The organism is Peribacillus sp. YIM B13477, from assembly GCF_042787955.1.
GTDB lineage: Bacteria > Bacillota > Bacilli > Bacillales > DSM-1321 > Peribacillus > Peribacillus frigoritolerans.
Genome location: NZ_JBHZPD010000002.1, coordinates 345,286 through 460,628 on the forward strand (window position 1 = coordinate 345,286; position 115,343 = coordinate 460,628).

Annotated in this window: 103 protein-coding genes, 5 pseudogenes and 2 riboswitches (1 of these 110 running past the window's edge); of the genes and pseudogenes, 28 read left to right on the plus strand and 80 right to left on the minus strand. The window is 38.9% G+C overall.

Going from position 1 to position 115,343, the window contains the following annotated elements; translation table 11 throughout:
• Together cphA and ACFX4H_RS08380 are read right to left on the minus strand one after the other, a co-directional pair.
• Positions 1-1,780, minus strand: partial view of a cyanophycin synthetase gene (gene cphA, locus ACFX4H_RS08375; RefSeq protein ID WP_377434899.1) — the 5' portion only. 842 nt of this gene lie to the left of the window's left edge; 1,780 of the gene's 2,622 nt are visible here — the first part of the coding sequence; its start codon is at positions 1,778-1,780; the stop codon falls past the left edge of the window.
• Entirely contained in the window at positions 1,777-2,589 is an 813-nt protein-coding gene (locus ACFX4H_RS08380) for a cyanophycinase (RefSeq protein WP_377434900.1), read from the minus strand. The genes cphA and ACFX4H_RS08380 overlap by 4 nt, the downstream gene beginning before the upstream one ends.
• A gap of 184 nt (positions 2,590-2,773) precedes the next feature.
• Here ACFX4H_RS08380 and ACFX4H_RS08385 point away from each other — a divergent pair, with 184 nt between their 5' ends.
• A complete protein-coding gene (locus ACFX4H_RS08385; RefSeq protein ID WP_377434902.1) occupies positions 2,774-3,196 on the plus strand; it encodes a pyridoxamine 5'-phosphate oxidase family protein in 423 nt (140 codons plus the stop codon).
• A 253-nt stretch (positions 3,197-3,449) separates the two neighbouring features.
• Here the strand turns inward: ACFX4H_RS08385 and ACFX4H_RS08390 are convergent, their stop codons facing one another.
• The 8 genes from ACFX4H_RS08390 to ACFX4H_RS08425 form a co-directional block, all read right to left on the minus strand.
• A complete protein-coding gene (locus ACFX4H_RS08390) occupies positions 3,450-4,496 on the minus strand; it encodes a M42 family metallopeptidase (RefSeq protein ID WP_377434904.1) in 1,047 nt (348 codons plus the stop codon).
• 92 nt (positions 4,497-4,588) lie between these two features.
• Entirely contained in the window at positions 4,589-4,726 is a 138-nt protein-coding gene (locus tag ACFX4H_RS08395; RefSeq protein WP_153246153.1) for a hypothetical protein, read from the minus strand.
• Positions 4,727-4,757: 31 nt separating this feature from the next.
• The gene (locus tag ACFX4H_RS08400) at positions 4,758-4,946 is read right to left on the minus strand and encodes a hypothetical protein (RefSeq protein ID WP_241637123.1); all 189 of its coding nucleotides are present in this window, start codon (positions 4,944-4,946) and stop codon (positions 4,758-4,760) included.
• A 107-nt stretch (positions 4,947-5,053) separates the two neighbouring features.
• Positions 5,054-6,817, minus strand: coding sequence for an oligopeptide ABC transporter substrate-binding protein (gene opp4A, locus ACFX4H_RS08405; protein ID WP_161922725.1), 1,764 nt, complete (start codon positions 6,815-6,817; stop codon positions 5,054-5,056).
• 19 nt (positions 6,818-6,836) lie between these two features.
• Positions 6,837-7,736: an ABC transporter permease gene (locus ACFX4H_RS08410; RefSeq protein ID WP_377435289.1), complete on the minus strand. Its 900-nt coding sequence runs from the start codon at positions 7,734-7,736 to the stop codon at positions 6,837-6,839.
• A gap of 22 nt (positions 7,737-7,758) precedes the next feature.
• Positions 7,759-8,724, minus strand: a complete 966-nt coding sequence (opp4B, locus tag ACFX4H_RS08415) for an oligopeptide ABC transporter permease (RefSeq protein WP_063591766.1) — start codon at positions 8,722-8,724, stop codon at positions 7,759-7,761.
• A gap of 15 nt (positions 8,725-8,739) precedes the next feature.
• Positions 8,740-9,666, minus strand: a complete 927-nt coding sequence (locus ACFX4H_RS08420; protein ID WP_377434905.1) for an ABC transporter ATP-binding protein — start codon at positions 9,664-9,666, stop codon at positions 8,740-8,742.
• Positions 9,644-10,669 carry an ABC transporter ATP-binding protein gene (locus ACFX4H_RS08425; protein ID WP_134783378.1) on the minus strand — a complete coding sequence of 342 codons (1,026 nt, stop codon included), beginning with the start codon at positions 10,667-10,669 and terminating at the stop codon, positions 9,644-9,646. Before ACFX4H_RS08425 ends, ACFX4H_RS08420 begins: the two co-directional genes overlap by 23 nt.
• A gap of 494 nt (positions 10,670-11,163) precedes the next feature.
• On the opposite strand from ACFX4H_RS08425, the gene ACFX4H_RS08430 reads away from it, so the two are divergent.
• Positions 11,164-11,799, plus strand: coding sequence for a Bax inhibitor-1/YccA family protein (locus ACFX4H_RS08430; RefSeq protein ID WP_034314277.1), 636 nt, complete (start codon positions 11,164-11,166; stop codon positions 11,797-11,799).
• Positions 11,800-11,913: 114 nt separating this feature from the next.
• Here ACFX4H_RS08430 and ACFX4H_RS08435 read toward each other — a convergent pair.
• The 3 genes and pseudogenes from ACFX4H_RS08435 to ACFX4H_RS08445 all read right to left on the minus strand — a co-directional run bounded on the left by ACFX4H_RS08435 (position 11,914) and on the right by ACFX4H_RS08445 (position 13,687).
• Positions 11,914-12,456 (minus strand): annotated as a pseudogene (locus ACFX4H_RS08435) (acyl-CoA thioesterase).
• 131 nt (positions 12,457-12,587) lie between these two features.
• Positions 12,588-13,052 carry a M15 family metallopeptidase gene (locus ACFX4H_RS08440; RefSeq protein WP_084738228.1) on the minus strand — a complete coding sequence of 155 codons (465 nt, stop codon included), beginning with the start codon at positions 13,050-13,052 and terminating at the stop codon, positions 12,588-12,590.
• Positions 13,053-13,204: 152 nt separating this feature from the next.
• Positions 13,205-13,687 carry a DinB family protein gene (locus ACFX4H_RS08445; RefSeq protein WP_377434907.1) on the minus strand — a complete coding sequence of 161 codons (483 nt, stop codon included), beginning with the start codon at positions 13,685-13,687 and terminating at the stop codon, positions 13,205-13,207.
• Positions 13,688-13,870: 183 nt separating this feature from the next.
• Here ACFX4H_RS08445 and ACFX4H_RS08450 point away from each other — a divergent pair, with 183 nt between their 5' ends.
• Positions 13,871-15,694 (plus strand): ABC transporter ATP-binding protein, encoded by a 1,824-nt coding sequence (locus ACFX4H_RS08450; protein ID WP_377434908.1) that lies wholly within the window; start codon positions 13,871-13,873, stop codon positions 15,692-15,694.
• A 42-nt stretch (positions 15,695-15,736) separates the two neighbouring features.
• On the opposite strand, the gene ACFX4H_RS08455 is transcribed toward ACFX4H_RS08450, so the two are convergent.
• Positions 15,737-16,438: a DUF459 domain-containing protein gene (locus ACFX4H_RS08455; protein ID WP_283867379.1), complete on the minus strand. Its 702-nt coding sequence runs from the start codon at positions 16,436-16,438 to the stop codon at positions 15,737-15,739.
• 217 nt (positions 16,439-16,655) lie between these two features.
• On the opposite strand from ACFX4H_RS08455, the gene ACFX4H_RS08460 reads away from it, so the two are divergent.
• Entirely contained in the window at positions 16,656-17,162 is a 507-nt protein-coding gene (locus ACFX4H_RS08460; protein WP_034314287.1) for a GNAT family N-acetyltransferase, read from the plus strand.
• A gap of 69 nt (positions 17,163-17,231) precedes the next feature.
• On the opposite strand, the gene ACFX4H_RS08465 is transcribed toward ACFX4H_RS08460, so the two are convergent.
• Positions 17,232-17,429 (minus strand): aspartyl-phosphate phosphatase Spo0E family protein, encoded by a 198-nt coding sequence (locus ACFX4H_RS08465; RefSeq protein WP_082201276.1) that lies wholly within the window; start codon positions 17,427-17,429, stop codon positions 17,232-17,234.
• Between the two features lie 249 nt (positions 17,430-17,678).
• Positions 17,679-17,867 carry a Fur-regulated basic protein FbpA gene (locus ACFX4H_RS08470; RefSeq protein ID WP_034314291.1) on the minus strand — a complete coding sequence of 63 codons (189 nt, stop codon included), beginning with the start codon at positions 17,865-17,867 and terminating at the stop codon, positions 17,679-17,681.
• 170 nt (positions 17,868-18,037) lie between these two features.
• Positions 18,038-18,142: riboswitch (SAM riboswitch) on the minus strand.
• A 157-nt stretch (positions 18,143-18,299) separates the two neighbouring features.
• Positions 18,300-18,404, plus strand: a riboswitch (TPP riboswitch).
• A 91-nt stretch (positions 18,405-18,495) separates the two neighbouring features.
• Between ACFX4H_RS08470 and tenA the strand changes: the two genes are divergently transcribed.
• From tenA to thiE, 5 genes are read left to right on the plus strand one after another with little or no spacing between them, the layout of a single operon-like run.
• The gene (tenA, locus tag ACFX4H_RS08475; RefSeq protein ID WP_239860582.1) at positions 18,496-19,185 is read left to right on the plus strand and encodes a thiaminase II; all 690 of its coding nucleotides are present in this window, start codon (positions 18,496-18,498) and stop codon (positions 19,183-19,185) included.
• A 15-nt stretch (positions 19,186-19,200) separates the two neighbouring features.
• Complete coding sequence (gene thiW, locus ACFX4H_RS08480; protein ID WP_034314295.1) at positions 19,201-19,722, plus strand: energy coupling factor transporter S component ThiW; 522 nt, start codon at positions 19,201-19,203, stop codon at positions 19,720-19,722.
• Positions 19,691-20,497 carry a bifunctional hydroxymethylpyrimidine kinase/phosphomethylpyrimidine kinase gene (gene thiD, locus ACFX4H_RS08485; RefSeq protein ID WP_095679415.1) on the plus strand — a complete coding sequence of 269 codons (807 nt, stop codon included), beginning with the start codon at positions 19,691-19,693 and terminating at the stop codon, positions 20,495-20,497. Before thiW ends, thiD begins: the two co-directional genes overlap by 32 nt.
• The gene (thiM, locus tag ACFX4H_RS08490) at positions 20,494-21,309 is read left to right on the plus strand and encodes a hydroxyethylthiazole kinase (protein WP_377434911.1); all 816 of its coding nucleotides are present in this window, start codon (positions 20,494-20,496) and stop codon (positions 21,307-21,309) included. The genes thiD and thiM overlap by 4 nt, the downstream gene beginning before the upstream one ends.
• Entirely contained in the window at positions 21,290-21,922 is a 633-nt protein-coding gene (thiE, locus tag ACFX4H_RS08495; protein ID WP_377434913.1) for a thiamine phosphate synthase, read from the plus strand. Before thiM ends, thiE begins: the two co-directional genes overlap by 20 nt.
• Before the next feature lie 38 nt (positions 21,923-21,960).
• On the opposite strand, the gene ACFX4H_RS08500 is transcribed toward thiE, so the two are convergent.
• Positions 21,961-23,166 carry an MFS transporter gene (locus tag ACFX4H_RS08500; protein WP_377434914.1) on the minus strand — a complete coding sequence of 402 codons (1,206 nt, stop codon included), beginning with the start codon at positions 23,164-23,166 and terminating at the stop codon, positions 21,961-21,963.
• A gap of 270 nt (positions 23,167-23,436) precedes the next feature.
• Here ACFX4H_RS08500 and ACFX4H_RS08505 point away from each other — a divergent pair, with 270 nt between their 5' ends.
• The 3 genes from ACFX4H_RS08505 (at position 23,437) to ACFX4H_RS08515 (ending at position 26,987) form a co-directional block, all read left to right on the plus strand.
• A complete protein-coding gene (locus tag ACFX4H_RS08505) occupies positions 23,437-24,924 on the plus strand; it encodes an aldehyde dehydrogenase family protein (protein ID WP_283867375.1) in 1,488 nt (495 codons plus the stop codon).
• A 293-nt stretch (positions 24,925-25,217) separates the two neighbouring features.
• Positions 25,218-26,450, plus strand: a complete 1,233-nt coding sequence (locus tag ACFX4H_RS08510; protein WP_377435290.1) for an aminopeptidase — start codon at positions 25,218-25,220, stop codon at positions 26,448-26,450.
• Positions 26,451-26,819: 369 nt separating this feature from the next.
• Complete coding sequence (locus ACFX4H_RS08515; RefSeq protein WP_164468809.1) at positions 26,820-26,987, plus strand: hypothetical protein; 168 nt, start codon at positions 26,820-26,822, stop codon at positions 26,985-26,987.
• Positions 26,988-27,112: 125 nt separating this feature from the next.
• On the opposite strand, the gene cspC is transcribed toward ACFX4H_RS08515, so the two are convergent.
• The gene (cspC, locus tag ACFX4H_RS08520) at positions 27,113-27,313 is read right to left on the minus strand and encodes a cold shock protein CspC (RefSeq protein WP_034314312.1); all 201 of its coding nucleotides are present in this window, start codon (positions 27,311-27,313) and stop codon (positions 27,113-27,115) included.
• Positions 27,314-27,602: 289 nt separating this feature from the next.
• On the opposite strand from cspC, the gene ACFX4H_RS08525 reads away from it, so the two are divergent.
• Positions 27,603-27,863 (plus strand): hypothetical protein, encoded by a 261-nt coding sequence (locus ACFX4H_RS08525; protein ID WP_034314314.1) that lies wholly within the window; start codon positions 27,603-27,605, stop codon positions 27,861-27,863.
• 33 nt (positions 27,864-27,896) lie between these two features.
• On the opposite strand, the gene ACFX4H_RS08530 is transcribed toward ACFX4H_RS08525, so the two are convergent.
• Both ACFX4H_RS08530 and ACFX4H_RS08535 read right to left on the minus strand, forming a co-directional pair.
• Positions 27,897-28,295 carry a YdcF family protein gene (locus tag ACFX4H_RS08530; RefSeq protein WP_376708043.1) on the minus strand — a complete coding sequence of 133 codons (399 nt, stop codon included), beginning with the start codon at positions 28,293-28,295 and terminating at the stop codon, positions 27,897-27,899.
• Positions 28,296-28,596: 301 nt separating this feature from the next.
• Positions 28,597-29,382, minus strand: a complete 786-nt coding sequence (locus ACFX4H_RS08535; protein WP_249597072.1) for a serine hydrolase — start codon at positions 29,380-29,382, stop codon at positions 28,597-28,599.
• 392 nt (positions 29,383-29,774) lie between these two features.
• Here ACFX4H_RS08535 and ACFX4H_RS08540 point away from each other — a divergent pair.
• Positions 29,775-29,969 (plus strand): annotated as a pseudogene (locus tag ACFX4H_RS08540) (transposase); the annotation flags it as partial.
• 62 nt (positions 29,970-30,031) lie between these two features.
• Here the strand turns inward: ACFX4H_RS08540 and ACFX4H_RS08545 are convergent.
• A complete protein-coding gene (locus ACFX4H_RS08545) occupies positions 30,032-30,199 on the minus strand; it encodes a YezD family protein (protein ID WP_065311211.1) in 168 nt (55 codons plus the stop codon).
• Positions 30,200-30,720: 521 nt separating this feature from the next.
• On the opposite strand from ACFX4H_RS08545, the gene ACFX4H_RS08550 reads away from it, so the two are divergent.
• Positions 30,721-32,109 carry an amino acid permease gene (locus ACFX4H_RS08550; RefSeq protein ID WP_377434915.1) on the plus strand — a complete coding sequence of 463 codons (1,389 nt, stop codon included), beginning with the start codon at positions 30,721-30,723 and terminating at the stop codon, positions 32,107-32,109.
• 39 nt (positions 32,110-32,148) lie between these two features.
• Here ACFX4H_RS08550 and ACFX4H_RS08555 read toward each other — a convergent pair whose 3' ends face one another.
• The 28 genes and pseudogenes from ACFX4H_RS08555 to ACFX4H_RS08690 all read right to left on the minus strand — a co-directional run bounded on the left by ACFX4H_RS08555 (position 32,149) and on the right by ACFX4H_RS08690 (position 63,397).
• A complete protein-coding gene (locus ACFX4H_RS08555) occupies positions 32,149-33,123 on the minus strand; it encodes an aldose 1-epimerase (RefSeq protein WP_377434917.1) in 975 nt (324 codons plus the stop codon).
• Positions 33,124-33,361: 238 nt separating this feature from the next.
• Complete coding sequence (locus ACFX4H_RS08560) at positions 33,362-33,661, minus strand: YxcD family protein (RefSeq protein WP_034314323.1); 300 nt, start codon at positions 33,659-33,661, stop codon at positions 33,362-33,364.
• On the minus strand, positions 33,649-34,086 hold the full coding sequence (locus tag ACFX4H_RS08565) for a hypothetical protein (RefSeq protein WP_063592629.1): 438 nt from the start codon (positions 34,084-34,086) through the stop codon (positions 33,649-33,651). The genes ACFX4H_RS08560 and ACFX4H_RS08565 overlap by 13 nt, the downstream gene beginning before the upstream one ends.
• Positions 34,087-34,284: 198 nt before the next feature.
• Positions 34,285-35,685, minus strand: coding sequence for a C40 family peptidase (locus tag ACFX4H_RS08570; protein WP_377434919.1), 1,401 nt, complete (start codon positions 35,683-35,685; stop codon positions 34,285-34,287).
• 513 nt (positions 35,686-36,198) lie between these two features.
• Positions 36,199-37,263 carry a sulfate/molybdate ABC transporter ATP-binding protein gene (locus ACFX4H_RS08575; protein ID WP_249597069.1) on the minus strand — a complete coding sequence of 355 codons (1,065 nt, stop codon included), beginning with the start codon at positions 37,261-37,263 and terminating at the stop codon, positions 36,199-36,201.
• 10 nt (positions 37,264-37,273) lie between these two features.
• The gene (gene cysW, locus ACFX4H_RS08580) at positions 37,274-38,158 is read right to left on the minus strand and encodes a sulfate ABC transporter permease subunit CysW (RefSeq protein WP_283867894.1); all 885 of its coding nucleotides are present in this window, start codon (positions 38,156-38,158) and stop codon (positions 37,274-37,276) included.
• Positions 38,159-38,168: 10 nt separating this feature from the next.
• Positions 38,169-39,008 carry a sulfate ABC transporter permease subunit CysT gene (gene cysT / locus ACFX4H_RS08585; protein ID WP_095390067.1) on the minus strand — a complete coding sequence of 280 codons (840 nt, stop codon included), beginning with the start codon at positions 39,006-39,008 and terminating at the stop codon, positions 38,169-38,171.
• A gap of 69 nt (positions 39,009-39,077) precedes the next feature.
• A complete protein-coding gene (locus ACFX4H_RS08590; protein ID WP_377434921.1) occupies positions 39,078-40,109 on the minus strand; it encodes a sulfate ABC transporter substrate-binding protein in 1,032 nt (343 codons plus the stop codon).
• 264 nt (positions 40,110-40,373) lie between these two features.
• On the minus strand, positions 40,374-41,027 hold the full coding sequence (nadD, locus tag ACFX4H_RS08595) for a nicotinate (nicotinamide) nucleotide adenylyltransferase (protein WP_063591782.1): 654 nt from the start codon (positions 41,025-41,027) through the stop codon (positions 40,374-40,376).
• Positions 41,028-41,057: 30 nt separating this feature from the next.
• On the minus strand, positions 41,058-41,423 hold the full coding sequence (locus ACFX4H_RS08600) for a hypothetical protein (protein WP_377434923.1): 366 nt from the start codon (positions 41,421-41,423) through the stop codon (positions 41,058-41,060).
• Between the two features lie 5 nt (positions 41,424-41,428).
• Positions 41,429-41,668, minus strand: coding sequence for a cyclase family protein (locus tag ACFX4H_RS08605; RefSeq protein WP_377434924.1), 240 nt, complete (start codon positions 41,666-41,668; stop codon positions 41,429-41,431).
• A gap of 14 nt (positions 41,669-41,682) precedes the next feature.
• A complete protein-coding gene (gene kynA / locus ACFX4H_RS08610) occupies positions 41,683-42,528 on the minus strand; it encodes a tryptophan 2,3-dioxygenase (protein WP_377434926.1) in 846 nt (281 codons plus the stop codon).
• Between the two features lie 17 nt (positions 42,529-42,545).
• Positions 42,546-43,895, minus strand: coding sequence for an amino acid permease (locus tag ACFX4H_RS08615; protein ID WP_034314336.1), 1,350 nt, complete (start codon positions 43,893-43,895; stop codon positions 42,546-42,548).
• A gap of 14 nt (positions 43,896-43,909) precedes the next feature.
• A pseudogene (gene kynU, locus ACFX4H_RS08620) lies at positions 43,910-45,075 on the minus strand (kynureninase).
• Positions 45,076-45,124: 49 nt separating this feature from the next.
• Positions 45,125-46,639, minus strand: coding sequence for a carboxylesterase/lipase family protein (locus ACFX4H_RS08625; protein WP_377434927.1), 1,515 nt, complete (start codon positions 46,637-46,639; stop codon positions 45,125-45,127).
• A gap of 246 nt (positions 46,640-46,885) precedes the next feature.
• A complete protein-coding gene (locus tag ACFX4H_RS08630; RefSeq protein ID WP_052137486.1) occupies positions 46,886-47,299 on the minus strand; it encodes a MerR family transcriptional regulator in 414 nt (137 codons plus the stop codon).
• A gap of 84 nt (positions 47,300-47,383) precedes the next feature.
• Positions 47,384-49,024 (minus strand): SulP family inorganic anion transporter, encoded by a 1,641-nt coding sequence (locus ACFX4H_RS08635; RefSeq protein WP_249597124.1) that lies wholly within the window; start codon positions 49,022-49,024, stop codon positions 47,384-47,386.
• Positions 49,025-49,523: 499 nt separating this feature from the next.
• On the minus strand, positions 49,524-50,933 hold the full coding sequence (locus ACFX4H_RS08640) for a GH1 family beta-glucosidase (RefSeq protein WP_377434929.1): 1,410 nt from the start codon (positions 50,931-50,933) through the stop codon (positions 49,524-49,526).
• A 408-nt stretch (positions 50,934-51,341) separates the two neighbouring features.
• A complete protein-coding gene (gene pgmB, locus ACFX4H_RS08645) occupies positions 51,342-52,019 on the minus strand; it encodes a beta-phosphoglucomutase (RefSeq protein ID WP_377434930.1) in 678 nt (225 codons plus the stop codon).
• Between the two features lie 16 nt (positions 52,020-52,035).
• Entirely contained in the window at positions 52,036-53,157 is a 1,122-nt protein-coding gene (locus ACFX4H_RS08650; protein ID WP_377434932.1) for a glycerate kinase, read from the minus strand.
• A 122-nt stretch (positions 53,158-53,279) separates the two neighbouring features.
• Positions 53,280-55,502: a glycoside hydrolase family 65 protein gene (locus ACFX4H_RS08655; RefSeq protein ID WP_377434934.1), complete on the minus strand. Its 2,223-nt coding sequence runs from the start codon at positions 55,500-55,502 to the stop codon at positions 53,280-53,282.
• Positions 55,499-56,533, minus strand: a complete 1,035-nt coding sequence (locus ACFX4H_RS08660; RefSeq protein ID WP_377434935.1) for a Gfo/Idh/MocA family protein — start codon at positions 56,531-56,533, stop codon at positions 55,499-55,501. The genes ACFX4H_RS08655 and ACFX4H_RS08660 overlap by 4 nt, the downstream gene beginning before the upstream one ends.
• Complete coding sequence (locus tag ACFX4H_RS08665; RefSeq protein WP_241637145.1) at positions 56,530-57,345, minus strand: sugar phosphate isomerase/epimerase family protein; 816 nt, start codon at positions 57,343-57,345, stop codon at positions 56,530-56,532. Before ACFX4H_RS08665 ends, ACFX4H_RS08660 begins: the two co-directional genes overlap by 4 nt.
• Positions 57,346-57,452: 107 nt before the next feature.
• Positions 57,453-58,511 (minus strand): zinc-dependent alcohol dehydrogenase, encoded by a 1,059-nt coding sequence (locus ACFX4H_RS08670; RefSeq protein WP_377434937.1) that lies wholly within the window; start codon positions 58,509-58,511, stop codon positions 57,453-57,455.
• Between the two features lie 36 nt (positions 58,512-58,547).
• Positions 58,548-59,396, minus strand: a complete 849-nt coding sequence (locus ACFX4H_RS08675) for a carbohydrate ABC transporter permease (RefSeq protein WP_370028923.1) — start codon at positions 59,394-59,396, stop codon at positions 58,548-58,550.
• Positions 59,389-60,264: a carbohydrate ABC transporter permease gene (locus ACFX4H_RS08680; protein ID WP_063596427.1), complete on the minus strand. Its 876-nt coding sequence runs from the start codon at positions 60,262-60,264 to the stop codon at positions 59,389-59,391. The genes ACFX4H_RS08675 and ACFX4H_RS08680 overlap by 8 nt, the downstream gene beginning before the upstream one ends.
• 133 nt (positions 60,265-60,397) lie before the next feature.
• Positions 60,398-61,699 carry an ABC transporter substrate-binding protein gene (locus tag ACFX4H_RS08685; RefSeq protein ID WP_241637147.1) on the minus strand — a complete coding sequence of 434 codons (1,302 nt, stop codon included), beginning with the start codon at positions 61,697-61,699 and terminating at the stop codon, positions 60,398-60,400.
• 15 nt (positions 61,700-61,714) lie between these two features.
• Positions 61,715-63,397, minus strand: a complete 1,683-nt coding sequence (locus ACFX4H_RS08690; protein WP_377434939.1) for a sugar phosphorylase — start codon at positions 63,395-63,397, stop codon at positions 61,715-61,717.
• A gap of 374 nt (positions 63,398-63,771) precedes the next feature.
• Here ACFX4H_RS08690 and ACFX4H_RS08695 point away from each other — a divergent pair.
• Positions 63,772-64,806, plus strand: a pseudogene (locus tag ACFX4H_RS08695) (LacI family DNA-binding transcriptional regulator); the annotation flags it as partial.
• A gap of 149 nt (positions 64,807-64,955) precedes the next feature.
• On the opposite strand, the gene ACFX4H_RS08700 reads toward ACFX4H_RS08695, so the two are convergent.
• The 3 genes from ACFX4H_RS08700 to ACFX4H_RS08710 form a co-directional block, all read right to left on the minus strand.
• Positions 64,956-66,077, minus strand: coding sequence for an NADH-dependent flavin oxidoreductase (locus tag ACFX4H_RS08700; RefSeq protein ID WP_377434941.1), 1,122 nt, complete (start codon positions 66,075-66,077; stop codon positions 64,956-64,958).
• Between the two features lie 21 nt (positions 66,078-66,098).
• Positions 66,099-66,407: an iron-sulfur cluster assembly accessory protein gene (locus ACFX4H_RS08705; protein WP_063591787.1), complete on the minus strand. Its 309-nt coding sequence runs from the start codon at positions 66,405-66,407 to the stop codon at positions 66,099-66,101.
• A gap of 92 nt (positions 66,408-66,499) precedes the next feature.
• On the minus strand, positions 66,500-67,486 hold the full coding sequence (locus ACFX4H_RS08710; protein WP_249597123.1) for a Gfo/Idh/MocA family protein: 987 nt from the start codon (positions 67,484-67,486) through the stop codon (positions 66,500-66,502).
• A gap of 206 nt (positions 67,487-67,692) precedes the next feature.
• On the opposite strand from ACFX4H_RS08710, the gene ACFX4H_RS08715 reads away from it, so the two are divergent.
• A complete protein-coding gene (locus ACFX4H_RS08715; RefSeq protein ID WP_377434942.1) occupies positions 67,693-68,478 on the plus strand; it encodes an SDR family oxidoreductase in 786 nt (261 codons plus the stop codon).
• A 42-nt stretch (positions 68,479-68,520) separates the two neighbouring features.
• Here the strand turns inward: ACFX4H_RS08715 and ACFX4H_RS08720 are convergent, their stop codons facing one another.
• Entirely contained in the window at positions 68,521-69,753 is a 1,233-nt protein-coding gene (locus tag ACFX4H_RS08720) for a multidrug effflux MFS transporter (protein ID WP_377434944.1), read from the minus strand.
• A gap of 836 nt (positions 69,754-70,589) precedes the next feature.
• Positions 70,590-71,567, minus strand: a complete 978-nt coding sequence (locus tag ACFX4H_RS08725; RefSeq protein ID WP_377434945.1) for a 2-hydroxyacid dehydrogenase — start codon at positions 71,565-71,567, stop codon at positions 70,590-70,592.
• A gap of 309 nt (positions 71,568-71,876) precedes the next feature.
• Between ACFX4H_RS08725 and ACFX4H_RS08730 the strand changes: the two genes are divergently transcribed.
• Entirely contained in the window at positions 71,877-72,842 is a 966-nt protein-coding gene (locus ACFX4H_RS08730) for an MBL fold metallo-hydrolase (RefSeq protein ID WP_249597056.1), read from the plus strand.
• A gap of 187 nt (positions 72,843-73,029) precedes the next feature.
• Entirely contained in the window at positions 73,030-74,226 is a 1,197-nt protein-coding gene (locus ACFX4H_RS08735) for a M14 family metallopeptidase (RefSeq protein ID WP_328137026.1), read from the plus strand.
• 135 nt (positions 74,227-74,361) lie between these two features.
• Here the strand turns inward: ACFX4H_RS08735 and ACFX4H_RS08740 are convergent, their stop codons facing one another.
• Complete coding sequence (locus ACFX4H_RS08740) at positions 74,362-75,333, minus strand: TRM11 family SAM-dependent methyltransferase (protein WP_376708042.1); 972 nt, start codon at positions 75,331-75,333, stop codon at positions 74,362-74,364.
• A gap of 145 nt (positions 75,334-75,478) precedes the next feature.
• Positions 75,479-76,570, minus strand: a complete 1,092-nt coding sequence (locus tag ACFX4H_RS08745) for a CotH kinase family protein (RefSeq protein ID WP_377434947.1) — start codon at positions 76,568-76,570, stop codon at positions 75,479-75,481.
• 148 nt (positions 76,571-76,718) lie between these two features.
• Between ACFX4H_RS08745 and ACFX4H_RS08750 the strand changes: the two are divergent.
• Positions 76,719-76,796 (plus strand): annotated as a pseudogene (locus ACFX4H_RS08750) (CotG/ExsB N-terminal domain-containing protein); the annotation flags it as partial.
• A gap of 97 nt (positions 76,797-76,893) precedes the next feature.
• On the plus strand, positions 76,894-77,151 hold the full coding sequence (locus ACFX4H_RS08755) for a hypothetical protein (RefSeq protein WP_377435314.1): 258 nt from the start codon (positions 76,894-76,896) through the stop codon (positions 77,149-77,151).
• A 245-nt stretch (positions 77,152-77,396) separates the two neighbouring features.
• On the opposite strand, the gene ACFX4H_RS08760 is transcribed toward ACFX4H_RS08755, so the two are convergent.
• From ACFX4H_RS08760 to ACFX4H_RS08770, 3 genes are read right to left on the minus strand one after another with little or no spacing between them, the layout of a single operon-like run.
• Entirely contained in the window at positions 77,397-77,708 is a 312-nt protein-coding gene (locus ACFX4H_RS08760; RefSeq protein WP_034315474.1) for a DUF3870 domain-containing protein, read from the minus strand.
• 28 nt (positions 77,709-77,736) lie between these two features.
• Entirely contained in the window at positions 77,737-78,942 is a 1,206-nt protein-coding gene (locus tag ACFX4H_RS08765) for an acyl-CoA dehydrogenase family protein (RefSeq protein ID WP_328137122.1), read from the minus strand.
• Between the two features lie 14 nt (positions 78,943-78,956).
• Complete coding sequence (locus ACFX4H_RS08770; protein WP_249597052.1) at positions 78,957-80,144, minus strand: CaiB/BaiF CoA transferase family protein; 1,188 nt, start codon at positions 80,142-80,144, stop codon at positions 78,957-78,959.
• 442 nt (positions 80,145-80,586) lie between these two features.
• On the opposite strand from ACFX4H_RS08770, the gene ACFX4H_RS08775 reads away from it, so the two are divergent.
• The gene (locus ACFX4H_RS08775) at positions 80,587-81,525 is read left to right on the plus strand and encodes a DHH family phosphoesterase (protein ID WP_034314372.1); all 939 of its coding nucleotides are present in this window, start codon (positions 80,587-80,589) and stop codon (positions 81,523-81,525) included.
• Between the two features lie 127 nt (positions 81,526-81,652).
• Here the strand turns inward: ACFX4H_RS08775 and ACFX4H_RS08780 are convergent, their stop codons facing one another.
• The 4 genes from ACFX4H_RS08780 to ACFX4H_RS08795 form a co-directional block, all read right to left on the minus strand.
• Complete coding sequence (locus tag ACFX4H_RS08780; RefSeq protein ID WP_377434948.1) at positions 81,653-82,669, minus strand: aliphatic sulfonate ABC transporter substrate-binding protein; 1,017 nt, start codon at positions 82,667-82,669, stop codon at positions 81,653-81,655.
• A 41-nt stretch (positions 82,670-82,710) separates the two neighbouring features.
• Positions 82,711-83,463: an ABC transporter permease gene (locus ACFX4H_RS08785; RefSeq protein ID WP_034314377.1), complete on the minus strand. Its 753-nt coding sequence runs from the start codon at positions 83,461-83,463 to the stop codon at positions 82,711-82,713.
• Positions 83,396-84,238 (minus strand): ABC transporter ATP-binding protein, encoded by an 843-nt coding sequence (locus tag ACFX4H_RS08790; RefSeq protein ID WP_034314379.1) that lies wholly within the window; start codon positions 84,236-84,238, stop codon positions 83,396-83,398. Before ACFX4H_RS08790 ends, ACFX4H_RS08785 begins: the two co-directional genes overlap by 68 nt.
• 287 nt (positions 84,239-84,525) lie before the next feature.
• Positions 84,526-86,628, minus strand: coding sequence for a YhgE/Pip family protein (locus ACFX4H_RS08795; protein ID WP_377434949.1), 2,103 nt, complete (start codon positions 86,626-86,628; stop codon positions 84,526-84,528).
• A gap of 349 nt (positions 86,629-86,977) precedes the next feature.
• Here ACFX4H_RS08795 and ACFX4H_RS08800 point away from each other — a divergent pair, with 349 nt between their 5' ends.
• Positions 86,978-87,670, plus strand: coding sequence for a DUF421 domain-containing protein (locus ACFX4H_RS08800; protein ID WP_377434951.1), 693 nt, complete (start codon positions 86,978-86,980; stop codon positions 87,668-87,670).
• Positions 87,671-87,765: 95 nt separating this feature from the next.
• Here the strand turns inward: ACFX4H_RS08800 and ACFX4H_RS08805 are convergent, their stop codons facing one another.
• Both ACFX4H_RS08805 and truA read right to left on the minus strand, forming a co-directional pair.
• A complete protein-coding gene (locus tag ACFX4H_RS08805) occupies positions 87,766-88,290 on the minus strand; it encodes a type 1 glutamine amidotransferase domain-containing protein (protein WP_063591799.1) in 525 nt (174 codons plus the stop codon).
• Between the two features lie 110 nt (positions 88,291-88,400).
• Positions 88,401-89,138, minus strand: coding sequence for a tRNA pseudouridine(38-40) synthase TruA (gene truA / locus ACFX4H_RS08810; protein WP_034314388.1), 738 nt, complete (start codon positions 89,136-89,138; stop codon positions 88,401-88,403).
• Between the two features lie 600 nt (positions 89,139-89,738).
• Between truA and ACFX4H_RS08815 the strand changes: the two genes are divergently transcribed.
• Positions 89,739-90,875 carry a site-2 protease family protein gene (locus tag ACFX4H_RS08815; protein WP_377434952.1) on the plus strand — a complete coding sequence of 379 codons (1,137 nt, stop codon included), beginning with the start codon at positions 89,739-89,741 and terminating at the stop codon, positions 90,873-90,875.
• A 765-nt stretch (positions 90,876-91,640) separates the two neighbouring features.
• Here the strand turns inward: ACFX4H_RS08815 and ACFX4H_RS08820 are convergent.
• Positions 91,641-92,057, minus strand: a complete 417-nt coding sequence (locus ACFX4H_RS08820; RefSeq protein WP_054397148.1) for a hypothetical protein — start codon at positions 92,055-92,057, stop codon at positions 91,641-91,643.
• 1,524 nt (positions 92,058-93,581) lie between these two features.
• Here ACFX4H_RS08820 and ACFX4H_RS08825 point away from each other — a divergent pair.
• Positions 93,582-93,782: a hypothetical protein gene (locus ACFX4H_RS08825; protein ID WP_377434954.1), complete on the plus strand. Its 201-nt coding sequence runs from the start codon at positions 93,582-93,584 to the stop codon at positions 93,780-93,782.
• On the plus strand, positions 93,782-97,285 hold the full coding sequence (locus ACFX4H_RS08830; RefSeq protein WP_377434956.1) for a hypothetical protein: 3,504 nt from the start codon (positions 93,782-93,784) through the stop codon (positions 97,283-97,285). Before ACFX4H_RS08825 ends, ACFX4H_RS08830 begins: the two co-directional genes overlap by 1 nt.
• Positions 97,286-97,500: 215 nt before the next feature.
• Here ACFX4H_RS08830 and ACFX4H_RS08835 read toward each other — a convergent pair whose 3' ends face one another.
• Entirely contained in the window at positions 97,501-97,734 is a 234-nt protein-coding gene (locus ACFX4H_RS08835) for a hypothetical protein (RefSeq protein WP_377434958.1), read from the minus strand.
• Positions 97,735-98,973: 1,239 nt separating this feature from the next.
• On the opposite strand from ACFX4H_RS08835, the gene ACFX4H_RS08840 reads away from it, so the two are divergent.
• The gene (locus ACFX4H_RS08840) at positions 98,974-99,309 is read left to right on the plus strand and encodes a hypothetical protein (protein WP_377434960.1); all 336 of its coding nucleotides are present in this window, start codon (positions 98,974-98,976) and stop codon (positions 99,307-99,309) included.
• Between the two features lie 604 nt (positions 99,310-99,913).
• On the opposite strand, the gene ACFX4H_RS08845 is transcribed toward ACFX4H_RS08840, so the two are convergent.
• Positions 99,914-100,963 carry a DUF4238 domain-containing protein gene (locus ACFX4H_RS08845; RefSeq protein ID WP_377434962.1) on the minus strand — a complete coding sequence of 350 codons (1,050 nt, stop codon included), beginning with the start codon at positions 100,961-100,963 and terminating at the stop codon, positions 99,914-99,916.
• A gap of 309 nt (positions 100,964-101,272) precedes the next feature.
• Positions 101,273-102,325 (minus strand): hypothetical protein, encoded by a 1,053-nt coding sequence (locus ACFX4H_RS08850; protein ID WP_377434964.1) that lies wholly within the window; start codon positions 102,323-102,325, stop codon positions 101,273-101,275.
• Positions 102,326-102,891: 566 nt separating this feature from the next.
• On the opposite strand from ACFX4H_RS08850, the gene ACFX4H_RS08855 reads away from it, so the two are divergent.
• Positions 102,892-103,140 carry a restriction endonuclease gene (locus tag ACFX4H_RS08855; RefSeq protein ID WP_377434966.1) on the plus strand — a complete coding sequence of 83 codons (249 nt, stop codon included), beginning with the start codon at positions 102,892-102,894 and terminating at the stop codon, positions 103,138-103,140.
• A gap of 1,117 nt (positions 103,141-104,257) precedes the next feature.
• On the opposite strand, the gene ACFX4H_RS08860 is transcribed toward ACFX4H_RS08855, so the two are convergent.
• From ACFX4H_RS08860 to ACFX4H_RS08910, 11 genes are all read right to left on the minus strand, one after another.
• Positions 104,258-104,473: a GNAT family protein gene (locus ACFX4H_RS08860; RefSeq protein WP_377435292.1), complete on the minus strand. Its 216-nt coding sequence runs from the start codon at positions 104,471-104,473 to the stop codon at positions 104,258-104,260.
• Positions 104,380-104,712 carry a GNAT family N-acetyltransferase gene (locus ACFX4H_RS08865; protein WP_377434968.1) on the minus strand — a complete coding sequence of 111 codons (333 nt, stop codon included), beginning with the start codon at positions 104,710-104,712 and terminating at the stop codon, positions 104,380-104,382. Before ACFX4H_RS08865 ends, ACFX4H_RS08860 begins: the two co-directional genes overlap by 94 nt.
• Before the next feature lie 132 nt (positions 104,713-104,844).
• Positions 104,845-105,297, minus strand: coding sequence for a hypothetical protein (locus tag ACFX4H_RS08870; protein ID WP_377434970.1), 453 nt, complete (start codon positions 105,295-105,297; stop codon positions 104,845-104,847).
• Positions 105,298-105,331: 34 nt separating this feature from the next.
• Entirely contained in the window at positions 105,332-105,955 is a 624-nt protein-coding gene (locus ACFX4H_RS08875) for a helix-turn-helix domain-containing protein (protein ID WP_377434972.1), read from the minus strand.
• 383 nt (positions 105,956-106,338) lie between these two features.
• On the minus strand, positions 106,339-107,004 hold the full coding sequence (locus ACFX4H_RS08880; RefSeq protein WP_377434974.1) for a DUF2290 domain-containing protein: 666 nt from the start codon (positions 107,002-107,004) through the stop codon (positions 106,339-106,341).
• Positions 106,997-109,108 (minus strand): DEAD/DEAH box helicase, encoded by a 2,112-nt coding sequence (locus ACFX4H_RS08885; RefSeq protein ID WP_377434976.1) that lies wholly within the window; start codon positions 109,106-109,108, stop codon positions 106,997-106,999. The genes ACFX4H_RS08880 and ACFX4H_RS08885 overlap by 8 nt, the downstream gene beginning before the upstream one ends.
• An 836-nt stretch (positions 109,109-109,944) precedes the next feature.
• On the minus strand, positions 109,945-111,420 hold the full coding sequence (locus tag ACFX4H_RS08890; protein WP_377434978.1) for a recombinase family protein: 1,476 nt from the start codon (positions 111,418-111,420) through the stop codon (positions 109,945-109,947).
• Entirely contained in the window at positions 111,401-112,825 is a 1,425-nt protein-coding gene (locus tag ACFX4H_RS08895; protein ID WP_377434980.1) for a recombinase family protein, read from the minus strand. The genes ACFX4H_RS08890 and ACFX4H_RS08895 overlap by 20 nt, the downstream gene beginning before the upstream one ends.
• On the minus strand, positions 112,818-112,991 hold the full coding sequence (locus ACFX4H_RS08900; RefSeq protein WP_285767529.1) for a hypothetical protein: 174 nt from the start codon (positions 112,989-112,991) through the stop codon (positions 112,818-112,820). Before ACFX4H_RS08900 ends, ACFX4H_RS08895 begins: the two co-directional genes overlap by 8 nt.
• A 59-nt stretch (positions 112,992-113,050) precedes the next feature.
• Positions 113,051-113,197, minus strand: a complete 147-nt coding sequence (locus ACFX4H_RS08905; protein ID WP_328109920.1) for a hypothetical protein — start codon at positions 113,195-113,197, stop codon at positions 113,051-113,053.
• A 1,094-nt stretch (positions 113,198-114,291) separates the two neighbouring features.
• Positions 114,292-115,185: a hypothetical protein gene (locus ACFX4H_RS08910; RefSeq protein ID WP_377434983.1), complete on the minus strand. Its 894-nt coding sequence runs from the start codon at positions 115,183-115,185 to the stop codon at positions 114,292-114,294.
• Between the last annotated feature and the right edge of the window lie 158 nt (positions 115,186-115,343).

Sequence of the window (115,343 nt, forward strand, 5' to 3'; positions counted from 1 at the left end):
ATTTAATGAGATCATCCAATGTATCGATTCCATCACGGCCGAGGTGATCCTCACTTACATTGGTGATGATCCCCACATCACATTTACGAAAAGCCAGACCTTCACGCAGAATCCCGCCCCGGGCCGTTTCCAATACGGCAATATCGACTTCAGGATGGGCCAATACCATTCTTGCACTGACAGGGCCACTGCAGTCACCGTGATCCAATACCTCATCGCCGATATATACTCCATCAGAATTTGTCATCCCAACTTTTGTTTTTTCATTAGTAAGAAAATAATGAATCAATCGGGTTGTTGTCGTCTTGCCATTTGTTCCGGTCACTGCAATGATCGGTATAGCCGCCTCTTCCCTGGTCAGAAATAAATAATCGACAATGGCTTTGCCTACATCCCTTTTTTTCCCTTCACTCGGATAGTGATGCATTCGAATTCCCGGTGCAGCATTCACTTCAATAATTGCAGTCCTTGAATGTTCGATCGGTTTTGATATATCCTCACAAATAAAATCTATTCCGGCGATATCCAAACCGATCGCTTTCGCAGCTGCAACAGCCATATTCTTAATGGTCGGATGTACCTGATCCGTTACATCGATTGCCTTTCCGCCAGTCGAAAGATTTGCATTGCCGACAACTTGAACCAATTCCCCTTGATTCGGAATCGTATCGAGCGTCCGATTCGATTTTTCCAAGTAACACGTCACGGTATGTGTAAGTGGGATTTTTGACATCGGCTTTTCATGACCTTCTCCCCGCCAATCATTACAATTTTCCTTTTCTATCAAACTGCGTATCGTTTCCTTGCCATTGCCAATAACATAGGGTGGAAGCCTCAAACTGGCGGCGATAAGTTCTCCATTAACTATCAGTAACCGATAATCATGTCCTTCAATATGCCGTTCGATAATATACTTCTCCACATGCAACTCCAAACAATTGATTACATTGAATAGCTCATCCTTATTTTTGATATGGGTGATGACACCCTGACCCTGTCTACCATTATACGGTTTTATGACCAGCGGAAAACCCAGCCTGTCCGCCGAGGCAAAGATATCTTCAATGGAATGGGCAACTTCCCCTTCAGGTACAGGGAGGCCACATCCTCTTAAAATGGATTTGGTCAATGCTTTGTCACATGAATTCTCAACCGCAATATTCGAAGTCTGGCTAGAGATTGTCGCCTGGACATACTTCTGCCTTGCACCTGTTCCTAAACGCAGTAAGCTTTCATCACCCATTCGCTCGACAGGGATATCTTTTGCTTGCGCTGCCTTAAAAATGGCTTCGGTACTTGGCCCCAGTTTATTTTTATAATATAACTGCTCTATCTGTTTTACATAGGATTGTACATTTATAAGTTTTTCACCATTCAGGATGGCTTCCGCGATATCTTTAGCCGCTAAAAAAGCTTGAAGACCTGAGTGAGGCTCCTGATAGTCAAAGGTAACATAATAAAAACCCTTCTTTTCCATCATTATCGTTTTTCCCCGAATGGCTTCGATTCCGGCCAAGTTTTGAAGCTCAATCGTCATATGCTCCAATATATGTCCCATCCATGTTCCTTTTCTCAGCCTTTCGGCGAATCCGCCTCGATACCCTTTTGAACATGTATGGCTTCCCAAGTTCGGGAGCACCTTTAACAATTTTTCATTGAATCCAGGTATTGAATCAGATGGTTTCTGTTCCAGTTCCCCTATATCCAATTCAATGCAAATCGTAGGTGTATAAGCAAAATAATTAGGTCCTTTTAAATAACGGACTCGATTGATCTTCATTGTTGGATCCCCTTTTTCATCAACAATTTCCTTGTAAGCAGGTCAAAACGGTATCCCCTGGTTAGTACATGAAGGTTGAATCCCGAAAGAGTCAACTCTTCACTGCCATTATCAGAAGATGTGATATTGATATAATCACTGGTGCTGCCGTCAAGAACCAATACTTGATGTTGGCCGACTACTTCAAAATGACCGTCTTTAACTAAAATTGCTGTATTTTCATCAATGCCAATACCCATAATTTCTTTTTTCCCTGCTATTGCACTTAACAGACGGTCAAACCGGCCACGCTGGGAAAAATGTTGATCGATTATCAGTCCGTCCAGGAAGCCGAAACCTAAGCCAATTTCAACCTTTAACTTATTGTCATTCAGCATCGTGTCAGCCGCAACGATCATATACTTACCTAAAATCGAAGCACCAGCACTTGTCCCTGCTATCACCATTCCTTCATGCCATGCTTTAGAAAGGGCATCGTGAAACTTTGTTTTTCCAATCAGTTCAGACAATCGGCTTTGGTTTCCCCCTGAAATGAAGATGGCGGAAAAAGATGCAAGCTGTTCACAAATTGCCGGATTGTCTGCATCCTGCCTTGAATCCAGCTTGATCACTTCCACCCTGTCCACACCTAAATCCCTGAAAATCTTGATATACTCTGTACTCACTTCCTCAGGAATTTCACTCGCTGTAGGCAATATTCCTATTCCGCCATCGCTATGGGTTGCAAGCTCGACAAATTTATTTAATACTTCACCTTCAAGGCACTTATCCTCTGCCCCGCCAATGATAAGTAATTCACCACAATTCATTCATCATACTCACCTTTACAAATGGATTCACATCATGAAATTGCTCTAAACAGAACACATAATGACTAGTATGGCAACTTCTTTCAGTATTCATTCATAAAAATGGCAAACTGCATAATTTTGTTTAACTTAATGAAAAAAGAGGAAAAGTAATAGAGTAAAAAATAAAAGGAGTGTGTAAAAGATGAGCCAAAACCAAATAAAAGAAAAAGTATTGAACATCATCCGTAATCATAAAATAGGAGTTTTATCTTCAGTTGAAAACAACAAACCACATTCACGCTATATGACATTTTTTAACGATGAATTAACTTTATACACACCAACGAGCGGAAAGACGGAAAAAATCGATGAAATTGAAAAGAACCCTAATGTTCATATCCTGATCGGCTATGATAATGAAGGATTGGGCGATTCTTACCTGGAAATCTCAGGTACCTCGAAAATAAACGATTCACAGGAACTGAAAGATAAATTATGGAATGAATCATTTGAAAAGTGGTTCGAAGGTCCGAAAGATCCAAATTATTTAATTCTGCAAATTAAGCCGGAAAGCATACGGTTGATGAACAACAATGGTGAACCTCCACAAGAATTATCATTATAAATCTTTATTTTTTGTACTTACGCCAATTGACGAGTATTACGCTCAAACTCACGAGTAAATGGCCAAAATTCACGAGTAAAACACTTAAACTCACCAGTATTTGATCGAAATTCACGAGTATTACTCCAAATCACAAGTAAATGACCAAAATTCACGTGTAAAACACCAAAACTCACGAGTATAATGAAAATATCGCTAAAAAACAAAGTAAAAGCCCGCACTACTATTATAGGAGTGCGGGCTTTTCTCACGATTATACTAACTCTGATTGGATATAATGCAAAATCAGATTGGCTGTATGCTTTAATGAAGAGACATGTGTCCGCTCGAAGGCATGTGAAGCATCGATTCCCGGTCCGATCAGGCCATGGACGACATCATATCCTGCCCGGATGGCAGCGGAAGCGTCCGATCCGTAATATGGATAAATATCGACGCGGTAGTCGATGGCATTTGCTTGGGCAAGTGAGACCAGATGCTGACGCAGTTTATAATGATAAGGACCCGAGGAGTCTTTTGCGCAAATGGAAACGCTGAATTCATCCGTCGTTTGTCCATCACCAATCGCCCCCATATCGACAGCTAGATATTCGACTGTTTTCTCAGGGATATTGGAATTACCTCCATAGCCGATTTCTTCATTGTTGGAAATCAGGAAATGGGTCGTATATGCCAATTTTATCTTTCCTATGGAAATGAGGTCAATGATATGAAGGAGGATGCCTACGCTAGCTTTATCATCCAAATGCCTTGATTTCAAAAAGCCTGTATCCGTCACTTCCACTCTCGGGTCAAAGGAGACAAAATCTCCAACAGAAATGCCAATGGCCTCGGTTTCCGCTTTGGTTTTCACGACAGCATCTATCCGGACCTCTATTGTCTCATCATCACGCTTCGCATCGCCGGCATTTTTATATACGTGGACAGAGGTCTGATTGATTAAAATGGTCCCGGTGATAATGGCTCCATCAGCTGTATGGATTTTACAATATTCCCCTTCCACCGAGTTCCAGCGGAAACCGCCGATCATCGTCAATTTAAGGCGGCCATTCGCCTTGATTTCCTTTACCATGGCCCCCAGAGTATCGACATGGGCAGTCAGCAAGCGTTGTTTGTTATCATCTTCGCCTTTTAATGTAGCAAGCAATGCCCCTTTATTCGTGATGTTATATGAAACCTTCCTCTGCTCCATGAAATCGGCCGCGTATTTAATGGCTTGTTCAGTATAGCCGGAGGGGCTGGGTATGGACACCAATTCTTTTATGTAAGATACGATTTCTTTTTCTTCGATCACGCTCATGCATATCTCTCCTTTCCTCTTTGTTCATTATATCTTTTCATGGTAACTTTTAACATATTAAAGGACCGCCAAAAGGCGGCCCTTTAATAGATTTAACCCATAAAAGCCATGACAGGCAAGATGGCCATAGCTAATGTTGCAATTCCATATAAAGCTAAATTCTCCATATTCACTCTTCTTTTCCACTTATCGCGCCATACCTTGTATCTGTCCATATCTTCGTTTCTCATAAAAAAACCTCCTTCATGATGAAAGTTCAACTTACTTCAATTGTCTTTGTTTGTTGGACATTTCCTTCATATATTCCAAGAAGGCAATTCTCTTTTCGTCTGGATAGGCTACAATGTCTGCAATGATTTCCTCTTCGAGAGGTTTCAGTAAACGGCCAACCGATTCAGTAAGCAATATTTCTAACTCTCTCTTTGTTTCATTAGGATTTCTCACTTCCATCAATATCACCCTTCCAATTACTTACTATTATCTATATAACCTTTATCTACTTCATTAAAACGCAAAAAAAATCGACCGCCATAAAGGCAGCCGATAGTCATCTTAAATTATTTCGTTACCCCGACATTATGCCATTGATATTGACGGCCTGCGAGATAATCATACCCTGTAACGCGTTCATTCACTCCAGCCAATTGATAACGGAATAATGTCGGAATGACCGGAACCTCTTCATGAATCAATTCTTGCCACTCATTATACGTATCGATTCGATATTGATCATCGAAGGCTTCCTCTGAAATCCCTTTAGCAAGAAGCTCATCATTTTTTTCACTCACCCAGCGGGTATAGTTAAATTCCGCAGACCTGGACCAAATGCCTGATGGATCCGGATCGGAAGCGACACCCCATGCAGCTTGATAAATATCAACTTTATCATTATCCTTTTTCAGCAGGTCGTAGAAAGAATTGAACTCATGCAGCCTTCCATCCTGCAATTCGACGTCCAACCCTACTTGTTCCCATTGCTGGATATAATATCTTGCCAGTGGCTCAGAAACATCGGAACCGCTCATGGAAGCAAAGTTGATTTTGAACTCTTTTCCATCAGCATCCTCACGAATGCCATCGTTATTCGTATCTACAAATCCTGCTTCATCCAAAAGTTCCTTAGCTTTTTCAGGATTATATTCATATGCTTTTAAATCTTTATTGTTATATTTAAAGTTCGGGGTAATGACAGAGTTGGCAGGGAAGCGAAGGCCCTTGAACATCTTTTCGCCAACTTCTTCATTATTGATGGCATATGCCATCGCCTGACGAAGGCGTTTGTCTCCGAATTTAGGATTCTCATCCATAACATTTTCTTCTTTTTCCTTATCATAATGACCGAAGTTGAAACCAATATAGGTATAAGCCAATTCAACTTTCCCCAATAATTCGACATTATCCAATTCCTTGGCTTGCTCATATTGCTCCGCCAGGACCTCCGCTACATCGAGGTCACCATTTTCAAGTGACTTGACGACAACAGACGGATTCACGACTTTTAATGTGACACTGTCCAATTTTGGTTCACCGCGGTAATAATCTTTATTCGCTTCGAATTCGACCGCTTCCCCTTGAACGATTTTCTTCACTTTGAATGGTCCAAAACCAATCGGATTTTTACGGATTTTATCAGAAGATTCCAAATCCGCAATCGGAACATCTTTTAAGTATTCTTTATGAAGCGGGTATGTCCATAATCCGGTCGTGACGGACGGGTTCGCTTTTTTGAAAGTGAAAGTGATTTTCTTGTCATCGACTTTAATGCCTGAAATCTTATCCGCTTTCCCTTCATGATACTCTTCCATACCCTCGATTAAAGCCATTTGCTCATCATAGCGGACACCTTTGTAATCTTTGCTTCCCATGACAAGATATGCATATTCCAAATCGGCGCCTGTCACAGGCTTTCCATCATGCCAATTTACATTATCCTTAATCGTCAGCGTGACCGTTTTATGATCGTCTGAAATCTCATAGGAAGCGGCACCTTCATTCGTATATACATAGTTTTCGTCTGTATCCAATAAATCCTCATCAAAGAATGTGATAACTTGGTTATCGGGTTCGCCTTGATAGAAAACCTTGTTTAATATCCCTTCAAACGGGGTATCTGATACCAAACCATATGTCAAATGGCCGCCTTCAATCGGCTCTCCTTGATTCGTCGTCTTTGTCGGGAATTTAGAGGTATCGACCTGTTCGACATCTTTCCCTTTTTTCTCTTTCGTTGACGATTTCTCCGTATCATTCGAACATGCAGCAAGCAGTAGAGACGAAATGGCCAATGCACTTAATACCTTACTGTAGCTTTTGATTTTCATATCATACACTCCCCTTTTTTTATCCTCTTCTTTGTCTTGCATCGGCTGCGCGTTTTAACGCTTGACCAACGAAATTTATACTCAGCATCAACACTAAAATCATGAGTGATGCGGGTACCCATATCCACCACTTGTTTTCCAGAACATCTGGATTTCGAGCATAACTGATGAGCGTCCCTAAACTCGGGGTGCTCTCCGGAAGGCCGAACCCTAAGAAAGTCAAACTGGATTCTAAGCCAATATTGCCTGCAAGGTTCAAAATGAAGTTAACGATGATCAATGAACTGACATTGGGCAGAAGCTGAAACAGGATGATTTTCCAATGTGGCGTCCCGAGTGTCTGTGAGGCGTGGATATAATCCAGCTCACGCTCAGACAAAGCCTTTGAACGAATCAGCCTGGCCTTTCCTGTCCATAAAAACATCGTCATGATTAAAATGAAAACATATACATTGAAGATCGGCACAATCGTGACCACAACGATGATGAACATCAATTGCGGCAGGGCAATCACGAAATCGATAACACGCATGATCACATTATCGGTTGCCCCGCCAAAGTAACCCGCCAGAAGTCCTAAAGATAAACCGATGATGGCCGTGAATAATGTAATGAATAAACTGATCGTGAATGAATTTCTGGTACCTATTATCAGTTGTCCGAATACATCCCGGCCGCCATAATCGGTTCCAAGCCAATAGTCTGAAGATGGTTCCAAATAAATGGAGAGAAAATCGACCTTGGCTATTTCTTTGGCGTCCATGAAAAACGACGCACCGTAAACAAAAAGCAATATGGCTGCTAATATAATCAATGAGCCCATGGCAAGCTTGTCTTTTTTGATTTCCTGCCAGATGATTTTCATTCCTGAAGGGCTCACATCGTTAACTTGTATGTTCTTTCCGGTTTCCACTTTCATTTCCATACGACTCACCCCGCTCCTATTCTATCCGTATACGCGGATCGACCGCACTAAGTATGATGTCCGAAAGAAGGGTGCCAAGCAGAGTGGCAAATCCCGTCATCATGACGATGGCCGTGACAACACTGAAATCCCGCAGACTTACTGAACTAAGGAAAAGCTGCCCCAGTCCCGGATAACTGAAAATGGTTTCGATTATGACCGCGCCGCCGATCAATCCAGTAATTTCATAACCTAAGAATGCTGCTATCGGTAAAAAGGAATTTCTCAGGATATGCCGTGAATACACTTTTGATTCAGGCACACCCTTCGAACGCGCTGTCCTTACGAAATCCTTGATTTTATTATCGATGATTTCATTTCGCAAATATTGGATCGTACTCGTTGTTGCAATTAAAGCTGTACTTAAAGCTGGTAAAATCAAATGATTGATCTTGCTTACAACATAGGCGAATGTTCCTTCGTCCACCTTTGAATCGACACTACCGCCAGACGGGAACCAATCCAGGGCAAATCCGAAAACGAATAACATGATTAATGCAAAAATGAAAATTGGCGTGCCGAACCCTAAATAGCTATAACCCGTAACGGTTTTATCCACCCAGGTATCGTTATACCTTCCGCTAAGTATGCCTAATGGTATCGCAAGCATATATGTAAAGATCAGCGTGACCAACGCCAGGAACACCGTGTTCCAAAGCCTGTCTTCGATCACATCCATGACGGGCGTCTTATGTGTATAGGAAACTCCGAAATCACCCTGTACTGCATTGGATGCCCACCTTATATATTGTTGGTACCAAGGGTCATTCAAACCCAGTTCTTCCCTGATCCTATCAAGCTCTGCCGGATTGGCCCTAGGGTTTATTTCCTGGCCGGACAGGGCATCCCCGGGCATTGCCTTTGCCATCATGAAAACGATGATGCTCAATAAAAAGAGCTGCGGGATCATAACTAATAATCGTCTTAGGATAAATTTCCACATATTCCTTCCACCTCCTTATTGTAATGCGACTCTATGTGTCGATGAGATTGGCTTCAAATCGTAAGCACGTCCATTCTCATCGAAATATTTTGAGTAGGTAGACTCATATTCCGAGGTGAGTTTTTTTCTAAGCTGCACTTTATCTTCACGAACTTCCGGCTCTAAATCAGGAATGGCGGCAATCAGGCGCTTCGTGTATATATGTTGGGGATTTTCATAGATTTCCTCGCTTTTGCCTTCCTCTACCAATCTACCGCGATACATAACACCCATCCGGTCACACATATGCCGGATTACACCTAAATCATGCCCGACAAATAAATAAGTCAAATTGAACTCCTGTTGGAGATCCTGAAGAAAATTCAATACTTGTGCCTGAACGGAAACATCCAGTGCTGACACCGGCTCGTCCGCAATGATCAGTTTAGGTTTCAATGTCAATGATCGGGCAATCCCGATTCGCTGGCGCTGCCCCCCAGAAAATTCATGAGGATACTTGTGGATCGATTCCGGACTCAGTCCGACTTTGTCCAAGAAGTCCTGTACGATTTTCTTTTCCTCTGAAGGGGACAACCGTTCGTAGTTCCTCAGCGGTTCGGCAATTATGTCAAGTACCCTCTTCTTGGGATTCAATGATGAATACGGGTCTTGGAAAATCATTTGGATATCTTTTCTGAACGGTTTAATTTCTCTTCTACTTAAAGATGCTAAATCCCTGCCTTCAAACAGGATTTGTCCGGATGTCACCTCATTCAGTTTGACCACTGCCTTGCCTGTCGTGGACTTGCCGCTTCCCGATTCCCCGACCAAGCCATATGTTTCCCCTTGCTGCAACTCAAAGGAAACACCGTCGACTGCCTTTACGTGATCGACCACCCTTCGAAAGAAACCGCCCCTTATTGGAAAATGCACTTTAAGATTATCTAATTTTAGTAATGTCATGAGCCGATGCATCTCCTTCAGCTTGAAAATAGAATGCTTTATAGCAGGTACAGCGGACAAAATGACCGTTGCCCACTTCGTGAAGCCGGGGTGTCTCTTCATGCGCATGTTTTGGTATCCATGGAATCCTATCTTGGAAGCGGCATCCGATCCGATCCATTTTGGCTATCGATGGAACGATTCCCTCGATGACATGCAAACGGTTTTTCTCGTTTGCGGCCGAAGGAATCGAATTCAATAATGACCTTGTATATGGATGCAGCGGATTGTTGAATATCTCTTTAACACTTCCCGTTTCCACTACCTGACCTGCATACATGACAACGATCCTGTCAGCGACCTCTGCTACTACGCTCAGATCATGTGTAATTAAGATGATCCCCATTTTTGTCCTGCTTTGGATATCCTTCAGCAGATCAAGTATTTGCGCTTGGATCGTGACATCCAATGCCGTCGTGGGTTCATCGGCGATGACCAGTGCAGGGTTGCAAGCAATGGCAATCGAGATCATTGCCCTTTGCCGCATTCCGCCCGAGAGCTCATGCGGATATTGCTTGTACGTCCGTTCAGGGTATGGAATTCCCACTTGTGTCAAAAGTTCGATCGTCCTGTTCTTTTTTTCAGCATTGGAGAGTTCAGTATGGTAATCAAGATTCTCCTCGATCTGTTTTCCGATGGTCATGAGCGGGTTCAAAGCCGTTAAAGGTTCCTGGAATATCATACCCAATTCCTTACCACGGACTTTATTCATTTGTACATCATTCAACTTTAGGAGATTTTGGCCTTTATAATTGATGTTTCCTTCGGATTTAGTTCTTTGCTTATTATGTAATTGCATGATGGATAAGGCCAATGCACTCTTTCCACACCCTGATTCCCCAACAACTGCTACAATTTCATTTTCATTCACCGTAAACGAAACATCATCCACAGCTGCATGATATTTGTTACCGATTCGGAATGAGGTAGTTAGGTTTTCTATTTGCAAAATAGCTTTCTTCATCCTTGCTCCCCCTAAACTATTTTATCGGGAAAATAATTAATCTTCTGATAATTATTTAAAATTTTAATCATTTTTTTACAATTATACAATAGCTTTTATAGAAAATAATCACATTTTTTTCATTTTTTATAACTTTAGGAATAATTTTCTGCAACATAAAAACGTTTCCTTTATGACTGTTATACAGTAAAGTTTTGAAGTCCGATTTTATATATAGAATCAATAATTTCGAATTTATTATTTCGAGATAGCTTTTTTTGAAGTTTATGCCTATTTATTGACCTTATCGTTTTACTTACCGCAAAATGGTTCTGCGGTAAGAATTTTAATATTTCAGAAAAATTAGTATATTTGTAAGAATATCATAGAAAAGGTAATTACTTCATATATATTTCAATACTTTTAAAAAAACACCAAATTTTCATTGTATGCAATGAAACCTTTTTAAAACAGATTCGTAGAAAACGGTAGAAAATAAATGATGGGGTGATTGAATGTATTCACAAACTGTACAAACATATATGCCGTCCGTCATGCGGACGTTCGCTTTATCTCTTGCCGTTTCCGTTTTAGGTATGGCTCTCGGCACTCTTGTTCCGCCATCCTTGTTTCTTCCCTTGGCGATACTTGAGATTGCCATGTTGATTGGAGCATTCATATTGCGAAGGAAAAAAGCCATCGGTTACACATTTTTGTATATTTTCACGTTGATTTCCGGAATTACGACCTATCCGATCATTGCCCACTACCTAGCCGCAGCAGGGGCAAATGTGGTGATCCTGGCAGGTGTTACGACGACAGTCGTATTTGGAGGACTGGCGGTTTATGCCACAACCACCAAAAGGGACCTTTCATTCTTGGGGGGAATGTTATTTGCGGCCTTGCTAGCTTTAGTCGTCATTAGCATTTTCAACATTTTCTTTCCATTAAGTTCTACAGCCATGCTGGTCTTTTCATTTATAGGGATATTAGTTTTCAGCGGTTATATTTTATATGATTTCAATCGAATGAAGCATTACGGGGTAACAGCCGAAGAAGTACCGCTCATGGCTTTGAATCTATATCTTGATTTCATTAACCTATTCATTAACATCTTGCGCTTTTTTGGTATTTTAGCAAGCGATGACTAAAAGACCTGACAAGGTACCATAAACAAGACGCTTGGAATTATCCAAGCGTCTTTTCACGTAATTTTTTTCATATGGTCTCGATCATCAATAAGAACGGCTGAAGGGATGCCTATCTTATTTATATAATCCTGGATTTGATTGATCAGTCCATGGCAGTTTCACACCGAAAGTACTTGCAATGAACTGTGTATCTTCCCTTCTTTTTTTCCTTATTTAGGCCCGTTGTTTTGCTGATTCATTTAAATTCATTTCCATCTCCGTTTCCGGAACCAAACGCGGAACAGGAATTGGTTTACCTTCTTCATTAATGGCAACAAATGTCAGGAAGGAAATGACGCATAAATTTCGGGCTCCTGTAACTAAATCCTCTGCAATCACCTTTACGATGATTTCCATTGATGTTCTGCCCGTATAAGTCACGAAGCTTTCAAGGCAAACTGCATTTCCTTCGTGAATAGGGTGCAGGAAATCGACGGAATCAGTTGATGCTGTAACGACGTTGCTTCGCGCATGACGCATGGCTGATATAGCCGCTACATCATCAATGTATGCCATTAATTTGCCTCCGAACATCGTACCAATATTATTTGTATCCGGCGGGAGGACCAGGCTTGTTTTTATGACCAAAGAGTCCCGGCAATTTTTTGTTTCTTCCATGGTGACTGCACTCCTTTATGTCTGATTTCTCACTAGTTCACTTTATCGAATTCTTACCTGTAAAGCAATTCACATGCTTATTTTCCTGCTATTAGTCAAAATTATGCGGTTTATAATGAAGCCAACCACTTTCACTGCCCTTTTGGCTGCTTGCCTTGCTGCAGCTCACGCAGGCTTAAGCCAAATGTCATTTGTAAATGCGGATAATCCTTGAACCCTGCCCAATCCCCTCCCCAATCGAAGCCTAACCCTTTAGCGATTGTTACGACTTCCATCCAATCTGACTTTCCATTATCGTTACCGTCATAACTCATATCCCAAATGGCCTCTCCTTGTTTGTTAAGGAGGGCAAAATCTACCGCCAAACCGAAATTATGCAGCGACTCACCACCTCTTGCATTCGTTACGATGTTGCCCGGGTCTGTTCGGCCCTTTTCATAGAGTTCATTTTGCTCGGCTAAAGACCGGAATCCGGCCGTAATGATTACCGGGATGCCTTTGTCCTTAGCCAGTTGAATGAGCTCGTCTTTTTTTTCGGCGACGATCGGATTCAGCTCGTCAGTCAGTTCGATTTCGTCTAGATCAGGCGGAAGCATATACTTGAACAAGAGCCACAGCAGCAATCCGAAAAAGCCCAATACCAAACATGTCCTTATCCAAGTGGCTTTCACTTAAAAAATCCTTCCTTTACGAAAATATCTATCTGAAAATGAAAAACTCAACCAAAGACGGATGAGTTTTTCTTCTATTATAACTTTGCTTTTAATTCTTCAATTTGCAATAAATGCCGTTTTTCATGCAGTCCCACGAACGGAATCCATTGCTTCAGGCTTAAATCTTTGAACAAAGGATGCGGAAAAGACTTTTGTTCGAGATCAATTTCATTTGCATGGTCAACGACATGTACAAAAGCTTTTCGGGATTCGGACAACTTCTCCTTAACTTCACTCAAAGTTTGGTATGATTCCGACGGAGTGACAAATGACGGGGCCTCGACCTTCACTTCACGATTTAACGTAAGTTCTATCGGTTTATCCACAGCAGGAATGCTTTCATCGCTCTTCAATTTATCGGAAATGCCCTTTGTTATGGCCCTCTCCATTAAATATAAATGATCCAAAACCTGGATGATGCTCCATCTTCCTGTTTCAAGTTGGGCGTTCAGCTGTTCATCCGATAGTCCGTTGACCGCATTTAAAAGTTCTCCCCTGATTTTTTCATTTTCATTCATTTTAGCATCTCCTCTTATCAGCCTCGCTAATCTCCTTTAATTATTCCATGTCCTATAGGAAAGTGTAAAATAATAATACTTTTTGACAAAACGAACCGATTAAAAGTTGTCTATTTTTCGAAAAGCTCTATGATAGTCATAAAGGCACAAATCATCTAGGACAGTAAAATAGGAGTGATCGTTATGAGTGGGGGACATATTCCATTCAGCCACAAAGGGCGCAGTGCAATACATGCAATACCCTCAAAAGGAAGCATATGGTTGATGCTTAAACAAATGTTCAATCGGGTCCCATCGAAATGGAAGTTTTGCTCTTTGGTTTTATGTATCATGCTTTTCATTTCATTGCTTGAGTTCTCCATCCCCCAATTGACACAGTTTACGATTGATAAAATCATTCCCGAAAAAAGATATGACTCGTTGATCTGGATTGGTGCAGGAATTCTTTGTGCTGCAATCTTATTGGCTATACTGAACTACTTTAACAGCTATATCGTTTCCAAGGTCGGTCAAAAGGCCATCATGGATATACGTAATAGCATGTATGAACATATTCAAACACTGGATATGAAATTCTTTGATAAAAACCGGACTGGTGACTTAATGTCGCGGTTGACCAATGATGTCAATTTACTGCAGCAGCTCATCTCTTCGAGCATGCTTCAAGTGTTGACTGACACGGTGACCTTCATTGCCATAGCGGTATATATGCTTTTCATTAACTGGAAGCTTACCATTGTCCTTCTTATTACATTCCCTTTCATGTTCTATATCACAAGGGTATTCGGGAAACGCATCAGGATGTCATTTAGGTCTGTGCAAAGTTCCGCAGGAGATGTCAGCAACCAGTTACAGGATTCGATTTCAGGAATGCGGCTCATTCAATCTTTTACAAATGAAGAATTCGAATCAAGGCGGTTTGCGGAGCGTAATCAGGAAAATATGACTGCAAACCTTAAGTCCGTTCGGCTGCGATCCATGTTCGGGCCGATTATTGATTTATTGAACAATATCGGTCTTGTAGCAGTCATTGTGTTCGGTGCTTGGCAAGTGATGGAGGGTGAATTCACAATAGGATTAATCGTGGCCTTTCTCGCCTATTTGAGGTTACTGCAGAGTCCCGTTCGCAATTTTAGCCGGGTAATCAGCATTGTCCAGCAATCAGCCGCCGCCTTTGAGCGGATAACTGAAATATTGGAAACCCAACCTGAAATAAGTGACAAGGGAAATGCCATTGAACTCCCTGCCATAAAAAAGAAAATTGAGTTTAAAAGTGTTGATTTTGCTTATGATGAGACTGTTCCTGTTCTCGGCAATCTAAACCTGACTATGAAAGCTGGTCAAGTAACCGCTTTGGTCGGCTCCTCCGGCGCAGGAAAATCGACCATCACGAGCCTACTGATCCGATTTTATGATCCGCAAAATGGAACGATTAAAATGGATGGACATAATATCAAAGTTGTGTCACTGAAATCATTACGGGGACAAATGGGAATTGTTTCTCAGGATATCATTCTATTCAATGGTTCCATCCGTGATAACATCGTGTATGGCAAACTTAATGCTACCGATGATGAAATCATCGAATCCGCCAAAGCGGCAAATGCGCATGACTTTATCAGTGCCTTTCCTGATGGTTATGATTCTCAGATCGGAGAGCGCGGAGTCAAGCTTTCAGGCGGACAAAAACAGCGCCTTGCCATTGCCAGGGCACTTTTGAAAAATCCGCAAATCATCATTCTCGATGAAGCAACGGCGGCCTTGGATACAGAATCTGAACATTTGATCCAGCAAGCCTTGTCACGTTTAATGAAAAAACGGACTTCAATAGTCATTGCACATCGTTTATCGACCATTCATGACGCCGATCAAATCATCGTTCTGGAAAAAGGGCAGGTTCTTGAAAAAGGAACACATGACCAGTTAATGCAAAACAACGGCCGATACAAGCAGCTCCATGACTTACAGTTCCCTCAGCTAAGCGATATCAAATACCTAGCAACTTAGCAGGCAAATATGCACAGAAGGCCTTTCTGTGCATGTTTGGTTTCATTTGAAATCATAACTTTCCAAAACCCGATTCGCAATGAGCTGATACCCTTTTTCATTCGGATGTAATTTATCACTGAAATACTTTGTTTTCTTTTCATCTTCAAAAAGATCATTTGTAGGAATGAATAACATCCTTTCACCTTTATCGGCTAATCCCTTTATTGACTCGTTATAATCGCGAATGTGCTTTTCAAGTTTTTGATTGTCTTTATTTGGGTTATATAGTCCTACTACCAGAATATCCGCTTTATCGTTTGCCTCTATCAGTGTTGATGTAATCTTTTTCAGATGGTTGATATATTCCCGTTTACCCTCATTGATTTTTCGGTCACTTATTTTCTCCAAGTTCCCGCCATTACTATTGATCAAGTCATTCGTTCCAATAAAAACAATGAAAGTATCGGCTTCATCAAGTTTCGTTTTAATGCGGTAATCATCTAGCTGTTTCATCACCCCATCCGTTTCCTGGCCTTTAATACCGTAATTCCAAAAACTCACTTTTTGCTCCGATTGCGGATTATTCAATTCATCTTCAAGGCCTTCTATATATCCTTCCCCGTCCTTATCCCCTTTTCCATAGGTTAATGAATCTCCAAAAGCCATGACCCTTTGCACATCTTCCGACTCCGAGGCCTGAAATTCATATGCAGCAAAACATATAACCAGTACGATAATTAATATACCTGCCAATTTTTTCATTTAGTTCTCCTCTTGTCTTTACTAGAAGTATTTAATCTTTTTCATACCCAAAAAATCTGCAGTACTAACATAAAAAAGAATTGTCAGATAAAGAATAAAGAGTGTATGATAATATAAAACTTTCAATGGATTGGGTTTCATTCAACGTCCCTAAAACCAAAAACGGGATCACCCTTCATTCTGGAGATTGAATAAATGATAGTTAGGAGTTTATATCATGGAAGAACACATAGAGTTTAGAGAGGCAGAACTATCTGATCTACCCAGAATTGTTGAAATATATAATTCGACAATTGCTTCAAGGATGGTAACGGCAGATACGGAACCTGTATCCGTCCAATCGAGGGTTAAATGGTTTGAGGAACATCATTCAGAAAGTAGACCGCTATATATCATTACTATAGAAGGGAAAACCGCTGGATGGATGAGCTTTCAATCCTTTTATGGCCGACCGGCATATAATTCCACTGCCGAAATCAGCATTTACATTGATGATTATTTCCGGGGAAAAGGAATTGGACAAATTTCGATTCGAAAGGCAATTGAATTGAGTCCAAAATTAGGTGTTAAGACTTTATTGGGTTTCATTTTCGCCCATAATACACCAAGCCTTAAGCTTTTTTCCAAATTCGGATTTGAAGAATGGGCACATTTACCTCAAGTTGCCGAGATGGATGGCATTGAGCGGGATTTGATCATTCTAGGTAAACGTGTCGATATTTAATATATAATTCTTTAGAGCTATTGCCTTGAGCAGTAGCTTTTTTAGATTAATACAGGTCGGATTGCTAATTTAAAAATACCTATATGCTTCTTGAAGGGAAAAATATTCAGAATCTCTTTTACTTGCTAACGCATTCAATAGCGTATCCAATTCTTGGCTGGCTTGTACAGTCAGCAGACTTGTTAAGCCGTAAATCGCTCCCAACCTTATCATTTCCTGTCTCTTCTCTTCTACTTTTTCTATAGTTACCTTATAGCAAGTCATCATAGCCACCTCCCATTTATTCAATATTTTTACACTTTCATCATAATGAAACCACTAGTTAAAATCAACTATTTTTCAGAAATTAAATGTGTTATTTTATAGGTCAAATGTGACAAAACACCTATTTTGTTATTTAATTATGTATAATGTGTGTCGTTTTCTAATAAACGCAAAAAAAGCATCCACTAGTGTAGACTGCGAATGCTTACATCATATCCCTTATCCAAAAATCCAAATATTGTATTCCGATTACTATGTCATCCATTCAGAAGGTGACTCGTTATTAGGTCTATTTATAACAATCTTATATTCATCTTCAAGTACTTTTAATGGGGCATCATAAAGGTGCCTTTCATCAGAGGTTTTGTATACTCCATTGGCCAATAGCTCTTCAATGAGTTTTGCCTTCCTCTGTTCAATCCTCTTAAATAATTCTGCCATGTAAATGGCTCCTTTCCGTCCTAGTGCCTGCTTCTAGTTAGCTAAACTTTATCAACTTGTTTGATTTCACCAAATTATATATACCTTTTCTAGTATGTCACTAAACGTTATTTCCCAAAAATAAAAGCCCCTTCTAATTTAAGAAGAGGCTGACAGTGTCCGTACGGCTCTTCTTATCTTCCAAGCATATGCTTGTTGGATTTAGCACAGTTCCCTAAACGGGTCCGCTGCCGAGGTTTCATAGGGCCAAGTCCCTCCACCTCTCTGGATAAGAATTCAATATATAATGATGTAGAAATGATTCTATCCTAATAATCTTCAAAAGTCAATTACCTGGTTCTCCCTTTTTTCCTGGACATAAAGTGATCCCTCTTTCAAATACGGGTTGCATTTTCTTGTCTTTCTGATATGATGTCAGTAATTACATACAATTCACACCACTAGGGGAGTCTTTTTTAAGACTGAGATGGAATTAGTTCCGGACCCTTTGAACCTGAACCGGCTCATACCGGCGGAGGGAAGTGGATGATATCGTCCATTTTACAGACTATATCCATCTACCCCGTTCCGTATTCAGGAACGGGGTTTTTTATTTAACAAAGGGAGCCATTCTATAGGAGGATGAACAATGGAGAATACAAAATTAGAAACATTCAGTGATAGACTGCATGCACGGGCAAAAGAGATTTGGAAAAGGAACCATTCACATCCCTTTGTCCAGGCAATTGGAAACGGCACACTTCCTGAAAAGAAATTTGCCTATTACCTGAAGCAGGACTATGTCTATCTCATGGATTATTCCAAGCTCTTTGCTTTAGGTGTCATCAAAGCCCATAACATCGAAACCATGGCAAAATTTGCGAGCATTTTAAATGAAACCCTTCAAGTGGAAATGGATATTCATCGGCATTATGCTTCCGAATTCGGGATCAGCTCCAAGGAATTGGAAAATACAGAACCTACTCCAACCACTCTAGCCTATACAGGTTACATGCTAAATGCAGCTCAGCATGGGACTTTGGCAGACTTGATCGCCTGTCTCCTGCCCTGCGCTTGGGATTATTATGAAATCGGTTTGCTATTAAAAGAACAAAATGGAGCAGCACTGGAAAACAATCGCTACGCAGATTGGATAAGGTCCTATTCATCTCCTGAATTCGGGGAAGCACACAAGTGGCTGATCGCTTTATTGGAAGAATTGACCGAAGACATGCCTGAAAAGGAACTTCTTAGATTAGAAAAGCACTTTTTGGTTACTTCCCGATATGAATATTTATTCTGGGACATGGTTCAAAATGAGCAGGATTGGCCTCTGTAGGTGGTTGACATGAGGATGAACCCTATCAAGAAACTGACATTGACTGCCATGATCACGGCTTTAACGACGCTGACCAGTTCATTTATTTTCATCCCTGCAGGATTTGCAAAAATCTTTCCTATTCAACATCTGGCAAATGTCCTGACGGCGGTTTTATTGGGGCCTGCATATGCGGTGACACAAGCTTTTTTAGTTTCCATCATTAGAAACATGACTGGTACCGGTTCAATTTTCGCCTTTCCCGGCAGCATGATTGGTGCACTTTTGGCCGCCATCCTTTACCGAAAAACACAAAGCTTAAAATTCGCCTGTTTAGGGGAAGTGATCGGGACCGGATTTCTCGGTTCCCTGGCCTGTTATCCGCTTGCCACCCTCCTATTGGGAGAAAAAGCTGCTCTTTTTGGTTTTTTACCGGCTTTTATGTTCAGTTCATTCGCAGGGGCGATTTTAGCTTTCATATTACTTAAAATACTGCTAAAAAATAATTATATGAAGGGGTTTTTTTATGAAAACAGCATTAACGATCGCAGGCTCTGATTCAGGGGGCGGTGCTGGAATACAAGCGGATTTAAAAACATTTTCTGCACATGGTGTGTTTGGAATGTCTGCCATCACAGCCGTAACTGCCCAAAACACAATGGAAGTCCGTTCTGTACAGCCCATTGAAACAGCTATCATATCGGATCAAATTGCAGCTATCTTTGAAGATATTCCTGTCGATGCAGTAAAAATAGGCATGCTTGGATCAAAAGAAATCGTGGAAACGGTCGCTGCGTCCCTTAAAACCTTCATGCCTGCCATCGTTATCCTTGACCCTGTCATGATTTCCAAAAGCGGCCACCATTTGCTCGACGAAAAGGCCATCTCTGCCTTAAAAATGGAATTGCTTCCGCTTGCAAATCTTGTAACACCCAATGTACCAGAAGCGGAAGTACTTACTGGCTTCCCGATTCGGACGAAACAAGATTTCTACAGGGCATGCATTTCGATACAAGAAATGGGTTCCAAAGCCGTTTTACTTAAAGGCGGCCATGCGGCAGGAAATCCAAATGATCTTTTTTATGATGGGACTGACTTCCACTGGATCAAGGGAGAACGCATTCATACAAAAAACACTCATGGTACGGGCTGTACCCTATCATCCGCCATTACATCTAACCTGGCAAATGGACTGCCATTGCAAGTGTCGATCGAACATGCCAAGACCTATATTTCCGAAGCGATACGCAATAGCTTTTCAATCGGTAAAGGTCATGGACCTGTCCATCATTTTCATTCATATTCAAAAAAAGAACGGAGTGACTTGTTATGAATATTTCTTCAGCCGATTTATTTATGAAGGTAAGAGAAAGGAAACCACTCGTTCACCAAATCACCAACTTTGTTACGGTCAATGACTGTGCAAATGCCACCCTTGCCATCGGAGGTTCACCAGTAATGACATCGAGCCCAAGTGAAGTGGCGGATATGGTCAAATTAGCAGATGCATTGGTCCTGAATTTCGGAACGATCGATGATAAAGCCTTGGAAGCAATGGAGATTGCCGGTAAAACGGCAAATGACCTGGACATCCCAGTCATTTTGGACCCGGTGGGAGTTGGTGCCACCTCCTATCGTACAGAGCAAGTCAAAGAACTCCTAAGTAAGGTTACTTTCCAAATCATTCGCGGAAATGCGAGTGAAATCCTGTCATTGATGGGTGGGGATACCGTTACACGCGGTGTGGATTCGGGGGAACTTGCGATTAGCAATGCAGATCTGGCTGCACGAGCGGCAAATGAATTGAATTGCATCATCGTGGTCAGCGGAGCTAAGGATGCGGTCAGCGATGGAAAACATACGTCCATCATCGATAACGGGGACCTCCTTTTAACTAATGTTACAGGTACCGGTTGCATGTCCACTGCTCTTATCGGAACTTTTTCCGGAGTCACCGATGATTTCTATTCTGCAGCAATTGCCGGTATCTCGACAATGAGCATTTCAGGGGAACTTGCAGCCGCAACCCTTCAAAAGGATGAAGGAACAGGTACTTTCCGTGTGCGATTAATCGATGCCATATCAAGAATGGATAAGGAAATCTGGATGCATGAGGTGAAAATAAGTGAAGAAGTCCCAAATTGATTTAAGCCTGTATTTAGTTACGGAAGAGTCCATAGCAATAGAAGAATTGACCAAAATCATTGCAGAATCGGTTTCAGGAGGAGTCTCGATCGTACAACTTAGAGAGAAAAACAATTCCTCCCTCTCTTTTTATGAAAAAGCATCTGCATTAAAACAGTTATTGAATGAGTTTTCCATTCCCCTTATCATCAATGACCGGGTGGATATAGCACTTGCGGTTGGAGCGGACGGAATTCATATTGGGCAAGATGACCTTCCACTGCCTGTCGTCAAAAAAATGATTCCTGAAGATATGATTGTCGGTGTATCTGTCTCCACTCTTGAAGAAGCTCTCGAAGCCGAACGAAATGGAGCGGATTATATCGGAGTCGGTTCCGTTTTCCCCACCAAGACCAAACAAGATGCAACCCTAATGGCACTTGAGGACCTGGGGGAAATTTGCCGCGGCGTATCCATTCCCGCAGTAGCCATCGGGGGTATCACTGCCGATAACATTTCCGCTCTTTCTGATAGCGGACTATCAGGTACCGCAGTCGTATCGGCCATCATGAATGCAGATAATCCGAAGACTGCCTCCGAATCCCTTTTAAAAATAATAAAAGACTTTAAATGACAAAAGGATGGGGACTGCATGCAGTCCCCATCCTTTGTTTATGTCAAAACGGTATTCTTTGTTTCCTTCCCAAAAGCCACGGCAACTGCCCCCACTAAAATAGCAATTGTAAAAATGGTGAAAATCGATGAAATCGGCGTGTCTGCGGCAACTAAATACCCTACAAGCAAAGGTCCCAGAACACCGCCAACCCTCCCGATCCCTGCAGCTAACCCAGCCCCTGTACCGCGAACTGATGTTGGATACTGTTCAGGTGTATACGCATAAAGTGCCCCCCATGCCCCTAGGTTGAAGAAAGAGAGGAACATTCCGGAAGCTATCAGCAGTGCCAGCCCCTCTGCCGATCCAAAGAAAAAGGCACTGACGGCCGTCCCAATTAAGTATGTGATCAAAACGAATTTACGTCCCATCTTCTCTATCAGCCATGCAGCTGAAAAATAACCCGGAAGCTGTGCGAGCGTCATGATCAAAACATATTCAAAGCTTTGAATCATACTGAAGCCTTTAAGGACCATCACACTTGGCAGCCATAAAAACATCCCATAATAGGAAAAGACCACGCAAAACCATAGAATCCACAATACAAGGGTCTGACGGGAGTAATCCTTTTTCCAGACACTTTTCATATTGCTTAATACAGATGGTCTTTGCTTTTTTTCAAGTTCCGTATACTTTGGTGAATCCGGCAGTTTCAAGCGCAGGTACAGCGCATATAAAGCTGGAACTGCGCTCAATAATAATGCAACCCGCCAACCATAAGCCGGTATGATGAAATAGGATATGAGTGCTGCCAAAATCCAGCCAACCGCCCAAAAGCTTTCAAGAAGGACGACGACCCTTCCCCTTTTACTCGCTTCAACACTTTCAGAGACCAATGTCGAGGCAACCGGAAGTTCTCCCCCAAGTCCCATTCCAATCAAAAAACGCAAGATCAAGAACAGGCTGAGTGTACTGACTGCTGCAGACAGGCCACTTGCGATCGAAAACAATAATAAAGTAATGATAAAGACATTCTTTCGTCCGACCCTGTCGGCCATCGCACCAAAGAAAACGGCGCCAACAGCCATTCCTATGGAGTTTATGCTCCCAATCCAGCCAACCTGCTCACTGGTTAAGTTCCAATCCTGCTTTAATGCAACAATGATGAAAGAAAGCATACCGACATCAAGTGCATCGAACATCCATCCAAGACCCGCAACACCAAGTAACTTACGCTGCGATATCATTTTCGCATTATTTCCCATATATTCCTCCTGAAGAACTTTAGACCTTCTTGTTATTTTATCCTTTTTCATTTTAACTATTAACTTTCATTTTTGCTATAGTAATTACACATGTCATGACAAAATAATACTACATTTTTTTAATAGATGAAGAAATCTTGGATATTCTGTCGAATGTTATAGATTGAATATTCCCTTTTTTTCATTTATCATAAAAATTGGCAATCATAGCGTTAACAATAAGTCATCATGTTTTGCCCAAGATAAACATTTTATTCAGGAGGGTAATTAATGACAAATCTAACGTTAGAAGTAAGTGGAAAGCTGCAAAAATTTTTAACAGGACCAAAAAAGCTCTATATTAATGGTCAGTTTGTAGAAAGTGCTTCAAAAAAAACCTTCTCCACTCCTAATCCTGCGACAGGACAAAAACTTGCCGATGTTTATGAAGCTGATAAAGAAGATATCGACTTAGCCGTCAAAGCTGCACGCAAAGCATTCGATGAAGGTCCTTGGTCAAGAATGAGCGCAGCTGCACGCAGTAGACTGATGTATAAACTAGCCGATTTAATGGAAGAAAATAAAACTGAACTTGCTCAATTGGAAACGTTGGATAATGGGAAACCAATCAGTGAAACTACAAATGCCGACATTCCTTTAGCAATTGAACATATGAGATATTTTGCTGGCTGGTCCACCAAGATTGTTGGACAGACCATCCCGGTAAGCGGAAATTATTTTAACTATACGAAACACGAGGCTGTTGGTGTTGTCGGCCAAATCATCCCATGGAACTTTCCGCTTCTTATGGCGATGTGGAAACTGGGAGCGGCACTTGCTACAGGTTGTACGGTCATATTAAAGCCAGCTGAGCAAACACCGCTTTCCGCTCTTTACCTGGCTGAATTATTGGCTGAAGCCGGTTTCCCTGATGGGGTCGTCAATATCGTTCCCGGTTTTGGTGAAACGGCTGGACAAGCGCTTGTCGACCACCCGCAAGTAAATAAAATCGCATTTACCGGCTCGACCGAAGTTGGAAAATTGATCATGCGTTCCGCTTCATATTCATTGAAACGGGTCACATTGGAACTTGGAGGGAAATCGCCAAACATCATCCTGCCTGATGCGGATTTCTCGAAAGCCATCCCTGGAGCTTTGAATGGGGTCATGTTTAACCAAGGCCAGGTATGCTGTGCCGGTTCAAGGGTTTATATCCAAAAGAAACATTATGATAATGTTGTTGCCGATATGGCTAGCCATGCAAAAAACATCAAACAAGGGATAGGCCTAGATCCAAGTACCCAAATTGGGCCGCTTGTTTCCGAGGAGCAGCAAAATCGGGTAATGGGCTATATTGAAAAAGGGAAAAACGAGGGTGCGGAAGTTCTTGTCGGCGGAAATAAACCGGGTGAACAGGGCTACTTTGTTTCTCCTACTATATTCGCTGGTGTTGAAGAGGATATGACGATTGCTAAAGAAGAGATTTTCGGACCGGTCATAGCGGCAATGCCATTCGAGGATTTAGATGAAGTCATTAACCGTGCAAATGCCAGTGAATATGGTTTGGCTGCCGGCTTATGGACAAGCGATATAGCCAATGCCCATTATGTTGCAGGAAAACTCCGTGCCGGTACCGTATGGGTGAACTGTTATAACGCTTTCGACGCAGCTTCCCCGTTCGGCGGCTACAAACAATCCGGAATCGGACGTGAAATGGGATCTTATGCACTGGACAACTATTCTGAAGTGAAAAGTGTCTGGATTAATTTGGGTAAATGATTTACTGACTATTAAGAAAGAGGGTCTCAAAGAGACCCTCTTTCTTTCAGTCCATTGATTCACTGCACCAAATCATCAAATTATTCAACTATTCAAACCTTTTCAATAGTCTTTCCTTCTTTAGTTTTGGTAAAATGCAAGATAGACAAAATAGCTGCTGAAGCAGCTCCCTGCCGGTTATAATGAACTCCTTCGTATACGAGTAGTTTCACAAACGATGTAAAAAGTTTCTTTTTTATATGACAAAAAGTACAATTAAAAATGTAGAAAATGGAAAAGAGGAGTTTTAAATGATGAGTGATTTTCAAACGAATTTAGAAAAATATGCAGAACTTGCCATAAAAGTCGGCGTAAACATCCAACAAGATCAAACCTTGGTCGTAAATACAACATTAGAGGGTGCTGACCTTGTGCGTCTCATTGTAAAAAAGGCATATGAGAACGGTGCGCGCAATGTCATCGTTAATTGGAATGACGATATCGTTTCACGTACCAAATATGAATTGGCTCCAGATGAGGTGTTCCACGAATATCCAAAGTGGCGCGCAGAAGAAACGATCGAACTCGCAGAAAACGGAGCTGCTTATCTATCCGTCATCTCCTCCAGCCCTGACTTATTAAAAGGTGTAAAGCCTGAAAGGATTGCCAACTACCAAAAAGCATCCGGGACAGCACTGAAGAAGTGGCGGCAGTATATGCAATCCGATAAAGTGAGCTGGTCCATAGTTGCCGTCCCTTCAAAGGCTTGGGCTGATAAAGTATTCCCTGAAGAAGCAGAAGGAAAACGTGTTGACCTCCTATGGGAAGCCATTTTCAAAGCAGTTCGTGTTGATGTGAAAGATCCTGTGGAAGCCTGGAAAAAACACGATGATACCCTGCATGAAAAGGTAGATTATTTAAATGATAAACATTACCAAAAATTGCATTATACGGCTCCCGGAACCGACCTGACAATCGAATTACCCGACAAACATCTTTGGGTAGGGGCAGGAAGCGTTAACGTACAGGGACATGAATTCATGGCTAATATGCCAACCGAAGAAGTGTTTACAGTTCCATTGAAAACAGGAATTAACGGTACGGTTTCCAGTACGAAACCACTTAGTTACGGCGGAAACATCATCAATAATTTTTCCGTGACGTTTAAGGAAGGACGGATCATTGAAGTAAAAGCAGAAGAAGGGGAAGAAATCCTAAAGCAATTGGTTGAAACGGATGAAGGTTCACACTACCTTGGTGAAGTCGCGCTTGTTCCATTCAACTCACCGATTTCCCAATCGAATGTTTTATTCTTCAACACATTATTTGATGAAAATGCATCAAACCATCTTGCTATCGGCAGCTCCTATGCTTTCTGTATTGAAGGCGGAAAAAACATGAGTCCAGAAGAACTTGCAGAAAATGGACTGAATGAAAGCCTTACACATGTCGATTTCATGATTGGATCGGAGAAAATGAACATCGACGGCATCAAACAGGACGGCACTTCGGAACCTGTTTTCCGTAATGGTGACTGGGCGTTTTAATTAACCGGCTTTAAGCCCCTTCCATCACTTGAAAACCTTCAGCCACGTGATTTCTGCAATACCTGGGAACATGTGGCTGTTTTTTCATGCCCAAAAAGGGAGACAAGCCCGTAGTAATATCGACTCCTTGCTTTCGAGTAAGTTCATTCGCTATAACTTGGCCTGCCCCCGCTTAATCCCATATTGTGACATCCACTCCTTGTTCATCCTAAAACATGCCCCATTAACTTTCTCTATACAACATTCAAAATAATTAGGCTCATTGCCATATGCTTAGTCTGTTTTTTATAAGCAATATATCATTGGAATATGTTGAACACATCTTTCATTGCCAAATATGTTATACTATTAGTAAAGAGGGTGGCTAAATTGAAAAGCAATAAGTATAATACTGGTGAAACAGTAACCATTCAGGATACTAATGAATCAGTAACCATTAATAAATGGGCATATGTAAAAAACATGAAGAGATATTCTTATACTGTTAAAGAACATCCGACTACTTTTTTCTTTGAAGAAGAATTTAAAAAAGCTTAATGACAAGTCACTAAAAACCTACTCAGTCAGAGTGGGATTTTTTTTTGCTTTCATTTTATAGCACAATAAAAAACAGACTCCCATCGAGGAAGTCTGTTCATATAGGTTACGATTTAATTTTAAAATTAAGCTTTTTGAACGTTAGCAGCTTGAGCTCCACGTGCACCTTGCTCAACTTCGAAAGTTACTTTTTGACCTTCGTCTAAAGATTTGAAGCCTTCGCTTTGGATAGCTGAGAAATGTACGAATACATCGTCTCCGTTTTCGCGTTCGATAAATCCAAAACCTTTTTCTGCATTAAACCATTTAACTGTACCTTGTTCCATTGTTGTTGCCTCCTAGTGCATAACACACATTGTATTACTATTTTTAATCATTTGGAAAATAACGAGTACTCTCTTCCACAACCAAAAACAATTCTTTATTAGATTAACATGAATTGATGCAGATAGCAAATTTTCCAGTGATAAATTAAAGATGGTCCACATTCTTTTTGCCTTCTTATTTTCTTTATTTATCCAATTTAATGATTCAGATAGTAATTAATGGGTATATCAGAGTAATAAGAAACAGTACGATTTTCACTTAAAGTATTATCAACAAGGAGGTCACTCAATGAAATATTACAAAGTTTCTAATAGCGGTTTTGACAGTAAGGTAATTGTAGCCTATAGCGGGTATGAGGCACTCGGGTATTATTTAATGGAAATCGATGATCAACTTGGTTTTGTTGATGATGTAGATGTGGAAGAAGTGGATGCTGATGAACGAGTCGAGATTTCCTATACCGGTTATCCCGTTTATAAGACACTTAAGGAGCTATATCAAGAGAAAGATTTTTGGCAAGTTCCTAATGTTGTCGTGGAAGTCGAATAATGAAAGCACCCCCACCTTTAGGAGAATTCGATGTTACCTCCCAATCAACCCGGTTAAATAGTATTTGGTAATTGCCAAATATTCACGGGTATATGATTTCAACAGTGACACTTTTGGTGTCTTTGCAGGCAATCCCTTCATGTCCAAGCCTTCTTTTTTTGCTATTTCGACTGCCCGGCAGATATGAAAGTCATTGCTAACGATCACCCCTGAGGCTGCTGTATCAGGAATGAGTTCTTTTGAGAAAACAATATTTTCGTGAGTTGTTGTAGATTTGTCTTCCATCACAATGCGTGCTTCTTCAATTCCTTGGGCGATTAGCCCCTGTTGCATTGCTTTTGCTTCCGATATATCTTCTCCCGGTCCTTTGCCGCCAGATACAATGACCACTGTATGTTTATTCGCCGATAAATATTCTGCAGCTTTATCAATCCGGTATTGTAAGGATAATCATGGAACCGAACCTTTGACCCTTGCTCCAAGAATCATGAGGTAATCGGCATTTTCCGGAATTTGCTGGTGAATGCTTTCCTGAATTTTCATGTACAAAAATCCAAACTACCCAAGTACCGCAATTACACTTATTACACAAAAAAGTTTCATCGTCCTTTTCAAAATTTTTCCCCGCTTCTATTCTTATCATATATAACTTTCATTTCCACTAACTCCTATATAACTAAGACCGAAGAGCGGGAAATCATGAAAGACTTCCCGCCCTTTTCAATCGGATAGTTTATTCTGCGACCATATCATCATATATCAATTTTCCAATTTTACTGATTATTTGACGGCTTTCTTCCTCTGATTTCATGTCTTCTGTAAGAACTGCAGCATAAACAGTTTGTGTTTCTGACCGAATGATTGCACAATCATGGGCAACTCCCCGAATTCCGCCCGTTTTGCTTGCGACCTTGACTCCTCTGCCCATCAGAGATGGAAGTTTATCCCTTAATTGTTGATTATCAAATACATGCAATATTTTTTCACGGCTTTCTTTCGTTAAAAAGTTGCCTGTATGTATGGCTTTTAAGCAGGTAATCGTATCTTCTGCCGAAATGGTATTGTCGCGCCCTTCTTTTAATGCCTTAAAATCCTGCATTTTCCGTTCAAGGACAGTATTTTTCAAACCAAGTTCCTTGATGCATTGATTGATTTCTTCAAAACCCAACAGGTTCATCATCATATTCGTGGATGTATTGTCGGAAACAGTTATCATCAATGTCAGTAAATCCTCTACGGTCAAAAATACCTTATTCGATAAGACATGCAGGACCCCAGATCCCCCAGTCACTTCACTAGGCGGGATGGTCACTGGTTGGTTCAAATAGATTTTCTTTTGTTCACTTTGACGATAACCTTCGATGATCATTGGTATTTTGATCAAACTCGCTGATTGAAAGGATTCATTCTCGTGATATCCAATCGTGTCCCCAAGACCATTTTCAATTTTATATGCGATTCTCCCATTAAATGTTTCAACTAATGCCAAGATATCATGTTCTATAGTTTGTAAGGTCATCTATTCCCTGTTCCTCCCTTAGATTTCATTTAAACCCCTATAAAAAACTCCCTTATACCCTAACTTATTCTACCATGTTAAAAGCAGTACAATCTTATTAGAAATTCCAAATTGAATAAATTTTTGTATAAAAAAATAGCCTTCATATTTGAAGTCTACAGTTTTTTTGCTTGTACAAATTTGGACGTTGATTGAGACGTAGGGCACTCGCTTTCCGCGGGCGGTCCGCCCTCGGCGCACTTGCGCCTGTGGGGTCTCCCTTGGACTCGCTATTCCACAGGAGTCTCAAACACCCGCTCCAGTCAACTATGTTTAAAAATTTAGATAGAACTCCTTTTGCCTACAATCTTTTTTGTTTTAAAATAAATTTATTAAAACTTGAGGTGATGAGGATGCTTTCGAAACATCATTCTATTCAACGAGATCAACTTGAATTGATTACTTTAGATCAACTGGTGCCGGCGAACCATTTGGTTCATAAAATGGAGGCTTTCATTGACTTCACTTTCATTTATGATTTGGTGAAAGATATGTATTCAGAGGTAGGACGCCCAAGTATTGATCCAGTTATTTTAGTTAAACTGATTCCGAACCCCATAAGTCTACAAACTGGAGCCTTCATATTGAAGGCTCCCTTAATACCTGTCATTCATCTAGCTTTAACGGCACGGCCCTTCACTAAAGGGAATCGTTTCTTCTCGGTGGTATCCACTTGTGTGATTTCACCATCATGTACGGTAATTAAAACCGATCCATATTGCAGATCTTCCAAGCTTGAAATGATATGCCTGATTTTCAATTCTTCTTTCTTTTCCATAATATCTCCCCTTCACTACTGGTAATAAAGCTCGTTTTCACCTAATGTAAAAAAGGTTCGCACGACAAACACATGTGCGCTTCCCACTTTCAATGTTTTCTTGGGAACTTGGTTTACCTATCATATCCTCATCACTTAACTTTCCGTATAAGAATAACCAGTTAATAGGAACTCCATATTCCCTCCCTTCCCTATAAAAGATAAAAGGCACCCGCCATCTAACAGATTAGATGTAAGGGTGCCTTTAGTTGACTAATCGGCAATATTCGGGAATGGCAAATGTTATAGAAAAATACGATTTAATGTGATAAACCACATTATTCTTACCAACTAACTTGGTATTTACTACTATAATCCAATTTTATCCTTTTGTCAATCCTGTGTTTAAATTTTCTGATTAGTCCGCCTTTTACATTTTACTTATTTACCACTTTACCAAACTAAACTATTTGAGATATACTATTTTAGTATAAGTTGTCGGTATAAACACACACTTTGTATATAAGAAAGGTTCGATATAAATGGTAAATAAAAAATGGGGTTTATTGATTTTGACCACTTTCGTAATTGGAAATATGGTCGGCGGCGGAATTTTCATGCTCCCTGCTCAATTAGCACAGGTATCCAGTCCGTTAGGGTCCACATTGGCATGGATCGTTACTGGACTAGGAGTTTTTCTAATAGCTTTGGTGTTTGGTAACCTGGCAGTACGGAAACCTGATTTGAAGGCTGGACCTCAAAGTTATGCTCAGTCATTATTTAAATCTCCTGTTAAAGGAAGGGTTTCAGGGTATAGCATGGCTTGGGGGTATTGGGCTGCGAATTGGGCTGCGACAGCTTCTGTCATCATTTCATTTGCTGGTTACCTTTCAACGTTTTTCCCTGTGATGCATAGTCCAAAAGTGATTTATACAGCGGGTTCGTTTCAACTTGAACTAGGTAAAGCATTAACGTTTGCGGTATGTTCCGTTGCCCTTTGGGGGATTCAGGCAATCTTGGTAAGAAGTTTTAACAGTGCCGGGAAAATGAATCTTTTTGCTACAGTTACCAAAGTGCTTGGATTCTTATTTTTCATCATTATCACGATATTCATCTTCGATACTTCCAATCTAGGAAACGGAGCTGAATTTTATGATAAGGCGGGAACTGCAATCTCCCTAGGTGATCAAGTGAACGCTGCTGCCATTTCAACATTATGGGCCTTCATCGGTATCGAAGCTGCCGTCATGCTTTCAAACCGTGCCAAGTCACAAAATGATGTAAAGAAAGCGACGATTCTTGGTTTACTTATCGCTGTTGCCATTTATATCGGCATTACTTTATTGACGATGGGTGCCATATCACAAGACGAGTTGAAAATATCACAAAAACCGCTTGTTGACGCACTACAAGAAGTAGTTGGTTCAAGCGGCACGTATATAATGGCTGCTCTTGCCGTCATTTCCTTATTGGGATCGACGATCGGATGGATTGTCGTTGCCTCGGAAGTTCCTTACCAGGCAGCGAAATCGGATTTGTTTCCGGCCTATTTTGCAAAAGCAAACAAAAATGGCACACCTGTCCGTTCTATGACAATAACAAATATCATGACACAGATATTCTTATTCTCCACTATTTCAGGTACGATTTTGGAGGCTTATAAATTTTCGATGATCGTCGCTACACTTGCTTACTTGATTCCGTACCTTGCATCCGTTCTGTATCAATTGAAACTTGTGATGACCGGGGAAACCTATGACATCATGAAAGGCTCAAGGGTACGTGATGGCATTATTACAATCTTGGCGTTAATCTACTCGATCTGGGTCATCAAGACAGGTACAGCCGATATGAATACATTCATACTAGGCATTGCCTTATATGTATTAGGAATCATCCTATACCCACTCTGGATGAGAAAAAAAGCATAACCTTAAACACCTAGGCATTTTTAAATGCCTAGGTGTTTTTTATATATCTTTCACAATCAATCTGGTTTTCAGCTGTACCGTTTCCCCTGAGCATAACTCCCTCAATCCAGTCAATTTTGCAGGCAAATCCAAATTAGGAGCATTCGTTACCCAAGTGTATGGTTCGGGACAGACGAACCCTTCCTGATTGAACAATACCCAAAACTTAAAATGTTGATCGCCTTGATAGATGACTTGTATGCCAGCCTCTTGATCAGTGAGAATGCACTCGTTTTCCGGATTTCTTTCCTTATCATAGCCAAATAAGTCATCAAATTGCCGGCCGTCCAAGCTAATGCCGTTTTGGATTTTCAATGTATTGGCCGTTTCATGAATTGCACCTGTGGGCAATGATCTTTCATTCAACTCCCAATGTTTATTGACGGGAAGAGATATTCTGCAATCCTCCCATTTACTCACTGGTCCAAATGGAAAATTGAATACAGTATGATAACCTGCTCCCCACGGAAAAGGTTCAATGCCCTTGTTGGTGATTTCCAATTGTATTTCCAATGTTTCAGCCCTTAATGATAAAGACATATTCACAGTATAATCTTGTGGAAAGCTACCTTTTAGATCAAAATCACTGCTTGAGAATTCAGTATTAATCACGATTTCTTTTCCGTTTACTTCCTTTTTGCGGACTTGCCACGGCATGTCATGCAAAAAACCATGAATATGATTGGATTTTTCCATTTCATTGATTGGAAACTTATACGTAGTCCCCTTATATGTAAATTGACCATCTTCAATTCGATTAGGAGGAAACAGGATTGGCATTCCGTATAAAATGGAAGCTTTTTTATACTCCTCCACACTATCCGGAGTTCGCAGCAACTCAATATCCTTATGCTTGTATTTCAATGAAAGCAGATTGCTTCCTAAAGATGGTACAAGTATCGCTTCCACTTTTTCATTGCCGAACTTTATGGCCTTTTCATTAAAAAAAGTGATATCTTCTATATACCCTTTCACTTTTTCTCCTCCTTTGACTTGAACATATATCCATCCTACTTCCACGGACCATTTATTGCAACAAATGGAAAATATATTTCGTCCTTACTCTTTCTAAGTTTGAAATAGTATGTGTAATCGAGGGTTTTGCTTCATTTACTTTGCTATTTTTCTATTTTCTTTTTTTTCCTTTTCCTTCTCCCGGACGACTTGTAACTTTTTAAATAAAAAAAGATGCCGTTACGGCATCCTTTTTTACTTATCTATTACTTTCACTTACCAAAGCCACTATACCTTCATCATCATCCAAAACAAGTTCAATACCTGAGTATGGATCTTTATTCATATATTCATCCAGCCATAAACGAAGCGCTTCTATCAAGTTGATGGTGATTAACACTTGTTTCCGGCCATCGACAAACGCTTCCGCCGAAAAGCCATAATCATCATCATACATTAACTCCACTTCCACCTCATTAGGTTGTACCTGCTTTTTACGGGCAATGTAAACACAAACCGCATTGATGATATCTTGTTCGGAAATCTTTAGCCTCTCCATGGGTTTGGATCTTCTTTCTTCTTCTTATCTTTGAAATATGTGAATATTTTACGGATTACAACGATTAATACTACAACCGCCATCACGTTGATTAATAGACCAAGTATAGAACCCAGCATTCCCATATTGGCAAATAGGCTACCAAAAAGTAAACCTGCCAATCCTCCTAGCATAAGTCCTTTCATTAAGCCGCCTTTTGCGAATGTGTTTCCACTCTTGGCTTTATTGGCAGTAGTGGCATCGGATTTCTTCGTTTCTTTATTTTGGAAATTCGAATTATTATTGTTATTGTTGTTGTTAAAGCTTCTTTTTCCGGACTTGTAACCCCTTGCATCGACTGACTCCGTATGATCCTGGAATACATAAGTGCCGACTGGCGAGAATGCTAGTGTAATTGTAAGTAATGCAGCCATAAATTTTTTCATCATGTTTTTTTGCCTCCGTTTAATAGTATGGAATGTTGTTTCATTATATCTTTTCCCAGATTAATTGAAAGTCCACATCACCTATCCTTGTTTTATCTTATAGTATTTACGTTGAAATTCAAAATAAGTTTCATTTTTTTTCGATTTTTTTCAAAAAAATAAGCAGGGGCATTTTCTCCCCTGCTTATTTTTGAACTATTAGTTTACACGAACGACACGGCCGTTGTATACATCTGCCCAATATCCACTTTCCATATTGGCAATTGCAACACCTGTTGAACTTTGGGAACCGATAAATTTGCCGCCGCCGACATAAATACCGACATGCCCATCAGTTTTATAGGTATTGAAGAACACTAAATCTCCAGGTTGTTTTTGACTATCAGATACTTGACGTCCTGCATTTTTCAATGCATCCGTACTCGGTGTAAGGTTCACACCAGCTTGTTTATAAGCCCATGCAACGAACGCTGAACAATCGAAAAGACCGTTAGCGATATCGGATGCCGTTCTTCCGCCTCCAAATTTATATGTGGAGTTACCGATATATTTATAACCTGCTGTAATCGCAGAGCCTGTATTTGCACTGCTTGGCTTACTAGATGTTTCGGTTTTACTTGCTGCAGGTTTAGCAGCAGAACTGTTTTTAGATGAATTTGAAGATGATTCAGCTTTAGAAGAACTTTTTGCCGAAGCCTCTCCTTTAGAAGAACTTGATGATTCTTCACTAGACGAACTTGATGATCCTTCGTTAGAAGAACTTGATGAACCTTCACTGGTAGCATTTGAAGAATTCACTTCTTCAGCAGCACGGTCAAGATCTGCTTTTTCCGATGCTTTACGTTCTTCCTCTTTTTTGATATTTTCACGAATGGAAGCTATTTGTGCTTCTAGACCAGCATCTTTATTCTCTAAAGATTGTTTAAGCGCTTCTGTTTCCGATTCTTTCTTTTCGATCTTAGCCTTCATGTTGACAGTTTCAGCTTTTTGATCTTCAATTTGCGATTGCATGCCTTTAAGCTCTACTTCCATATCCTTAAGGCTTTGCAATTTCTTCTCAACGGTCGCTTGTTTTTTCTCTAAGTCAGCTTTATCCGCTTCCTGCTCGCTAAGAATCTGTTGGTCAGCTTCCACGATAGTGGCTACCGCCCCAACACGATTAACGAATTCACCAAAGCTTTTAGAGCCTAAAACAACTTCCAGGTACTCAACGTCCCCGCCGCTCTCTTGGAAAGAAAGTGCGCGCTCTTTCAAGACTTCCTCGCGTTTTGCGATTCTTTCTTCCAACGCTTTAATTTCTTTCTTTAAAGATTCTATGTCTTTTTCGGTGTCTTTAATTTCTTGTTTAGTATCTTTGATTTTTTGGTCATTTTCTTTCATTGCCGATTCGATCTGGGCAATTTGGGCATTCATTTTCGATTGTTCTTTTTTCAATTGCTGAATAACTTGTTCTGCCTCTGAAATATCTGATTGTATTCCAGTACGTTGCGATTGAATATCCGTGATAGATTCAGCTTTTACAGACGGTATGGCAAAAGCGCTTCCTAATCCAAGCATAATTGTCGTGTTCAATACGATAAGTTTTTTCTTCAAACTCATTTCCCCTGCTTTCCTCCCCTTGCATTTCCATCGACCCACTTCTTTTTCTCTATGAAAAATGATTAGTCAAAATAATTTGCTGGGAACTCTTCTCTATTTTTTTTACTCTTTATGTAATCTTCTAAGGTTGAGATAATATTAAATACATTTGTTAAACTCTACTATGTTTTCATCTAAGTCGTAGTATATCATCAGATTTTGTCAAATACGTAATAACAATATTACAATTATATTTCAATTTTAACATTAAACATAAAGATTCGACTTTTTCACGTGATAAAACATCCAATATCTTACATAACCACCTTCACATTTTGATGCAAGACTTTCTATCTAGTGTTTAGCACCAAGGGACCATGGACTATTGGCAGGCAAAAACGCACCACCTGTGAATGCACGGTAGCCCTTTTGGAACAGGTTTCAGCTCATTTACCAATCATGGAGGAAGGTTTACTGACAGTCTATTAAAAAAAACCGCTTTCAGCGGTTTTTTCGTCAAGATTCGACCCACTCTTAAATTCCAGCCATAAAGTCGACAAAAACTTTCAATTCTTTCGGTCGGACGAATACCCTTTCCCCTTTGCTTATTTCCAGATTCAAATATTGTTCCTTCGTCAGCTCGATTTCCAGCGGCTCGTTTGTATCCTGACGAATGACTTCTATCCGGACGATGGGGCCAATTGTATGGATGTGGTCAACTATGGATGCGATCGAATCCTTTTCCGCTGGTTCTCTTTCTATGATAAAGTTATGGGCCCTTACATAACCAGTGCCCGCTCCATCTTCACTGCCCGGGGCATTCATTTCTACATTGCCAGTAACCAATTTCCCTTTATGCACGTTGCCCTTGAATAGATTGACACTGCCTAGAAAATCATAAACAAAGGGATTTTCAGGGTGATCATATACTTCTTCCGGGGTTCCAATCTGTTCAATTTTCCCTTCATTCATGATTACGACCCGATCAGCAACATCCATCGCCTCTTCTTGATCATGAGTCACGAACACACTTGTAACATTGAATTCATCATGAAGTCTTCTTAGCCAACGACGAAGTTCTTTGCGCACCTTGGCATCCAATGCCCCGAATGGTTCATCAAGCAAGAGGACATTCGGTTCAACGGCAAGTGCCCTTGCCAATGCGACACGCTGGCGCTGGCCGCCTGATAATTGCGATGGATAACGATCTTTATATCCTTCCAGCTTGACGAGTTGAAGCAATTCGGTAACCTTTTGTTCGATAACTTCTTTACTGGGCCTTGTTTTTCTTGGGCGAACCTTTAATCCATAGGCGATATTATCAAAAATCGTCATATTACGAAAAAGGGCATAATGCTGAAAGACGAAACCCACATTTCGATCTTTTACATGCTTATGCGTGTAATTCTCTTCATTAAAAAGGATTTTTCCGTTCTCAGCCTGCTCAAGGCCTGCGATGATACGCAGTAATGACGTTTTTCCCGATCCGGAAGGGCCAAGCAGGGCTACTAGTTCACCGCTCTTTATTTCCAGATCGATGTTCCGGAGTGCTTGATAGGACCCGTAATATTTTGTTACATTTTCTATGATGATACTCATTTCTTTCCTCCTATCTCGCTTTGGTTGATTTAAAGTCCGTTTTCCACTCTATGAAGCTTTTAATGATCAACGTTATAATTGCAAAGATGGACATCAGGGATGCAACCGCAAAAGCGGCCGAAAATTGATATTCATTGTATAAGATTTCAATATGAAGCGGCATCGTATTGGTCATGCCCCGTATATGTCCCGATACGACCGATACAGCTCCGAACTCCCCAATTATTCTGGCATTGCAAAGGATGATTCCATATAGAAGTCCCCATTTTATATTGGGAAGCGTCACATACCAAAATGTCTTGAACCCTCCCGCACCCAGCGTGAGTGAGGCCTCTTCTTCAGACGTCCCCTGACTTTGCATGAGCGGGATCAATTCGCGTGCAATGAATGGGAAGGTAATGAAAATGGAGGCGATGACAATCCCTGGTATTGAAAAGATCACTTTAATGTCGAGTGATTGCAGCAGTGGACCAAGTGTTCCATGTAAGCCGAACAGAAGGACAAAAATCAACCCGGCAATGACCGGTGATACGGAAAAAGGCAAATCTATCAATGTAATTAAGAAGTTTTTTCCCTTGAAATCATATTTTGTTATGGTCCAAGCGGCAACCACTCCAAATATGGCATTGAGCGGCAAGGTGATGAGGACAACGATCAATGTTAACTTAATCGCAGCCACGGCATCAGGATGGGCGATGGCCGCAAAATACGCTTCGGCACCTTTTTCAAAGGCTTTTACAAAGATTGCGATTAATGGGACTACTAAAAACAAAGTGAGAAATAGCAATACAATGGAAATGAGGATCCACTGTATGGATTTAGGCTCTTTAGTTGCGTTTCTCGTAATAATGACTTGGTGATTCGCTTTTGCAACCACTGAATTATCATGTTCCATCATATCCCCCCTACTTCCCTGAATATCTTTTGCCGGTCCACCATTGTAAGATATTGATGGTGAACAAAATTATAAATGTAATAATGAGCATGACGGCTGCAACAGCAGTTGCACCTTCATAATCATACTGTTCAAGTTTTGTCATGATGATCAGCGGGGAAATTTCCGTTTTAAATGGCATATTTCCGGCAATGAAGACTACGGATCCATATTCTCCAAGTGCCCTCGCAAAAGAAAGGGCAAAACCCGTCAATATCGCTGGGATCAATTCCGGGAAGATGATTTTAATGAATGTCTGCATTCGATTCGCCCCTAAAGAGGCAGACGCTTCTTCCATCCCTTTTTCGATATTTTCAAGCACCGGTTGCACCATCCGCACCACGAATGGCAGACCGATAAATATAAGGGCGATGATGATCCCTGCGGGAGTGAAAGCGACTTTAAAGCTGAAAAATTGCCCGATCCATCCGTTAGGTGAATACAAGGTGGTCAACGTGATTCCTGCAACGGCAGTCGGGAGGGCAAAAGGCAAATCAACCAATCCATCGATGATCCTTTTGCCGGGAAACTCATAACGAGTAAGCACCCAGGCAATCAATACACCAAAAACTGCGTTAACAAAGGCCGCAGTTAACGCTGTCAAGAAACTCAATTTATAAGAAGCGAGAACCCTCGGTTCAGTTATGGTCGCCCAAAAATCCTGGAACCCCATTGAAAATGTGTTTAGAAAAACCATTGATAACGGGATCAAAACGATGATGGTGAGATACAGCAGCGTAAAACCCATCGTCAATCCAAAACCGGGTATGGTCCTCTTTTTCGTCTGTTTACCTTCAGTCACTATATTCATCGCTTCGCCCCAACCCTTTATCTGATTTATGAAGGAGAAGATGTTAAAGCCACACCTTCTCCTTCATGCTTATTGCTGTTGGTAAATCTCGTCAAATGTGCCACCATCATTAAAATGTGTTTCCTGGGCACTTTTCCAACCGCCAAATGTATCATCAACAGTCACCATATCGATATTGGCAAATTGGTCTCCATATTCAGCGAGGACCTTCTCATCCCTTGGACGATAGAAGTTTTTCGCGGCAATTTCCTGACCGGCATCCGTATACAGATATTTCAGGTAGGCTTCGGCCACTTCCTTTGTTCCTTTTTTCTCGACCACTTCATCGATAACAGCTACCGGTGGCTCTGCTAATATACTGATTGAAGGGTTGACGATTTCATATTTGTCATCACCGAATTCTTCCAGTGTTAAATAGGCTTCATTCTCCCAAGCGATCAGTACGTCACCGATTCCCCTTTCCACAAAAGTGGTCGTTGCACCGCGGGCCCCTGAATCCAGGACTTCAACATTCTGATAAAGTTTTTTCATGAAATCCTTCACTTTTGTTTCGTCATTATCGAAATTTTTCTCCGCATAAGCCCAGGCAGCCAGGTAATTCCACCTTGCCCCTCCGCTTGTCTTTGGGTTTGGCGTAATGACGGATACATCCTTTTTAGTCAGATCATCCCAATCTTTAATGCCTTTAGGGTTATCCTTTTTCACCAAAAACACAATCGTTGATGTATATGGTGTCGAGTTCTCCGGTAAACGTTTTTGCCAATCCTTCGCTAATAGGTTACTAGCTTCATAAATGGCATCAATATCATAAGCCAATGCCAATGTAACGACATCCGCCTCCAATCCGTCAATGACAGCCCTGCCCTGTTTACCAGATCCGCCATGTGATTGTTGTATCGTTACATCCTGACCTGATTCTTGTTTCCAGTGCTTCACGAACGCTTCATTGAATTCCTGGTACAATTCCCTTGTCGGATCATATGACACATTCAAAAGTTCTACTGACTTCGATGTTCCGTCCCCTTTCGTTTTTTCCGAGCTGCATCCAGCAAGTACACCGAAGGCTAAAATCAAACTTGCCAATAACATCAACTTTTTCATGAGCTTCCCCCTTTTTTTAAAGCAAAAAAGGCATTCTATTTCCCTTCAATTATTTTTCGGGAGATAGTATGCCTTCAGTTCTCTGATCAGCAATTATTTTGATTTTGTATATCCTTACCATAAAACAAAGTTCACCAAGTTGTCAACTTGGTATTACATGTCCCTTTAATTAAATTCATTCACATTTGCAGGTTGAAAAATTCCCTAAACAAAAAGGGCTCATCCACCAGGGAGATCGAGCCCTTTTTAATACCTTGCCAACAATTATGAATTTGATGATTTTTGATAAAGCTTATTTTCCAAGATATACTGATAACACTGATCGGGCAGTAAATATCGTGGTTCCCCGCCCATTGCAAATTCATCCCTTATATATGTAGAACTGATTTCCATGGAAAGGCCTTTATCAATAAGGTGAAATGTATTGCCATCATCATAATTCCTTAGCAATGGACTTTTGGATATGATTTTCAGCATATCGATTCCATCCCGAGCCATGACAATGAATTTATGATTGGCAATCAATTTTTCCCTGAATTTCCATCGTAAGTGTACCGGCAGCTCCTGATTATCAATATCTTCAAGTAAATCTGCACCCATTATGAAGTAAACTTCGTCTTTTGGAAATCGAGATTTAAAATATTCCATCGTATACCAAGTATATTGTTTACTTGTTCCGGCACGTTCATTAATTTCATAATCACTGACTTCGAATATCGGGTTGCCCCCTATTGCCAGCTTGAGCATTTGCCAACGGTGTTCATTGCTTGTTTTCATCTGTTTATCGATACGGCCATTTGCGCAAGGTAAAAAAATCACCTTGTCCAGCTTAGCACGATGCGCAATGGTGGATGCTGTCCATAAATGCACATTCGTGACCGGATCGAAGGAGGATCCGTAAATCCCAATTTTACCCATCATCTTATCCCCCTCATCAGCCTTTCTTCTTCACCACGGCCCTGACCGGGCTCCCGTCCCCTGCTTCCAATGCCAGCGGCAATGCAGCCAAATCGTACAGCCCAGGCTCCAGTCCATCAAGGACCAGCCCTTCGAGTATATGAATTCCACAGCCTGACAGTTTATTGTGGGCAGGTAATTCTTTGCTGTCGAGACAGTCGACGAAGGTAAATCAAGCCCAAGGAGCCTAACCCCTTTATTTGCAAGGAAGGGAACTAAATCTGGATCAACCGGTGGAATCCATTCCGGAAAACGGCTAAGGTCCTTCCATTGACCTGTTGCCACCAACAACCGCCGGACCCCTGTCAATTCGATGCCTTCAAAAGCTTTAATGCCAATGCTTTCAGCTGCATCCACCTTTACTACGGTAGCAGTGCCAATATATAAATCAAGATCGAGTTCGATAATTTTTTTCCATTCTCATCAAAATGAGAGGGAGCATCAATATGAGTTCCTAAATGTGTACTCATCCGGATTTCCCCTATATTGACGGAAGACCCTTCAGCCATTGATGAATTCAGCCGATATGAATATTGCGTATCTCCTGGCCAATATGGCGTATTTTCATTGAGGCGCTGAGAAATATCTAACCATTGATTCATATGTTCACCCCTCCTTACAGTTTGGTCCTTAATGTCCATAGCTCAGGAAAAAATGGCTGTTCGACCACTTTCTTCAGATAACTTACACCGGACGATCCGCCAGTTCCCTTTTTATTGCCGATGATACGTTCTACGGTGCTCATATGATTGAATCTCCAGAATTGTTGTTGACTTCCAATATCAACGAGTTTTTCGGCCAGCTCATACAAATCCCAGTAGTTATGAACATCACGGTAGACGGTCAGCCACGCGCTTTCAACACTTGCATTTTCCTGATAAATGACAGACCAATCCCTGTTCAATACCGATTGATCAATGGGAAGTCCCCTTGCAGCCAAAGCCCCTATAGCCGCATCATAAATACTAGGTTTATTCAAGGCTGCCATCATCGACTCATAAAGCTCGGGCTGATGACGGAAAACGGCCAATATTTTCGAATTCTTTTGACCCATCGCAAATTCTATCAACCTGTTCTGAAATGATTGAAACCCTGAAGAGTTTCCTAGTTTCTCCCGGAATTCCATATAATCGGATGGCGTCAATGTCGAAAGCACATTCCAGGATTGAACAAGTTGCTGTTGGATTCTGGCCACTCTGGATAGCATCTTAAAGGAAGGCTCCAAATGTCCTGCCACAATATGATCAGTTGCTGCAGTCAATTCATGGAGGATCAATTTCATCCATAATTCACTTGTTTGGTGAATGATGATGAACAGCATTTCATCGTGATGGCCGGAAAGCCGATGCTGACTTGATAATATTTGATTTAAATGCAGGTAGTCCCCATAGGACATATCTTTTTCAAAATCAGTTACCATACTTTCTTCCAAACGATGTTCATCCCTTGGACCCTTATCCATACCATCCCTCTTTCCCTTTACTTTCTTTTGAATTTCGACATCAATAAATAAACGATGCAAAGAAAGATCAGCCATGGAACCCCGAACTGGAGCACGATTTTAAATGGGCCAGTGAACCAGGTGGATACCGTCAAAGCAAACAAAAGAAATGCACCCAGAATCGTTAGATATGGAAATCCATACATTTTAACCGGTAATTTGCGGCCCCCTGATTTCTCCCACCTCTTCCTGAAATATAAATGGGAAATGAACACCATGAACCAGGTTAGAATGGCTCCGAACATCGATATCCCCATCATGAATGCATATGAAGTATCCGGAAGCAGGACTTTTACTCCTGCAGCAAGAAATATTCCTAAAGTGGATATGAGAAGGGCCCTTAGCGGGACACCTTTCCTGCTCACTTTTTGAAATAGGGCTGGAGCCTGATGTTGCTCGGATAATGAAAATATCATTCTGGTGGAGGCATATAATTGACTATTCATTGCAGATAAAGCAGCGGTTAAAATAATGAAATTCATTATCCCAGATGCCCCGGGAACATTCAGGATTTCCATTACCTTGACAAATGGGCTCTTATCAATACCGGCAGCTTGCCAGGGAACAATCATTAACATGATCCCGATAGTCAGTACATAAAAAGTGGCAAGCCTGAAGACAGTTGCCTTCAAAGCTTTAGGTACGGCTATATCCGGATCCTTTGCTTCCCCCGCCGTCACCGCAATCAGCTCAGTTCCTAAAAAGCTGAAGAGCGAAATGAATATAGCGACCCAAAGCCCCCAAAATCCGAAAGGCATAAAACCTCCATCACTGGCATAGTTCTCTACACCGATCCCGCTTGAAGGCTCGGCCCCAATCACCACATAGGCCCCCAGTAGAATGAATATGACAATGGCGCTTATCTTGATCATTGAAAATACATACTCAAAATTGCCGAATGTATTGACACTCGTCGCATTTACATAGATTAGCAGTGCAGCAAAAAGGACAATCCAAATGCTCCCAGGCACAGCCGGAAACCAATATTTCATATAAACAGCGATGGCACTCACTTCGACACCAATGGCAAGAACATTCGCTATCCAATAGGAATACCTCACAACAAAACCCGCAAATGGACTTATATATTTTTCCGCAATGGTTCCAAAGGATCCCGATGTTGGATGGGCTACAGTCATTTCCGCCAAACATCCCATCAGCAGAAGGACAATGAATGCACCTATTGCATAGCTGATAAGTACACTTGGACCAGCCGTTGAAATCGCAAGGCCGCTGCCCAAAAATAACCCGGTGCCAATTGCACACCCCATGGCTATCATAGTGATTTGATTCGATGATAATTCACGTTGAAGCTTATTTTTCTCCATATGTTGCTCCCATTCTAGGCAATGATTCCCCTTTTATTTTCATAGTTTTCATATAATCTGCCGTCCGTGACCTTCTTTAGTACCTGTACAGTTTCGTAGACTTCCTGAAAAGAGGTATAAAGAGCGACAATTCGGTTCACGATACTCGGGATTGATGGCCTCTTGTTTCAATGCTTTACATATTCTCGCAGCTTCTGGATGTTCAAGGATGATATGACCGCCCCTTTTGATTCATGCCTTGATCTCCCAATTCCAAATCCATATCCAGTTAATTCCGATGTATTAAATCCATAAGATATTGAGTCAGCCTCAAGGATTTCTTCCGAACTTGTTCTAACCCCGCTTCCGCAAACATTTCAAGCGAGCCTAAAAGGGGAGCCATGCTTAATAAATGGGGAGTTCCAATTTGAAAGGCACCTGCCGAATTGGCCTGGGTAAAGGTATGTTCCATAGCGAACTGCTTATCTTTCCGCGAGCCAAACCATCCAGTCAACCCAGGCTTCCTTGCGAAATGCTTCCGATTCACATATAACCCCACTACACATCCTGGTCCGCCTCAAATGCTTATGCGGGATGGCACCCACAGAATGACAGGCATCGAATCCTATCATGATTCCACGCGCATGCGCTTCCTTCGTTAACCTTTCCATATCAAGGATCCGACCGCTTCGATATAAAACCGTCGGAAGTACAATCAACGCTATTTCCCCGTTCATCTTGGCTTTTCACCTGAACCAAGTGTGCCGAAGGGTCAAGCCCATGTAATCGTAGCTGGCTTTGAAGTGCATAGATATCACTTGGAAAGGTTAGTTCATCCGCCAAAATCTTATTCCTTCCAGCTCTCGGTTTTAAAAAAAGTGGCTGCAAGCTGTTGCAGATTAGCCGTAGTCGACCCTCCCATTATCACTTCATCCTCTAAAGCTCCTACCAGCGGGGCACTCAATTCACCCAATCTCTCAGAAAAGTAAAACCAAGGCTCGGCACCCTCCGTCCAGCCATCGATCCCATACTTTTTCCAATCTTACAATTACTTCATTAAACTTTTCTAAGCCCGCTTCGATAAAAGTCCCAATGAGTTGCCATCCATATAAATCATCCCGGGGTTTAAATAGAACTCCTCTCTGTAAGAAACTAATGGGCCTTCCTGATCCATCGTTTTCGCATACTCTTTCGTTGACATGAAATTATGATATCCATGTTCTCCCCGCTTCCTTCCAATCCACTTTTTTTTACTTGTAAATCCCTACCCCTTCCCATGCCAACCTTATCATTCCGTCAGGATCTTTTTCAATATAATCCTTTTTATCAAAAATCATTGTGTAGTGGTTGGTTTCATCATATTTCGGCCAAATTTCACCTTCCGGGGGGTTGGGGTTTCCATATTTCGCAAAGTTGACCCAATGGCCCTGCATTCTATGGGAAACCTTTAGGGCAGCTGACCTTGAACCATATGAAACAATCCGTTTCCCGAATGCCGAATCGAAAGTCTGGAAAGCAAAAGGGATTTCCATACCATGCGTCGCCCCTAATTTACTTATGCGCACGGCCGCCGTTTTATAATCAAAACGATACATCCATGTTTTTTCAAAGCGGCTGTATGCCTCCGCATACCAAACCGAGGGAATATGGAAAGTCGCGTCACGGCCAATGCCTAGTACAGCTTCCTTTTCTGGATAGTTTGTATAAGCGTTCGTAATTCGCTCTTTCGCCTTCGGATCAGTATTTTCGAACATTTTATGAATCATCGCCGTATTAGTTGGGATTAGCGGGGGGGCCATCTGATCGAATAATGTCGCTTCGTCCCTATTTGTTCCTATAAGCAAGGGTATTCCCCCTGCTCTTCCGGATCGAATCGAATCTAGTGGATAATCGGGCAGGAAGTCACCATCTACGACTGGTCCAAATGCTAGGGAGCCCGGCATTTCCTGTGAATTTTCCTGTAAAAGTTGGTGGGAGGCAGCGACAATCTCTTGAACCGGAAGGGTTTTTAACCGGTGGATTTCACCATTTCCAATGCCCAATATCTCAAGGAACCTTTCACTCAATTGGCGCGCAAATCCTTTTCCGTAAACAGATGTCGGAGCAGGACTTTCTGCAATGGCCTGCTTAAAAAGACCCCTTGCTGAAGGTACAGTAAGTAAAGTCGTCACCGCATTACCACCAGCTGATTCACCAAATATCGTAACATTATCAGGGTCGCCGCCAAAAGCTTCTATATTTTCTTTAACCCATTTCAAAGAAGCAACTTGGTCACGTAAACCTAAATTGTTTTCAAATATTTCCCCTTCACCTGCCAACTCGGTAAAATCCAGATATCCCAGTGCCCCCAGCCTATAGTTGATACTTACCACGACTACATCTCCATTTTTAGAAAGTAAGTGTCCATTGTACATATCAAGGGATCCAGCTCCCGTTATATATGCTCCCCCAGGAATCCATACCATGACCGGGCGTTTTTTATCATCAGCTCTAGGCGACCAAATATTCAGGAACAAGCAATCCTCATCCATTTTTTCATTTGTGCTCATCCCTGTTCTTACCGCACGATCCATCGGCTGCGGGGGAACGGGACCAAAATCCACTGCATCCATGACACCGCTCCAATTATCAACTGGCTCCGGAGAACGGAAACGCAGTCCATCAATCGGCGCTTTCGCATACCTGACTCCACGCCAAACGTATATATCGTTTTCCATAGTACCTTGAAGATGTCCTTTTACCGTCGTAACTATTGATCCAATCATTCCCACTCACCTCTTCATATAGTAGTAGATATGTAAGTTCTTCTTTTTCCATTCCCTTATATCCTTCATCTTTATCGAAAAAAGATCTATATTGTCAGTTCAGCCAAAATAAAGGAATACCATCGTATATAAAGCTCCGGTTATCCTGAGGAGTTTGAATTGTTATTTTAAATAATGGTTTTCAAATACCCCGTTCAACAAAAAAAGACCCAATCAGGTCTTTTTTTGTTGAACTCGGCAAAAATCTTAGGCAAGCATGGCAAGGATACTCAATAAAGAGCTGCCCCGAACGGAAAGCTGCTGTGCAGCATATGTTAATTGCTGTTCATCGAGCTGTTCCAATAAAGGCTTTAATTCCAGCAATTCATTCTCCAGTCCTCTAAGGTCTGTAGATAGCTTGTCCACCATCAAGAGCACCTGCTCAGAATCAACAGTGGTTTCAGACAATACTTGTAACCGTTCCTTGATTTCGGTCAAAGGCATATTCTGTTCTTTATACCGATTAATCATTTGAAGACGATTTAAAGCATCTTCTGTGTAATACCGATATCTTGACCCCGTTTTTTCATAGTTCAGCATTCCTAATTGTGTGTAATAGTCAATGGTTCTTCTCGAAACATTCGCAAGTTCAGCAAGCTGGCCAATCCGATATACATTCACCCAGATAGTCACCTTCTTTAAAAAATCTACTGTTAACGATACTATAACATATCTATCCGAAAAGGTGACTTCAAGATGAAACTATTAGACTACTTTATCCGAATTGCCCTTCAGCTGCTTCTTGGCAAAATACAGGGCATCTTCCTTCGATTTAAAAAAGTGCTGTTTTTCTATTTTATGATACAACCCAGTGCTGAGTAACAATTCCTTTGGTTGCTGCTGAATTCCGGAAATGATCAATTTCCCCTTATATTTTCCGATGCGATTAACGATCGCCAATAGTGCTGCCTCTGCTGAAGTGTCCATATATGTTACCCGGCGCATGCTTAATACCAACACTTTCGTCTTATTATCCAAGTTCTCCAATATCGATGACTCCAGGACGTCTATCGAACCAAAGAAAAGAGGTCCTTCCAAGTTATACACATTGATCTTTGAATCCGAATTATCAATTGGAACAATCTCGTTAATCTCATGACTTCTTTCCCTAACCTTTAACGTGTGGCTCATTTTTGCAATGAAGGTGATGAATGCAATCAATAAGCCGATTCCCACTCCCATGATTAAATCAGTGAAGACAGTGATGAGGAAGGTGACTAGCAAAACCGCAGAATCCGCCGTCTTCGTTTTCAATACATGAGCGAATTCCTTTCTTTCACTCATATTCCAGGCAACAAACATCAATATGGGTGCCATGCTAGCCAAAGGTATATGCGCTGCAAATGGGGAAAGCACCAGCAAAACCAGTAAAACGACAATTCCGTGAATGACTCCGGACATCGGGGAGGCTGCCCCGCTTTTTATATTGGTAGCGGTCCTGGCGATTGCTCCTGTTGCAGGTATCCCGCCAAAGAATGGCGTCGCGATGTTCGCGATTCCTTGCCCAACCAACTCTTTGTTACTATCATGCTTGGTCCCCCCCATGTTATCCGCCACGGTAGCGGATAACAATGACTCGACACCGCCTAACAAGGCAATTGTAAAAGCAACGGGAAGGAGTGTGATAATGACTTCCACTGAAAGCTCCGGCACTTGGAATTCCGGAAAACCTTTCGGAATCGCTCCATAAGTAGAACCAATCGTTGCCACCTTATCGGGAAATAAAAAGTAAGCTGCAATTGTTGATATCAGCAGACCCAGAAGCGGTCCTGGCACTCGTGGCACAAACCTAGGTGCCAGCAGTATGACGACAAAGCATATGATCGCAACGATCACACTGTATAGATTGATCGTGTCTGCTTTAATCACCAGCTCCTTCATGTTATCCATGAACGCTTCATGTTTTTCCACTTTCATACCAAAGAAGTTGGCAATTTGCCCTGAAAAGATTATTATCGCAATTCCTGTTGTAAATCCAATGATGACAGGACGGGGAATGAACTTCATCAAATTGCCTAACTTAAGCAGACCCATCAGAACTAACATTATCCCCGCTAAAAACCCGGCAATAAGCAGGCTTTCATATCCATATTGCATAACGATTCCAAATAATAAAGGAACGAACGCGCCGGTCGGCCCGCCAATTTGATATTTGGAGCCACCCAAAATCGATATGAGGATTCCTGCGATGATGGTCGTATATAACCCATATATCGGTTCGACGCCTGAAGCAATTGCAAAAGCCAGCCCTAAAGGAATGGCTACAACCCCTACGACCAACCCTGCCGTCACGTCTTTTTGAAAACCCTTCATGTTATATCCTTGAAATCTAGAATCTTTTATCATCTTTTTCAAACTCACATCCTTAGTCGTTTTTTAAGATTGGAATCTAGCAACATCATGAAAATGACATTCTTTCATTTTAGAGGGAGTTACTTGTTTGAAATTAGTCTAATTATTGTAGGCATTTTTCAACGGGACAAACCAAGCGGGGGACTTTTCAAAACTAAGAAATAATCGTCATATATAATCTCCTTTTGTAAGGTTATTTGACATGGACTCGACCACGCTTCAACATTATACAGTAAAACGTAAAACTGTACATTGTTAGAAACGTTAACATTTGTTTACAATCTTTTGAATATTTTTACATCATTATTACAATCCGGGACCATTTTTCCAGTCTAGTTAATTTGAAACCGGAGAATCAGACTACGAATCAGGAGGTTTGAACTTTGGTCTAATTCCCCATACCGGAAAAAACTTGATCAGTGTGAACAATGGAAAAAGCATGTTTTGAGAAAGATTGCTCAAAACATGCTCTGCCCTAATATACACTTTCAGTTTACAGCTCTTCTCCTCTCGTCTCGATAATATGCTTATACCAATGAAACGACAGCTTCTTTTTCCGTTTTAACTGATCATGATGATCCACATAAATAAATCCGTATTGCTTCTTATACCCGTTTAACCAACTTAAAAGGTCAATGACAGACCATGCGTAATACCCTTTTAAATGGATGCCTTCTTTGATTGCACGTTTAATCACTTTTAAGTGTTCCTCAATATACTTAATGCGCGGAACATCCACTACTTCACCATCGATAATCGGATCCTCATCACCAAGTCCGTTTTCTGTAACATACATTTTAATATCACCGTAACGTTCTTTTAACATATGCAAGCCGTCTAAAAACCCTTGAGGTGAGATTTCCCAGCCCCATTTTGTATAGGTTTTATCTTCCATTTTCACGGTCCGATAAAAGCCATCAAAAGACGGGTTCCCTGGAGCCAGAGTAGATGTTTCTCTTGAGTGCTCCATGTTTGAAACGGCTTCCAGGTTTTTTTCCACCCGAATGGGCTGGTAATAATTGAGTCCAATAAAATCATTTTTCTCCGCATTTCTTTTTAGCGTATCCAGTTCTTCTTCTGTCCAACTTGGTGTCCAGCCTCTCTCCTTTAATTGCTCAACTACATAAGCTGGATATTCACCTTTTAAAATTGGATCATAATACCAAAAGGTTTCATATTCATTGGCATGCCGAGCAGCTAATACATTCTCATGTTTGTCATCAATACTATAAGCTGGCAGGAATACATGGGTAATCCCAATTTCACCGTAATGATTCAGTGCCTTGTATACCTCTACCGCTTTGGCATGTGCATAAAAAACATAATGTGTCGCTTGAAAGTATTTATTTTCATCGTTTTGGATTCCAGGCGGGTGCGCTCCTTTTAAATACCCTAAACCGCAAAACATAACCGTTTCATTAAACGTGATCCAATGTTTGACTCGGTCGCCGAATGCGCGAAAACAAATCTCCGCATACTTGACGAATGCTTCAGCTGTTCGCTTATTCGTCCATCCCCCATCTTGTTCAAGCGTCAAAGGCAAATCCCAATGATACAGCGTAACAAATGGGACAATCCCATATTTTAAGCATTCATTAATCACATTATTATAAAATTCCAAGCCTTTATCATTGACTTCCCCATCACCTGTTGGCAAAATACGGGCCCATGAAATGGAGAAGCGATATGATTCAAGTCCCATCTCTGCCATTAATTTAATATCTTCTTTGTAACGATGATAATGATCTATCGCTACATCCCCATTTGTACCTTCAAAAGTTTTCCCCGGAATCTTTGAAAAAACATCCCAATTCGTCATACCTTTACCATCTTCATCCCATGCTCCTTCTATTTGAAAAGAAGCAGAAGCTGCTCCGAATAAAAAATCGTGTGGAAATTTCATTAAAAACCCTCCCTTTTCATACCTGCTTATTAAATTGATAATAATATATTTTATTCATTGGTACAAATATCAGTGTGATTATATGGCTTTAATTCATATTTGACTGCATGAACTTTAAGCATAAAAGATAGTATTTACTATGAAGGAATGAATAAATCAAGATAAAATAAAAGACGTTAATTCTGCAGAATCAATCTTCCTTTTTTAGTAAGAGATGAATGATATACATCTAGTTGTTAGTTTCATATGAACATATGAAAACCCGTCCACCTTAAGGGGACGGGTTCATATCTTTCAAGATGTCGGCAATTGCCGGGAGGATGTGCAGGTAAGTCATTTCTGAAATAAAACACTCAATGAAGTACGGCACCAATGTATTACCATCCACTTAAAAGGTATCTTGGAGAACTATCTTACTCTCCATGGCATATATTCAGACTTTATCATTTCCCATTGAAGTTCGTTCGTTGCATGTACCTGATAATCGGCTTTAAAAAGAGTCTTTCCCACACCTACAGCGAACATCCCGCTTGCCTTGATGGAGTCAATCCCTGCAGAAGCATCCTCAATTCCGATTGATCGTTTGGGATTCGCATCGAGTTGTTTACATGCCGTCAAGAAAATTTCTGGATCAGGCTTCGATTTTTTCACTTTTGCAGCATCTACAACGTAATCAAAAGTTTCCTCTAACTGGAGTGCCTTTAATACGGTGCTTGCATTTCTGGAAACAGAAGCAAGACCAATGGAAATTCCTTCGAATTTAATATGGGTAATCAGCTCCAAAATCCCTGGCAGTATATCTTGAGGCGTCAATTCATTCAGAAACTTACAGTAGTGAAGGTTCTTTTTTTCAGCCATTGTTTCTTTTTGGCTTAAAGTAAAGTCATTTTGCTGATTCCCTTCTTGTAAAATCAACTCAAGGGAATCCATGCGACTTACCCCTTTTAGCCTCTCGTTAAAGACCTCGTCAATGGCAATACCCAGTTCACGAGCCAGTTCTCGCCAAGCAAGGAAATGATAATGCGCAGAATCAGTTATGACTCCATCAAGGTCAAATACCACTGCATCAATAAATCTTTCTTCCATTATAATCGACCCTCTCTTACCGAAGAAGTGCTGCAACATTTCGAGATGTTCTCTCTATATTTTTAAATGCGCCGCCTAGAATGTTTTCGATTGGCAGTATTGCAGGAATGGTCGGGAATATGGCATCAAACCCATGATCGTAAAGAACTTCAGATCCCGCACCCACACTTCCGCAAATCGCTATTACTTTTGCTTTTGGTGGTGCGCATTTTGCTACACCTGAGGGTGCTTTGCCAAATATTGTTTGGCGGTCCATTTTCCCTTCTCCAACAATCACTATGTCTGCATCTTTGCAGATTTCTTTTACCTTTAGGTGCTCCAACATAAGTTCAATGCCCTTTTTTAGTTTTGCCCCTGTAAATAACACCAGACCGGCGCCAATCCCTCCCCCTGCACCACTCCCTGGTAAGCAGGAGACATCCATCCCTAAGTAATTTCCTGCCATTTGATAAAACCTGCACATGGCTTTATCCATTTCATCCAGCATATCTTCTGGAAGCCCTTTTTGCGGACCATAAATATAGGTTGCACCGTTATTGCCCGTTAAGGGATTTTCCACATCTGCTGCAATCGTAATATTGACAAGATCTAATCGCCGGTCACGGTTACTATCAGACATTGAAACAATATTAAAAAGATCCTTGCCGGCACCCTTTACTGCTTTTCTTTCAACATCAAAAAATTCATAACCAAGCGCAGAAGCCATCCCTACCCCTCCATCATTGGTCGAACTCCCGCCAACTCCAATGATCAGTTCCGAAGCACCTTGGTTCATAGCGTGAAGCATCAGCTCACCCACACCAAAAGAAGTAGTATTCAAGGGATTTCGTTGATCTAAAGGTACAAGATGTAATCCGCATGCTTCCGCCATTTCGATAAATGCTGTTTCACCATCATTAGAGAAAGCCATTTTCGCTTCAACCGGCAGTCCCAGTGGACCTGTAACGGAAATGCTTTCGACTTTTCCCCCGTGAGCGGATGACAAAGCTTGAACAGTGCCTTCACCGCCGTCTGCAATTGGAAGCAAATGATACTCCGCTTTTGGGAAAATGGACTGGAAACCGGATTGAATGGCTCTTGCGACCTGATCTGATGGTAAACTCTCTTTAAATGAATCTGGTGCAATTACAATTTTCATGTTTGCCTCCTGAATGAACCTAATGAGTTCTTCTTTTGAATAATCGTGAAAGCAAGCAAGTAAAATCCATTCAAATGATCTCCTTGCAAGTGCAAGTCTTTTAGAGCTAAGCTGTTCTTCTGCTATTGGAGGCTGACTTCAACTTTGTTTGTAAGCAAATATTCAGCACCGTTTAGTTCTATTGGTACATCATCACCCGCAACCTTCGTTATTACGGCTTTATCATGTGTAAGGTTGATATGTATGCGCGATCCTCGGAAAATTACTGGAAAAGCAAGTTCCGTCCATTCCGATGGCATGTTAGGTTTTAAACTTAAGCGATGATCCTTGATCGAGACATTCGCAAAACCGAACATTGTTGCCATCCAGATGGCACCAAGGGATGCAGCATGAACTCCTTCATCCGATGAAGATGGGTTAGGCCCCAAATCGATTAAAGACGCCTCATGGAAAAATTTGTATGATTTCGCTTTTTCACCCGCTCTTGCTGCAACGATGGCATGAATCGCTTTGCTCAGTGAAGAATCGTGGATGGTGTGCTCCTCATAATAATCCAAATTTTCAGAGACTACATCACTTGGAAATAGGTCCGGAAACAGATAAAGAAGCATAACGACATCCGCTTGTTTTAAAATTTGCATTTCATTTACTTCTTGACGTGAAAAATCCATAAGAATCCCTTGACTGCCCTGAGATTCTTTATAACGGGATAGATCAATTTCAGGCTTGCTGAGGAATGTATCATCCTGGGGAATGATTTTATGATCATTGGCCTTTGGTAAATATAAACGCATTAGAAATTCTTGTCCTCGTTCCATTAACATCCTATCTGAATCCCCGTACTTGTCCATAAAATAAAGTGCCTGCTCAACATTGTACCAAGCCATATAGTTTGTAAATGCATTATTATCAACGTGTTCAGTGTATTCATCCGGCCCGATGACATCTTTGATAAACAACTGTCCCTTTTCTTCTACAGCCCTGCTGATCCAAAACCGGCTCGTTTCTTTAAGAAGCTCAAGCCCTTCTTTTCTCATAAAGGCATCATCCAAAGTATTTTGGTAATATTCCACGACAGTATAAGCAATGTCAGCCACGATATGATGTTCAGCTATAGCAGATGCGACTTTCTGCCGCTTTCCGGTTTTAATATTGATGGCCGCAAATTCAGGTGTTTCCTCTTCTCCGGTTAAAGCACTTTCCCAAGGGAATAAAGCACCTTCAAATCCATTGGCCGAAGCTTTTGCTTTTGCATGTTCCAGTTTTAAATAACGGTAACGTAATAGTTTTCTCGCCTTTTCAGGATCTGTAAACAGATGGAACGGTAAAATGAACATTTCAGTATCCCAAAAAACATGACCTTTATAGCCTTCTCCCGTCAAACCCTTAGCGCCGACACTGAAACGTTCATCATGGGCTGGTGTCATGACTTCTATTTGATATATAGAAAAATCAACAGCAAGCTGATCAAAATCCTTGGTTGACGTTATTTTGATGCGATTTTGCTTCCAAAATTGTGCCCACCTCTCTGCTGACTTTTCAAGTAAAGCATCATACCCATCTAAAGAGTATTTTCTTAGTGCCACAACACCGGCCACTTCAGGGCTTTTCCCCATAATATCTGCATCCAGTGACGTATAAATGGTACTGATTTTTTCTAGAGTAAAAGGGGTACCAGTCAGAAGGTCCTGCTTGATCGTGGATAGCAGCTGCCTATTTTTTGCTGAATGGGATATATCATTTTCTCCTGAACACGTAAAACACGCCGCTAGTGCAATCGTATGCCCTGATTCAGTCGTTTTATAGATACCCTGTATCAGGTCCCCTTCCATTACACGAACCTTTTCTTCAATAAGATGCTGCCTTCCAAAGTTAGTTTGCTGCGCATTGATTCCTGTAACTATTTTTATTTGAGTCTTTTTGTCTAAAGAAATGACCGTTAATTTTGTACCAAGGACATGGAGGTCATTTTTTGCTGCAAAACGTTGAAAAGTAAAACGGTAACGTGCACCGGAATTACTTTTCCATAATATTTCACGGTTTAATTCCCCGGTCTCAAAGTTTAGCTGGCGACTATATGAAAGGACTTCTCCCGTTTGCAGGGAAAACGTTTCTCCATCGACCTCAATATGCATCCCTATCATATCTGGCAAGTTGACTAATTCGGACGGTTCATTTGCCGTAGCTTTATTATAAATACCGGCTACATACATACCCCTTGTTTGGTCTGCATAGTTTTCTTCATGAGTGGCTCGCAGACCACAGTAACCATTCCCTATTGTCATTAAACTAGCAAATTTATTTATATTACGCAGGTCAAATTCGTTTTCCTCTAATTTTTTCATATGGTTACACTTTCACCTTTTTCAGCAGATTGATAGAGAGCTTCGATAAGTTGCAAGATCAAGTGACCTTCTCTACCATTAGCCACCATGACTTCTTTGCCCAAACATTTATCAACAAAGGCAGCCATTCCTTTCTGAAGCCTGTCTGGATCTGCTGTCTTTCTGTCCAAAATTGTAACTAACTCACCTTTTTGATCAGTATAAATACTGGCAGGAAAAAGTGTTGCTCCCGCCTCATCTCCACAGAATTCCACATTCATGATCGATGTTTCTTTAATATTTAAAGCAAATGAAGTCTCGAGTTGCAGCAAGCAGCCGCCTTCAAGCTCAATAAAGCCAAATAGGGAATCTTCGACTTCAAACTTTTTTGGATCCCATTCCCCAAATGAGCCATGTGATTTTTTTGGGCCAATTTTTTGAAACATCTTGGCCGTTACCTTCTCCACTTTTGGATACCCCAACACATAGAGGGCGGCATCAAGCATGTGGACACCCAAATCTATTAGCGGGCCCCCTCCTTGCGCTTCTTTATTTATAAAATCCCCCCACCCAGGTACACCGCTGCGGCGCAGGGCTTTTGCTTTTACGACATAAATATCCCCCAGCACACCTTCTGTCACTTTTTTTCGCAAGATGTTAACATCATCAGCAAATCGGTGATGAAAATTATAGGCAAGAATAAGATTGTTTTCATTAGCAACTTGATACATATGCTTTGCTTCTACAGCGGATATAGCCGGTGGTTTCTCGCACATTACATAACAGCCATATTCCAAAGCCTTTATCACATTTTCATAATGATATCGATTCGGCGTGCAGACACTAACGATGTCTGGCTGTTCTGCCTGAAACATCTCATCTGCATCCGTATATGTGCGAGCAATTCCGTTCCGTATCGCAAAGTTTTTTGTCCGCTCCATATTTCGACCAACGACTGCAACGATTTCTACTTCTTCACGTGTAAGATAGTAGGGAACGTGCACTTTTTCTGCCGTTTGGCCTCCACCAATTATCGCAACTTTCTTTTTCATCCTTGTTCAGCCCCTCTAAAGCCTAATGATTGTTGGAGGTGACGCAATGCTTTTAAATATTCTTCTTTTGGATCATTTCCCCTTACACGGCATTCAAGTGTTAAAAAGCCATCATATCCATCTTCTTTTAGTTGATTAAAAGGGGTCTTGAAATCCAATGAGCCGCTACCTGGCTGAAAACGGTGATTATCTGCCAAGTGAATGTGCCCAATCAAGTCCCGATTTTTGTGCAATGCCTCAGAAATACCATCCTCTTCAATATTCATATGATAGAAGTCCGCAATGATTTTTACATGGGTCAAATCATTTTCTTCTATATAACCTCTTGCGTCGGCTAGTGTGTTGATCATATGATCCTGATAGCGATTCAATGGTTCCAGGAAAATTGTCGTCCCCGTCTCTTTTGCGATTGTGTCCAGGTAGAGAAGGGAATTGCTTATGGACTGTTTATCCCCCTCCCGGCTTCTTGGAGAAACCATTGGGGGCAGACGGTAAGTGAACATGCCCCATGCAGCTGGAACGACTATCCCCTTCCCACCTACTTCTTGTAATGCTTCCAGGATTTTTTTTATTTCCCCTAAACCATTTAGTCTTCGTTCTTCGATAAAGTCACCAATCCAGCCTGTATAGCCTCCGCAGGCAGTCGTAACCGGGATTCCTGTTTCGGCTATGGCTTCTTTTATTTCGTCTAGATGGTCAACTAGAAGTCTGCCATCAATTTCAAATCCTTCAAAGCCAGCCTCTTTTAAAAAAAGGAATTTTTCTTTGATATCCCTAGGGAAAAACTCCTGGTCCTGTGTGCCGATTTTCATTAATAACTCCCCCAAACACATGTATTAAAATGAAAAATTCACCTATATAAGCAGAATTACAATTTTTCAAATTGTAAGGAAACCGCTACAGCTGGTCGATAACATTTTTATTTTTTATACTCGATACCCATTTTAATACTTAGTTCAGGATGCTGATCTACATATTCCATGTACGCTTCTGCACTCTTTTCAAACGTAACGATTGGTTCGATGATGTCTTCACAATTCAGATACCCATTCATCAGCAACTCCCAGCATGTCTCCTCTATCCGCTTTCTATTCCATCGTGGATAATCTGGATTAGGTTCGCTTGCTGCGCGGGAGAATACGATCTTAGCATTATTGAAATGCGCTTCGCGGCCAAAATTCAAGCCTTCAGGAAAAGCCTTTCCAAAGGCTACATATGAGATGGTCCCGCCATATGCAATACCCTTTAGTGCTGCCTGCAAAGCTGCGGCATTGCCACTTGTTTCGATGATTGAATCAGCGCCTATTTTGTTTGTCAGCTTTTTCACTTCAAATCCAACATCGCAACCGGTTGGATCAAAACAAATATCCGCCCCGTTATCTAGTGCAATATCCCGGCGCTGGTTCAAAGGATCAATTCCGACAACTATACTCGCACCTGCTTTTTTAGCCAGCTGGATAGCGAGTTGTCCAATTGCACCCAGTCCAACTACAACTACGTAATCACCTGCACGGACATTGGCATCGCGTACACCGCTCATTGCAAATTGTGCGGGATCATAACATACGGCATTTTGCCATTTTGAACCTTCTGGCATTTTACGTAAACGGTGATTATCAACTGCATTTACAATAACTGTTTCCCTGATTGGTCCATATGTACAAACAGTCTCCCCCACCTGGAATCCCGTTATTTCGGAACCAACTTCGATTATTTGACCTACAACCATATTTCCTAGCTGGAATTCACCAAAGACGATTCCTTTAGTTGCACCTTCTTCCCGTGGCATAAACATGCGCCATTCTTCAGAAAAGTCCTCATCCATAAAAGGAGTCATCCCGCGAAAGTCTATAACTTCCGTGCCATGTTTAGGAGAGGCAAACTGCACTTCTATTTTCACTTCATTTGGACTTATGGACCTGTCTTCATATTCCAGCAATTCCGCTACCCTTGGTTTTACTGCAACTAGTTTTTTCATAATAAATTACCTTCTTTCATTATTTGGATACTCCGTTTACCCTTTCACTCCGCCTTCAGTCAAGTTTCCTTTTATGAAGTGCTCGGAGATTGCGTACATCCCTACTACAGGCAGCGCCGTTATAAGTGAAGCCGCCATCATTCTGCCCCATATATAGTCAGGTGTACTGAACAATGCATTTAAGCCGATTGGAAGCGTGAAGTTTGCGGAATCCGACAAGAAAATGGATGCAAATAGGTAATCATTCCAAGCGACCATAAAGGAATATACAAAAACGGAAATGATACCTGATATGGCTAGTGGAATGATAATATAGAAAATGATCTGTACACGGTTCAACCCATCAATCATCGCCGCTTCCTCCAGATCCTCCGGGATAGTGTCAAAATAACTTTTTAACATGAATATCGAGGTTGGAAGCGTTTGAACAATCATGGTGATAATCAGTGCCGTTTTCGTATCATATAACCCAAGTCCGGAGATGATCTTAAATAAAGGAACGACAAGTAAAATCCCAGACAACATATACACCGTATAAAAACTGGCATTTATGGTGGTTTTTCCGATAAACTTCAATTTCGAAAGGGCATAGGCCCCGAAAATGCCTATTACAACGGACAGCAATGCTGCAGTAAGGGCCACTATTAAACTATTCTTAAAATAAGCTAAATAGGGGAAGATATCGGGATTAAAGATATCTACATAATGCTGGAATGTCCAATCCTTTGGAAAAAAGGATGGGTTAGTAGCAACCGCTTCCTTCGAACTTTTAAAGGAAGTCATCAACATGATGAAGAAAGGGAATAGGGAAATAGTCAATAGGATGATCAGCCCAAGATAAAACCCGATCTTTCTTGCTGCTTTATTCTTTTTACTGCTAGCCATTGCCATTTAATTTCACCCGCTTTCTTGATGCTATTATAACGATAGAAAGAATTATAAAAAGAATTACAGAGATGGATGCGGCTTTACCGAGATCATTAAAAGCAAATGCCGTTTCATATAAGTAAATCCCAATAATATTCACTTTGTTTGTTAACAGATATACATCTGTGAACATATAGAACAACCAGATGGAACGTAGAGTTATAATGGTTATCAGCACCGGCATAATTGCCGGGATGGTAACGTTTTTGAACTTTTCCCATGTGGAAGCCCCATCAATTTCTGCCGCCTCATATAAACTTTTATCCACCGTCTGCAATATCGCCAGGAATGAGATGAACGCATAAGGAAAGTATCTCCATATTGCAAAAAGAACGACTAGAATGAAGCTGCTGACAGGATTGTCAAACCAGAGTGGTGCCTTTTCAAATAAATGAAACACGTCAACCCCTAAATGGTTTATGACACCATAGCCATTATTGAACATGTATTTCCAAGCAAACACCAAAGAAATTGAAGGTGTAACATATGACAGAATAATTAATGAACGGGCAGCCTTACGGAATTTGAATGGGCGGTTAAAAAAGATTGCCACAACCAATCCCAAGGCTGTACTCCCTGCCACCGCTAAAATCATGTATAAAAGTGTAATTCCCAATGATTTTAAAAATTCGATATCAGTCAGTATATCTGTATAGTTTTTTAACCCGACAAAGGTTGCACTTAGCCTTGGGTTGATTGGAAGATCAAAAAAGCTGATTTTTATGTTAGATATCATTGGGTATGCAACAAGCAAAAGCACTAAAAAGACACTTGGGAAAAGTAGCACCACTGCCAATTTCAAATCTGATTTCCCTCTTTGTTCCATTTTCACGGTCCCCCTAAATAATCACATTTTTTAAATCATACAAACCAATAAGGGATTTTCTAACTATATCGTTAGGCGTAGACCTTGGACATATTTCTAAAAATTGAGGGCCTTAATCACCTTCTATTGTGCCTTATTTTTTTAATACCTCTTTCATTTTCCGTTCTGCGTTTTCAAGTTCGATATCAACGCTTTTTTCACCGACTGTTATATCATTCACTAATTTGGGAATAGTGCCTGAACTCGATATATCTCCCATTTTCAAGTAGTTTTTTTCACCAACCAAACCAAACACTTGGATATCATTGAATGATGCTGCGATTTCGGTTGATAAGTCTCCGAAGGCTTTTACAACTTCATTTGCCTGATATGAGGCATTTTCTGTAACCGCTTTACTAACTGGTTGTGCACCGCCTGGGGACATTAACACCCACTCGGTCATATTTTCTGGCTTGGCCAAAAATGCTGTGAATTTCTGTGCTGCTTCTTTTTGATCTTCATCCAATCCAGAAGAGATCGTGATTGCAGAAACCGTTCCAAACACCGCTTTTGTTTTTTTCTCCGGAATTGCAAACCCAATATTTCCTGCATCCCCTTCTTCATAAACAGAAGGCAGGATATATGTCGAATATACCGCCATTGGAGTTGTGCCATTCATGAATGCATCTTTCACTTCAGTGGTATCATTTGAACCAGGCATCGTGTATCGGGCCAATTTTTTATAATAAGTCAGCGCTTCTTTCATCGCCTGTTTATTAAAATCCAACTGCCCTTTGCCATCAAGTACATTCGCATTGTTCGAAAGAGCGAATTGTGAAAATGCCTGCTCTGAAAATCCCCCTTCAACAGTCGGCAAACCAATACCATACTTTTTATTGCCGCTGTCAGTAAATGCCTTTGCGATCGACATTACATCTTCCCAGGTTTTCGGCTCTTCAAATCCTTTGGATGCCAGCATTTCTTTATTAAACCAAATGCCTTGAACCCAGCCACTGATAGGGACACCAGTGTGTCCTTTCCCATCTTCTGGTGTTAATAATTTTAAGGCACCATCATAGAAGTTTTGGCTACCAGCTTTATCAAGCGTATTACTGACTGCCTCTTTGTCGATAAGTTGTTCTTTATCCATGACTTTGGCATAATCATGTCCCACTTCAAGGACCGCAGGGAGTTTTCCGGCACTTGCTAAAGTGATGATTTTTGTATTATATGAATCTTCTTGAACTGGAACTTGCTTGATTTTAATAGTGGGATTTTCTTTCTCAAACTTTTTTACCAGCTTGTTGATGACGGCCAGACGCTCTTGTTCTACAGAGGAATGCATGAACTCAATCGTTGTTTTTGCATCTTCTCCTGTCTTTTCGTTCCCGCCGCATGCTGACAAAGTAATGCTTAAAACTAAGATAACCACCAAACTTAGGATGTTGAATTTCATCTTTTTACCTCCTAGTTAAATCGCTTTCAACCAAAGGAATTGATAGGGACTTAGTATAATAGAACCGTCGAAAGCCATTTCTTCCCCCGTTATAATATTTATAAAACTTCCTGAAATCTTGAAATCAACAGGTTCATTCGCAATATTATGAATATTGACCAGGCTTTTCTGGGGATCATTTCCTCTTTTAAGTGCAAATACTTTTTCACCTTTATCCAAAATTTCCATCGGTACATCCGGATGAAATAATGCTTCTGCTTTTCTAATTTGGATAATGTCCGTTAACTCCCCATATATCCTGCTTCGTAAAGAACCTGATTTCTCCAGTTCAGTTTCAATTTTATCCAAACTATACTTCTGGCGGTTAATTGAACGGTTCATTCCTGTTTTGACAGCACCTTCATAATCATTTCTGGATCCTAATATACTCTGGATATAAACCGCAGGCACTCCCTGAAGTGATAATAAAATAGAATGTGCCGTTAAAAAGCGTTTCACCCTTAATTCATCATTATCCGTCAGTTTATTCAAAGCGTCCAAGTATGTCACATTTATTTCATACGGACTTTCCGTGCCATCTGGATTTTTTTTGTAGTTTACTTTTGCGCCTTCCCTTTTCAGGTCTGTTACCAGATCGAGAATTTCTTCTTCTGAGATAATGCCGCGAATAGGATTCAATCCAATACCGTCGTGTGAGGCAAGGAAATTAAAGAATGTTGTATTATCCCCTGCTGGCTGTAGATTTTTTGCCCACTCTGTGAGAGCGCTCCCATTTCCGCGATTGATGGAGTAAAGCACAAGCGGCGGTAAAGGGAATTGATAAACCATATGCGCCTCATCGCTTCCATTGCCGAAATATGAAATATTATCTTTATGAGGTACATTCGTTTCAGTGATGATGACAGTTCCTTTAGCAACTTCCTCAACAATATCACGGAACAATTTTATGATTTGATGCGTTTTTTCAAGGTGGATACAAGGCCCTCCGACTTCTTTCCACATGAACCCTACCGCATCCAGCCTGATATATTCCGCACCTTGCTCAATATAGAATAATAGAATATCAATCATTCTTAATAAAACTTTTGGGTTTTTGAAATTCAAATCAATTTGGTCTTCACTAAATGTCGTCCAAATATGCTTTTCCGTTCCATCCTCCATTTTAAACCTGGTTAGGACAGGTGTGGATCTCGGTCTTGTTACTGAACTCAGATCTACATTCGGATCCATCTCTGTAAAGAAGCCGGAATATTCAGGGTTTCCTTTTTTGTACTCTGTAAACCAATCACTCTTTGCTGAAATATGATTGCACACATAATCAAACATGATTCTCGTTTTCTTCGATAGTTTTTCAACATCTTTCCAATCTCCTGCAATTTGATTGACCTTCTTATAATCCACTACCGAAAAACCATCATCCGACGAATATGGATAAAAAGGCAGCAGATGGACAATTTCAAATTTGTCTGCTAAATAACGATCAAATACCTTCTCAAAAGTCGCCAGTGTAGGCTGTCCTTCCTCCTGAAATTGATCCGAATATGTAATCAAGACGATATCCTTCTCATCCCATCCTTGTTTTCTTTCTTTATAAGGTGTTTCTTTTGCTTCCACAAGCTTCCCTTTTAGTTCAGGCCACATCTTTTCTGTATCCGATTCTCCATAAATTGCAGATAATCTCTGTTTAATGTATTCCATATACGCCCCCTTCTTGGAACCGTTTCCATAAATTAATAGAATTATTCTTCTTCGTGGAACCGCTCCCACAAACAAAATATAATACAGTAAGCGTTCTCTGTCAACAAGAACCAAAAATTAAGAATCACGCTTTTATTTTAGTGGGATTACCTACTTTTGTATGAAGTATAGAAACGACTTTCTCTGCAACATTGCCTATCACTTTAAAAATTTCTATTGCCACTATCCTGATTCATCCATATAATTTACCCTATGAAACCGCTCTCTAAATTTAAGATCAACCTATAATAAAACCATCAGTAAGGAATTTAATCCATTTTTCCTGTGGTGCATAAAGACCCAATACAATTCAGAAGTAATGATCATCCAGATAACATACTAGGAGGGAGAGAACTTTATTGGGACACACCATCTACGATATCGCCCGTGTTGCAATGGTTTCAAAATCCACCGTATCTCGCGTGCTAAACAATCAAAGCAACATCTCTGTTGAATCGCGAGAGCGCGTGTTAAAAGCAATTGAACAATTAAACTATCAACCTAGTAAATTAGCCCGGGCCCTATCTTCCGGCTTTGATGCGATCATGGTATTATCTCGTTCTGCCAAAACTACCGAAAATAACCCATTTTTCTCAGAGATCATTCATACAATATCAACCAATGCTGAAGACGAAAACTTCGATGTGATATTACAGACTGCGAAAAACAGTCAGGATGAACTTCAAAAGTGCATCAGGAAAATAAAAGAAAAATTAATAAAAGGGATCATAATGCTAAGTTCCCCTGCTGATGAAAACTTCTTTCAACAAATAGATCCATTTAATATACCTATAGTAGTCATCGGAAAGGTCGAAGGTCATTACAAAAACGTTTTTTCCGTAGACACAAATAATTACAAGGACAGTTATGATTTGACGCAATATTTGATAGATAAGGGACACCGTGAAATCGCCTGCTTACATTCTCCACTCGATTATCATGTTTCGATCGATCGCTTGGAAGGATATAAATCATGCATGAAGTACAATGGGCTCCCACTAAAGAATGAATGGATCATCAACAGTGGGTATACGATTGATGCCGCACATCAATCAGCAAAACAACTATTGGGAAATAACGGGCCGACAGCCGTTTTTGCAACTGATGACCTTAAGGTGATGAGTATATATAAGATGGCAGCTGAAAATGGAATCTCCATACCGGGAGACCTATCCATCGTAGGGTACAGTAATTCAAATTTACATCCTTTTCTCGCTCCCTCTTTGACTTGTAAAGAAATTCCCGTAAAAAAATTAGGGGACATCGCTGTACAGGTCCTCTTTACAAAGATAAAGGGTAATCAAGATCAGATACCGCATACCATCATTCCAACTGAAAACATCATCCAAGATTCCGTAGCTGAAATTTGATTTTTAAAATAATAAAAAGCCTGCATTTGTTATTTTAAAATAACAAATGCAGGCTTTTTTAGTCATGGACCTTAGCCTTATTGGAAACTAACATCCCGTCCTCCAATAAAATGAAGGATGGGTAACCTATTATTCTAGATATCGGCTCATCATTCCACAACCGGGAGCCAACCTTTTATCCCGATCAACTTTTCCCAAAGCGGATCTGGAATGACCAGTTCATCCTGATCTTTTTTTGAGAGGGTAGTCCGTATTTCCGCTTCTTTTCCAGACCTGATTTTTTCAATCCAATGCGGTTCCATAAGAAGTTCACGGCCAAGGGCGATAAAAGGGACCCCCGTTTCCATGGCTTCTGCAACTTCATCGGGTGTATGCAGTGAACCTACACCGACCACCGGGATACGATTACCTACTTTATCGTAAATTTTAACGATGCGCGACTTTGTCCTATCACTCTCACGGAATGAACCATTCCAGAAGTGACCTACTGATATATGTAGATAGTCCAGGTTTTGATTCGCTAATCTATCAACAAATTGGATCGTATCATCTAAAGTGATTCCAGGATTGCTGCCTTCTTCAGGAGAAAGGCGGTAGCCAATTATAAACGGCTTTTCTGCATGCTCGGCAACCGTTCTCTCAACTTCATTCACAATGGTAAGCGGGAAAATCAATCGTTTTCCCAATGTTCCGCCCCATTTATCTGTACGGCGGTTCGAGTGTGGCGAGAAGAATTGTTGAAGCAAGTAAGTATTGGCACCATGGATTTCCACACCATCGAAACCTGCTTCGATGGCCCTTCTTGTTGCTTCGCCAAATGCCTTAATAACGTCTTGTATTTCATCTTCATTCATTTCCCGCGGTACAGGTGCTTCCTCGCTGGAGGCAATGGCACTTGCAGAAATCGGTTGGTTATCAGGCAATAATTCCGGCGGACTTTGACGGCCTCCATGATATATTTGCAGGATCGCTTTTGACCCGTTGGACTGAATCGTTTCAGCTAGTTTTCTCAAGGATGGGATAAAGGAATCGTCATCTGCACTTAGTTGGCCTAGGAATCCCTTGCCCCCAGCAGATACATAGGCACATGCCGTGACAACCGCACCTGCACCAGCCGAGCGCTCAGCGTAATAGGCCAGTTCATCATCGGTTACAACGCCTTTGTCATCCGAAGAATAAGTGGTCATAGGAGCCATCATGATACGATTTTTCACTTCTACCCCTGATGGAAATATATATGGTTGAAAGATCTTTTCGTATTTTTGATTCATGCCAATCCTCCCCCTTTACTATTAGTGGTGATGATGTCCATGCGGTTCTTTAGAAGGATTCGTGATTTCAAAGCCTTCTTCAGGAACATAAAAATATTTAATCCAGACACCATCCAGAAATTCTTCACGTGAATCAAGCAAAATATCGATATCTTTATCTGTTTTGACGATTTCATCATATTCTGCCGGTGTATCAAGCTTCATGTCATAATGGGCATGATCGCCATGCATATGGGTGATATATACACGAATCATTTTCCCTTCGGCTTCTTCAGTGCTGAGCATCTTTTGTAAGACCTTTGCTGCATTGCGATTTATTTTGCACTTCATTTCCATTCCCCCAACAATAAAATTATCCCTGTACTAGTTCTACCCAATTAAGGGATATCAGTAACATCCATTTTTCCCCTTCATGATTGGCCTTATCCACGGTCTGAAGGAAAGACGATGCCGATTTGCCTTCTTGCTTCATCCATGATTTCCATAGTCAACAGTGAATTCGAATATGTATTTATATCGGATTCCATTTTCCCCTGCTGTATCAAATCAACAAATTCCTTCGCTTCATAATACATGGTAGGCATATCCTGTTTAACGGAAATATTTTCAGTGGTTCCATCCCGATACTGAATATCCACCGCTTGCGGTCCTGAAATTTTCTGAATGATGATGCTTCCATGTTCACCTTGAATTTCCGATGGCAAATTGGACTCAGTAATTTTGGAAAACATGACGACTGCCTCCATTTCATCATAGGAAAGCATAATCGTACCTTGCCCATCAACTCCTGATTCGAGCATCGTTCCTGATGCCTGCACCTTATTCGGTTTACCGAACAGTACAACAAGAGGATAGAGGACGTAAATGCCTAAATCCATTAAAGAGCCACTGGAGAATTCCGGATTGAATGCATTCAGCACAGTTCCTTGTTTATATGAATCATAGCGTGATGAATATTGGCAAAAGCTTCCCGAGAAACGCCTAATCTTCCCGATTTTATCCAGATTCCCCTTTATACTTTCGAAATTCGGCATGATGGTCGATTTCATCGCTTCCATCAATAGCACATCATTTTGTTTTGCAGCCTCAATCATTTCCCTTACTTCAGCCGCATTCGAGGCCATTGGTTTTTCACATAATACATGTTTTTTATTTTGCAAAAATAACACGGCTTGCCTGCAATGATGAGAGTTAGGGCTTGCTATATACACAGCATCGATTTCATCGCTGCTGGCCATTGCTTCTAAATTCGTAAAAGTCGTATGTACTTCGTATTTATTGGCAAATTCCTTCGCTTTCTCCTCTGTACGTGAATACACGGCGGTTAACGATAGACCCTCTACATGCTTTGCAGCCTCCAAAAATCGTTCCGTGATCCAATTTGTACCTATTACCCCTAATCTTATCAACATCCTATCCCCTTTCAAGCTAACTTTATCATGTCCTCAATATACAGACATTTCACTGAAAAACAAAGTAAATTGAACACTCGCAATTGCTTAAATTGGATTTTTTAGGCAATATTCGTTTATAATTTTTCTATATTACAACTGCCATGATGTTTCTACATACTCCCAAAATGGGAAAGAAAACTTAAAAGGAGCGTGTGAAGTGTATGACAGAATTAATGAAAAACAAAGTTGCCATCATTACCGGTGGGGGATCAGGAATTGGCCGGGGTGCCGCACTGAAACTAGCTGAAAACGGCGCGAACATCATCTTTTTTGACCGTACAGTCGAAAATGCCGAAAAAGTGAAGGAAGAAGTCGAGAGTCTTGGTCGAGAGGCTCTAATCATTAAAACGGATGTTTCCAAGGCTGAGCAAGTTGAACTTGCCTACAAAACAGCCCATGAACATTTTGGGAAAATTGATTTTGTATTTGCAAACGCAGGCATCAACGGAGTGATTGCCCCTATAGAAGACATAAAGCCGGAAGATTGGGATAAGACACATACCATCAACCTCAAAGGGACCTTTCTCACCATCAAATACGCCATTCCTTACATGAAGGAAACGGGTGGCAGCATCGTGATCAACAGCTCCATCAACGGAAACCGATACTTCAAGAATTTTGGTTTTTCCGCTTATAGTTCATCCAAAGCCGGTCAAGTCGCTTTCGGTAAAATGGCCGCACTCGAATTGGCAAGATATAGAATCAGGGTAAATACCATTTGTCCCGGTTCAATCGATACGAGCATTGACGATAATACATTCCCGGAAGAAGAAAACCTTAAAAAAATCAGGATTCCCATTGAATATCCCGAAGGCTCCCAGCCCCTAGCGAGGAAAGCGGGGACTGCCGAACAAGCTGGTGATCTCGTATTGTTCCTAGCATCAGACATGTCCTCCCATGTTACGGGCACGGAAGTTTATATCGATGGAGCGGAATCACTATTATGAATCAAAAAGCTGAAATCCACATCAGGATTTCAGCTTTTCTTTTTAAGCAACTCGCCTTAACCCGCGACGGGCAAGGAGTAAATAGGCGCACATGGCGATGACATGACAACTTACCATCACAATTCCCATCGGCAAGGGCGACTCACCTGAACCTAACCCCACCAGGGGAGCCATTAGTGATCCTAATATGAAGGGAAGCAAGCCAATTAAAGCCGAAGCACTGCCTGCTGTTTTTTTCTGATTTTGCATCGCTAAAGAAAAACTCGTTGTACCGACAATACCGACGCTGGAGACGGAGAGGAATAAAGCGGCCAAGATTCCGGCCAAGCCCATTTCGAGAAGGACTGAGGCAAGAAGTAATATTCCCCCAAACAAAGCTAGGCATAACCCCATTTGAAGCAATCTTTCTTCTTTAACCTTGCCTGCCAGCTTCCCGGCAACTTGTGAAGCGATGATGATCCCAACCCCGTTTATTGCAAAAATCAGGCTGAAGATCTGCGGGGAAACCCCATAAATGTTCTGGAGAACAAAAGGCGACCCGGAAATATAAGCGAACATTGCAGCACTTATGAATCCCTGTGCAAAAGCATAGCCCATAAACACACGATCCTTCAATAAGTTCCCAAAAGTCCTGATCGTATCATTTACCCCGCCAGCACTCCTGTGATTGGACGATAAAGTTTCCTTTATCCCAAAAAATGCAGCCGCAACCATAATGATACTTAATACTGAAATGACAATGAAAACGCCCCGCCAAGAAGTGAACTGCAAAAGTTGACCGCCAAAAACCGGAGCCAATATCGGTGCCGCCCCATTTACCAGCATTAACATGGAGAAGAACTTGGTCAAATCCGTTCCTGAAAAAAGGTCACGAACTATGGCCCTTGAAATGACAATGCCTCCCGCTCCCGCAATACCTTGGATAAAACGTAATAATAAAAGCAATTCAATGGTTGGAGCAAAAGCGCATAACAGAGATGAAATGCAATAAATGGATAAAGATATGATTAACGGTGAACGCCTTCCTTTTGCATCACTTAGAGGCCCTAAATAAATTTGGCCCAAAGCCAACCCTAACAAGCAGGCAGTCAAGCTTAGCTGCGCTAATGACGTACTGCTTTTCAGATCCTCTGCCAGTGTGGGGAGACCCGGTAAATACATATCAAGTGACAATGGTCCAATCGCTGCAAAAGACCCTAGCATAAGAGCCATCAACAGCCTTTTGGATTTAGTCATTTCGTTGCCTGATGATATCGTTTCCTTCATTTCAATCATTATTAACCCTATCCCTTTCAACTAATTGTTCTTCCTAATAAACTCGACTTTCTTTATTTTACAAAAGATCGGCACAATTTACGATAAGTATGCTCCACTTGAATGGGATTCTTCCTTTCGGCACTCAGGTAAGCACAGGTGCATCAAAACTCTGAAATCTTCTAAAAAGGACAAATCATATTTCAGAAAATATCATTTGAGAATACTACGAACCAAAGAAACACTATTACATTCCCCATAAAAAAATGACCCCATTTTTGGGGTCATTTCAGATTGTAGACAAACTCGATGAAAATCGAATTTGTCTATTTTTATGGCTTGTACAATTTGGACGTTGATTGGAACGTAGGGCACTCGCTTTCCGCGGGCGGTCGGCCCTCGGCTTTCGCCTGCGGGGTCTCCCTTAGACACGCTTTTCTAAGCAGGAGTCTCGTACACCCGCTCCAATCAACTTTGTCTTACCTTTTAGTTAGAACACTTTTGCCTGGAGTCATTTTTGTTTTAAAATAGAAGTATTAAAACTTGAGGTGATGAGGATGCTTTCTAAACATGATTCTCTTCAGCGAGATCAACTTGAAGTGAAGAGAGCTTGCCTGCAGTTTTTTTATTTAAAAAAGGTTGCCGGTGATTTCAGAAATCCGCTCCCTTTCCGCCGACTGTCTGCCAAGCCTCCTTGACGCAAGCGTCTGTGGGGTCTCGGCAAGCCAGTTATTCGGCAAGAGTGTCGCAAATTTCTTCAATCCAATAAGGGTTATAGTAAAAAAACATGAAGGATAGTCTATTCTTGTTTTAAAATCTTTGTTCGGGATGAAATCAATCCGAACCCCATTTTAGCGTCATTTTGATTTATTCAACAATACTAAATTACGGGGAGTATCACCAGTTAATCCGTCCACTAAGTTTTGTACAGCAAGAGTTGCCATTTTCATTCTTGTGGCAATGCTAGCACTCCCGATATGCGGTAATGTAACCACATTGGGCAAAGTTAGCAGCGGGTGGTCCAGAGGGACGGGCTCTTCTTCGAATACATCCAATCCAGCCGCCCAAATCTCTCGATTTTCCAGCGCCTGGTACAACGCTTTTTCATCGATAATTCCGCCTCTTGCGGTATTAATGAGCACAGCCGTCCCTTTCATCAATTCCAGCTGCTCCTTGCCAATCATATAAGCCGTTTCCGCTGTGAGCGGCAGCATGACACAAACGAAATCCGAGATTTGGAGCAATTTTTCAAGGGGCTGATATTCGATTCCTAACTCTTTTTCCTGTTCATATTTACGGCTTCGATTAAAATAAACTAAGTTCATATCAAATCCCTTAGCTCTTTTTGCAAGGGCTTCCCCAATTCTGCCTAACCCGATGATACCAAGCGTTGCACCGTGTACATCTTGTCCTGTCAGCTGCATCGGCGACCATGTTTCCCACTTTCCACTCCTTAAATAATCTTCTGCCTCCATCATCCTCCTTGCCGTTGCAAGCAGTAAGCCGAAGGTTAAATCAGCTGTCGTTTCCGTTAAAACCCCCGGTGTGTTCGTTACCATGATGCCCCGTTTTGTTGCACTTTGAACGTCAATATTATTATGGCCCACTGCCATATTCGCGATGATTTTCAGATTGGGTGCCTGTTCAATCAGTGACTCATCGATTTGTTCCGTCAATAAGCAAAGCAGCCCCTCGACTTCTTTCATTTCTTCTACAAGGACTTCTCTAGGGACCGGTATATCCTCTTGATCCCACATCCTGACATCATAATTCCGACTAAGACCCTCGACGATTTGTTCTGGCAATTTCCTTGTAATATAAATTTTCGGCTTCAAACCATAACCCCCTATACCATTTCTTTCCATGGAACACATTCAGTTTTCATTACACAATAATTAAATTTAAAGAATATTGGCTAAATGACTAGCTTGTGTATTCAATTTTAAAATAAACTAGATAAATAGACCATCCTTTTCCAATCAATCTTACTATTAAATTTCTTGATTGCCTGGAAGCTTCCGCTTGACAGTTTCAGTTCATTCAACCAATCATAGAATAAAAACCCTTTACATCTATTTGGTCATTAGTAATATGGCATTTTTCCAGATGAAGTTTATCTCGATTTAGGAGGATATGGGACGTTCATGAAAACGAATACAACATTTAAAATTTATCCAATTATAGCTCCAAGCGCTTTATCTTTAAAAAGTATAAACTTTTATTTAGTTAAACAGGATGAATCTTTAACATTAGTCGATGCAGGTATGAATGATGACGTTTGCTGGAATGCACTGCAGCAAACATTAAACGAAAATGGATTTACAGTTGGGGACATCACGGAAATTTTGTTAACCCATCACCATGGAGACCATGTTGGTTTGGTCAACCGGATTACCGAACTCCATCCCATTCCCGTTTATGCCCATTCTAAATCCATTCCCCGTTTAAAAAGGGACCCTGACTTCTTAAGTATGAGAATTGAATTTTATAAACAGCTATACCTTGAGATGGGCTGTGGTGAACTTGGAGATAAACAAGTGGCTTACCTATTCAACGCGGTCGATAATAATAAAGATCAAAAACTGAATGGTGACATCATCGCAATCACGGAAAAACACTGGCTGAATTTTGAAGTGATCGAGTTTCCCGGGCATGCCCCGGATCAAATTGCTTTCCTTGACCGAGAAGGGAAACAGCTTCTTGCCGGTGATTTATTGATTGAACATATCTCAAGCAATGCCTTGATCGAACCTGATGAAAACGGTAATAGAATGCTGACTCTTGTAGATCATATCGATTCATTAAAACGATGTTCAGCATTACAGGTGAATCTCCTCTTTCCTGGTCATGGTAACGTGATTGAACAACCCGGTCATCTGATTGAAAAAAGACTCAACAGCATAGAGAGGAAATCACAAAAGATCCTGGCCTTGATAGAATCCGGAATTTCTACAGGCAATGACCTGGCAAAGGAGTTTTACAAACAAAAGTATATAGCAGAATTCCCGCTCGTCATGTCAGAAATCATCGGCCATTTGGATTATTTGGAATATCAGGGGAAGGTCACGAAACAATTCGTTGAAAATGTAGTTCATTATCAAGCTAAATGACATCAAAAAAGGCTGAATTGAAATCGTCCCCACTTAGCAGGGACTTTTTCATGGAAAAATGTACAAAATAATTGAATCTGAAATACATAGGCCTTTTTGGGTGTTTTAATGAATCTAACAGGAAATCGATTAGAAAGTGAAGAATTTATTTCTGAATATTAAATATTTTCAGAATAGGAGATTTGATGTGAAAAGAAAATTTTTAAAGGTTTTAAGTTCAACAGTAGTAGCCGCAACATTACTTGGCCCAAATGTCAGCTTAGCTGAAAGAGGACCAAATCCGACAGGCGGAACGAACCTTTCTACCGAAGCATTCCTAAATTATGACGAACTTGTAAATGAATTAAATCAACTTGAGCAAGCGAGTGGAGGGATAGTCAATGTAGAAGTGGCCGGAAAAACGAATCAGGGCCGTTCCATTCAAAAAGTGACTGTCGGTCATGGTGACAAAGTCGTTCTTATTCAAAGTGAAATTCATGGAAATGAAAAAACAGGAACTGTCGCGTTATTGAACATTCTTAAAAACCTTGGTCAAAGTAACTCGCCTGAGGTAAAGAAAGTTCTTGATGAACTAACAATTGTTGCCATTCCAATGATGAACGTAGACGGCTCAGAGCTTGATCGTCGTGGAAATGAGATGAAATGGTCTGAAGTTGTAGGTGAATTCCCCCAACTTTCTAATGCAAAACCTACTTGGAACTATTACACTACTCCCAGATCAGGAGACGACTATGCTAGCAAACCGGGATTTGATGTTAATCGTGACTTCAATCCAGACCTAAATTATGTACCAAAACCTCAAGACTTCCCGGGGGCATCTGAAAAGCCAGGCTGGTTTATTACCCCCGAAGCGCAAACGCTACGTGACACATATAAAGGGTTAAAATCGAAATTCGGGAAAGTGGATGTTTTTATCGATCTTCATCATCAAGGATTCCCATATATCGAAGGAACTGATGAGCGTGCAACTATGTCAATATCAGGAAAATTCGTTCCTAATCCAAGCACTCCAGAAGGTGCTAAATATGCAGAGTATGCAGATGATTTCAAATATGATTTCTCTCGTCAGTTAACACTTACTGCATATAATGCACTGCAAGCAAAAGGGAATTCAGTTTTTACAAATATTTCATTATATGATCAATCTATTGACCTGCCAGGGACTGCTTTAGGGACATTTGCTTTAAACGGAAGTGGGACGGTTCTATTTGAAGTTAGTGGTCAAACACAAAACTTTGGGCAAAAAAAGAATGGCCAGCTCGTAAAAACGGTTGAAACGGGGCTAATGGGTATTATCAATGGAGTAACAGATGGATCGGTTCATAATCTTAATCCATCAGAATATGAAAAAATTCCTGAAAGTTCATCTACACCCGGAATCTAGTCAATTTTGAAACTTAATGTAAAGGGGACTTGTCCGCCATCTGGCATCGGTTGAATATCGAAGCCAGATGGCAGCAAAGCCCTTTTTATTTGTCTAATTGACACTGAAATATCAGCCTTTTCTTGCAGAAGATACTTAAACGCACACGACAATCTCTCTGGAAAAAATGCCTTTCCTTGCAACACAGCGATCAGCAATCTCAAATCCAGCTTCTTCAATCATATGATCCATCGTATCGATCGTTACGACGACTACCTTATCAGCAAAGTCCCTTGCGTGTTTAAGGATTGATAGCTGATCCTCCGGCGTCGCATGTGTATATAGATTATAAGGCATATCGATAATCGCTACATCATATTTACTGGTGACCTCCGAAATCGGACCTGTAGTTACATCACCTTCGAGTCCAAAATAGGCAATGTTCTCCCTTGAACCGTCGGTAACAAGCGGGTTGATATCCCGGCCATCAATATTGATCCCCATCGAAAGGGCTTCCACCAATACCGTTCCAATTCCGCAGCATGGATCAATTGCCTTCACCCCATCCGGATGTGGAACGGCAATGTTGGCAATGGCCCTCGCCACTCTCGTGCTAAGCGCAGTTGAATATTCACGGGGCTTCTTCATATGTTTTAACCAAACCGCTTCAGGTTTGACATACTTCCCAAAATACCAACGACCGCCAAGCGTCACGATTCCAAAGACCTGATCTGGATTACGTACATCGGCATTTCCCTGAATGTGCCAGCCAATCTCCCGTTCAATTTCACGCTGTCCATCATAATCTATTTTTTCTTCTTTATTCAAATCATTAATTTTCACGAATAATACTTTGAACGTCGAATCAGGCAAATGAATATCCTTAACTTGCTCAACGATTTCGGATATGCTTTCCCCTTCAAACATGATATCGACCCGCCCTTTTATAAAAGGGCTCCTGCTCGGTTCAATGGCTATATCACTTTTCAAAATATCCCCTGAAGTCTCAAAGCCAAAGAACGAGCGCATCTCCATTTTAGATAATGAGCGTTCGTCAGGGGTGCATGTAAAGGTATATATATATGCCGGTTTGCGGCTATGATTAGTCAATCCATTCCCATCCTTCATTACTTTAGATTATATCTTTCTATCAAACATAGCCGTAATAGTATAGAAAAGCAAATGGAATCGTGCAGAAAAAAGCGGGAATGCTTTTATTCAGCATTCCTGTCACTATATTTTTCATTGTTCCATCTCTAAACGAAAGGAATTATTAATCCAATTTATACAGGTGGCTATTTATATACTTCGCACGGGCCTCAATGAATTTCAGGATGAATTCGGGCTCATCATCAAATTTCTCCTTATTCCCCTTGATATATGGATCTTTTGATACATAAGGTCTTATTTGATCATGCATTTCCTGAATGATGGGTTTCATATAGTCCACGTTAAAATGATTGTTCAAAATCTCCTTAAGAAGCTCTTGGTACCGGACACGAAATCCCCTTACATCAAGGATTCTAGCAGTCAATGTATTGAACCCCCCGATTCCCACATAATCCTCTTCCATCACTTTCCCGTTAACATCCCTGCCCCATGTCGCATCATAATCCCATGGAATCATTTCAAATAGACCGGTATCTCCATTTCGATACAAAGCATAGTTATGAACGAACCCATCATAGTTTTGCGTGAATATGACACCGGCCAGCCAGCGCAGGTACTTTTCCACATCGACATATTTTACGATTTCCTTTTCAAAATCCACTCTTGAAATTGTATTGATTTGGAGGATCAGCTCTTGTAAATATAATTCCTCCTTTTCTGTCCCGCATTTTTTTTGATAGCCCATCTCCAATGATTTTTTGATTCCTTTATCCAAATCGCTCATCAATGAGAAATTGGCATCACCATCCACTGCATAGAAAATGGACCCCTTGGGGAGCCCCCTTTTCTTCAAATAATATTCATCCACCGATTCCAATTCGAGGTATATCCCTTCGTCCTTTCCGTTCATATTCAGGAAAACGAACTGGGAGTTCGGTGACAAGGTGCCTATATCTGCAAAAAAATCTAAAGATAATTTATTTCTTAGTAAAGATTTATCTTTATATTCGGCATTTAAATGAACTTCCTTGGCATGCTTGAAAGTATTAGGTTTATAAAAGACTACATTATAGGATTTTTTGCGAAAACTTCGGATATGTGAGCCACGGTAAGCAATATCAATCTCAAGTTTTTTTCCGTTAATTGTTAACTTTGCCGGTAAAGGATCATTGCACCATATATCTCTGCGAAGTTCCATTAAATGAACTGGTGGTACATAAAGCTGGTACACAGGCAGCTTCTTGTCAGAATTCATATAACCCTTCCCTTCACTTTCCTATTAAATTATGGAAAAAAAGCGAAGGGTGTCACCCTAAAAACACTATTTTTAAAAAGATTGGGGATTATCTTTAGCACATCACGTACAAGCAACATAGTTTAATGTATAGAAAGGGGGATTATATATGTCAGACATCATTCGTGACATACAAAATGCGGTGGATAGAGCCAATTCCATGGGGTTAAGCGATTTCATGTTTAATGACCCACATCCAATAGGCAGACATTCACGTACAAGTAACAATAAAGGGTGCTCTTCTTGCAGCACTAAACGTTGCATGGGCAGGAATCGGTCCACTCGTGGCACTCAAAGTCGCACGAGCAGTTCCACTTGCCGCACGCAAAGGCGCACAAGCAGGAATACTCATAGGGGGTCTTGCTGGAAACGATCAACTTCCGGAACGCAAAGGGGCTCTTGCTGGAAAAGGAGATCTACTTGCAGCAGACAAAGGCGCACAAGCAGAAACCGGTGCTCCTCCAACAACTGCAGATGGCTCTGCTGCAATAACTTTCGCAATAAACGGAAATGGTGCTTCTAGCTTCTCGAATCCGCTTTAATGCACAATCAATATTTTTCACTGGTCATTAAGCTTTACCTTAACGTTTTAAATACAAAAAACTCGTCGTATAATGACGAGTTTTTGTGTTTTATAATTATCACGTTCAGTTATAACCATCCAAATGTCTCTTTATACCTGAAAAAAACGGTTATTCCGACTCTAGCATAATCCTGTTTAGAACCTGTACCTATATTAAAAGGATCCTACCCTCTTACATACAGTAGGACCCTTTTCCGGTTTCACTTATTTAACGGAGACCAATTCGAACTGTGCATACACATCCTTCAGCCCTGCTTGAATGGCTTGACCAGCCTTCCCACGATAATGAATTTGCACACGATCAATCAATTCTTCGATACCATCTTTCAGGCAATAACCGCGCAGCAGTTGACGGATGAATTCCCTTCCATGCTCTGTAGCAAGCGTACAGGAAGCCTCGACTATTACTCCATATTTAAAGTCAAGCTCCACCGTGATCGTGATTGAATCATATATATTTCTCGCTGCCATCCCTTGTGGAAGTTTTGCATGCCCTGCAATAAAGTATGTGTTCATCATCTGATCTGATCTCCTCTATCTATAGTTAATGTACGGAAACTTGCTCGAAGGGCCATGCAGGCAATTGCTTGCGAAGCTCTTTATCTTGTCTATAGCCAAGTGCGTATTCACCCTGCATTACAGTATGAATCTCACGGGTTCCTTCGTAAATGACCGGAGCTTTTGAATTCCGCAGAAAACGTTCGACTGGATATTCATCCGAGTAGCCATAGGCACCATGAATTTGAACAGCATCATTGGCCGCTTCATTAGCAGAATTACATGATATCCACTTGGCAAGTGATGTTTCCTTCGTATTCCTTTTTCCTTGGTTTTTCAAGGTGCCCGCTTTAAAGACCAGCAATCTGGAAATCTCTAAATTTGCTGTCATCTTGGCAATCATCTGTTGAACGAGCTGATGCCTGCCAATCTCTTTTCCGAATGTGCTTCGTTCATGGCAATACTTCAAGCTTGCTTCCAGGCTTGCTTCTATTAACCCTACAGCACCTGCGGCCACTGTAAACCGGCCGCTGTCCAATGCAGACATGGAAATTTTAAAGCCCTCACCTTCTTCACCAAGCCTATTCTCCACCGGAACTTTTACATCCGTTAAAAAGATCTCGCCTGTATTCCCGGCACGAATTCCCAATTTTCCTTTAATGGCTTTCGACTCCACTCCCTCGAAAGTCCGTTCCACGATAAAGGCAGTGATTCCCCTTGAACCGGCATCATGATCCGTCTTGGCGAAAATGAGGAAATGATCTGCATAATCACAGAGCGAAATCCATGTTTTTGACCCGTTCAATATATAATGGTCCCCAACACGTTTTGCCGTTGATTTCATCGCCGCTACATCAGACCCTGCATTCGGTTCAGTCAGCCCAAAAGCACCAATCTTGATTCCTTTTGCCTGGGGTACTAAATATTTCTGTTTTTGTTCTTCCGTCCCCCATTGAAGCAGGGTCATGCTATTCAACCCTGTATGTACAGAAACTGCAGTTCGGTAAGCCGTATCTCCCCGCTCCAGCTCTTCACAAACGATGGCTAGGGTATTATAATCCATTCCGACCCCGCCATACTCTTCGGGTATACACACGCCCATCAACTGCAATTCAGCTAACCTTTTTAAAATATGCGGCTGGAATTGACCTTGCCTATCCCACTCTTGAATATATGGAATGATTTCCTTATCCACAAATTTCCTTACCACTTTCTTCACACTTTGCTGCTCTTCTGTTAATTCGAAATTCATCATTAAAATTCCTCCTAAATAATTTTATTTTCCTTGAATTTGCTTATTTGATCTGGACTATATCCTATTTCAGCCAAAATGGAATCGGTATGCTCGCCATAGAGAGGCGGATGCTTTCTCATGGTAACCGGTGTTTTTGAAAGGTTCAGGGGAGATCCCGTCACTTTCAGATCTTCGATTGTGGGATGCTCCATGCTCACCAACATGCCTCTTGCGATGATTTGCGGATCCTCGAACATCTCTGCTATATCATTAATCGGACCATTCGGTATCCCTGCATCATCAAACAGCCTTTTCCATTCCTTCTTTGTCTTACCTCTCAACGAATCCTCTATTATCGGTATTAATTCTTCCTTGTTTTGCAAACGTTTTTCATTATGTTTAAACTGTTCCTGTTCCGCTAAATCAGGTCTGCCTATAACGGTTGAAAATCTCCTGAACTGATCATCATTTCCCACAGCTACGACAAGCTCTCCATCCCTTGTCCCGAACGTCTGGTATGGAACGATATTTGGATGTTGGTTCCCCATTCTTTCAGGGGTCAAGCCACTGAATAAATAGTTGCTGGCGACATTCACCAATGAAGAAACCTGACAATCCATCAATGAAATATCAATTTCCTGTCCTTCCCCCAAATTATCCCTATGATGTAAAGCGGATAAAATGCCAATGCATGTATACAAGCCAGTCAATATGTCAGCTATGGCCACTCCGACCTTCACGGGACTCCCATCTTTCTCTCCGGTGATGCTCATCAAACCACTCATCGCTTGAATGATATAGTCATAGCCAGGCAAATCCTTATAAGGACCGGTTAAACCAAATCCTGTAATCGAGGCCATGATCAGTTTGGGGTTGATTTCCTTTAAATCCTCATAACCCAACCCCAGTTTTCCCAATGTGCCTGTCTTGAAATTTTGAATCACTATATCCCCTGAAGCCACCAACTTCCGGAAAATCTCTTTTCCTTCCTCAGATTTTAAATTCAAGGTCATGCTTTGCTTATTTCGATTTGCACATAAATAGTAAGCGCTTTCTCCTTCGGCGAATGGCGGCCCCCACCCTCTCGTTTCATCCCCTGATTCATGATGCTCGATTTTAATGACATCGGCACCCAAATCGCCGAGAATCATTGAACAAAACGGCCCCGCCAAAACGCGGGATACATCGATAATCCTGACTCCCTCCAAAGCTCCATTCATATCATCACCCCTTTCAAACTGTCGTGGATACACAAAAAAAGAGCCAGTAAAACCAACAATGTCATTACATTGAATGTTTCACTGACCCTTATCCACGAACTGTCTTCCTGCAAAGGAAGATCAAGTGAACCAAGTCAATTTTTATGGATTCCAGTTTTTTATGTCAAGCCGGCCATGCAACAAGGTAACTTGTTGTCATCGGTTTGGTAAATTAAGTATAGTTGAATTTTTTGAATTTTTCAATAATTTTTTTGAGTGTTTTATTACATCTGTTCCGTATACTTTCCGTATACTTCAGGACTCCCCCATCCAAAGTAATCGGAATTGCCTTTATTCGTTTGGCATGTGATGATTGAATAGGTATAACTGTCAATATATGAATTTTACATAATTATCAATTGTCACTCGGCAGACATGGAAAGGTTAAAAAGGGGATGGCGCTATGGACAATAAAAAAATGGAAATAATCGAAGCGATCAAGAAATACCACACAATCATCATTCATCGTCATGTAAATCCGGACCCGGATGCATTGGGATCACAACTCGGTTTAAAGAAGCTATTGAAGCACTCCTGCCCTTCTAAAGAAGTCTATGCGGTAGGCGAGGAAGTGGATAAGCTTCTATTCATAGGTAATATGGATGTCATTTCCGATAACAAATACAAAGATGCCTTAGTGATTGTTTGTGATACTGCCAACATTTCACGGATCAGTGATTCCCGATATGATCATGGAGACATGCTGATCAAAATTGACCACCACCCCGAATACGAACAATTCGGTGACATTTCTTGGGTCGACCCTTCTTATAGCTCTGCAAGTGAAATGCTTGTTGATTTATTCTTGGAATTTCCAGAAGGCTTCATCATGAATAAAGGAGCGGCTAAATCTTTTTATGCAGGAATACTTAGTGATACAGGGAATTTCACGAATGGGAATACCACTCCCAGGACATTAAAAATGGTTTCGCACTTAAGAACCTATAATATTCAGCCAGAAAGAATCCATAATAGCCTTAATGTTAAGGCGAAAAACGCTTCCAGACTTCAAAAAGACATTCTCATGAGCTTCAAGGTAACCGATAAAGGGGTAGCTTACTTCATTATTACGGACGAGCTTTTAAATATGTATGGTGTGGATCGACTCGAAGCTTCGAATTTAGTCAATACGCTATCAAGTGTCAGGGACAATAAAATCTGGGCTTTCTTCATCGAATACCCTTCTGAAATCCGTGTCAGGATACGTTCACGGAATATTCCCATTGCATCAGTCGCACGTCAATTCAATGGTGGAGGACATTCACTGGCTTCAGGCGCTACCATCCATTCCTGGGAGGAGGTTGATCATGTTATCCAAGCATTGGATCAGGTCTGTCCATAACAGGGAGTTCATGACCTGAGGTGTTTATATCAGGATTATTTCCCCGCTTAATTAAAATGGATAAATCCGGCCACCATTTAAAAAAAGCGCCAAAGCCAGGATGGCTGAGGCGCTTGCTTGTTTCCATTTATTTGGACACTTCTTCAAGAATTGATAAATCGATCATGCCTTTTATATCATTGCTAGGGATATAACCGGCTTCCTTGCTTATGTCGGCCATTTCTTGAATGACTTGCTCATTAACTTCTGTTGTCACTTCAAGGCGTGAAAATGCTGAAGCCACTTCTTCTTTGCTTAATTCTTTTCCAGTCAGTTCCTTCAAATGCTTAATGACCAGTTCTTGGCTTTCTTCAGGGTTTTCCTGTATGAACTTCACCGCTTTATCATGAGCTTTCAAATAGGAAGCAGCGAGCCCTTTTTTATCCAAGAACTTCTGGCTTGCAGCCACTACCGTGTTGGGTGAATCTTTTCCCCATGCAAATTGATCCCAGTCAAGCACCAGCTTTCCTTTTGCCTGGTTTTCCAATACATACCCCCATGGTTCCTGGGTCGCTGCTGCATCGACAGACTTTTGAACAAAAAGGGCGGTTGTGTCAGCAGGTGCTGCCGCATACAGTTCAACTGTCCCCCCATTTGTAGTCGGTTTTAAATCTACATCTTGAAGGGCCTTCCTAAGCATGACATCCTGTGTGCTTCCAATGACGGGAATCGCTACCTTTTTACCGGCCAAATCTTTTAAATCCGTTACCTTGCTGCCTTCGCTAGCCACAAGTACGGCACCTCCATTAACAGCCCCGGAGATCAGGTGGTATTCAGGGTTTTTTACGTAAAAGTTAAGCAATGGACCAGGCCCGACCGTTCCGACATCAATGGCGTTTGTGGCCATTGCTTCCATGAATAATCCTCCATTGGCCACTGTTTTGGTTTCAATCTTGACATCTTTACCGAACTCTTCTTCAAAAAAGCCTTTTTCAAGTGCAATGATCGTTGCACTATGGGTTAGGTTAGGAAAATAACCAATTTTCACCGATTTCCCCCCGGACCCTTCCCCTTCTTCATCATTACTGCTGGATTGAGTGCATCCGCTAACTATTCCGATTAACAATACAGACAGAATAAGGGTAAAGAATGATTTTTTCAGCATATTTTTCTCTCCTTTATAACTAGTATTTTATTAAACTACCGTTACTTCACTCCCCATTTCAGTTGAACATTACGTTCAAGACGGGAGAAGACGACATTATCCACGATTGTTCCGATGATTGCGATGATGATCATCACGGAGATGACCAAATCCATTTGTCCAAGTGATCTTCCCATTTCCAGCAATTGGCCAAGACCGCCTCCCCCGCCAAGTAATTCACCTGCCATCAATGCACGCCAGGAAAAGGCCCATGCAATTCGGAGACCGGATATTATTTGCGGGACGGATGCTGGTAAAATCACCGTGCGAAGAAAATGAAATCCGGTCGATCCATATGTTTTGGCAACCCGCTGATACAACTGGGGTACATTCCGGAAGCCACTTGTTGCATTAACCGTCATCGTCCAAGTTGCGCCGATGGTGACGATGAAGAGGATCGAAAAATCATTCAATCCAAACCAAATGATCGCTAAAGGAAACCAGACGATACTCGGAATGGACTGTAAAGCCGTCACGACGAACCCTAAAGTATCTTCGACCAATTTAAAGCGCCAAATGAAATATCCTAATATCAGACCTACTATAATCGCAATCATAAAGCCGATCAGGATACGGCCAAGGCTTTTTCCGATGGCTTCGGTTATTTGTCCGCTCATCAGTCCCTTAAACAGAGTTTCCAAAACCTGAGTCAGGCTCGGGAACATGAAATCCGGAAGACTGGAAAGTCTAGATGTGACTTCCCATATCCCCGCTATCATCGCGATGAATATGATTCGTCTTAAAGCTGTAATCATTCCCCATTTCCTCCTTCAGCACTTTTTCAATTTCCTCCTGCAAAATCGATAGAACCCTTTGTTCTGTATGCAAAGTTACACTATCCGGCATAACTCCATCTTTCATGGAAGGAACGGAAATCGTCTCTTTGATTTTCCCGGGACGGGTAGCAAAGACGATAATTTTTTCGGAAAGCTGAACAGCCTCGCGAATATTATGGGTAACGAAAAAGATCGTCACTTTAGTTTTTCTCCAGATTTCGAGCAGCTCTTTATGCAAAACCATCCTCGTTTGCTCATCAAGTGCGGAGAATGGCTCATCCATCAACAGGATATCCGGTTCCATCACCAACGCTCTTGCGATGGCTACCCTCTGTTTCATTCCTCCTGAGAGTTGATGAGGATAGGAGTCAACATATCGGCTGAGGTGAACCATCTTTAAAATGTCCAATGCCTTGGCTTTTGCCTCTTCTTTGGGCATTTTCTTTAACTTCAATCCGTATGTAACATTTTCAAGTACTGTCAGCCAAGGAAATAACCCCGCCTCCTGAAACACGACAACCCGTTCCGGACCTGGCTTCACCACTTTTTTCCCAGCTACACGTATTTCACCTGTATCTGCCTTATCGAGGCCGGCAATCAGATAAAGGAGCGTGGATTTACCACATCCTGAAGGTCCGACGATCGAAACGAAGCTTCCTTTCTCGACCTCTATGTTTATCTTATCGAGCACCTTTATGCTTTCTTTCTTTTCATTCTTAAAACTTTTTTCAATGCCATCTATTGTTAAATACATAAAGTCACCCCACTTTTATATCGCATCGATTTACTAAACATTATTTCTTAATAATGATTAATCCAATGGTTTTTGTCAACTATAAAAATGCAAAAATTCTAATTTATCGGTATCTTTTTATTCAACTGTCAATATTTTGATGAATATTCCAAACCTACATAAAAATACATATCATAAATACCATTCAGCAAATAAAAAAACCCGAGCCCCTTTTTAGGGTTCAGGCTGAATATATCCATAATTTTCAACTTCAGTTAACCGCGGTCACCAACACTCTTTCAATTTCCTTAAAAAATCCTGCTTCCATACAATTTATCCTTCATCTTTTGTGTCCTTGCATGCAGAGGCTTTTTCAAAATAACACCTAAGATGAACGTGATTATTAAAAAGAGAATCAAGATAAAAATGTCCTTGCCAGCTACACTCCAGGTTATTCCCCCAACAGATTCACGAAGCAAACCCACAGCATAGGTGAATGGCAAGAAAGGGTTAATATGCTGAAAAAAGGGCGGTGTGACTTGAATGGGGAAGGTGCCTCCTGAACTTGATATTTGAAGGACCATCAAGACGACGCTTATCCCTTTTCCAACATTTCCAAGAACGGAAACGAAGGTATAGACAATGAGTGTAAATACCGTACTTATCAGAACGGAAAACAGGATGTACTCAAATTTATCCGCTACATAAACACCGATAAGGACGATATTCCCAATGGAAACACTAAGGGCCTGCATCACCCCAATGATGAAAAATATTAGATACCGCCCGATATAAATTTGATACGGGCTGTAGACCTTTTGAGAAACACCCACGCTAAGCATGGAAATCAATATTGTACCGCCGACCCAAAGGGAAAGTGCCGTAAAGAAAGGAGACATGGCGGATCCATAGTTCGGAATCGGAAAGAGACTGTGTTTATTGAGCAGAACTGGTTCTGAAAAAAATTCACTTTCTTGTTCAATATCATTCCTTAGGAAATCGATCACTTCTTCCATATTATAAGACTTATCAATTTCCCTCATTTTAGAAGCCAGAGCCTTTATTTTCGTTTCGATTTCCGGAAACTTATTCTGTAACTTATCAATATCCGCTGTACGTGTTTCCAATGTTCGATTGGTCTCATTCAACAGCTTCCTCACCTCAGGAAGAACCTTGGTTCCCTCCTCCATCGTAAGCTGGACATTATTCAATATTGCTTCTGTTTCATTCCAGATTTCATTGAATTTTGGACCCGTTTCCTTTGAATAGCTCTCCTGGAAGCTTGCCAAGACTTGATCATTGTTCCTGCCAAGTTCGATAAGATTGCCGTATGCTCGGTCAGTCAGCGCTTGAAGTTGGTTCGAAGCATTATCCCTTAGTTCATCAACCAGCTGTATTTCTGGCTGAAGCACGTTTTTCTCATTAAATTGATTGACTCTCACCAATAAATTATACATACTGTCCAAAAGGTACAACTCTTTATTTATCCTCGTTACACCTTGTTCCACTAGCTGATCCGACTCATTGTCAGGTAAATCCTGACCCGTTAACCGGTTTGCCAGCACTAAAATGGATTCATTATCGCTCCTTATTTTCGCAATATCATTTTTCAAGAGGGGATTGATTCCTTCGAATGCCTGCCTTGTTGAATCTACATAACTAGAAACGTCCGATACCAATTTGTCCTTCTGTGATGTTATTCCTTCTATCGAATTCAGGCCATCATTGACCCTCTTAATGATATCTTCAGCCTTTTTGACATGTGTTTGAACGGTTTTGATATTTTGTTCAAGCTCAGGCAGTTCAGCCTCCAATAAATAAACCATATTCTTCATTTTTTGAATCGTCGGCAACTCGTTTTGCAGGGTGATTCCCAGTTCATTAAAGATTGCAAGGATACTCCCACTGGCTGATTTGATAAAGGTTTTGCTCACATTGTCCACAATGCTGTTGGCACCCGCTGCCGTAATTTTAGGAGCAATGGAATTGATTTTTTCATTAACATAGTAATCAATCTCCGCCTTCTTAGGGTCATCGGTCATGATCGTCGCAATATGTTCGGAAAAGTTCTCCGGAATGATGATGGATGCATAATAATCACCCTTTTCCACCTTTTCTATCGCTTCTTTTTCCGTTGTGAATCTCCAGCCCAGATCCTTATTCTCCTTTAACCCTTCCATTACTTCCTTGCCTATGTTCACGGCTTTGCCATTTAACTCCGCACCTTTATCATTATTGGCAACACCGACAAGAATTCCTTCCGTATTTGCATACGGGTCCCATGATGCGACAATATTAAACCACGCATAAATGGAAGGGATGAACATGAGAAAGACGACTACGATACAAACAAAGAAATTTTTATAAATGCTTTTTAAATCGTCAATGAAAATTTCCTGAATATTTCTCAAAACATACCCCCGTGCAAATGTATTTTGATACTATTATTCGAAGAAATTTCTTAATCGATACTAAGTAAACATATCCATGGATTCATCAAACCAAATAAAAAAGAAGCAAGTAATGAGCGGCTTGCTTCCTGATATTACACACTTATATGAATGCTGATTTATGGAAAGTTGTTTCATAATTCATTTTTTTGATGTATCGCACTAATTGATTAAATCTATCAATTCATGTAAGAGGGGTTCCCAAATCAAAGACGGTTTCTTGTCTGTTTCCTTTACAGAATAAATGGCAAGGTGCAAGAACATACTATCACAAACGAACTGTCGGGAGTTTTGTAAGGGAGAAATCGTCATGTCGGAATCTGTTGAAATCATCTTTCGAACCTTTACCTCTTTTATTTTATTATGGATATTTGTCCAACTCCTCGGTAAACAGACAATTGCCCAGAGGACCTATCACCTTTATATCGCTTCAATTACGATGGGGACAATTGCAGGAAATCTAGCATTCAATATTAAAATTAAATTCCTGTATTTTATCATAGCAATCATTATTATGGGTACCGTCGTTTTCATGCTCAATCATCTAGCGGTTCGAAATCCACGTTTCGGGAAATGGATTGCTGGAGAACCTGCCACTTTAATTCAAAAAGGAAGGATTCTCGAAGAGTCTATGGAACGAATGGGGTATTCACTGGATTCTCTTAAACAGGCTTTACGGGAAAAAGATATCTTCAAAATAGAAGAAGTTGAATGTGCCATTTTAGAGATAAATGGCTCACTATCTGTATTAAAAAAAGAACAATACCAAAATGCCACCAAGGAGGATTTACCAATACTGCCCCCAGCAGGTTCTGTACCGATTGAACTGGTCTATGACGGAAAAATCTTATATGATAACCTATCCACACACACCTACAATGAAGGATGGTTGATGGCTGAACTCAAAAAAAGGAACCTTGTTGTTTTTGATATCTCGTATGCTGTCGTAGGGACAAAAGGAAATTTATATATTGATTTGATTAAGGATCCATCAAAGGAATGATCTTTATCATAATCACTATTAAAATAAAATTGGGTATGGATAAAAAAAGTGTTTTTTTCCAGAAGGAAAAAACACTTTTTCACCGTACTATGGATTTAACCCTTTTCAATCACGTTTATCAATTCCCTCAAATAATCCGGCAGATCAGGCGGACGCCTGCTTGACACAAGGTTTCCATCTACGACGACGGGCTCATCTATCCAAGTTGCCCCTGCGTTTTCCATATCATCTTTAATGCCAGGTGTACTCGTTACATTCTTCCCCTGTAAAATTTTCGCGGATATCAACACCCAACCCGCGTGACAAATTTGCCCAATGGGTTTTTTATTATCTTCCATGCTTTGGATAAGTGATATCACTTCAGGAAACCGGCGAATTTTGTCGGGTGCCCAACCGCCCGGTACAAGAATGGCATCATATTCTTCAGCCTTGATACTGCCATACTCATAATCGGATATAGCTGGTACACCATATTTTCCAATGTATGTTTCATTCGCCTTTTCTCCGGCGAGATGAACAATCGCCCCTTCTTCTTTTAAACGTAAAATCGGATACCAGAGTTCTAAATCTTCAAAATCATGGTGCACAAGACTGATTATTTTCTTTCCTGCTAATCTCATGAAAATCTCTCCTTCTTTCGTATTTTCCGCTTTACCATTCTTCCCTATTACTTCCCTTTTTCTACTGCCTGTACACATTACATTCATTAACACATGCATCAATATCCGGTCTAAAAATCAACCTTTACCAAGTATAACCCAGCTGCCTCCGCCATACGGCCCGTTTGGATTCTTTCTTTTGACTCTACAATACTTGGTATATTTTCAGCATCTATTTCACCCAACCCAACTTCTATCAACGTCCCGACAATCTTTCTAACCATATTATAAAGAAATCCATCGCCTCGTACTGTAATTTCGATGAAACCGGCATCTTCTTCTATATCAATGGAATATATTTCACGTACCATGGATTTTTTCTTGGATTTTGCATTTGAAAAAGCAGTGAAATCATGTTCACCTACAAAATATTGACATCCTTTTTTCATTCTAGTGATATCCAGCTTTTTCTCTACATGCATACTGTACTTTCGCATGAAAGGATTTGTATATGGCTCATTCCAGATCTTATACAAATAGGTTTTATCCTTAGCATTATAACGTGCATGAAAACGTTCAGGGACTAGCGTAACCTCTACAATGCTGATATCTCTTGGTAAATATCTATTCAAATAATTCATGATTTCAACTTCAGTCAGATTTTCACCGATCTTAAAATTGGCGATTTGAGCAAGGGCATGAACACCAGCATCCGTTCTGCTGCATCCGATGATCTCGATTTTTTCCCCTGCCATTTCCGTTAATACATTTTCTATTTTCCCTTGGATCGTATCATCACTATTACCAAGTCGCTGCCAGCCTTTATAGCGCCCGCCATCATATTGAATGGTCAATTTATAATTGTTCATTGCTTCCTCCTTATTTCATCTAAACAGAAAAATTCTTGATAAAATACAAGCCCCCATACAACTCCTGCTGTATGAGGGAACAGATGGTCTTCTTAGAAAAACTTTTATATTGTTAAGGTTTTGTACCATATTTCGTTCGGGAGCACCCCACCGCTTACAAAGACCATGAATTATGTAAAGGTGACAGCATCTTATCTATCATTCGATAGTCAATCCTAGCTGAAATGCACTTCTGCATAGTGTACCAAAGTGGCTAGCGTCATGCAACGAACGATTCACCTTCACATGCAGTTTCTGTGCAACTTTGTGCAATGCATAAAAACACACAGGAATGATATTTGGATATGCTTTGATATCAAGGATTTGAGCCTTTGTTAGTACCTGTGAGGGCCCTAAAATTAAGGACAGAACTCTATCTTAATTATAAAATGTAATACTTGAAAGGTAACATTCTAGAAAAATATCACTAAGATGATAATAAATGGATTACCCAATACGATATAATAAGGATATTAGCAAGATGATAAATCAAGAAGGAGCTCAGATAGACTTAGTGTCACTGGGGTCATCTGTTTTCCCATTTACTCTAGGAGGTACATTTTGAAAGAATCTATATCGAAAAAAGGATGGTTAAGTTTGGGGGCCATCGGGTTATTTTTCCTGGGGAAAATGAAATGGTTGTTTGCGCTATTGAAAATAGCAAAAGTAGGTTCCCTGATTTCTATTTTCGTTTCATTAGGTGCGTATGCCTTGGTTTACGGTTGGAAATTTGCCGTAGCCCTAGTCTATCTAATTTACATCCATGAAATGGGGCATTTACTTGCTGCAAAGAGAAAAGGCATCAAAACATCCAATGCCATTTTCATCCCTTTTGTCGGAGCATTAATTGCCCTTAAAGAAGAACCCAAGAATGCTAACCAAGAAGCTTATCTTGCCTTCGGTGGTCCTTTATTAGGTACATTAGCATTTCTACCAGCCATCCCCCTATTTATGATGACGGAAAATCCATTTTGGCTTTTAGTTATTACACTTGGAGCCATGATTAACCTATTTAATCTAATGCCTGTGCATCCTCTTGATGGAGGACGTATAGTGGGAGTCATCTCCACAAAGCTTTGGGTAGTAGGGATTATCGGGATGGTTGTATATTTATTTCTCCATCCAAATCCATTCTTAATTCTTTTCTTATTATTGGGTATTTCTAAGTGGTGGAAAGAAATTCGTAGCGAGACAACCAGAAATCAAAGAGACATCATCATTGAATTGAATCAATTTGGATTAAGGCAACTAGAACAATATGCAGCTGCAACAGATGAAGAAAAAATTCGCCTGGTTAATATTTGGAATATGGAATCAAGCCAACAATATGAAAAGTTTAACAACATGAAGAGTTGGCATATCCCGCTATTTGATGATAATAAGCTAAAAGAAAAACAGCTGACCGAGGTAAAATTTAATATTTATAGATCCTTAATGGATGCTGCTAATTCGAATGAATACCAGAACGGACCAACCGATTTTGAAAATATAGACACCTATGAACGAATAGCAGCAAAGTTCTTTAAAGAAGTGCAAGAACAAACTGAAATTAGGGATAAAGAGAAATCCTATTACTCATCGAGTCTCAAAACAAAAGTCATCTGGTTCTCATTATACATCGGGCTTGCCATTTTCTTAATGATAACAAGCTTATATGCAGGTGATTTAATGGAACAATATAAAACTTTATTACCGTAATACATTATGAAAGGGGGACCTCTATTGAGTGTCCCCTTTGACTGTCCATTTATTTAGGCTTGTGAAACATTAATGTTAATTATGTATAAATAAAAGAGACTAATTCTTATACTCTCTTTTATTACACCTATAGTACTAAAGCTCCTGTTAATCGAAGAAAGATCATCAGTATTATCAAAAACTTAAACACCAAAAATCAAATATACAAAAGGAAATATTAATAAAATCGAAATTACAATGATAGTACTAAGCATCCAAATCTATGCATAACATTGACGGTTCCTGTTAATACCATCATATAAGCAAGAAATTGTTCTCGATTAAATTGCTTCAAGTTTGGCTGGATAAAGACATCGTAATTTTGTCTGCTGTATCTAAATTACTGCCATGAACAAATCGTTGGATGAGCAGGTCATAATACTTATCTACGCAATCGTTCTCTGGAGCAGCTTGACCAATAATCTCTTTCCTCTTTATCTAGTATATGTTGTTCATTAAAACCTCTCTTCAGAAGTATGTTCAGTCCGGTGTATTTCTTTTGTCAAGCAATCGATATCTCTTAAAAACCGAGCACAAACTTTGAACTTGATTTTCTCTTTGTTTATTCATCAATCTTTCTAAGACACCCCCTCTTTCTCTGGGTCTGTCTTATTGGATACCAGTTTAATTGCTCACTCAAAATTCAGCCCAGAGAGATTCTCCAAGGAGGCTCTTTTTCTTTCCTTGTTTTAGTTTAAAGTCGGGTCACCATTTTCTTAGAGCACATTAATTTATTAACATTTTATCCAATTCACGAACTTTATCATATGACTCCAATAGTTGTTCAGGTATTAATGTTCTCCCATAATCCCACGCATTAGTTTCTATTTCAGATTTCAGCTTTTCTTTTTCTTCTTCGTGACCATACATTAAAATCCTTAAATCATGTTTGTTTTTCTTAAAATCTAAATAATAACCAATCATACGATACAGAATAATTTTAACAAAATCTTCCTCTGTCTCTTTAATTCTAATTTTCCCTTTATAACCGTTAACTTGAAGGTAATTGAATTTTATAGTATTGGTCGATACGTTATAACTCATAGGTGCACTTAGATTGTTGTCAAATTCATAAATAATATCCAAATTGTGCTCATTTAATGTGTTATTAATTATCTTTTCGATATCGCTTATATAAAGCATTTAACAATCACTTCCCTTTTAAAGACTTACCAAATTATAGTAGTAGTAGATTAAATACTTCATCCTTTATCAATATAATAAACTGTTGAGGTATTAAAATCATCCGTTAAAAACAAAGGTAATATTTACTATATAATACTGAAGTGGAGGGTAAGGGTTGTAATTCTTCTCTATATTGTTCTACCATCATTTTAAGTGAAGGCATTGTATTATACTTTTCAAGCCAAGAAACCATCGTTTGCTGATATTTCGCATAGTCTTCATGCGTCATGTTCAGGGCTTCCAGGAAGTATTCCCGTGCATGGTATTTAGTAGTGAGTAATCCAACACATTATAGTAAAGTGGATTTTACCGAAGAATATGATTATGTACCTTTTAAAGAAAAGCCAAAAAGAAGGTCTTCTTTTTAACCTCCATCGTGAGCTGAATAAGCGAAAGGCTTTGCCTACAGATCATTGAAATATCAATCATTACAAATAATTGACATGTATTAGGTTTAAATGCTGCTCTATCCGCAACCAATCCAGTAAATAATCCAAAATGAACTATATATTTATAAACAAAAAAAGGCCCAAATCCTTGTTACATAAAGGATTTGAGCCTTTTTTAGTTGATGACCTGTGAGGGATTCGAACCCACGACCCCTTCCCTGTCAAGACTATCTCATTGTTTTCCTCTAGTTCTTTATTATTCCCAGAAATACTGATACGTAAGGGATTATCGCTATTTTTCATAATAAAATTACCCTCTGATACTTTCCGATTCATTGCAATCCGCCCCCATTTCGCCCCCAATTAGACCGTATATTACTGATAAAATAGTGATTGTACTAATCTAAAACCATATTTCACTCACTTCATTTAATTTGACGCTAGGTCGCAGTTTTTAGTTAAAGATGTAGTGGTCTTTACCTATTTTCATCAGATAACAAATTATCCATAACCAATTTATTTTTTCACATGACAGCACTCTTTTGCTTAAGTCCTTTTTTAAGTAATTGGAATAATCATTGTCCAACTTGTTAAAAATTAACGAAAAAACATTAGAAGGGACTTCCAATGAGTAAAAGAAGAGTTAAATATACAAAAGGTGAGTATATAACTGTAGCAATTATTTTCTCAATATTAATAATGATTCAATACCCAATTTTAGCATCATTCATTGTAATAGGTGCTTTATTAGTGGGAACATACCGCTACCTTATTTCTTTCAAGAGATACAATAGAGACTTTGTTAAAGTCAGAGACCATCTTTTTATTATATCAACAACAAGATACTGGAGGCGAAAAAAACAAAATTATTTTAGGAATAGCACTATATTTATTAATTGTGGTTTTAAGTGATACAGCTTTAAATCCGGTGGTAAGGGTGGTAAAAAATCTTTTGTACATTGGTATTTTCTTTGGTTGAATAAGGATTATTTTTGTTTTCGAATTATGCATCTGAGCCACAACTATATCGGCTATTAGTAAAATTAAAATGTGGTATAATTATCCTATTATCAAATAAAAGGGGGTTGTTTTTATGGAATTTACTCAAGAAGTAATCCTAGGTATCATTGGTTTACTTGCGGCAGCTGCTATTACTATTACTATTAGTTTTGTAATTAAGAACAACAAAAAAGTAAATAAAACAACAACTAAAACAAGTATAAAGCAAAAAGGAGATAATCCCCAAGCTTATATTAATTCCACAGTTAATAACTCTAAGAAGGTTCAAAAATAATGGCTGACAAAAAAATTATTAAACAAAACGGTGATAAACCTATTGCTATGATTGATTCTGAATTGACTATTAATATTAATGCTGATAGTCAAGGTTTAGCAGAAATTAAAAGACACCAGAAAGGTATACGTAAAGATGTAAAAGAAACACAGCAAAAAATTGGTGGATTGGGCAATTATCTAGCTAATCTTATCAATAAAGGTTTTGAAAAGCTAAGCGGTAGTATAGGGTATGATTTTGCTGTTAATATGAATACTTTACAAAGGGGAGGGAGCAATGCTCCTCCCTTGTCGCAGGTTTTGCTTAAAAGAACTCAAACGGTATCTAAGCATAAGCAACTTATAAACGATTTTACCTGGCTAAATGTTTATGGAGATGTTCTTACTGGAAAAACACATTATATTTACTTGTTAGCAGAAAAGGGGAATCCTGAAAATTGTATTTGGATTAAATGTAAGGACTTAAATATTGAACAGACAGTCATGACTTTTAAAGTAACTTTAGCTGAAATAACCAAGACCCCAATTTCATCTGATAATATTTGGTATGAAAAGGTCGCAGAAAAATTAGGACAAGAAACTTTAGTCATAATTGACGATTTACCTTCTTTTAAAAATAACGACTCCTTGTTTGAAGTATTGTATTTTCTTTATTATGCTTGTAAAAAGTATGGAGTAAAAATCATTTCTTCCAGTTCCATTAATATAAATCAAAACTTAATTAGAAATTTTAATAAAGATTATGTTGGAGTACAAATTCCCCCTTTCACAGTGGAAGATATTCAAGAACTCCTTAAACTAAAAAATAATTCTTTAAATAATACGGAAAAACTTGCTTACTGGGTTGGCGCAGTTACAAAGTATAACCCAGCTCTCACTTTAGCGTGTGTAGATTATTTAGAAACAAAGAACTGGGAAATAACTAACGAAGTTTTTAAAAGTATTCAAGATGGTTTTTATTCCACTGAACTTAGCAGAGAGGCAAGAGATTTACTATTAAATGAAATTGATAGTGATGATACAAAGGAACTCCTATATAGACTATCAATAATTTCAAATGTTTTTGATATACGCTATGTAGATAATATTTCAGCTATATTACCTGAGATTAAACATCCTTATGACAAGTTACATCAGTTAGAAGGATACTGGTTACAAAGAAATGGTGAGGAATATAGAATTTCTCCCTTACTTGAAAAAATAGGAGCAACTAATTTACCGGTTAAAACTGTAAAAGCAGTCCATTTGTGCATTGCTCAAATTCTTGGGAAAACAAAAGTTTTATCTCCTATAGAATTTGTAAAAATGTTCTCCCATTTGATACAAGCCGAAGAGTATAATAACGGTGCCCATGCTTTGTATCTGGTTCTTACGGAATTAATTAATTCAGACATTGATAAAGACTATTGGGGGATTAGTTCCATTTGGTATGACATGCCCTTGCCGCCTAAAATCTCTAATGAGTTAAAGTTTTTAATTAGAGCAAAACAAATTATTACCTGCTTAAAATTTAATAAGGATGTTTCATATTTAATAAACGATTTGAATCGAATGGATGAAAATAATCAATTTGCAGGAGCTATTTTTTTAATGCTTGCCGTTGAATCCATAGATTATAATCCTGATTTATCACTCACCTATTTGCAAAAATTTTTATCTTTACAGGATGACCAACTATTGAAGGAAGTTTTTAAAGAAAATCTGGAGAAATTTATTTGGATATATCCTTTAAAAATAAAAGGGGATTTAAAGTTAACACAAAAGTTCTTAGCGATAATAGAAAATATGACGGATGAACAATTGGCTAAGTCATACGACGAGGACATGTACTACGACAGTGCGATGTTGTTAGTTGATAATATTTGGTTAGAGGAATTACGAAAAGTTGAATCCTTCAGAGATTGGGAAAAATGTATTAAACTATTTTTAAAAATAAAAGAGATTGGTGAAAAGAAAAATGACGCGATTTTATTTTCATGTTCAGTACGAGCGTTAATTATAGTTAAATTTGAATACCAAAAAAAAGAAGAGGAAGCATTAAAAATTTATCATGATGCATTATCTTTTCCTCACCACCAGAATGACTCATTATTCTTATTGCATGCAATAATAGGAAAGCAATATATATTTATAAAAAAATATGAAGAAGGAGAAAGATACCTTTTATCTGCATTGCAACTTAGTGAAAACCATTACCCTTTTGAAACTATTGATGCATTATTTTTTGCAGCAAAATGTAAAGAAGGTAATAACTCTGGTGCAGTTTTAGGTTATCTTCAAAAAGCCCTACATTTAAACTGTAAGCAAGAACTTAAAAATGAATTAATAAATATTAAGATATTAGGAGAATTAGGTGTTTTTTATTTTAATGAGGGTAAACATATTGATTCATACAATGCCTTTAAGGAAGCTGTAACAGGTCTAAGGAACATTGAAGAAAAAAATAACCCTTGGAAAAGTACATTAGTAGTTTTTGGTCACGTTCTCGGTTTTATTAATCATTTTATGGAAACTGGCACTGAGCTAACTGTTTTTAGGAATAATGAAACTTATGCAAAGCCGTCATTGGGTTTCTTTTGGATTGAAAACGAGAAGCGCCATGAATTTTACAATATGCAAAGAGATATACTTATAAATTTGTCTATGGGGAAGTTTGCTGGTGATGTAAATTTTTATGAAGATGCAAAATATTGGTTAAATATAGCTGAAAAAGAACTAAAACAAATTAATTATGTTGCTTTTAGCATTCTTACCAAGAGGGAGCTGATTCCTTACTTAATAATTGATGGTGATTATCAGGAATCCATTGATAAATGTATAGAATACTCTATTCAGTTCATAGCTAGTAAAAATAATCCCGAAAAAGAAATAATTAAGCTAGAGGATTTAGAATTAATAATTCGAGATGCAGAAAAACTTTCAGGTGCAATTGACCTATCGGTTCCGTTTGTATTCATACCACTCATGCTGCATCTGTTGGAACTTAAAGTTAAGCGTAATGAGAATATTGAGCTAATTTCTATTGAGATTTTAAAGAATATAAAAGAGATTAAAACTAAGTATGGAGAAACAGAAGTTTTAAACAGCATTTTAAAAGTTTTTGCAGTTACCTTTTCGGAAACGCAAGAGGAAAAGGATATTTTAAGTAATATTAGTGAATATCCAAACGATGTGAAAGTGATTTATTATCTAGCTCATTCAATTGTAACTACAAAAAAAGAAGCATTAGAACTCCATCTAATGGTTGTAGAGTATTTGTACTCGCTATATCAAATAGATAAGTTTGTTCTTCTAGAAATAATACTTCCCTTTTTTAAAACATTTTGGTTGCATAGTTATATTGATTACAGATATGACTTCCAAAATACAGACATTATTGATTCTCAACTAGAAGTAATGCTTAAGAGAGCAGAAGAAAGCACGCTTAAACAGTTATTAAAGTTAATGGTTACAGGTCTCAATCCTAATGTACCATCTCAAGCTTTAGACTTTTTGGAATCTTAAAGCATCATTTAGTTAGTTCCTATTCAAAATAAAGAGACCGGTAAATGCATTTCCGGTCCTTTTTTTGCATTTTAAACCTTCAGTTCCGGAAATTCATTGAACGTAAATAGTAAAGAAGAAGAGAAAAACTAAGACAAGAAGAATTAGTAAGCAACCCATTAAGTTGAATTTTCCTTATAAGTAAATAGTTAAGGGAGAAATACATAAATTCTCCTTTATAATTCTTTTATCTTTAAAAGTGCATTAATGAGGTCCTCGACTCCTTCTACAGGGAACTCTGGTCCCATCGCTCGTAGCTGCCCATTTGTTTTACGAATCTGAAAACGATAATTAACTTTGCCAACCTCCTTTTCCACTCTTGTTATACGGAAAAATTCCTTTTTTCCTCCATAATTCCACGAATGTAATTCAACATAAGCATTTCCACTTCCATCGTGTTCAAAGTGCAAAATTCCCACCCCTTTATCCTTATTATCCATAAGTATAAAAGTATCAAATATATATTGCGAGTCGAGGATGGGGTAGAAAAACCTTGAACATCCTAGGACGTCTCTAGGAAATGTATAGGAAAAACCCCCTAAAAAGCCAAATTTTAACCTTTATGGTTCCTTAATATATTTAGCCTGTATATTCTATTATTTTTTTAAAATCTAAGTTTTTATAATAAGGCTATGAACAAGGCTTTCAACAACTTACTAAAACATTTGGGGAGTTTAAACCAGATACAAAAAGAAAAAGCATTTGATTTCATAAAATCCTTTTTATCTAAAATACTTTCTCAAATGGCTTGAAAAGGTCGTATTGCGGCTGGTGAATTAGACAAGGTTTATGGAGTCATATTGATACCTCTGCTTTGTTATACACAGATACGGTAACGAATGATAAAAAGTTTGCAGCGATGCAAAAACTTGGCATATCCCACTCCTAGAAGATAATAAGCTAAAAGAAAGACAACTGAACGAGTTAAAAGAAAATATATATAAGTCAATTAGTTGATGCTGCTAATTCAAATGAATATCAGTACGGACTGACCGATTTTGAAAATATAGGCACGTATGAACGAACGGTTGCAAATTTCTTTAAAGAAGTGCAAGAACAAACAGAAATCAGAGATAAAGAACAATCCTATTACTCATCGAGTCTAAAAACAAAAATCATCTGGTTCTCATTATATATTGGACTCGCAAATTTCTTAATGTTAACAAGCTTTTAATACTGGTGATTTAATGGAACAATACAAAACGTTTTTGCCTTAATTTATTATCTAAGGGGGCCTATTATGATGGTCCCATTTTAACTTATACTATTTATTGTTTAAGCATTGTAAAACATTAATATTGATTTTGTACAAATAAATGAGACCGCTTGTGTTTAACGGGTTCAGTTTTCGAGTACAAAAAGAGAATTCGCATAAGTATTAGCACGGATTTAATATATAAATTTGTTGCTTTATTTTTGTTGTTATATCAATGTTTATTCAGCATTGGTATTCAAAACGAAATCTTAATTACAAAGCAAATTGGCAACAGTCTGATACAGTATAAAACTGATGTTAATTTGAATGTTAATCCGTTGACCATATTAAATTTAAAACTCATTTTTTATCACAAAAAGTACATTTAATGTAAAATTAAATGGTAAATAAGATACACAGTAGAATATTATAACGAAGTAAGAGAGGAAATAGTATGGAACAATGCTCTTTTTGTAAAATAGAAAAACTTGAAAATAATTTTTATATGTATAGTATTCACAATATGACTAGGGGGAGAGTTCAAAAAGGTTATGTTTGTAAACTTTGTAGTGATATGACATATGGTGATAAATGGTATTCAATTATAGGTTATGATGAAAAATGTGAAATTAGTAATCAAGGCTATGTTAGAGAGTTAAGAGAAAGCAGATATTTTAACATAACGCGGGTACAAAATGCTAGTATGAGTTATGTGTATTTAACTAAAAATGGTAAGAGCATGAGGAAAAATATTCGTCCACTAATGAAAAGGTTTTGTACGGAAAGATGAACAATACGAGAGTATTGTTTCGTATTATTAATTGGTAATTTAAAAATTAAAAAAGCAGTTGGATATGATTCCACTGCTTTTTCTATTGCTAATAATTATTTGTTTCTTAATGTTATTCGTGTTGTGAATTTCAAGTTCTTCAAAACCGAACCCATTAGCTTATTAAAATAATTTTGTTGCCTGTCATCAGGCTCTTCTATATCATCCATTATTTTTTGATGCTTACTAATATGATTAGCTATATATAAAAGTAAACCACCCCCCCACCAACAAGTACCTTAAAACCTGAACCACAGCTACCCACTCCAAGGCGTAAAAAACTATCACACCGAGAAGAACATATATCCAAAGAACAGAACTTGGTTGTACCTAACGAAATTTATACAACTGTAAACTCTAGGAAACTTTTACGAAAAAATCTTGAAATTTGAGTTGCTAAACCTTTTATTCATTTGCTTATTTATATCGTTATCTGACCGATATAATTTTGCTGAGTTCATACGAAAAGTCGATTTATTACGCCTAATCCAAACGGAAGGTGAGCTTCTTTTCCATAATATTTTTAGTTACATTACATTCATAAATTCTTTCCAACAACACCTTTTTACCCAAAATACAATGTTCGATTTTGTTCACGCATAATATAACCTTTATTACAATTTTCCTTAAGCTTATTGTTATAGTGGATTAATTCATCTTTTGTAAGTTTCTTTATCATATATTTGTCTATCGCGCCATTTCTAAAAACCCCGCAAGCAATTTTCGGATTTATGGGAAAGATATATTCGGTTGCACCACCATTATTAGTAAATCTACATACAGGATTGTCGCTTGTTATGAATTCACCATCATTGGGAGCTAAAAACAAAACTATACAAAAATTATTGATGATTTTAATTGCTTCATCCATCATCGTTCCTTTTTCATCAAGAAATTGACGATATAGCTTTATTACAAAACTATGAGCGAATTCATCATACATGTTTTCTAAAAACGGATATAACCTTTCTTCTTCTGGTATAATGATACCCTTCCAGTCAATTCCGAAAAATTCTTTATTTAGCACTGTATCAAACGCTTCTTGGAGACTTGGATGATAAGGCTTAGTCCTCCATTCAAGGGACACCATAAACTTAATGAGTTCATCACGCTTTACAGCTTGTATCGCTTGGGAGCTTACATTGGCAAGGACCTTATTAGAAATAGTTTCATTAATAGAGTTCCAATAATTCTCATACAGCCGACTCCAGCCAACTTCTATATCTCTTACATGAATTTTTAAAATAGCATCTTTTAAAGTTTTTTTCTCATGTGGGTCCACCACACGTTTACTATCGTTATGAATGATAGTCCATGAATCAAAATCATAAAATTGTTTATTCATCTCTATCGTACTTTTAATTACTTCGTCATCTTTCATTACAGTATATTTTTCTAACGGATAAAAGAACTTTTCCGTATCATCCTTAGTATGGTACGGAAAGCCTACTCTTAATGAATGATAATTATCTACTCCTCCAAATTTTTTAGTGCTTTTTCTATCTCCTACACCATCTGTCCCTTTTTCAACTACATAAACATGAGAATTGCCGTTTTTCCAAGCTCTCATATATGTTTGAGGTGTGAGGTGATGATAAATAGCTTTTGTCTCCATATAAACACTCCATATCTTTAGTCTTTTAAATAAGCACTTTAAATAAGTCTCTCAATTAGTCCACTTTAATCTTATATATAAAAGTAGTTAATGAAAATTATACCTTGTTTTCAAAAAATAGACGATTATGAAAAAGCATTTTACACCTATACCATCGACCTACCATCTAAAAAACTTTATTACTTCAAGGCTTTATATCTCTTTTTGAAAAAGGTATTAAAAATTTTCTGAAAAATAACCAGATATGAATTAAAATATAAAATAACAACAAAAAAGCCAGCATCCGCTGACTCATTAACCCTTATTAAATTAAATATCGTAAATTGAATCAAAACCCATACCATAGAATAACTCTTTATTTTCTACTCTCAATTCTGCTAAGGTTTTGTTTTTTTCTTTCACAATGCAATATTCATAGCCATTTATTTTACCGCCATTTAATTGACTCGCCCACTCATTTAAGGAGATAATTTTTCCATTGAATTCTAAATTGTCCCCACCGTAAATTTTCGCCTTCGATTCTTCTTCTTTGTTTCTATAAAAGCAATCGTCCCCTTCAGACACCAGACCAACCTCTATCATGTGGCTTAGTTTTGGGTATTTATTTCTTGAGCCACCACTTTTTCGCTTCCTAGTCGTTGGTCGTTTATTTTCACTTTTTATAATTTCTGAAAAATAATCGTCATCTGAACCCAACGGCAATAATTTCTTAATTTCCAACAAATATTCATTCCCAGTCTCTCTTTCAATCAATTGTGGAGCGATTTCAAAACATGAAATATCAACACCCTTTGTCAGCAACCAAGCCGAAGCGGATAAGACACTAGGTTCAAAACTTGAGGCAACTAGAATAATTCTTTGGTCCGCATTGAAATCATTAAATGTTCCATGCTCCTTCAAAAAGGTATAAATATCTGTTATACCCTGTTCAACAGCTTTTTCTTCCTCCACGCCCATATATCGTATAAGATACTCGGCATGGACTTTCTCCACTAATTCTTCTATGCTATTGATTTTCGCAAAAGACGCAGCATATCTTATAGCTTGAGATTCGAAATTATCTCTTCTAATTTTCATGTCGTCTGAATCGCGTTTGATTTCAATAATTACAACATTGCCGTTGCTATCTACACCAACTAAATCTGTCCGTTTGTTGGAATTATCCCTGACTTGTTTCCCTATAATTTTTAATTCATAATCTTCTTCCTGAGTTAATATTTCAATATTCTCTTGCAGGAATTCTTCCAAAGCGTTTTCAACAAGTCCCAAGCTTTTGTATGTTACCCTTGCTATTCCACATTCGTTTTTCTTGATTTTCATTTTACTTGATTCATTTTCTTCTATTTTGATTTGAATTAACATGCAACACCATCCCCCGACTGAATATGAACACAATAAATGAACAGGTATTTAATCTCTATTATAGATTAAACCGATAACACCTGTAATGGGTTGTTGACTGCAATTAATTTATCTTTCTAAATCATGTTTTCAGAAGAACAATCCTTACCTATTTCATGGAAGGAAATTCATAGGTCATTTCTTCACTCCCATTATTAAAATGCAAAGAATAGAGATTTATTTCCTCATTATTGAACCGAATATTTCGTTTATTTATTGCCCTTTTTTTATCCACTCTGTATCATTTTCCAGTGGTAAGGTTATTAATTAATCTTTTATTCATTGTTATCTTCTTTGGTTCAATTGGTTTAGGGTTACGTTGGTTACCTTGTTTGCAAATCTTTTTTATTCAAAATTAAGCCAACAAATTTAATTGAACATATAGAAAATGTAGATAAAATGAGTTGTCTTGAATTTGAACATTTTTTAAAACCTATTTTTTTAGAAGTAAAGGCTACTACGTAGAAATTACAAGCGCCTCTAGTGTTTTTGTGGAGATTTAATATTAAAAAAGAAAAGAAAAATCTGTGGTACAAGCCGAGCAATATGGGGAAGACAAGAAGGTTGGTGTAGATGCGATAAACGAAGTGGTTGGAGCTGACGGATACTACAAGATTGTAATTAACAATCGTTATTATACCGATGCTGCTAAGATAACCGGTAAAAGGAATGGGGTTATTTTACTTGATAGGGATGACCTAGTAAGGATGCTTAATCATCAATACAACGATGCACAAATTAGATACTCAAAGCAGAAAGAACCTATTGATATATAAATTATTTTTTTATTAATACTGATTGAAAAGAAGTGTTACTTAAATATTAGCTATGAAACGACTTTTATTTATGTAGTAGAACTATTTTTCAAATAACCTACTAATAAAGCATTTGAATTAATGGCTTTGGTGTGAAGGAGAGGAGGACAAAAAATGCCCTTAATATTAAGGACAGAATTCCATTGTAATGTAAAAAAAATTGTAACAACCAAACTTTTGGCGCTTCAATCGAGTATGGATTATTTAAGGTGCCAAGAGCAGGATTCTCATACTCTTGACTTGCCCAGGTCTCACTTTACCAAGCACTCTACTACGAGTACACCTTATTCTGCCTAGCTTTCGCTATGAGGACGGTCACATCTGGGTAGTGTATTCCCTTTTAACGGGAGACACTACGAGAGTAAATCGTAGCCGGGGCAGACGGGATACCCAACGGAAAGCTTTTACGTCATATTACAACAGCATATTTGCCTATCAAACATACTGAGGAGCGCTTCGCCACATCTATAATTGGGATTAAAGTAATTCAAGATGGATTGTTTAATCCATGTTTATCATTTTAAAGTAATTTTTTTAAATCCTTTTTATATATAGAATTCACTTATATATTTACTGAAAGAAAATATAATCGTTTCGGCGGTTCGTACATATCCCAATTAAATTTACCTTTCAATCATGGTATATGCTGTCTTATACTTCTAGCAGGTTCCACAGCATAGCCTTCGTATGATGGAAAGCACTATGGTCCTTATAATCCGGTTGGAAAAACATACTTTTTTCTTCTAATACTTCTTTTTGCAGGGACTAATTTTCCAAAGTCATCTGAATCGTCAACAGCGACTTTATCAAAAATCATGTTCATTACCTACATCTAGTATTTACTGTGATAGGTGCACTCTATCTTAATTATAGTCTCTATTAAAGTTTAATGTTGATAGTAGGTGTAAAAATAGAACTTTCAATTTAATGGAAGTTCTATTTTAAATTATTTGCTTATTAAACTAACGCCCCGTTACTAACGATATCACTGTAAATAAAGCATAAAAAATACATCTAAAACTTTACTATGGAGTACACCTTTAAGTCTTTATGTTCCCCTTTAACATACATTACCTTTCTACTTATACCTTCGAAAGACATACCTAACTTTTTCATACGCTCTGAACCCTTGTTTTCTAAAAAGCATCTCGCCTGTATACGAACTATGTTCATACTGTCGAAACCAAAAGTGGTCGGTAATTAACCCTTTGCCCCAGTATTCTTTAGATAGAACATATCCATTTTCAGCACTATTGTGTTCTGGCTGCCACCAAACAAAGTGAACTGTTCCAATAAATTCACCATTTTCTTTAAGCTCAATCCCCATAGAGCATCATATTGAGGTAAAAACGTATTTATAAATTTAATTGTATCTGATGATGAAGAATGAGTATCCCAAGTTACATATCTCGTTACTTCTTCATTCGAAGCACCTAAATATATATCTTCTGCATCATCTAATGTGATATTTCTAAGGGTGAGACGTTCAGTTTCTATTTTAGGTACATCAGCAAACTTTTCTAAAATATTCATAAATCCACCACTTTACAAAATATTATCGACTGATAATAATCTTATCATTTTTTTAAAAATTCTATATTCAATTAACCAGTGAGTTAGTTGAACAAGAAACAAAATATTCATAAATTCTTTTAATTTATTGAACTAAGCAGTTTTACTTTTTCCCTTCCCTTTTTCCTTCACTAGTTGTTTTTCGTGCCACTTTTTATATCCAGTTATGTGTTCATCAAGAAGTTGGTAATAACGGAACCAGTCATGTGTTTCAACTTTTGATGTATAATCTTCCAAATTTCTCCAATCAGACATTAATTCAATAGCTGGTTCGATATATTTTTCATTTTTAGCTGCTATTTCTATTAAATTGGTACAAACATTTCTTGTCCAATTTAATCTATCGTATTTATCCGAAGACTCTTCGTTTGGTATTCCAATCAAATCGAAAACATGGTCAAGCATCTCATTCATTTCAGCATCAAAAACTTCAATAGCTTTCGACATTACTGGTTCATTCAAAAAAACCTTTTTAAATGATTTTTGTTTTTCATAGTAATTTGAAAATGACTTAATTACATTTATTAATATTTCTTTCTGTTCCATATAGTAACACCTCTTTTATTCATAGCTGAATTAATCAATTAGTATCTTCACTTTTTTTTTCGCCACGCCAAATAGCAAATTGTTTTTCACTTTCAGCTTTCTGTTCGTCTGTTAATTTCCTCCAAATATAGAACTCGAAAATGTGTTGCATATATTGACTATGAATTCCCCTGCCAGAAAACAATTCATCCATTATTCTATTACGAATATCCTGCTGTATTTCAGGAAGACGATATTGCAAACAATATCCCGCTTCTTCTAAATTTCGAATGTTGGCTAGTCCCTTTGTATCCGGGTCAAATAACTTACTCTCCGTTTTCGACCTTTCAATTTCATCAAATATTGTTTCATCTTCATGTCCACGATAGCCGATTATGTAATTGTCTAATCTTTGATAACATTCTACATCGCCTCTGAATATCAAAAGTTCATCATATGGAACTCCTAAAATCCTGGAGAGTGTTATTAAATCAAGTTTATCAGGAAAAGATTTCCCACAATAATAATTAGAAATCGTTTTTCCTTCTCTTCCCATAATTTTTGCTAATTGTGATTGTGAAAAACCTGCTCTCTGAACTAAGAATTTTATTCTTTGACCAGTTGCTTTTTCAACAATCTTGTCCAAATATGAAAAGTCTTTTATTTGTTTATTTGTCAATTCTACGAGCCTCCTCAAGAGTAAACATATCCATATTATAGTTACGTTTTGTAGGCAAAAGAAGTAGAAAAATTCTTTCTAGAGTTATATAAAATATCGAGGTTGTCTTCTTTTACTATCCTGACCCGTTAGTTGAAGAGGATTATTACATACCAAATAAATGCTAAAAGCAATGCGATTTCAAGATTTTAGTTTATTGTATATTTCCTACTTCATCTCCTCCCCAAAGAGACAAGGTTATGCCTTTTGTAAAAACAAAATAAGACCTTCAACAATGAAGGTCTTAACTAATTTCCCTTATTAACAAGAAGTCATTCTATTTTAATTTAAATAGTTGATAATAGTATCAAGTTTATAAAAATCCAACTAACATATTATATACATCACCCTTGGATATTTAAATGCATAATTTTCTTTTCGTTGTCGGTAATAGTAACTTCAGTCAAACTAATTTTACTGTGAAACTGAAAGTCGCTATATTTATACAATTCAGAATAAAAATTTCTCAAAATAAAATCTGTGAATAGTATTGGTGAAACTGGTGCATTTACTGGAATTCTACAATTTTTAAAGTGTCCTAGTGTTATATGTGACTTTGAATGATGAATATCAATATGGTCATCGTCACTTTTGCTATAATCGAACCTAATAGGAAAAGGCACAATGTTTTTATATAAAATTTCTTGATATATTTCCTTTTGACTAAGTAAGTTTTCATTCTCTTGGTGTTTATGAAGATGTGGGCAAGGATAGTATGCTAATCTATGTTTTATCAGTCCCTCCTCATTAAATAAATACATAAACTGAATAAGGGATTCATCAATGAGTTTTATACTAAAATTTTCATTTTCTGTTAATTCATCAAAAACTATATTGTATGGAATGTTTTTTAAGGCAATTGATATATTATCTATCTTCCCCCAATCTACAATAAATTCACCCGATGTTTGCATCCTAACAGATGGAAAATTTTGCTCTTTGCTTATTCCAAGTGCAATTAGTTCTTCAGTTACATGATTTATTTCTCCAATAACACCAGTCTTATTCATCTTTTAACAATCCTTGGAGAGTTTGTCGTAAACCTTCTGGAAGGTCTTCAAGATATATTGTTCCTTCTTGAATTGATTTGACTGTTTCAGTTAAATTTTCTATTGTTGATTTTATTTTTCTTTTTTCATCTATAGTCATATCACGATTAATTAAATTCATTGTTTTTCGTTCTTCTTCAGTCGGATAAGTAAAATCAAGCTCGAAATTTTTATCTTTAATCGACTGATATTCCAACTTTAGTTTTTCCATATTATTTCCTATCCCAGTTACCCTTACCCAAGATTTACTTCTCGTAAGGGCTGTGAATAATATATTCCTCTTCTTAATTAATTCCTGACCGGTATAACAATATTGCCCGTTCATTACATATACCATACCAGCTTCATTACCCTTTGCCCGATATATTCCTGTAATTGTAATCGAATCTTTTTCTTTAAAGATATCAGGGTCATTTGAACCAGCAATGTGTGAGTTAATTCCTAACTTATAAAGCTTTTTTCTTAAAATGCTAGCCGCACTCTGAGTAGTTAAAGGGTCAGTGTGAATTACCATAATATCCTGATACCTTAATTCATCTTTTTCAATATTTTTTTTAATATTTTGAGCTAACCATTCGGCTTGCTCTTCTTCATCTTTTAAAACATGGAATTGTATTAACTCATCTATAGGAGAATGCTCTAAAAATTCCGGACTTGCTTTACTACTTCTACTTAGTTTGACTTTCTTTCCATCAGCTAGCTCACCTTCTAATACATCATAGCCAACTTCTCTCCACAAGTTCTTTTCCCCAAACATCTGTATTAAGAGTGCATCTTCGGGGTAATAAACTCCAAATCCAAGTGCATGAGCGGTAGCTAGTATAGGTCTAGAATTTCTATAGCATACTTGAAGTATTATATCTTGTTTGGGCTTATCAGGTTCATTCCTAAGAATTACTCTAGGTTTATCTTTCTCATCAGTTCCAAAGATTTCTTCAGGACTTAACATAGATTTTTTATTTAGAGTCTGTAATTCGTCGTATGCAAAAATTAAACGTTTCTCCTTGGTAAGGATTTCATAACATAGAAGTAAAAAATCACCTGAAAAGTCTTGTGCTTCATCAATAAGAATTAAATCATAAAGGGGTTTAAACTCGTCAATTTCATTTAGTGCCTTTTTACATACCATCTCAAAACGTTTATCACGGGAATACGTCAACCTATCAGCATCATCAAATGTATAATATTCTATTCCATGTTCCTTACATACATTGTAATAAATACCTTCATTTCTGGAACTACCCCATGCTTGAATAATGTTAACTTTATTCCAATCCGGTTCTTCTCTTTTATGTTCATATGTAAACTTTGTGATTAAATCTTGAAATTGTTTTTTTAAAGACCTTGTGTTGAAAGTTACTGCAATATTCCAATCTGGATGCATTGCATGTAAATACGCAACTTTTAGCGCTAATACTATTGTTTTACCGGAACCAGCCAAGCCCCTAACCCTTTGTGGACCATCTACTGTTTCTATTACTGCTGCACTTTGGTTACTATCTAAATTAGATATTGAGTCATCTAGCATTTTTAATATTGCACCCTTAGAGCTTGAATCTTTTATATCTCTTTTGGGTTTAGATTTTATTTTAGTCACTGCTTGAATCGCTTCCAAAAGATGAGAAAAATATTCTTCGTTCTCCCACACTTGTGTTGATAGCATTTCTTCTAATTCTTGGTGATTAGTTGCCCATTCAAATTCTCCGTCTTTATTTCCATGCGTTCTCCAACCTGAAGCATAGGTAATAACCCCTATTTCAACCATAAACTTTCTTCTATCCTTCAGTGAATTATAATCACGTAGTTTCGCTTCAGCTTTATTGAACAAATCATCTTGGATATTTAATCTATCTTCAAATTCAGTTCCCTCTACTAAGTCTATTATCACTACACCATGTTCCTTAGACACAAGCATTGCATCTATGTTAATGGCACCATCAACACTTCCAATTATCGGATACCCCAGATATAAAGTTCCTTCAATTTCTTCTTTTTTTTGAAAAAATTCAACTAAACTTTTAGTTGAAGCATATTTATCTGCCGAACCTCTGATAATGTTTACCATTTTATCAACCTTTCTTAACCTATATTATTTTTTCTTAATTATCTCAAGGGTCACCCATTTAAGGTTGATTGATTACATATATTCTATAACATCAATCATATTATTATTAATGAGAGTATCCATCAACAACAAAAAATAAAAATCCTTTTTAGTAAGCACCAGAGCATCAATCAATGCAAACCTATTTAGTAAATAGTAACATATTAATAAGGAGGAATTCTTGTTACTTTTTTTCGGCTAATGAATGAATTAAATTCTGGTATTAAATGGCATACACCAATATACCCGACACGAATATTTATAAAAAATTGGATGATTTATCTATTCACCAAATTTCAAGATATAATACATAAAGGCTATTATTCAACTTCACTCTTCACCACTTTAGAGTGTAGCTTATCTTTCTATTGACGTCGCATCTTTTTATTTTCACTGACAGTATTCCTTTTGTTACAATGAACCTATTAATAGGAGTTTGTAAATAATATTTTCCTTCCCAACACCCATTACTAAACCCTCGTTAACAATCCTTCAAACTAATTAGACTATCACTTTTTACAAAACGAGAAAAGCCGCTTTAATATAAATAGGCTGAATATCCAGTTTCCCGTCCCATTTTTTATTTGGGTATATAAGTTCGATTTTCTGTCCATACTATTCTTATAATTTTCGATAATATATCCATAAAACTATACCTTATAGGATTGAATATCGAACTAATAAAAAGAAAAAGCTTATAACATATAGCATTTAATGCCATTTGTTTATAAGCTAGTTCTATTCAGAAAAATCCGGTTCGGTTTTTCATACAAGTGTCCGGTAGAAAGTTCGATTTTCTATCCTATTGTATTTTCAAGCAGTACCACTGGGTTAACTTTGAAAAGCACATTAAATTTCAAATCTGTTCCCATTCTATCGTTAATCCTTATACTTTCAATAAAATACAGGAATACTAATCTAAGTTCTGTATGTGATAATTCGTTTAAATTCAGCTGCTCAAAATTGTGTAAAAAGATATCTATATTATCTGGTTCTAAGAGATTTTCGATATCTTGTATTGTTAGATTAACATTATGAATTTGCTTTTGTATCCTCTTTTCTACATTTCGAAATACGCTGTCCAATTTTAACCCTTTTTCAATTTGACTCTTTTGATTTTCCTGACGAAGCTTTTCTTGAGCTTTTAGTTGTACAAGAAAATCTTTTAAAGTATCAGAGTAATTTAGTAATGAACTAGTTACTGTGGAAGAGTTAATTTTAAAAGAAACTGCCAATTGTTTTTGTATATAATTAATTAATAGGTGGTTTAAACTTTCAGCTTCAATTTCAAACGGACAATTAGTGCAGTAATATTTCAAATAGGCATATTTAATACCCTTCTTTTTAGTTGAGCTATTCCGATGTTTAAGCCGATACTCACAATTTTCACAATACAATAGGTTACCGAATAAAAATGGTGTTTCAAATTTATTGTACTTTTTTTTCAATGAACGATTAATTTCAATTAATCGTATTAAAGAACTTGGCACGATTGGTTCATGTGTGCGCTCTTCAAAGATTTGTTCACCTTTGATATTCCAGTCTAAGTGACCTAGATAAACTGGATTTTTCAACATATTGTCTATGGTACTTGCTTGCCATTTTTTTTTGGAAGGTGAAGGAATTTCAGCTTCATTTAAAATATCAGCAACCTTTTGTACGGAATGACCCCAAGATGCTAAATAAAAGATGAATAATACAATTTCTTCATCTTTATTGGGTACTAATTGCTTTCGTTCTTTATTATGCTTATAACCAAATGGACTAGTAGAACCAGGTCTTTTAACAACTTTTAAATTCATATCAGTCTTTTGACTATCTACCGCTCTTCTTGATTTTTCGTTAGACTCTGCATTAGCTATAATCAGTTGCAACTTAACGTCCAAATCCGCAGGTGTCCAGGCTTCTTCTTTTGTTGTAGTGAAAAACTTAAGATTTGGTTTTTTATTAATTACATCATAATAAAACTCAGAAACAAATGAATAAATTTTTCTATCAATTCTTGAGAAGTCATAAAAAATAACTGCTCCTATATCTTCTGTTAATATTATTCTTTTCATTTTATTTAATCCATCCCGTTTGCTAGCCTTTACTTTAAAAGCACTTACTGCATCATCATAAAAAATAAACTCATCTGGTAATAGATAACCCTTTTTTTTAGCTAAATCTTGTATTGCTAACTTTTGAACTTCAAAAGAGTTATTACCTTTTTGATTAGTGGATGAACGTCTAATTGAAGCGACAGCCAACTTTTTAGATTTTAATGTTAACAACACTACTCATCCTCTCTATGTAGTCCTTATCTAGATATTCATTAAAAAAGAAATAAAAGGTTAAATATTTTTCATCAACGAAACATTCTTTAACAATAAGGTTTACGAAGTTCTTGATTTCATTTTCCGTTAATGAACTACCAACATCTATTTTTTCAATCAACACTTCCAAATTTTTTTTATAGTTATTACATATTAAAATCTGTTCTTTCACTTCTTTTCTTGCAGCTTTTAATTGTTTTAATCTTCTGATATCTTCATCGAGATTACTTTTGTAAAACTGCTCTTTAGGTGAAGTAGCGATTTTTAATTCTATATCTTCAATCTCTTTTTCAGTTGAGTAATGCTCTCTTTTCTTAATTTCTATAATTTTTTCAAGAATCACTAAAGCCTGTTTCTCCAAAGCATCTTTATTCACCGAGCTAAATACTATGGAAAGGTTACTGATTAATGATTTGTTAAATTCACTTACGTCAATCGATATCTTCTTGTGTTTCCTTGAACAAGTGTATAATCCTGAATTACCCATTTTATTCTTTCTATATACCATTTTGTTTTGACACATTTTACAAAAGGGTATAAAAAAACTTTCTGATGAACGTTCGTCTAGATTCCCCTCTAGCTTAGTAATAAAGGGCTCAACTTTATTTTGAACTTCAGAAAAAACCTCAATTGTTATTGCAGGTTCAACATATGATAGTAAAGCATAACGTTTTCCAATTTTTTCATGTCCAGCATAAAAACAATCTGTTAATATCTTTACGATTTTCATCGGTGGTCTATTGAATACCCCTGAAAAAACTGTAATTAAGTCTATGAATTCTTTAGTATTCTTAATTCCATTTGCTTTTTCGAAAAGGTTTGTTAATTGAGTTTTATATTCTGAATCCAAAACGTATTTTTTTATGATATCCTTTTTATTAACTATAAAGCCGAATTTCCTATTGGGTAGCTTTCGATTATTATCCGCCACCCTGCGCGCAATGCCTTTACCTTCTTCTTCTATCAAAATCCCGTTAAACCCCTCTACCAAGTAATTAGAACTAAAATTTGAATAGCTTGCATCAGTTGTGGTGAAAATTATTTCAATATTATTAGCAATAAACAAATCTACTAATTCAATGTATTCATAGAAGTTTCTAGTCAACCGGCTTCTGTCATAAACATATATCTTAGCAATTTCCCCTTGTTTAATTAATCTAATGACCTCCACCATTTTCTCTCTGTTCTTAATGCTAATTTTGTTTGCTGAAACTCCCAGTTCATTAATTTCTAGATACTCATCTTCATCCAATACATCTCTGTACTTTTTATCAGCCGCTACTTGCATTTCTAAACTCTGATTTTCTGTACTAACTCTCCGAAGAAATAGTATCAACTTGTCTTTTTTTACTAATTTATTCAATTTTATCTTCCTTTCCTTGGTACCGCTTATTAATTATTTGAATTTGCTCAGTGACGGAAAATCCAATTTCCTGAAAAAGTAATTTTTCAATAAGTCGCTCAATCCACATTGTCCCCAACTCGTTTTGCTCTTGTGTTATAACAAATTGAGTTTTAATGTCCTTCATATAATCGCCTCCTAATCTAGTCTTATATACATAATTGACTGAAAGCGTTTTTTATATACCTACAAGTTTTTTAAGCTGTCAAAATCGAATTCTAGTTGGTATGTATCGTCTAAATCCTCTGACACTTCTAAAATATCTTTTCTTTTAATGACAGCCTTATATGTATTTGAGCCTGGCAACTTAAGTTGCTCGAATATATTTTTCATTATTTATTCCTTCTGCTCATAATCAGAGCTTTATATTTATTAACAATGGTTGAAGAAACATTATGTTTTTTACATACTTTCTCAAGACTTTCCAATAGATTTTCAGGGATATGCTCATTCATAGTTTGGTTCTTCTCCAATTTTATTTGTAAATACATTTATTTTTTGCTGGGTAATTGTTCTTATCCTTCGATTAGGTTTCCTTACTTGAATTTTCATTTTCCTATTCCTCTCTGTCATCAATTTAGTAAGCATCATTTCAGTAAGGTCATAGTAGCAAATAAAAAAATTGAATGGATGGAAAATCGAAATTTTTTTTCTAATTCAGGATTTATTTTTCCAAAAAAAAATCTAATTAAAAAAAACAACAAATAGGAGACTTAATTTGCTATACTAGATAGTTTTTTTAAAAATGATATTCAAAATGGGATATAAAAAAATATGTAGATGGTTTAAAGGAGGACGGGTTAAAGGCTGTATAACATGGCTTATTTTGAACGGACAATACATAAGAAAAGGACCATGCAAGGGTCCTTTTTACTTGGTAAAAAATTAATTATGTGTTAAAGACTCAACAGCTAATACCTCTTTATTCGAGCACCTAGATAGTTTAAAAATTGCTTATGACCGGTTTCCTTTGTCACCGGTATCCCGAATAATTTGTTTTATTTCTTCTTTTTTCATTATTTTCAACACCTCAATTAAAATCTCACATTAATTATATTACTTCTAATCCTCAATAGAACAAAAAAGTTAAAAAGCAAACCAGCGCAAACATAGCCAAGTATTAAGTAAATGGTGTCGATTTATTTTTCGACATATTCTTTTCTTAAAAGGAATTAACACTTGGATAAGCGAATATAGGTATTTAAGTTTATTAGAAGAACTTATTTGGTGTTATTCGATACAGAACCGGCAGATATTTTGGCTACAAAAGCGAAAAAGTTAGCCTCTGCAACAACTGTAGAACAATGCATTGATATTTTTATATAGAAGATTGAAACATAAAAGGCATAATAAAAAAAGGTACTCACCATTGTTGTGAGTACCTTTTTGCCTAAAATTTTTGCTTCAAAAAATGAACATGAAAACGATTATTTCACTTCCATAATCCATTTTGCTTTGCTACCCGTAATATAATCTGTGTAAAAGATTTCATAAGGTGCATTACCGGTTACTCCGAAAGCAGCAGGTCCGTTAACGTGCTTCCCAGCTTGGACAGTCTCGGTTAAAGTATCGAGTGCATATACCTCCATCTTTTCACCTTTGCTGTCATATACCTCAAAATCGTCTGCGCTAGCTAGTTGTTCTTCCTTTGTCCCATTTTGGTATTCAATATCAAATCCCAATACTTCTTTTGGCTGTGTTTCTTCGAATTCGTTTCTTTCCTTTGTATAATGTGCATTTGTTAATGTAATGATGTGCCCTTCCACATTTACCTTTTCACCCAGCTTAAAGGTTCCAAGTTCTTTAGGTTTTTGTTCGGAATCCTCACTGTCTTCATCGAATTCAATGGGTTTCTTGTTTTCCGCAATAACTGTATTACTCAAATCAACAGTACGGATAGTTGGTTCTTTTTTATCATCGTAGAGCTCAGAGTGTTTATATAGTTCTCGTATGTAGGCATCCATAATTGCTGCTTGCATGCTATTTTCAAAGCTTCCGCCGTCTGAATTGTTCACTTTCATTTCAATTGTTTTGGAATCTTTTAATTCCATGCTTTTATAGGCGATAGCGCCTTCGTCATCAGGACCTGCCATCTGTTTTAAAATTGTTTTGAAATCTTTTTTTGGCATATAAATTTTAGCCCATGCCTCTTTATCTGGATTCTCAAAATCTATTTTAGAGAAATCTTCCAATGTTGTGAACTCTTTTTGCTCTTTCTTCGGTTCTTCAACCTTTTTGACATCTCCGTTTGAACTGTCTGAACATGCCGATAAAAGAATGATAGACAATAAACCTATTATTAATACTTTTAAAAACCTCATTAATCATTTTCCCCCTGTATGGTGTCTCTTTTAGCACGGTTTATTATCTCTTGTAACAATATTTTAATCAATAGTTGTTTTACAAAAACATGCAAGGTAAATAAAAGTGGAAAATCCAGATTTCAAGAATCAAATAGTAGATTGTTTAATGGATGAAT

Excerpts from the sequence above, each read along its gene's own strand:
- ACFX4H_RS08380 (WP_377434900.1), bottom strand. The coding sequence starts at position 2,589 with ATGAATTGTGGTGAATTACTTATCATTGGCGGGGCAGAGGATAAGTGC.
- ACFX4H_RS08385 (WP_377434902.1), top strand. The coding sequence starts at position 2,774 with ATGAGCCAAAACCAAATAAAAGAAAAAGTATTGAACATCATCCGTAAT.
- ACFX4H_RS08390 (WP_377434904.1), bottom strand. The coding sequence starts at position 4,496 with ATGAGCGTGATCGAAGAAAAAGAAATCGTATCTTACATAAAAGAATTG.
- ACFX4H_RS08395 (WP_153246153.1), bottom strand. The coding sequence starts at position 4,726 with ATGAGAAACGAAGATATGGACAGATACAAGGTATGGCGCGATAAGTGG.
- ACFX4H_RS08400 (WP_241637123.1), bottom strand. The coding sequence starts at position 4,946 with ATGGAAGTGAGAAATCCTAATGAAACAAAGAGAGAGTTAGAAATATTG.
- opp4A (WP_161922725.1), bottom strand. The coding sequence starts at position 6,817 with ATGAAAATCAAAAGCTACAGTAAGGTATTAAGTGCATTGGCCATTTCG.
- ACFX4H_RS08410 (WP_377435289.1), bottom strand. The coding sequence starts at position 7,736 with ATGAAAGTGGAAACCGGAAAGAACATACAAGTTAACGATGTGAGCCCT.
- opp4B (WP_063591766.1), bottom strand. The coding sequence starts at position 8,724 with ATGTGGAAATTTATCCTAAGACGATTATTAGTTATGATCCCGCAGCTC.
- ACFX4H_RS08420 (WP_377434905.1), bottom strand. The coding sequence starts at position 9,666 with ATGACATTACTAAAATTAGATAATCTTAAAGTGCATTTTCCAATAAGG.
- ACFX4H_RS08425 (WP_134783378.1), bottom strand. The coding sequence starts at position 10,669 with ATGAAGAAAGCTATTTTGCAAATAGAAAACCTAACTACCTCATTCCGA.
- ACFX4H_RS08430 (WP_034314277.1), top strand. The coding sequence starts at position 11,164 with ATGTATTCACAAACTGTACAAACATATATGCCGTCCGTCATGCGGACG.
- ACFX4H_RS08440 (WP_084738228.1), bottom strand. The coding sequence starts at position 13,052 with ATGCTTCCGCCTGATCTAGACGAAATCGAACTGACTGACGAGCTGAAT.
- ACFX4H_RS08445 (WP_377434907.1), bottom strand. The coding sequence starts at position 13,687 with ATGAATGAAAATGAAAAAATCAGGGGAGAACTTTTAAATGCGGTCAAC.
- ACFX4H_RS08450 (WP_377434908.1), top strand. The coding sequence starts at position 13,871 with ATGAGTGGGGGACATATTCCATTCAGCCACAAAGGGCGCAGTGCAATA.
- ACFX4H_RS08455 (WP_283867379.1), bottom strand. The coding sequence starts at position 16,438 with ATGAAAAAATTGGCAGGTATATTAATTATCGTACTGGTTATATGTTTT.
- ACFX4H_RS08460 (WP_034314287.1), top strand. The coding sequence starts at position 16,656 with ATGGAAGAACACATAGAGTTTAGAGAGGCAGAACTATCTGATCTACCC.
- ACFX4H_RS08465 (WP_082201276.1), bottom strand. The coding sequence starts at position 17,429 with ATGATGACTTGCTATAAGGTAACTATAGAAAAAGTAGAAGAGAAGAGA.
- ACFX4H_RS08470 (WP_034314291.1), bottom strand. The coding sequence starts at position 17,867 with ATGGCAGAATTATTTAAGAGGATTGAACAGAGGAAGGCAAAACTCATT.
- tenA (WP_239860582.1), top strand. The coding sequence starts at position 18,496 with ATGGAGAATACAAAATTAGAAACATTCAGTGATAGACTGCATGCACGG.
- thiW (WP_034314295.1), top strand. The coding sequence starts at position 19,201 with ATGAACCCTATCAAGAAACTGACATTGACTGCCATGATCACGGCTTTA.
- thiD (WP_095679415.1), top strand. The coding sequence starts at position 19,691 with ATGAAAACAGCATTAACGATCGCAGGCTCTGATTCAGGGGGCGGTGCT.
- thiM (WP_377434911.1), top strand. The coding sequence starts at position 20,494 with ATGAATATTTCTTCAGCCGATTTATTTATGAAGGTAAGAGAAAGGAAA.
- ACFX4H_RS08500 (WP_377434914.1), bottom strand. The coding sequence starts at position 23,166 with ATGGGAAATAATGCGAAAATGATATCGCAGCGTAAGTTACTTGGTGTT.
- ACFX4H_RS08505 (WP_283867375.1), top strand. The coding sequence starts at position 23,437 with ATGACAAATCTAACGTTAGAAGTAAGTGGAAAGCTGCAAAAATTTTTA.
- ACFX4H_RS08510 (WP_377435290.1), top strand. The coding sequence starts at position 25,218 with ATGAGTGATTTTCAAACGAATTTAGAAAAATATGCAGAACTTGCCATA.
- cspC (WP_034314312.1), bottom strand. The coding sequence starts at position 27,313 with ATGGAACAAGGTACAGTTAAATGGTTTAATGCAGAAAAAGGTTTTGGA.
- ACFX4H_RS08525 (WP_034314314.1), top strand. The coding sequence starts at position 27,603 with ATGAAATATTACAAAGTTTCTAATAGCGGTTTTGACAGTAAGGTAATT.
- ACFX4H_RS08535 (WP_249597072.1), bottom strand. The coding sequence starts at position 29,382 with ATGACCTTACAAACTATAGAACATGATATCTTGGCATTAGTTGAAACA.
- ACFX4H_RS08545 (WP_065311211.1), bottom strand. The coding sequence starts at position 30,199 with ATGGAAAAGAAAGAAGAATTGAAAATCAGGCATATCATTTCAAGCTTG.
- ACFX4H_RS08550 (WP_377434915.1), top strand. The coding sequence starts at position 30,721 with ATGGTAAATAAAAAATGGGGTTTATTGATTTTGACCACTTTCGTAATT.
- ACFX4H_RS08560 (WP_034314323.1), bottom strand. The coding sequence starts at position 33,661 with ATGGAGAGGCTAAAGATTTCCGAACAAGATATCATCAATGCGGTTTGT.
- ACFX4H_RS08565 (WP_063592629.1), bottom strand. The coding sequence starts at position 34,086 with ATGAAAAAATTTATGGCTGCATTACTTACAATTACACTAGCATTCTCG.
- ACFX4H_RS08570 (WP_377434919.1), bottom strand. The coding sequence starts at position 35,685 with ATGAGTTTGAAGAAAAAACTTATCGTATTGAACACGACAATTATGCTT.
- ACFX4H_RS08575 (WP_249597069.1), bottom strand. The coding sequence starts at position 37,263 with ATGAGTATCATCATAGAAAATGTAACAAAATATTACGGGTCCTATCAA.
- cysW (WP_283867894.1), bottom strand. The coding sequence starts at position 38,158 with ATGGAACATGATAATTCAGTGGTTGCAAAAGCGAATCACCAAGTCATT.
- cysT (WP_095390067.1), bottom strand. The coding sequence starts at position 39,008 with ATGAATATAGTGACTGAAGGTAAACAGACGAAAAAGAGGACCATACCC.
- ACFX4H_RS08590 (WP_377434921.1), bottom strand. The coding sequence starts at position 40,109 with ATGAAAAAGTTGATGTTATTGGCAAGTTTGATTTTAGCCTTCGGTGTA.
- nadD (WP_063591782.1), bottom strand. The coding sequence starts at position 41,027 with ATGGGTAAAATTGGGATTTACGGATCCTCCTTCGATCCGGTCACGAAT.
- ACFX4H_RS08605 (WP_377434924.1), bottom strand. The coding sequence starts at position 41,668 with ATGAATCAATGGTTAGATATTTCTCAGCGCCTCAATGAAAATACGCCA.
- kynA (WP_377434926.1), bottom strand. The coding sequence starts at position 42,528 with ATGGATAAGGGTCCAAGGGATGAACATCGTTTGGAAGAAAGTATGGTA.
- ACFX4H_RS08615 (WP_034314336.1), bottom strand. The coding sequence starts at position 43,895 with ATGGAGAAAAATAAGCTTCAACGTGAATTATCATCGAATCAAATCACT.
- ACFX4H_RS08625 (WP_377434927.1), bottom strand. The coding sequence starts at position 46,639 with ATGATTGGATCAATAGTTACGACGGTAAAAGGACATCTTCAAGGTACT.
- ACFX4H_RS08635 (WP_249597124.1), bottom strand. The coding sequence starts at position 49,024 with ATGATAAAAGATTCTAGATTTCAAGGATATAACATGAAGGGTTTTCAA.
- ACFX4H_RS08640 (WP_377434929.1), bottom strand. The coding sequence starts at position 50,933 with ATGAAATTTCCACACGATTTTTTATTCGGAGCAGCTTCTGCTTCTTTT.
- pgmB (WP_377434930.1), bottom strand. The coding sequence starts at position 52,019 with ATGGAAGAAAGATTTATTGATGCAGTGGTATTTGACCTTGATGGAGTC.
- ACFX4H_RS08650 (WP_377434932.1), bottom strand. The coding sequence starts at position 53,157 with ATGAAAATTGTAATTGCACCAGATTCATTTAAAGAGAGTTTACCATCA.
- ACFX4H_RS08655 (WP_377434934.1), bottom strand. The coding sequence starts at position 55,502 with ATGAAAAAATTAGAGGAAAACGAATTTGACCTGCGTAATATAAATAAA.
- ACFX4H_RS08660 (WP_377434935.1), bottom strand. The coding sequence starts at position 56,533 with ATGAAAAAGAAAGTTGCGATAATTGGTGGAGGCCAAACGGCAGAAAAA.
- ACFX4H_RS08665 (WP_241637145.1), bottom strand. The coding sequence starts at position 57,345 with ATGAAAATCGGCACACAGGACCAGGAGTTTTTCCCTAGGGATATCAAA.
- ACFX4H_RS08670 (WP_377434937.1), bottom strand. The coding sequence starts at position 58,511 with ATGAAAAAACTAGTTGCAGTAAAACCAAGGGTAGCGGAATTGCTGGAA.
- ACFX4H_RS08675 (WP_370028923.1), bottom strand. The coding sequence starts at position 59,396 with ATGGCTAGCAGTAAAAAGAATAAAGCAGCAAGAAAGATCGGGTTTTAT.
- ACFX4H_RS08680 (WP_063596427.1), bottom strand. The coding sequence starts at position 60,264 with ATGGAACAAAGAGGGAAATCAGATTTGAAATTGGCAGTGGTGCTACTT.
- ACFX4H_RS08685 (WP_241637147.1), bottom strand. The coding sequence starts at position 61,699 with ATGAAATTCAACATCCTAAGTTTGGTGGTTATCTTAGTTTTAAGCATT.
- ACFX4H_RS08690 (WP_377434939.1), bottom strand. The coding sequence starts at position 63,397 with ATGGAATACATTAAACAGAGATTATCTGCAATTTATGGAGAATCGGAT.
- ACFX4H_RS08700 (WP_377434941.1), bottom strand. The coding sequence starts at position 66,077 with ATGAATCAAAAATACGAAAAGATCTTTCAACCATATATATTTCCATCA.
- ACFX4H_RS08705 (WP_063591787.1), bottom strand. The coding sequence starts at position 66,407 with ATGAAGTGCAAAATAAATCGCAATGCAGCAAAGGTCTTACAAAAGATG.
- ACFX4H_RS08715 (WP_377434942.1), top strand. The coding sequence starts at position 67,693 with ATGACAGAATTAATGAAAAACAAAGTTGCCATCATTACCGGTGGGGGA.
- ACFX4H_RS08720 (WP_377434944.1), bottom strand. The coding sequence starts at position 69,753 with ATGATTGAAATGAAGGAAACGATATCATCAGGCAACGAAATGACTAAA.
- ACFX4H_RS08730 (WP_249597056.1), top strand. The coding sequence starts at position 71,877 with ATGAAAACGAATACAACATTTAAAATTTATCCAATTATAGCTCCAAGC.
- ACFX4H_RS08740 (WP_376708042.1), bottom strand. The coding sequence starts at position 75,333 with ATGAAGGATGGGAATGGATTGACTAATCATAGCCGCAAACCGGCATAT.
- ACFX4H_RS08745 (WP_377434947.1), bottom strand. The coding sequence starts at position 76,570 with ATGAATTCTGACAAGAAGCTGCCTGTGTACCAGCTTTATGTACCACCA.
- ACFX4H_RS08760 (WP_034315474.1), bottom strand. The coding sequence starts at position 77,708 with ATGAACACATACTTTATTGCAGGGCATGCAAAACTTCCACAAGGGATG.
- ACFX4H_RS08765 (WP_328137122.1), bottom strand. The coding sequence starts at position 78,942 with ATGAATTTCGAATTAACAGAAGAGCAGCAAAGTGTGAAGAAAGTGGTA.
- ACFX4H_RS08770 (WP_249597052.1), bottom strand. The coding sequence starts at position 80,144 with ATGAATGGAGCTTTGGAGGGAGTCAGGATTATCGATGTATCCCGCGTT.
- ACFX4H_RS08775 (WP_034314372.1), top strand. The coding sequence starts at position 80,587 with ATGGACAATAAAAAAATGGAAATAATCGAAGCGATCAAGAAATACCAC.
- ACFX4H_RS08780 (WP_377434948.1), bottom strand. The coding sequence starts at position 82,669 with ATGCTGAAAAAATCATTCTTTACCCTTATTCTGTCTGTATTGTTAATC.
- ACFX4H_RS08785 (WP_034314377.1), bottom strand. The coding sequence starts at position 83,463 with ATGATTACAGCTTTAAGACGAATCATATTCATCGCGATGATAGCGGGG.
- ACFX4H_RS08790 (WP_034314379.1), bottom strand. The coding sequence starts at position 84,238 with ATGTATTTAACAATAGATGGCATTGAAAAAAGTTTTAAGAATGAAAAG.
- ACFX4H_RS08800 (WP_377434951.1), top strand. The coding sequence starts at position 86,978 with ATGTCGGAATCTGTTGAAATCATCTTTCGAACCTTTACCTCTTTTATT.
- ACFX4H_RS08805 (WP_063591799.1), bottom strand. The coding sequence starts at position 88,290 with ATGAGATTAGCAGGAAAGAAAATAATCAGTCTTGTGCACCATGATTTT.
- truA (WP_034314388.1), bottom strand. The coding sequence starts at position 89,138 with ATGAACAATTATAAATTGACCATTCAATATGATGGCGGGCGCTATAAA.
- ACFX4H_RS08820 (WP_054397148.1), bottom strand. The coding sequence starts at position 92,057 with ATGCTTTATATAAGCGATATCGAAAAGATAATTAATAACACATTAAAT.
- ACFX4H_RS08825 (WP_377434954.1), top strand. The coding sequence starts at position 93,582 with ATGGAATTTACTCAAGAAGTAATCCTAGGTATCATTGGTTTACTTGCG.
- ACFX4H_RS08830 (WP_377434956.1), top strand. The coding sequence starts at position 93,782 with ATGGCTGACAAAAAAATTATTAAACAAAACGGTGATAAACCTATTGCT.
- ACFX4H_RS08840 (WP_377434960.1), top strand. The coding sequence starts at position 98,974 with ATGGAACAATGCTCTTTTTGTAAAATAGAAAAACTTGAAAATAATTTT.
- ACFX4H_RS08845 (WP_377434962.1), bottom strand. The coding sequence starts at position 100,963 with ATGGAGACAAAAGCTATTTATCATCACCTCACACCTCAAACATATATG.
- ACFX4H_RS08850 (WP_377434964.1), bottom strand. The coding sequence starts at position 102,325 with ATGTTAATTCAAATCAAAATAGAAGAAAATGAATCAAGTAAAATGAAA.
- ACFX4H_RS08865 (WP_377434968.1), bottom strand. The coding sequence starts at position 104,712 with ATGAATATTTTAGAAAAGTTTGCTGATGTACCTAAAATAGAAACTGAA.
- ACFX4H_RS08870 (WP_377434970.1), bottom strand. The coding sequence starts at position 105,297 with ATGGAACAGAAAGAAATATTAATAAATGTAATTAAGTCATTTTCAAAT.
- ACFX4H_RS08880 (WP_377434974.1), bottom strand. The coding sequence starts at position 107,004 with ATGAATAAGACTGGTGTTATTGGAGAAATAAATCATGTAACTGAAGAA.
- ACFX4H_RS08885 (WP_377434976.1), bottom strand. The coding sequence starts at position 109,108 with ATGGTAAACATTATCAGAGGTTCGGCAGATAAATATGCTTCAACTAAA.
- ACFX4H_RS08900 (WP_285767529.1), bottom strand. The coding sequence starts at position 112,991 with ATGAAGGACATTAAAACTCAATTTGTTATAACACAAGAGCAAAACGAG.
- ACFX4H_RS08905 (WP_328109920.1), bottom strand. The coding sequence starts at position 113,197 with ATGAAAAATATATTCGAGCAACTTAAGTTGCCAGGCTCAAATACATAT.
- ACFX4H_RS08910 (WP_377434983.1), bottom strand. The coding sequence starts at position 115,185 with ATGAGGTTTTTAAAAGTATTAATAATAGGTTTATTGTCTATCATTCTT.